Annotated in this window: 89 protein-coding genes (1 of these 89 running past the window's edge); 21 read left to right on the top strand and 68 right to left on the bottom strand. The window is 71.6% G+C overall.

Features of this window, described 5'->3' with window-relative positions:
- The 6 genes from ACZ7GJ_RS00445 to ACZ7GJ_RS00420 all read right to left on the bottom strand — a co-directional run.
- A protein-coding gene (locus ACZ7GJ_RS00445) for a PIG-L family deacetylase (RefSeq protein ID WP_470747927.1) crosses the window boundary here: on the bottom strand, window positions 1-509 show its 5' portion. The gene continues 1459 nt to the left of window position 1, outside the view; the window shows 509 of its 1968 coding nt (coding positions 1-509); it begins with the start codon at window positions 507-509; the stop codon falls past the left edge of the window.
- A complete protein-coding gene (locus ACZ7GJ_RS00440; protein ID WP_470747925.1) occupies window positions 506-2614 on the bottom strand; it encodes a glycosyltransferase family 4 protein in 2109 nt (702 codons plus the stop codon). Before ACZ7GJ_RS00440 ends, ACZ7GJ_RS00445 begins: the two co-directional genes overlap by 4 nt.
- Window positions 2611-4365 carry a stealth conserved region 3 domain-containing protein gene (locus ACZ7GJ_RS00435; protein ID WP_470748708.1) on the bottom strand — a complete coding sequence of 585 codons (1755 nt, stop codon included), beginning with the start codon at window positions 4363-4365 and terminating at the stop codon, window positions 2611-2613. Before ACZ7GJ_RS00435 ends, ACZ7GJ_RS00440 begins: the two co-directional genes overlap by 4 nt.
- Entirely contained in the window at window positions 4365-6056 is a 1692-nt protein-coding gene (locus tag ACZ7GJ_RS00430; protein WP_470747923.1) for a sugar phosphotransferase, read from the bottom strand. Before ACZ7GJ_RS00430 ends, ACZ7GJ_RS00435 begins: the two co-directional genes overlap by 1 nt.
- A gap of 12 nt (window positions 6057-6068) precedes the next feature.
- Entirely contained in the window at window positions 6069-7682 is a 1614-nt protein-coding gene (locus ACZ7GJ_RS00425) for a stealth family protein (protein WP_470748706.1), read from the bottom strand.
- Window positions 7683-7810: 128 nt separating this feature from the next.
- A complete protein-coding gene (locus ACZ7GJ_RS00420; protein WP_470747921.1) occupies window positions 7811-9538 on the bottom strand; it encodes a PLL family lectin in 1728 nt (575 codons plus the stop codon).
- A gap of 177 nt (window positions 9539-9715) precedes the next feature.
- Between ACZ7GJ_RS00420 and ACZ7GJ_RS00415 the strand changes: the two genes are divergently transcribed.
- Complete coding sequence (locus tag ACZ7GJ_RS00415; protein WP_470747919.1) at window positions 9716-10789, top strand: LCP family protein; 1074 nt, start codon at window positions 9716-9718, stop codon at window positions 10787-10789.
- Window positions 10790-10814: 25 nt separating this feature from the next.
- Here ACZ7GJ_RS00415 and ACZ7GJ_RS00410 read toward each other — a convergent pair whose 3' ends face one another.
- The 6 genes from ACZ7GJ_RS00410 to ACZ7GJ_RS00385 form a co-directional block, all read right to left on the bottom strand.
- Complete coding sequence (locus tag ACZ7GJ_RS00410; protein WP_470747917.1) at window positions 10815-12311, bottom strand: amino acid permease; 1497 nt, start codon at window positions 12309-12311, stop codon at window positions 10815-10817.
- Between the two features lie 135 nt (window positions 12312-12446).
- Window positions 12447-14363: a 1-deoxy-D-xylulose-5-phosphate synthase gene (gene dxs, locus ACZ7GJ_RS00405; protein ID WP_470747915.1), complete on the bottom strand. Its 1917-nt coding sequence runs from the start codon at window positions 14361-14363 to the stop codon at window positions 12447-12449.
- Between the two features lie 252 nt (window positions 14364-14615).
- On the bottom strand, window positions 14616-15872 hold the full coding sequence (locus ACZ7GJ_RS00400; protein ID WP_470748704.1) for a sugar ABC transporter permease: 1257 nt from the start codon (window positions 15870-15872) through the stop codon (window positions 14616-14618).
- Window positions 15873-15931: 59 nt separating this feature from the next.
- Window positions 15932-16720 (bottom strand): ATP-binding cassette domain-containing protein, encoded by a 789-nt coding sequence (locus tag ACZ7GJ_RS00395; RefSeq protein ID WP_365920600.1) that lies wholly within the window; start codon window positions 16718-16720, stop codon window positions 15932-15934.
- A gap of 179 nt (window positions 16721-16899) precedes the next feature.
- Window positions 16900-18006, bottom strand: a complete 1107-nt coding sequence (locus ACZ7GJ_RS00390; protein ID WP_470747913.1) for a sugar ABC transporter substrate-binding protein — start codon at window positions 18004-18006, stop codon at window positions 16900-16902.
- A 118-nt stretch (window positions 18007-18124) separates the two neighbouring features.
- Window positions 18125-19339 (bottom strand): ROK family transcriptional regulator, encoded by a 1215-nt coding sequence (locus ACZ7GJ_RS00385; RefSeq protein ID WP_470747911.1) that lies wholly within the window; start codon window positions 19337-19339, stop codon window positions 18125-18127.
- A gap of 590 nt (window positions 19340-19929) precedes the next feature.
- Between ACZ7GJ_RS00385 and mgtA the strand changes: the two genes are divergently transcribed.
- Window positions 19930-22650, top strand: a complete 2721-nt coding sequence (gene mgtA / locus ACZ7GJ_RS00380; RefSeq protein WP_470747909.1) for a magnesium-translocating P-type ATPase — start codon at window positions 19930-19932, stop codon at window positions 22648-22650.
- 24 nt (window positions 22651-22674) lie between these two features.
- Window positions 22675-23397, top strand: a complete 723-nt coding sequence (locus ACZ7GJ_RS00375) for an MgtC/SapB family protein (RefSeq protein WP_470747907.1) — start codon at window positions 22675-22677, stop codon at window positions 23395-23397.
- A 23-nt stretch (window positions 23398-23420) separates the two neighbouring features.
- On the opposite strand, the gene ACZ7GJ_RS00370 is transcribed toward ACZ7GJ_RS00375, so the two are convergent.
- The 4 genes from ACZ7GJ_RS00370 to acnA form a co-directional block, all read right to left on the bottom strand.
- Window positions 23421-24347: a carbohydrate ABC transporter permease gene (locus tag ACZ7GJ_RS00370; protein WP_470747905.1), complete on the bottom strand. Its 927-nt coding sequence runs from the start codon at window positions 24345-24347 to the stop codon at window positions 23421-23423.
- 13 nt (window positions 24348-24360) lie between these two features.
- Window positions 24361-25305, bottom strand: coding sequence for a carbohydrate ABC transporter permease (locus ACZ7GJ_RS00365; protein ID WP_470747903.1), 945 nt, complete (start codon window positions 25303-25305; stop codon window positions 24361-24363).
- 43 nt (window positions 25306-25348) lie between these two features.
- Complete coding sequence (ngcE, locus tag ACZ7GJ_RS00360) at window positions 25349-26776, bottom strand: N-acetylglucosamine/diacetylchitobiose ABC transporter substrate-binding protein (RefSeq protein ID WP_470748702.1); 1428 nt, start codon at window positions 26774-26776, stop codon at window positions 25349-25351.
- A 320-nt stretch (window positions 26777-27096) separates the two neighbouring features.
- On the bottom strand, window positions 27097-29811 hold the full coding sequence (acnA, locus tag ACZ7GJ_RS00355) for an aconitate hydratase AcnA (protein WP_470747902.1): 2715 nt from the start codon (window positions 29809-29811) through the stop codon (window positions 27097-27099).
- A gap of 377 nt (window positions 29812-30188) precedes the next feature.
- On the opposite strand from acnA, the gene ACZ7GJ_RS00350 reads away from it, so the two are divergent.
- Window positions 30189-32414 carry a DUF6585 family protein gene (locus ACZ7GJ_RS00350; RefSeq protein ID WP_470747900.1) on the top strand — a complete coding sequence of 742 codons (2226 nt, stop codon included), beginning with the start codon at window positions 30189-30191 and terminating at the stop codon, window positions 32412-32414.
- 31 nt (window positions 32415-32445) lie between these two features.
- On the opposite strand, the gene ACZ7GJ_RS00345 is transcribed toward ACZ7GJ_RS00350, so the two are convergent.
- On the bottom strand, window positions 32446-33330 hold the full coding sequence (locus ACZ7GJ_RS00345; RefSeq protein WP_470747898.1) for a haloalkane dehalogenase: 885 nt from the start codon (window positions 33328-33330) through the stop codon (window positions 32446-32448).
- Between the two features lie 99 nt (window positions 33331-33429).
- Between ACZ7GJ_RS00345 and ACZ7GJ_RS00340 the strand changes: the two genes are divergently transcribed.
- The 4 genes from ACZ7GJ_RS00340 (at window position 33430) to ACZ7GJ_RS00325 (ending at window position 37800) form a co-directional block, all read left to right on the top strand.
- Entirely contained in the window at window positions 33430-33912 is a 483-nt protein-coding gene (locus ACZ7GJ_RS00340; RefSeq protein ID WP_470747896.1) for a MarR family winged helix-turn-helix transcriptional regulator, read from the top strand.
- A gap of 57 nt (window positions 33913-33969) precedes the next feature.
- A complete protein-coding gene (locus tag ACZ7GJ_RS00335) occupies window positions 33970-35499 on the top strand; it encodes a helix-turn-helix domain-containing protein (RefSeq protein WP_470747894.1) in 1530 nt (509 codons plus the stop codon).
- Window positions 35500-35668: 169 nt separating this feature from the next.
- Complete coding sequence (locus ACZ7GJ_RS00330; protein WP_470747892.1) at window positions 35669-36292, top strand: excalibur calcium-binding domain-containing protein; 624 nt, start codon at window positions 35669-35671, stop codon at window positions 36290-36292.
- A gap of 101 nt (window positions 36293-36393) precedes the next feature.
- Window positions 36394-37800, top strand: a complete 1407-nt coding sequence (locus ACZ7GJ_RS00325; protein ID WP_470747890.1) for a cytochrome P450 — start codon at window positions 36394-36396, stop codon at window positions 37798-37800.
- 9 nt (window positions 37801-37809) lie between these two features.
- Here the strand turns inward: ACZ7GJ_RS00325 and ACZ7GJ_RS00320 are convergent, their stop codons facing one another.
- Window positions 37810-39423: an MFS transporter gene (locus ACZ7GJ_RS00320; RefSeq protein WP_470747888.1), complete on the bottom strand. Its 1614-nt coding sequence runs from the start codon at window positions 39421-39423 to the stop codon at window positions 37810-37812.
- 83 nt (window positions 39424-39506) lie between these two features.
- Here ACZ7GJ_RS00320 and ACZ7GJ_RS00315 point away from each other — a divergent pair, with 83 nt between their 5' ends.
- A complete protein-coding gene (locus ACZ7GJ_RS00315) occupies window positions 39507-41579 on the top strand; it encodes a S9 family peptidase (protein ID WP_470747886.1) in 2073 nt (690 codons plus the stop codon).
- 54 nt (window positions 41580-41633) lie between these two features.
- Here the strand turns inward: ACZ7GJ_RS00315 and ACZ7GJ_RS00310 are convergent, their stop codons facing one another.
- The 15 genes from ACZ7GJ_RS00310 to ACZ7GJ_RS00240 all read right to left on the bottom strand — a co-directional run bounded on the left by ACZ7GJ_RS00310 (window position 41634) and on the right by ACZ7GJ_RS00240 (window position 57947).
- Window positions 41634-41867 (bottom strand): hypothetical protein, encoded by a 234-nt coding sequence (locus ACZ7GJ_RS00310; RefSeq protein ID WP_470747885.1) that lies wholly within the window; start codon window positions 41865-41867, stop codon window positions 41634-41636.
- Window positions 41868-41876: 9 nt separating this feature from the next.
- Window positions 41877-42848, bottom strand: a complete 972-nt coding sequence (locus ACZ7GJ_RS00305) for an ABC transporter ATP-binding protein (RefSeq protein WP_470747883.1) — start codon at window positions 42846-42848, stop codon at window positions 41877-41879.
- Window positions 42845-43846: an ABC transporter ATP-binding protein gene (locus ACZ7GJ_RS00300; RefSeq protein WP_470747881.1), complete on the bottom strand. Its 1002-nt coding sequence runs from the start codon at window positions 43844-43846 to the stop codon at window positions 42845-42847. Before ACZ7GJ_RS00300 ends, ACZ7GJ_RS00305 begins: the two co-directional genes overlap by 4 nt.
- A complete protein-coding gene (locus tag ACZ7GJ_RS00295; protein ID WP_470747879.1) occupies window positions 43846-44832 on the bottom strand; it encodes an ABC transporter permease in 987 nt (328 codons plus the stop codon). The genes ACZ7GJ_RS00300 and ACZ7GJ_RS00295 overlap by 1 nt, the downstream gene beginning before the upstream one ends.
- Window positions 44829-45779, bottom strand: a complete 951-nt coding sequence (locus tag ACZ7GJ_RS00290) for an ABC transporter permease (RefSeq protein ID WP_470747877.1) — start codon at window positions 45777-45779, stop codon at window positions 44829-44831. Before ACZ7GJ_RS00290 ends, ACZ7GJ_RS00295 begins: the two co-directional genes overlap by 4 nt.
- Window positions 45780-45799: 20 nt before the next feature.
- The gene (locus ACZ7GJ_RS00285) at window positions 45800-47542 is read right to left on the bottom strand and encodes an ABC transporter substrate-binding protein (protein ID WP_470747875.1); all 1743 of its coding nucleotides are present in this window, start codon (window positions 47540-47542) and stop codon (window positions 45800-45802) included.
- A gap of 270 nt (window positions 47543-47812) precedes the next feature.
- Window positions 47813-48523 carry a GntR family transcriptional regulator gene (locus ACZ7GJ_RS00280; protein ID WP_470747873.1) on the bottom strand — a complete coding sequence of 237 codons (711 nt, stop codon included), beginning with the start codon at window positions 48521-48523 and terminating at the stop codon, window positions 47813-47815.
- Between the two features lie 56 nt (window positions 48524-48579).
- Window positions 48580-49497, bottom strand: coding sequence for an ornithine cyclodeaminase family protein (locus ACZ7GJ_RS00275; protein WP_470748700.1), 918 nt, complete (start codon window positions 49495-49497; stop codon window positions 48580-48582).
- A 77-nt stretch (window positions 49498-49574) separates the two neighbouring features.
- A complete protein-coding gene (locus tag ACZ7GJ_RS00270; RefSeq protein ID WP_470747871.1) occupies window positions 49575-50594 on the bottom strand; it encodes a proline racemase family protein in 1020 nt (339 codons plus the stop codon).
- Complete coding sequence (locus tag ACZ7GJ_RS00265) at window positions 50591-51595, bottom strand: proline racemase family protein (RefSeq protein WP_470747869.1); 1005 nt, start codon at window positions 51593-51595, stop codon at window positions 50591-50593. Before ACZ7GJ_RS00265 ends, ACZ7GJ_RS00270 begins: the two co-directional genes overlap by 4 nt.
- 20 nt (window positions 51596-51615) lie before the next feature.
- Window positions 51616-52545: a dihydrodipicolinate synthase family protein gene (locus ACZ7GJ_RS00260; RefSeq protein WP_470747867.1), complete on the bottom strand. Its 930-nt coding sequence runs from the start codon at window positions 52543-52545 to the stop codon at window positions 51616-51618.
- A 76-nt stretch (window positions 52546-52621) separates the two neighbouring features.
- Entirely contained in the window at window positions 52622-54052 is a 1431-nt protein-coding gene (locus tag ACZ7GJ_RS00255) for an FAD/NAD(P)-dependent oxidoreductase (RefSeq protein ID WP_470747865.1), read from the bottom strand.
- Window positions 54033-54347: a (2Fe-2S)-binding protein gene (locus ACZ7GJ_RS00250; protein ID WP_470747863.1), complete on the bottom strand. Its 315-nt coding sequence runs from the start codon at window positions 54345-54347 to the stop codon at window positions 54033-54035. The genes ACZ7GJ_RS00255 and ACZ7GJ_RS00250 overlap by 20 nt, the downstream gene beginning before the upstream one ends.
- Window positions 54344-55474, bottom strand: a complete 1131-nt coding sequence (locus ACZ7GJ_RS00245) for an NAD(P)/FAD-dependent oxidoreductase (protein WP_470747861.1) — start codon at window positions 55472-55474, stop codon at window positions 54344-54346. The genes ACZ7GJ_RS00250 and ACZ7GJ_RS00245 overlap by 4 nt, the downstream gene beginning before the upstream one ends.
- Before the next feature lie 91 nt (window positions 55475-55565).
- Window positions 55566-57947 (bottom strand): collagenase, encoded by a 2382-nt coding sequence (locus tag ACZ7GJ_RS00240; protein WP_470747859.1) that lies wholly within the window; start codon window positions 57945-57947, stop codon window positions 55566-55568.
- 173 nt (window positions 57948-58120) lie between these two features.
- On the opposite strand from ACZ7GJ_RS00240, the gene ACZ7GJ_RS00235 reads away from it, so the two are divergent.
- The gene (locus ACZ7GJ_RS00235) at window positions 58121-59506 is read left to right on the top strand and encodes an aminopeptidase P family protein (RefSeq protein ID WP_470747857.1); all 1386 of its coding nucleotides are present in this window, start codon (window positions 58121-58123) and stop codon (window positions 59504-59506) included.
- A 77-nt stretch (window positions 59507-59583) separates the two neighbouring features.
- Here ACZ7GJ_RS00235 and ACZ7GJ_RS00230 read toward each other — a convergent pair whose 3' ends face one another.
- From ACZ7GJ_RS00230 to ACZ7GJ_RS00220, 3 genes are all read right to left on the bottom strand, one after another.
- Window positions 59584-59904: a hypothetical protein gene (locus ACZ7GJ_RS00230; protein WP_470747855.1), complete on the bottom strand. Its 321-nt coding sequence runs from the start codon at window positions 59902-59904 to the stop codon at window positions 59584-59586.
- Window positions 59905-60040: 136 nt separating this feature from the next.
- Window positions 60041-60439, bottom strand: a complete 399-nt coding sequence (locus ACZ7GJ_RS00225; RefSeq protein WP_470747853.1) for a RidA family protein — start codon at window positions 60437-60439, stop codon at window positions 60041-60043.
- On the bottom strand, window positions 60436-61572 hold the full coding sequence (locus tag ACZ7GJ_RS00220) for an acyl-CoA dehydrogenase family protein (protein WP_470747851.1): 1137 nt from the start codon (window positions 61570-61572) through the stop codon (window positions 60436-60438). The genes ACZ7GJ_RS00225 and ACZ7GJ_RS00220 overlap by 4 nt, the downstream gene beginning before the upstream one ends.
- A gap of 138 nt (window positions 61573-61710) precedes the next feature.
- On the opposite strand from ACZ7GJ_RS00220, the gene ACZ7GJ_RS00215 reads away from it, so the two are divergent.
- Together ACZ7GJ_RS00215 and ACZ7GJ_RS00210 are read left to right on the top strand one after the other, a co-directional pair.
- Window positions 61711-63330, top strand: coding sequence for an AMP-binding protein (locus ACZ7GJ_RS00215; RefSeq protein ID WP_470747849.1), 1620 nt, complete (start codon window positions 61711-61713; stop codon window positions 63328-63330).
- Between the two features lie 4 nt (window positions 63331-63334).
- Window positions 63335-64135, top strand: a complete 801-nt coding sequence (locus ACZ7GJ_RS00210) for a PaaX family transcriptional regulator (RefSeq protein WP_470747847.1) — start codon at window positions 63335-63337, stop codon at window positions 64133-64135.
- A 12-nt stretch (window positions 64136-64147) separates the two neighbouring features.
- Here the strand turns inward: ACZ7GJ_RS00210 and ACZ7GJ_RS00205 are convergent, their stop codons facing one another.
- Both ACZ7GJ_RS00205 and ACZ7GJ_RS00200 read right to left on the bottom strand, forming a co-directional pair.
- The gene (locus tag ACZ7GJ_RS00205; RefSeq protein WP_470747845.1) at window positions 64148-66397 is read right to left on the bottom strand and encodes a bifunctional salicylyl-CoA 5-hydroxylase/oxidoreductase; all 2250 of its coding nucleotides are present in this window, start codon (window positions 66395-66397) and stop codon (window positions 64148-64150) included.
- A 4-nt stretch (window positions 66398-66401) separates the two neighbouring features.
- Entirely contained in the window at window positions 66402-67229 is an 828-nt protein-coding gene (locus ACZ7GJ_RS00200; RefSeq protein WP_470747843.1) for an enoyl-CoA hydratase family protein, read from the bottom strand.
- Between the two features lie 179 nt (window positions 67230-67408).
- Here ACZ7GJ_RS00200 and ACZ7GJ_RS00195 point away from each other — a divergent pair, with 179 nt between their 5' ends.
- Window positions 67409-67876 carry an ATP-binding protein gene (locus ACZ7GJ_RS00195; RefSeq protein WP_470748698.1) on the top strand — a complete coding sequence of 156 codons (468 nt, stop codon included), beginning with the start codon at window positions 67409-67411 and terminating at the stop codon, window positions 67874-67876.
- On the opposite strand, the gene argF is transcribed toward ACZ7GJ_RS00195, so the two are convergent.
- From argF to ACZ7GJ_RS00170, 5 genes are all read right to left on the bottom strand, one after another.
- A complete protein-coding gene (gene argF / locus ACZ7GJ_RS00190; RefSeq protein WP_470747841.1) occupies window positions 67877-68887 on the bottom strand; it encodes an ornithine carbamoyltransferase in 1011 nt (336 codons plus the stop codon). It abuts the gene before it with no gap.
- A gap of 77 nt (window positions 68888-68964) precedes the next feature.
- Entirely contained in the window at window positions 68965-70191 is a 1227-nt protein-coding gene (locus ACZ7GJ_RS00185; protein ID WP_470747839.1) for an arginine deiminase, read from the bottom strand.
- Between the two features lie 46 nt (window positions 70192-70237).
- Entirely contained in the window at window positions 70238-70750 is a 513-nt protein-coding gene (locus ACZ7GJ_RS00180) for a hypothetical protein (protein WP_470747837.1), read from the bottom strand.
- A gap of 176 nt (window positions 70751-70926) precedes the next feature.
- Complete coding sequence (locus ACZ7GJ_RS00175; protein ID WP_470747836.1) at window positions 70927-73518, bottom strand: polynucleotide kinase-phosphatase; 2592 nt, start codon at window positions 73516-73518, stop codon at window positions 70927-70929.
- On the bottom strand, window positions 73515-75020 hold the full coding sequence (locus tag ACZ7GJ_RS00170) for a 3' terminal RNA ribose 2'-O-methyltransferase Hen1 (RefSeq protein WP_470747835.1): 1506 nt from the start codon (window positions 75018-75020) through the stop codon (window positions 73515-73517). The genes ACZ7GJ_RS00175 and ACZ7GJ_RS00170 overlap by 4 nt, the downstream gene beginning before the upstream one ends.
- A 193-nt stretch (window positions 75021-75213) precedes the next feature.
- Here ACZ7GJ_RS00170 and ACZ7GJ_RS00165 point away from each other — a divergent pair, with 193 nt between their 5' ends.
- Entirely contained in the window at window positions 75214-75636 is a 423-nt protein-coding gene (locus ACZ7GJ_RS00165) for a hypothetical protein (protein ID WP_470747834.1), read from the top strand.
- A gap of 45 nt (window positions 75637-75681) precedes the next feature.
- Here ACZ7GJ_RS00165 and mmuM read toward each other — a convergent pair whose 3' ends face one another.
- Together mmuM and ACZ7GJ_RS00155 are read right to left on the bottom strand one after the other, a co-directional pair.
- Window positions 75682-76581 (bottom strand): homocysteine S-methyltransferase, encoded by a 900-nt coding sequence (gene mmuM / locus ACZ7GJ_RS00160; RefSeq protein ID WP_470747832.1) that lies wholly within the window; start codon window positions 76579-76581, stop codon window positions 75682-75684.
- Between the two features lie 16 nt (window positions 76582-76597).
- Complete coding sequence (locus tag ACZ7GJ_RS00155; protein WP_470747830.1) at window positions 76598-77521, bottom strand: LLM class F420-dependent oxidoreductase; 924 nt, start codon at window positions 77519-77521, stop codon at window positions 76598-76600.
- A gap of 201 nt (window positions 77522-77722) precedes the next feature.
- On the opposite strand from ACZ7GJ_RS00155, the gene ACZ7GJ_RS00150 reads away from it, so the two are divergent.
- A complete protein-coding gene (locus ACZ7GJ_RS00150; RefSeq protein WP_470748755.1) occupies window positions 77723-78025 on the top strand; it encodes a hypothetical protein in 303 nt (100 codons plus the stop codon).
- A 52-nt stretch (window positions 78026-78077) separates the two neighbouring features.
- On the opposite strand, the gene ACZ7GJ_RS00145 is transcribed toward ACZ7GJ_RS00150, so the two are convergent.
- From ACZ7GJ_RS00145 to ACZ7GJ_RS00130, 4 genes are all read right to left on the bottom strand, one after another.
- Window positions 78078-78563 carry a DUF6099 family protein gene (locus ACZ7GJ_RS00145; RefSeq protein ID WP_365920509.1) on the bottom strand — a complete coding sequence of 162 codons (486 nt, stop codon included), beginning with the start codon at window positions 78561-78563 and terminating at the stop codon, window positions 78078-78080.
- A 150-nt stretch (window positions 78564-78713) separates the two neighbouring features.
- Window positions 78714-79094: a nucleotide pyrophosphohydrolase gene (locus ACZ7GJ_RS00140; protein WP_470748697.1), complete on the bottom strand. Its 381-nt coding sequence runs from the start codon at window positions 79092-79094 to the stop codon at window positions 78714-78716.
- A gap of 5 nt (window positions 79095-79099) precedes the next feature.
- On the bottom strand, window positions 79100-80326 hold the full coding sequence (locus ACZ7GJ_RS00135) for an AAA family ATPase (RefSeq protein ID WP_470747828.1): 1227 nt from the start codon (window positions 80324-80326) through the stop codon (window positions 79100-79102).
- A gap of 67 nt (window positions 80327-80393) precedes the next feature.
- Window positions 80394-80789: a cell division protein SepF gene (locus ACZ7GJ_RS00130; protein WP_365920503.1), complete on the bottom strand. Its 396-nt coding sequence runs from the start codon at window positions 80787-80789 to the stop codon at window positions 80394-80396.
- A gap of 172 nt (window positions 80790-80961) precedes the next feature.
- Here ACZ7GJ_RS00130 and ACZ7GJ_RS00125 point away from each other — a divergent pair, with 172 nt between their 5' ends.
- On the top strand, window positions 80962-81690 hold the full coding sequence (locus ACZ7GJ_RS00125; protein WP_470747825.1) for a DUF2470 domain-containing protein: 729 nt from the start codon (window positions 80962-80964) through the stop codon (window positions 81688-81690).
- Between the two features lie 62 nt (window positions 81691-81752).
- On the top strand, window positions 81753-82673 hold the full coding sequence (locus tag ACZ7GJ_RS00120; RefSeq protein ID WP_470747823.1) for an NADP-dependent oxidoreductase: 921 nt from the start codon (window positions 81753-81755) through the stop codon (window positions 82671-82673).
- Window positions 82674-82727: 54 nt separating this feature from the next.
- Here the strand turns inward: ACZ7GJ_RS00120 and ACZ7GJ_RS00115 are convergent, their stop codons facing one another.
- The 6 genes from ACZ7GJ_RS00115 to ACZ7GJ_RS00090 form a co-directional block, all read right to left on the bottom strand.
- Complete coding sequence (locus ACZ7GJ_RS00115; protein WP_470747821.1) at window positions 82728-84077, bottom strand: LLM class flavin-dependent oxidoreductase; 1350 nt, start codon at window positions 84075-84077, stop codon at window positions 82728-82730.
- 70 nt (window positions 84078-84147) lie between these two features.
- Window positions 84148-85044 (bottom strand): ABC transporter permease, encoded by an 897-nt coding sequence (locus ACZ7GJ_RS00110; protein ID WP_470747819.1) that lies wholly within the window; start codon window positions 85042-85044, stop codon window positions 84148-84150.
- Window positions 85041-85871 carry an ABC transporter ATP-binding protein gene (locus ACZ7GJ_RS00105; protein ID WP_470747817.1) on the bottom strand — a complete coding sequence of 277 codons (831 nt, stop codon included), beginning with the start codon at window positions 85869-85871 and terminating at the stop codon, window positions 85041-85043. The genes ACZ7GJ_RS00110 and ACZ7GJ_RS00105 overlap by 4 nt, the downstream gene beginning before the upstream one ends.
- Window positions 85872-85876: 5 nt before the next feature.
- The gene (locus ACZ7GJ_RS00100) at window positions 85877-86905 is read right to left on the bottom strand and encodes an ABC transporter substrate-binding protein (RefSeq protein WP_470747815.1); all 1029 of its coding nucleotides are present in this window, start codon (window positions 86903-86905) and stop codon (window positions 85877-85879) included.
- Window positions 86906-86984: 79 nt separating this feature from the next.
- Window positions 86985-87542: an NADPH-dependent FMN reductase gene (ssuE, locus tag ACZ7GJ_RS00095; protein ID WP_470747813.1), complete on the bottom strand. Its 558-nt coding sequence runs from the start codon at window positions 87540-87542 to the stop codon at window positions 86985-86987.
- A 136-nt stretch (window positions 87543-87678) separates the two neighbouring features.
- Window positions 87679-88614: a TauD/TfdA dioxygenase family protein gene (locus tag ACZ7GJ_RS00090; protein WP_470747811.1), complete on the bottom strand. Its 936-nt coding sequence runs from the start codon at window positions 88612-88614 to the stop codon at window positions 87679-87681.
- A 1063-nt stretch (window positions 88615-89677) separates the two neighbouring features.
- On the opposite strand from ACZ7GJ_RS00090, the gene ACZ7GJ_RS00085 reads away from it, so the two are divergent.
- The 3 genes from ACZ7GJ_RS00085 to meaB are packed head-to-tail and all read left to right on the top strand — an operon-like array spanning window position 89678 to window position 94804.
- On the top strand, window positions 89678-91618 hold the full coding sequence (locus ACZ7GJ_RS00085) for a methylmalonyl-CoA mutase family protein (RefSeq protein ID WP_470747809.1): 1941 nt from the start codon (window positions 89678-89680) through the stop codon (window positions 91616-91618).
- On the top strand, window positions 91615-93810 hold the full coding sequence (gene scpA, locus ACZ7GJ_RS00080; protein WP_470747807.1) for a methylmalonyl-CoA mutase: 2196 nt from the start codon (window positions 91615-91617) through the stop codon (window positions 93808-93810). The genes ACZ7GJ_RS00085 and scpA overlap by 4 nt, the downstream gene beginning before the upstream one ends.
- 10 nt (window positions 93811-93820) lie before the next feature.
- Window positions 93821-94804, top strand: coding sequence for a methylmalonyl Co-A mutase-associated GTPase MeaB (gene meaB / locus ACZ7GJ_RS00075; RefSeq protein WP_470747805.1), 984 nt, complete (start codon window positions 93821-93823; stop codon window positions 94802-94804).
- Window positions 94805-94899: 95 nt separating this feature from the next.
- Here the strand turns inward: meaB and ACZ7GJ_RS00070 are convergent, their stop codons facing one another.
- Window positions 94900-95901: an asparaginase gene (locus tag ACZ7GJ_RS00070; protein WP_470747803.1), complete on the bottom strand. Its 1002-nt coding sequence runs from the start codon at window positions 95899-95901 to the stop codon at window positions 94900-94902.
- Window positions 95902-96031: 130 nt separating this feature from the next.
- On the opposite strand from ACZ7GJ_RS00070, the gene ACZ7GJ_RS00065 reads away from it, so the two are divergent.
- On the top strand, window positions 96032-96487 hold the full coding sequence (locus ACZ7GJ_RS00065; RefSeq protein WP_365920489.1) for an Lrp/AsnC family transcriptional regulator: 456 nt from the start codon (window positions 96032-96034) through the stop codon (window positions 96485-96487).
- Between the two features lie 41 nt (window positions 96488-96528).
- Here ACZ7GJ_RS00065 and ACZ7GJ_RS00060 read toward each other — a convergent pair whose 3' ends face one another.
- From ACZ7GJ_RS00060 to ACZ7GJ_RS00005, 12 genes are all read right to left on the bottom strand, one after another.
- Window positions 96529-97191, bottom strand: coding sequence for a deoxynucleoside kinase (locus tag ACZ7GJ_RS00060; RefSeq protein ID WP_470747800.1), 663 nt, complete (start codon window positions 97189-97191; stop codon window positions 96529-96531).
- Between the two features lie 364 nt (window positions 97192-97555).
- Entirely contained in the window at window positions 97556-98332 is a 777-nt protein-coding gene (locus tag ACZ7GJ_RS00055; protein ID WP_470747798.1) for a thioesterase II family protein, read from the bottom strand.
- 5 nt (window positions 98333-98337) lie between these two features.
- Window positions 98338-99588: an aminotransferase class I/II-fold pyridoxal phosphate-dependent enzyme gene (locus ACZ7GJ_RS00050; RefSeq protein ID WP_470747796.1), complete on the bottom strand. Its 1251-nt coding sequence runs from the start codon at window positions 99586-99588 to the stop codon at window positions 98338-98340.
- Window positions 99589-99653: 65 nt separating this feature from the next.
- The gene (locus tag ACZ7GJ_RS00045) at window positions 99654-99881 is read right to left on the bottom strand and encodes a phosphopantetheine-binding protein (RefSeq protein WP_470747794.1); all 228 of its coding nucleotides are present in this window, start codon (window positions 99879-99881) and stop codon (window positions 99654-99656) included.
- Complete coding sequence (locus tag ACZ7GJ_RS00040; RefSeq protein WP_470747792.1) at window positions 99878-101449, bottom strand: amino acid adenylation domain-containing protein; 1572 nt, start codon at window positions 101447-101449, stop codon at window positions 99878-99880. Before ACZ7GJ_RS00040 ends, ACZ7GJ_RS00045 begins: the two co-directional genes overlap by 4 nt.
- A gap of 80 nt (window positions 101450-101529) precedes the next feature.
- Window positions 101530-103320 (bottom strand): 2-isopropylmalate synthase, encoded by a 1791-nt coding sequence (locus tag ACZ7GJ_RS00035; RefSeq protein WP_470747790.1) that lies wholly within the window; start codon window positions 103318-103320, stop codon window positions 101530-101532.
- 87 nt (window positions 103321-103407) lie between these two features.
- Complete coding sequence (locus tag ACZ7GJ_RS00030; protein WP_470747788.1) at window positions 103408-104094, bottom strand: LmbU family transcriptional regulator; 687 nt, start codon at window positions 104092-104094, stop codon at window positions 103408-103410.
- Window positions 104095-104165: 71 nt separating this feature from the next.
- A complete protein-coding gene (locus ACZ7GJ_RS00025; protein WP_470747786.1) occupies window positions 104166-105179 on the bottom strand; it encodes a methyltransferase in 1014 nt (337 codons plus the stop codon).
- A 40-nt stretch (window positions 105180-105219) separates the two neighbouring features.
- Window positions 105220-106521, bottom strand: coding sequence for a tryptophan 2,3-dioxygenase (locus ACZ7GJ_RS00020; protein WP_470747784.1), 1302 nt, complete (start codon window positions 106519-106521; stop codon window positions 105220-105222).
- 60 nt (window positions 106522-106581) lie between these two features.
- Complete coding sequence (locus ACZ7GJ_RS00015; RefSeq protein ID WP_470747782.1) at window positions 106582-107682, bottom strand: methyltransferase family protein; 1101 nt, start codon at window positions 107680-107682, stop codon at window positions 106582-106584.
- Window positions 107679-107906: an MbtH family protein gene (locus ACZ7GJ_RS00010; protein WP_470747780.1), complete on the bottom strand. Its 228-nt coding sequence runs from the start codon at window positions 107904-107906 to the stop codon at window positions 107679-107681. The genes ACZ7GJ_RS00015 and ACZ7GJ_RS00010 overlap by 4 nt, the downstream gene beginning before the upstream one ends.
- 57 nt (window positions 107907-107963) lie before the next feature.
- The gene (locus tag ACZ7GJ_RS00005; protein WP_470747778.1) at window positions 107964-115118 is read right to left on the bottom strand and encodes an amino acid adenylation domain-containing protein; all 7155 of its coding nucleotides are present in this window, start codon (window positions 115116-115118) and stop codon (window positions 107964-107966) included.
- Window positions 115119-115343: the final 225 nt, after the last annotated feature.

Genomic DNA, 115343 nt, shown 5'->3' with positions numbered 1-115343 from the left:
GCGATGACCATCTCCCGGGAGACGTGCTGGACCTGCGTCAGCGCGGAGCCCCACACCGGCAGCGTCGCCTGGGTGCGGGTCTGGCCCGTCCACAGCTGGTGGATCCGGGTGCGCATGCCCGCCTCCGTGGGCGCGCCCATGTGCAGCTGGCAGAAGTACATGCGCACGGACGGCACCGCGATGAGCGTGAAGCACTCCACCGCGAAGCCCGGGACGAGTTCGGTGATCTCGCGCCGCCAGGGGCTGTTGCGGTCCCCGGTGGCCATCCGCGCGTAGGCGGAGCGCAGTCCGCAGCCGCGGGCCGTGCTGTACGCGGCGAAGTCCGGCGCGACCGAGCCGCGGCTCTGGTCGTTGACGTCGACGTTGATCCCGTCGCCCTCGCCCGCCGTCAGGACGACGGTGGCGATGCGGTCCCCGTCCTGGAGCGAACGGACCAGGTCCGGGTTCATGAAGTACAGGTCGTCGTCCTGGTGGGCGACGATGTGCAGGATCGAGCGATTGCTGTTCAACGTTCCACCACGTTCATTGCCATGGCTCCGGAGGCGGAGCAGTACGGTCGGACGTGCACCGGACGCACGGGGCTCGCGATCACGAACCGGGGGTCCTCGTCGGTGGCGACGGGCACGGCGGGATAGGCGCAGGAGTTCTTGACGTCGGGGAAGTCCTCGAAGAGGTGGCAGATCCGCACCCGCCTGCGCTCGAACGGGTCGGGCTGGATCCACCAGTCCCAGTCCTCCCAGCGCGCCAGCCGGTCCTCGACGGCCGCGCCCACCGGCAGGACGGCCTGGAAGAAGCGCCCGCCGAAGACCCGGGCGGTGACGGTGAGCTGGGCCTTGTAGTGGCCGCGCCGGGTGAGGACCACCTGCGCGCCGGGCATCAGGTCGAGTGCGCCCAGGAGCACGGCGGACAGCACGATCCCCTCGTCGTCGACCTGGACGGTGGAGACCTCGGCGTGCATGGCCCGGACCACGGTGCGCAGCGTCAGCTTCCCGTTGGGCTGCGCGTAGGGCAGGTTCCACCGCACCGGGCCGTTGCCCGGGTCGCCCAGCAGCCGGGAGCGGGCGCCGATCAGCGTACGGGTGTCGCGGATGCCCGCCTTGACGTGTACGTACTCGCCCCGGCCGGACTCCATCAGCACCTGCCAGCGGCCGTCGCCGAGTTGCACCAGGTCCTCGGGGGTGACGTCCGCCGTGTAGCGGGTGCCGCCGGTGTCCAGCGCGGACCGCCGGGTACCGAGCGGCATGTCGGGGAGCCGGTCCTGGCCCGTCGCGAGGTGGCGCAGCAGGAAGTTCCAGCGGGCGCGGCCCTCCGCGGGGCCGTCCAGGGACAGCAGCAGCCGGTCCGCGTCCTCGGCGGTGGCGTGGCAGACCGCGGTCCGCATGCCGGCGGGCGGGGCCTCGGAGCCGGACACCCGGCCGAGCGGCTTGGCCGCGGGCCGGCGGTAGCGGCCGTCGGCGTCGGACCGGCGCCGGGCCGCGTCCTCGAAGAGCTCGACGTACCGGGTGGCGATCACCGCGGGATCGTAACGGGCGGAGTTGCGCAGGGCCGCGGCGGCCATCCGGCGGCGCAGCGGCGCGTCGGCCATCACCGTGCGCAGCCCGGCCGCGACGGCGTCGGCGTCGCCGTTGGTGACGAGCAGGCCGTCCTCGCCGTGCGTGATGATCTCGCGCGGGCCGACGGGGCAGTCGGTGGAGACCACCGGCAGCCCGCACCGCATGGCTTCGACCAGCGTCATGCCGAAGGACTCGGCGCTGGAGGTGACCACCGCGATGGAGCCCTTGGCCCACTCGGACTCGATCGGGGAGAAGCCGCCCATCAGCAGTACCTGTCCGGCCAGGCCCAGCTGGTGCACCATCGTACGGAGCTTCGGGGCCTCGCCGCCGTCGCCGTAGATGCGCAGCTGCCAGTCGGGGAAGTCCCCGGCGAGCTGGGCGAAGGCCTGGAGCAGCAGGTCGTAGCGCTTGACGTGGTGCATGCGGCCGGCGGTGACGATCACGTTGCGGTGGCCGTCGGCGGGCTCGACCACCGGCCGCGGCACGCTGTTGGGGATCGCCACGACGGGCAGCGCGGACGGTAGCGGGGTGTGCTCCAGGAAGGAGCGGGCGTCCGCGTCGGTGACGGTGGTGACGGCGTCCAGCCTCGGGTACACGCGGGCCATCTCGGCGCGCACGGCCGCCGGGATGGCCAGGTGGGTCATGTGCTCCTGGGCCACCCGCAGCGCCTTGTCGTGCGTGTACTGCGCGACGAACAGGTTGAGGCTGGGCCGGGTGCCGATGACCACGTCCGCGTCGGTCCTGGACAGGTGCTCGATGATCCGCCGGTCGGAGAGCTTGCTGTACTGCTCGTGGAACTCCTCCTGGCGGGGTACGACCGAACCGGGTTCCGTGAGGTCCGGGTGGCCTCGGTCCGCGCCGGTCTTTCCCGGGCGCAGGTCGACCAGCGGGCGCACGGTGACCTGGGGCGAGATCTCGAACTTGGTGCCGCCGTTGGTGCGCCGGAAGACCGAGACGATCTCCACCTCGTGGTCGGCCGACAGGGCCTCGGCGAGGTTGATGACGGTGCGGTTCGTGCCGCCGATCCCGTAGATGTTGTTGATCAGGAAGGAGATTTTCATCGGGCGTGGTACTCCTTCCGCTCGAAGGGGCTGGGTATGGGGAAGTAGGCGTCGAGGAACCCGCGCACCATCCGGGACTGGCGGTCCGCGTCCCGGCCGTCGTCGACCGTGTCGTTGATGCAGAACGCCTGCCGGTCCCGGTGGGCGAGGAGGATGCCGAGGCGCCGCTCGATCTCCGGTTTGTCCAGGGCCAGGTACGCGAACTCGATGTCCGAGGGCACCGCCCGGCCCGTGAAGTACGCGTAGTAGTGGTAGAGCGAGGACGGGATCGAGATGTCGGTGACGCTGCGGAACCGGCTCGCGCTCGTGTCCCGGTGGTGGTCGGCGAACTCCTCCTCTATCTCGAAGAGGATGGAGCGCCGCAGCGGGTACGGGGCGTGGCGCATCTTCTGCACGATGCTGGGGCCGAACCGCTCGGCGATGATCCGCCGGTTGTTCTTCCCGGCCGCGTCCACCGGGCGGTCCTGGGAGCTGACCCGCTGCTGCGGCACCTGGGACGGGGAGAAGAACACCCGGGTCGTGCCGTTCGACAGGAAGAAGGCCTGCGGGGTGACGGGCCGGCCCAGGAACATGTCGTCGTTGAAGTACAGGAAGTGCTCCGAGAGCCCGTCGATGTGGTGCAGGCGGCTCTCGATGGCGTGCGAGTTGAAGGTCGGCAGCGCCTGCGGGTCGGCGAAGATCTCCGAGTGGTCCACCACAGTGATCCGCGGATGGTCCGGGTCGAGCCAGACCGGCCGCTGCCGGTCGGTGACCAGGAAGATGCGGCGCACCCAGGGCGCGTTCTGTTCCAGCGAGCGCAGCGAGTAGCGCAGTTCGTCGCGGCTGATGTAGCGGGCGGGGTTGGCGGACTCCTCGTGGTAGCCGCCGTGCCCGTACTCCCGGCGGCGGCGCTGCCAGGCCGGGTCGTTGCCGTCGACCCAGGTGTAGACGACGTCGATGGGGAAGCGCACGTCCTCGGGCAGGGCGGCGGCGTACGGCTCCAGCGTGCGCACCCTGCGGGTGCGGCGGGTGTGCCGGGAGGCGAATCCGGTGAGCCGGGAGACCGGGACCGTGACGCGCGGGGAGTCCGCGGCCACCTCGTCGGTGACCAGGTTGGGCCGGGGCGCGAGGAGCACGCCCTGGTCGTCGCGCCAGAACTCGATCTCGCTGCCGTACTCCAGGCCGAGCGGCAGCGAGCCGCCCGGGTCCCGCCACACCATGCCCACGCGCAGTACGTCGGCCTCGGCGCCGATCCGGCGGGCCCGGCGGGAGCCGGTCAGGGCGGCGCGCAGCGCCGATTTGGGGGCGTCGCCGCGGGAGAGGTAGACGGGGGCCTGCAGGCCGCTCTCGTCCAGCGCGGCCAGGACCCGTGCGCGGTCCTCGGCCCGGACACCGAAGCAGGCGCGGAAGTCGCTGGCCCCGCGGACGGCGAAGTAGTCGACGCCGGCCCCCTCCAGGGCGGTCACGACGAGTTCGAGGTTGGCCTCGCGCAGGCCGAGCGGCGAGGCGGTCGGCCGGACCAGGGCGATCTGCGCCCCCCGGTCCATCAGCGCGGCGAGCCGCTCGCCCTGGCGGAACAGGTGCGGCCAGCGCCGGCGGGCACGCAGGGCGCGCAGCGCCTGGCTGAGGCCCACGCCCATCTGGAGCCGGCGCAGGAGCCGCTTGACCAGCCCGCGCAGGCGGACCGGGACGCGTCGGGCGAGGCCGCGCCGCAGCGCGACGGGCAGCACGGTGCGGTAGACCGCGACCATCGACGACGCCTCGGGGTTCATCACCGCCACGGACCGCCGCCTGTGGCCTGCCCCGCTTCGGGTTCCGGCGCGGGCCCGGGTTCGGCCGCGGGAGCGGGCTCGGGATCGGGTGCCGCGGCGGGCACCGGCCTCTCGAACGGGCTGGGCACCGGGTAGTAGCGGCGCAGGAACCCCAGCACGGTCCTGGTGCCGCCGGCGGTGCCCGCTTCGGTGCTGCCCAGACCCATCAGGTGCAGCTGCTGCGTGTCCCGGCGCACCAGCAGCCGCTCCAGCAGCCGTGTGATGCGCGGCATCGCGGCGTGCACGGTGAGCGTGGCCTCGCCGGAGGGGTCGGCCAGGGCCGCGACGTGCGCGGCGTGGTGGACCAGGCCGTCGACGGGATGGGTGCCGGGCAGCTCGGAGACGTACTGGCCGTCCGGCGCCCCGTGCCCGCCGGCCCGCTCCGGGGAGATGCCGCCGAGGGCCTCGACGGTGTAGGGCTGGGGGCCGTGCGCGTAGCCGTGCACGACGGCCCGGCCGGTGTGCGCGTACGCCTGCGCGGCCCAGGGCGCCGCGGCCTCCTCGGCGGACCAGCCGCCGCGGCGGGGCCGGGTCCCGCCGAGCGGGGTGAAGTAGTCGAAGGCGCGGACCGGGCGGGCCAGCAGCGCACCGGGCCGGAACAGCAGGAACCGGCCCGCGGCGCCGGGGAGCTGCTGGAGGGCGGGGTCGGTGCCGGCCGCGGCGCCGGCCAGCCGCAGCCGCTCGCTGACCCGGACCCAGCCGGGAACGGGCCGGGAGGCGACGATGTGGACGACGTCGATCCAGGGGGCGTACTGGTGGATCGAGCGCAGCGTGGCACGCAGCAGTGCCTCGGCCCAGGGCTCGGAGTGCTCCCACAGGACGATCGCGTCGACCGGGTAGGTGATCTCCTCGATGCGCTGGACCTCGAAGCCCTCGCGGGTGAGGGTGCGTTCGGCGTCCGCGGCGATGTCGGCGTACCCGGAGAGCCGGTCGTGGGTGATGCTGACGAGGTCCTGCGCCTCGGCGGGTACGACCCGCTGGACGCGGTTGGGGCGCGGGCCGACCAGGCGCGGGGTGGCCAGCTTCGTGTTGTGGGTCCAGAACTCGATCTCCACGCCCTGCTGTTCGCCGATCCACAGCGACCGGGTCGGGTCGGTGCGCAGCCAGTTCAGCCTGATGACCCGGGCCTTCGCGAAGTGCTTCCAGGCCTTCACGTGGCTGCCGGGAACGGCGGCGGTGGACTCGTTGGAGGGGGACACGGAGACGACGTACCCCGTCTGCGCCTCCAGCAGGGCGCGCAGGACACGCCGTACGTCGCCCTTGCGGTCCTGCGGTACGGCGAGGGAGATCCGGCGGTCGTCGAGGGCGGGTACCGCGAACCAGGGGATGTCGGCCGAGTCGAAGGCGGTGGTGACGAGCGCCAGGTCGGTGTGGCGGGCGAAGTCGGTGGTCAGGCCGCGGTGGACGTGGCCGACGCGGCCGTCGACGGCCTTGGCCCGGCCGTCCGGGACGTTGCTGAAGCCGTTCTCGCGCACCCGCTTGACGGCGCGCCGGTGCAGGCGCGACTCCCGGGAGGCCAGGGTGCGGTCCAGCCGCCTCTTGACGTTGCGGCGCACCTGCGGCGGCATCTTGGCCGCCACCGCGCGCAGGGGCAGGGGGACCAGCTTCGCGTAGACCTGGGCGGCGGAGTTCAGGGCATCGGGTTCAGCCATGTCGTGCGCTCCTCAACTCAGTTCGCAGGGGCTGGGGGTCGGGAAGTAGGCGCCGAGGAAGCCGCTGAGGATTTCGGTCTGCGCCTGGAGGTCCTCCGGCGTGGAGTAGGCGTCGTTGAGGCAGAAGGAGTCCTGGCCGCGGCCGTCCAGGAGCCGCTGGAGGCGGTCCGCTAGGTCGTTCACGGACAGCTGGAGGTAGGTGTAGCGCATCGATCCGGGCTGGGCGCGGCCGGTCAGGGCCGCGTAGTACAGGGCGAAGGATGAGGTCGGGGAGAGGTCGGTCATGGCACGGAACCGGCTGGCGGCGGTGCGCTGCCAGGCCTGCGGGAAGTCCGCCTCGGCCTCCTCCATGGCGCTGCGGCGCAGCGCGTAGGGGATGTGCTCCATCGGCTGGGTGATGACGCGGCCGAACCGCTCCAGCAGCAGTGCCCGGTTGTTCTTGCAGGCCGCGTCGACCGGGGTGTCGGTCGGGGCCACGGGCCCCTGGGGGATGCGGTTGCGGGAGGGGAAGTACTTGGCCGTGCCGCCCGGGGTGAAGAAGGTGTGCGGGGTGACCGGGCGGCCGATGAACATGTCGTCGTTGAAGTAGAGGAAGTGCTCGGCCAGACCGGGGATGTGGTGCAGCTGGCTCTCGATGGAGTGCGAGTTGAAGGTGGGCAGGTCGGCCGGGTTGCGGAAGATCTCCCGGTGGCTGACGACCTGGAAGCCGGGCACGTCGGTGCGCATCCAGGCGGGGACCTGATCGTCGGTCACCACGTAGACGTTGCGGATCCACGGGGCGAAGAGGTGCAGGGAGCGGATCGAATAGCGCAGCTCGTCCCGGCTGAGGAAGCGGGCATCGCTGGCGGATTCCGCGTGGTACGCCTCGCCCTTCGCCGCCGCTTTGCGCGCCGCCCAGGCCGGGTCGTCCCCGTCCACCCAGGTGTAGACGGCGTCCACGGGGAATTCGATGTCCTCGACCGTGGGGACCAGGAATTCCGGCCGGGTGGCCAGCTGCGGGGCGGACTGCCGGGGTGTGGCCTCGGATATGAAACGGCTGAACAGGCGCCCGGGGCCCCAGACGTTGGGGCCGTCGGCCGCCACCGAGAAGGCGGTCCGGTTGGGCCGCGGGGCGACCAGCCGGTCCCCCTCGTGCCGCCAGAACTCGACGGCGCAGCCGTACTCGTGCCCGAGCAGCAGGTGGCCCTCGGGGTCGGTCTGGTACCAGCTGGCCTGTACGCCCATGGCCGAGCCCAGCTCGCGCCAGGCCTCGGGGTCGCCGCTGGGCAGCGGGCGCGGGGCGCGCAGCCGCGGTTCGCGCAGCGGGGTCAGGTGGCCGGGGTAGTGGCCCAGGTAGCGGGACAGGCCTTCGAGGAAGCGCGTCCGGTCGTCTTCGAGGACGGCCACCGCGGTGCCGTGGTCGGACTTGCCGCGCACGGCGAACGAGGGGATCCCGAGGTGCTGCAGTAGCTGGGCGACCGCGGCGCGGTTCCATTCCCGGGCGGCGAGCGGGGCGGCGTACGGGTGGACGTAGGCCTCGTCGCCCGATTCCGCGACGAGCAGTCGCGGACGGGGCACCGGCCGGGGGGCGGCCGCCTCCGGCGCCTGGCCCATGCCCGCCCCGGTCTGCATCACGTACTCAGGCATGATGGCCACGCTCAACCTCCCCGCAGTGCTTGGAACCGGACTCTCGCGCTGCAGAGCTCCGATTCAACCGCCGCAAGATATGGAAAGAGTAAACGATTTGTCGACATGGTTGGGAACTCCCCCTGCCCTCAGACGGTCACCCACTCGCCGAGCGTCAGCCCGGAGACCGACGCGTCCTGCCGGGCCACGGCCAGCCGGCCGTCCCCGTCCAGCGAGGCGATGACCAGCCGGCCCAGGGCGTCCGCGGCGGCCGCGGGCTCGCGGATGCCGGTCCCGCCCGTACGCTCCCACCACAGGCCCGCGTTCTCGTGTTCGGTCGGGTACGCGCCGACGGCGACGGCCCCTTCGGCCGAGCGCTGCAGGAGCACCGTGCAGTCGTAGCCGTCGATGGCCATCCGCAGCACGCTGACCCCTTCCCCGCCGGCCGTGCCGAGCGGTGTCGACGCCCGGTCGGTGCGGTACGCATGGAGCATCCGGTCGCGAACGTCACATCCGTAGACGGTGACCCGGCCCGGTCCGGTCGCCAGCGCGGAGATGGCCGTACCCGGCGCCGCGAAGAGCGGCAGCCGGTCGTCGATGACCTCGCGCAGCGCCCCCTCGGCGTTGCGCCGCCAGCGCAGCACCCCGTCGCCGGAGGGCGCGTAGAGCTCGGGGAGCCCCGCGTCGTCGAGCACGGGGGCCAGCCCGTCCTGCACCTCGGAGCCGTTGATGTCCTGCCAGGAGGTCCAGGAGCCGTCGGCCCGCTGGGTGCGGCTGCTGACACCGCGGCCGAAGTTGCGTGCATAGACGTGGAGGCAGCCCTCGGCGTCGACGATGGCCGCGGGCACGCCGACCTCGCGGCCCTTGTCGTGGTTGCCGCCGTTCGGGTTGCCGAGGGAGCGCCACGGCCCCAGCGGCCGGCCGCTCTGGTACTGCACGGCGTGCATGACCTCGACGCGGACCGTTCCGTCGGGCCGCGGGGTGCGCCGCAGGGAGACCAGGTGCACCCAGCCCTGCCCGGTCTGGGCCGCCGCCAGAACGGGCAGCAGCCCGGGCGCGTCCAGCAGTTCGCGCTCGCCCCACTCGGGTCCGCCCGGGGTCCGCTCCGTCCAGCGCGCCAGCCGGCCGCCGAGGACCGCGTACGCCGTGAGCTGCCCGCCGGTGCCCCGGGTCAGCGCGACGCGGCGCCCCGGGTAGCGCACGACGGCCGGAGCCGGACCCGACGGCGCCTCGCAGGGGGCCGGGCAGCGGAAGCACTCGACCGCCACCGGCCGCGCACCGGCTTCGGCCGCACGGTGCACCGCCACCAGCGCGGCCTCGGCGACGGCGGTGTGTTCGGGGTGGTCGGGGCGGGCGGCGCCGGTGTCGTCGCTCCAGCCGGTGTGGTCGGGGTCGGGGTCCAGGGTGCAGACGGTGCCGGGCGCGAACAGCTCCAGGAGCGCGGCCACCCGGTCCACCAGCCCGTCCGGGGCGCCGGGCGCGGGAGGCTCGGCGGGGTCCGCGAAGCAGACTTCGACGTGGGGGGCCTCGGAGAGGGCGAAGACGTCGAGCACCTCGCCGTCCGGCAGGGCCTCGGTCGTACGCCGCCACGTGCCGCCGCGGCCGATGACCCGCAGCAGCCGGTCCCGGTCGGTCCGCCCGCTGCGCGCGAGGCAGGCCACGGTCACGGGGCGGCCCGGTTCCCCGAGGGCGCGGAACAGCTCCGCGGAGGTCGCGCCGAGCGCGTCCGCGGGGTGGGCCAGCACGTGCAGGACGCGGCCGGCGGTGACGGATGCCCGGGCTGCGGTACGGCCGGCGGACGACGGCCGGTCGGCGGCCACCGCCCTGCGGCGGCCCCGCGCCGTGGCGCGTCCGCCCCTCCCCGAACCCCGCGCCACTGCGTTCTCCTGTTGTCGGTGCCGCCCGATGACCGCTGAACACCTTATGCCAGACGAACATTTGAGTGAACACGCGCCCTTTGGCGAGCCCTCCGCGGCGGCCCGCTCAGTAGGCGCCCCAAGCCGTCGCCCCTATAGTTCTCGCTCAAACACCTGTCCAGTTAAGGATTCGACGCGATGACGCAGACGCAGACCGCCACGGCCTCGGGCGAGGGGAAGACCCACCGGGCCGCCCCGCGCAAGCGGCGGCGCGTGCTCAGGATCACCCTGCTGACGCTGGCCGTTCTGATCCTGGGCGCCTCGGGCGCCGGCTGGTGGGCGTACAACCACCTCAACGGCAACATCGACAGCGTCGACCTGGACCAGGCGATCGGCGACGACCGGCCCGCGAAGGTCGTCGCGAACGCGCAGAACATCCTCGTCATCGGATCCGACTCGCGCGCCGGGGCCAACGGCGACCTCGACCACGGCGACGTCAGCGGCGCCCGCTCGGACACCGCGATGCTCGTGCACATACCCGAGGGCCGGGCCAAGGCCACCGCGGTGAGCATCCCGCGCGACACCCTGATAACCCGGCCCGAGTGCAAGGACCGTGACGGCAAGACCATGGGGTCCGCCAACCGGCAGATGTTCAACTCCGTCTACTCCCTCGCCGGCCCGGCCTGTGTCGTCAAGACCGTCGAGCAGATGTCCGGCATCCGCGTGGACCACTTCGTCGAGGTGGACTTCGCCGGCTTCAAGGGCCTGGTCGACGCCCTCGGCGGGGTCACCGTCACCCTGGACAAGCCGATGAGCGGCGCCAAGGGCGGCCTCAAGCTGGACGCGGGCCCGCACCGGCTCGACGGCACCGACTCGCTCAAGTTCGTCCGTACCCGCTACGGCTACGGGGACGGCAGCGACCTCGGACGCATAGGCCTCCAGCAGAAGTTCATGATGGCGATGCTGAGCGAGATCAAGAAGCAGGACGCCCTCGGCAACCCGGCCCGCCTCTACAAGCTCGCCGACGCGGGCACCAAGTCGCTGACCACCGACTCCGAGCTCGGCTCCCTCAAGGGCCTGTCCGACTTCGCGCAGAGCATGAAGGGCGTGGACCCGGAGACGATGGAGACCATCATGCTGCCGGTCGCCTACGACAAGGTCGACAAGAACCGCGTCATCGTCGCCGAGCCGCAGGCCGGCCAGCTGTGGGAGGCCCTGCGCAACGACAAGAAGGTCCCCGATTCCGCGAAGGACTCCCCCGCCAAGGGCTGACGGGGGAGTTCTCCGGCACTAGGCACTAGAACTCGGCGTCCCTGCCGAGGCGGCCGAGGCGGCTGTTGTGGCGGCCGTACAGGAAGTAGACGACGAAGCCGATCGCCATCCAGATCCCGAAGCGCACCCAGGTCTCGGCCGGCAGGTTGAGCATCAGCCAGACCGAGGCGGCGATCGACAGGATCGGGACCAGCGGCACCAGCGGGGTACGGAAGGACCGGTGCAGGTCGGGGCGGGTGCGGCGCAGGATGATCACGCCGAGCGCCACGACCACGAAGGCGAAGAGCGTACCGATGTTCACCAGCGTCGCGAGCTCGTTGATGCTGGTGAACCCGGCGACGATCGCGATGACCACGCCCAGCAGGATCGTCGGCCGGTACGGGGTGCGGAACTTCGGGTGCGTCCGCGAGAAGAAGCGCGGCAGCAGGCCGTCACGGCTCATCGCGAAGAACACGCGGGTCTGGCCCAGCAGCAGGATCATGCAGACCGTGGTCAGGCCCACGGCGGCGCCGAAGCTGATGATGCCGCCGTACACGGGATGCCCGGCGGACTTGAAGGCGTCGGCCAGCGGGGCGCTCACCGACAGCTCCGAGTAGTGCTGCATGCCGGTCACCACGAGCGAGACCGCCACGTACAGCACCGTGCAGATGAGCAGCGAGCCGAGGATGCCGCGCGGCATGTCCCGCTGCGGCAGCTTGGTCTCCTCGGCGGCCGTGGCCACGACGTCGAAGCCGATGAAGGCGAAGAAGACGACGGAGGCGGCCGTGAAGATGCCCATGACGCCGAAGTTGGTGGGCTCGTAGCCGAAGATCAGCTGGACGAGCGGTGCGTCGAGCCCCGAGCCGCCCTTCTGGGGCACGGCCTCGGGGATGAAGGGCTTGTAGTTGCTGCCCTTGATGAAGAAGAGTCCGGCGATGATCACGATGAGCACCACCGTGACCTTGATCGCGACGACCACGGCGGTGATCCGGGCCGAGAGCTTCACCCCGACCACCAGGATCGCGGTGAGCACCAGGACCAGGACGAAGGCCAGCAGGTCGAAGGTGCCGCCCGCCACGTCGGGCCCCTGTAGGGAGGCCGGCAGATGGATGCCGGCGTTGTCCATCAGCGAGCGGACGTAGCCCGACCAGCCGACCGCCACGACGGCGGTGCCCAGGGCGAACTCCAGCACCAGGTCCCAGCCGATGATCCAGGCCGGCAGCTCGCCGATCGAGGCGTACGAGAAGGTGTACGCCGATCCGGCGACCGGCACGGTCGAGGCGAACTCCGCGTAGCAGAGGGCGGCGAGCGCGCACACCACGCCCGCGGCCACGAAGGCCAGGGCGGTGGCGGGTCCGGCGGTCTCCTTGGCGACCTTGCCGGTGAGGACGAAGATGCCGGTGCCGATGATGACGCCGACGCCGAAAACGGTCAGGTCCCAGGCGGAGAGCGACTTCCGGAGCGCGTGTTCCGGCTCCTCCGTGTCGCGGATGGACTGCTCCACCGATTTCGTGCGGAAGGGACTGTTCAGATCCGTACTCACCGACGCACCTCCGAACAGGTGGCGTACGTACGCGAACGGGCCGGGAGGCCCACCCCTCAAGGGTGATCTCCCGGCCCGTGACGTGCAACCGCGCGGTGTTCCATTGGCCGATTGCGGCCGATCGCGGCCGATCGGCTAGTCGACGGCGGCGGCCGGCTCGCTTTCGTAGCGCCCGTCCAGCTTGGCGACGAGACCGGTGACCTGTCGGGCGATGTCCGGCGCGGTCAGCCCGATCTCGGCCATGACCTCCTTGCGGGAGGCGTGGTCGAGGAAGCGCTGCGGAATGCCGAAGTCACGCAGCGGTACGTCGACACCGGCGTCCCGCAGGGCCTGCGAGACGGCGGAGCCGACACCGCCGGCGCGGCTGTTGTCCTCGACAGTGACGACCACGCGGTGGCGGTCGGCGAGCGGGGCCAGGGCCTCGTCCACCGGCTTGACCCAGCGGGGGTCGACCACGGTGGTGGTGATGCCCTGCTTGTCGAGCAGGTCGGCGATCTCCAGGCACATCGGGGCGAGCGCGCCGACCGAGACGAGCAGTACGTCCGGCCGGGTGACCTCGTCGGCCGGGGTGCGCAGCACGTCCATGCCGCCGATCCGGCCGACGGCCGGGACGGCCGGGCCGACGACGCCCTTGGAGAAGCGCACGACCGTCGGCGCGTCCTTCACCTGGACGGCCTCGTTCAGCTGGGCGCGCAGCTGCTCGGCGTCGCGCGGGGCGGCGAGGCGCAGGCCCGGGACGACCTGGAGGATGGACATGTCCCACATGCCGTTGTGGGAGGCGCCGTCGGTACCGGTGACACCGGCCCGGTCCAGGACGAAGGTGACGCCGCACTTGTGCAGGGCCACGTCCATCAGGACCTGGTCGAAGGCGCGGTTGAGGAAGGTCGCGTACACCGCGAAGACCGGGTGGGCGCCGCCGGTGGCCAGGCCCGCCGCCGAGGTGGCGCCGTGCTGCTCGGCGATGCCGACGTCGAAGATCCGGTCCGGGTAGGCGTCCGCGAACTTCTTCAGGCCGACCGGCTGGAGCATGGCCGCGGTGATCGCGACGATGTCCTCGCGCTCCTTGCCGAGCCTGACCATTTCGTCGGCGAAGACGGAGGTCCAGCTGGCGGCGTCGGTGGAGACCGGCAGGCCGGTGTCCGGGTGGATCACGCCGACCGCGTGGAAGCGGTCCGCCTCGTCCTGGACGGCGGGCTCGTAGCCGCGGCCCTTCTGGGTGAGGCAGTGCACGATGACCGGGCCGCTGAAGCGCTTGGCGCGCGTGAGGGCGGACTCCAGGGCCTCGATGTCGTGGCCGTCGATGGGGCCGATGTACTTCAGACCCAGGTCCTCGAACATGCCCTGCGGGGCGATGAAGTCCTTGAGGCCCTTCTTGGCGCCGTGCAGGGTCTCGTAGAGGGGCTTCCCGACGACCGGGGTGCGCTCCAGGAGGTCCTTGCCGCGGGCCAGGAAGCGCTCGTAGCCGTCCGTGGTGCGCAGGGTCGCCAGGTGGTTCGCGAGGCCGCCGATGGTGGGGCCGTACGAGCGCTCGTTGTCGTTGACGACGATCACCAGCGGGCGGTCCTTGGCGGCGGCGATGTTGTTCAGCGCCTCCCAGGCCATTCCGCCGGTGAGCGCGCCGTCGCCGATGACGGCGGCGACGTGGTGGTCCTCGCGGCCGAGCACCTCGTTGGCCTTGGCGATGCCGTCGGCCCAGCCCAGGACGGTGGAGGCGTGCGAGTTCTCGATCACGTCGTGGTCGGACTCGGCGCGCGAGGGGTAGCCGGACAGGCCGCCCTTCGAGCGCAGGTTGCCGAAGTCCTGGCGGCCGGTGAGCAGCTTGTGGACGTAGGCCTGGTGGCCGGTGTCGAAGAGGACCTTGTCCTTGGGCGAGTCGAAGACCCGGTGCAGGGCGATCGTCAGTTCGACCACACCGAGGTTGGGGCCGAGGTGCCCGCCGGTCTTGGAGACGGCGTCGACGAGGAAGGACCTGATCTCGGCGGCGAGCTGGTTGAGCTCCTCCTGGCTGAGCCGGTCCAGATCGCGCGGTCCCTTGATGCGGGTCAGCAGCACCCGTGCCTCCTTGCAGTTGCTTGCTGGTCTGTCGAGTCTAATGTTCCGCTCGCGGCGGGCATCATCGGGCGGTCCCGGTCGGGTCACACCTTTGTCATACCTGTACACGCCGGCGTGAGGTCACACACCCCAAACGGGCGTATACCCGCACACCTGCACGCACGTATGTACGCACAGGTGCCCGGCGCCACACGGAGTGGCACCGGGCACTGTGACGGGTCTTACCGCCGGGTCACGCCTCCGGGCGCGCGGTCAGGCGCGTCCGGCCGACTTCTGGGTCTTGCGAGTGATCGAGTCGATGACCACGGTGGCCAGCAGTACCGCACCGGTGATCATGTACTGGATCGGCGTCGCGATTCCCTCCAGGGCCAGACCGTACTGGATGGAGGTGATGACCATAACGCCGAGGAGGGCGTTCCAGGTCCGGCCGCGGCCGCCGAAGAGGCTGGTGCCGCCGATCACGGCCGCCGCGATCACGTTCATCAGCAGGTCGCCGGCGCCGGCGCTCTGGTTGGCCGCCGCGATCTTGGAGGCCCAGAAGAGCCCGCCGATGGCGGCGAAGGTGCCGGCGATGGCGAAGACCGCGATGCGGACGCCGTTGACGCTGATGCCCGCACGGCGCGAGGCCTCGACGCTGCCGCCGAGTGCGAAAACGTTTCGGCCGAACGAGGTGCGGCGCAGCACGAAGTCAGTGCCGACCAGGGCCAGCACGAACAGCACCACCGCGAGCGGCAGGCCCTTGTACTGGTTGAACACCACGGCGGGACCGAAGGTGAACACCGCGAGCAGGCCGGTGCGCAGCAGGATCTCGACGAGCGGCCGGGAGGGGACCCCCGCCGCCTCGCGGCGCCGCGCGTCGCTGAACGATGCGAGGAAGTAGCCGGCCACCGCGACCGCGGCCAGCCCGTAGCCCACGGCCACGTCCGAGAAGTAGTACGTGGTGAGCTGGCCCACCACGCCCTCGGAGTCGAGGTTGATCGTGCCGTTGCTGCCGAGGATCTGCAGCATGGCGCCGGACCAGAAGAGCAGGCCCGAAAGAGTGACGGCGAAGGCCGGCGCGCCGATCCTCGCGAAGAAGAAGCCGTGGATGGAGCCGATCAGGGCACCGCCCGCGATGGCCGCGAGGATCGCCAGCCACTCGTTCACGCCGTGGGTGACGGCGAGGACGGCCACGATGGCACCCGAGACGCCGCTGACCGAGCCGACCGAGAGGTCGATCTCGCCGAGCAGCAGCACGAAGATGATGCCGACGGCCATCATGCCGGTGGCGACCATCGTGATCGCGATGTTGGTGAGGTTCTCCGGGGAGAGGAAGTTCGAGTTCAGCGTCTGGAAGATGGTCCAGATGATGATCAGGCCGAGGACGACCGGTACGGAGCCCAGGTCACCGGCCTTGAGCTTGCGGCCGAACTCGTTCACGTAGCCGGCCAGGCCCTGCTCGCGGACGAGCAGTCGGGGGTCGACGGCCGGGATGGCGTCCGGCGCGGCGGCCGGGTTGACCGGGTCGATGTGCTCCGTCTGGCCGGCCGGGTCCTTGCCCAGCGGGCCGGCGGGAGGGTTCTGGGTGCTCACTTGCGGGCCTCCCCGGTGCGGGCCGCCCGGCGGGTCACGGCGTTGTCCGTGGCACCGGTGATGGCGGAGATGATCTCTTCCTGCGAGGTGTCGGCGACGCTGAAGACACCGTTGTTGCGGCCCAGCCGCAGCACCGCCACCTTGTCGGCGACGGCCTTCACATCGGCCATGTTGTGGCTGATGAGGATGACCGCGTGGCCGCGCTCGCGCAGCCGCTCCACCAGGTCGAGGACCTGTGCGGTCTGCTCGACGCCGAGGGCGGCGGTGGGCTCGTCGAGGATCACGAGCTGGGGCTCTCCCAGCATCGAGCGGGCGATCGCCACGGTCTGGCGCTGGCCGCCGGAGAGCGAGGCGATGGGGATGCGGACACTGGGGATCCGGATGGACAGGGTGGTCAGGAGCTCGCGGGCGCGGCGCTCCATCTCCACCTCGTCCAGGACACCGCGGCGCTTGAGCTCGCGGCCCAGGAAGAGGTTGCCGACGACATCGATGTTGTCGCACAGCGCGAGGTCCTGGTAGACCGTCGCGATGCCCAGGTTCTGGGCGTCGTGGGGCTTGGTGATCGTGACCGGGCGGCCCTCCCACTCGATGACGCCGTCATCGATGGGGTGCACGCCGGCAATCGTCTTGACCAGCGTGGACTTACCGGCGCCGTTGTCGCCGACGAGGGCGACCACCTCGCCGGAGTGGATCTCGAGTTCTACGTCGGTGAGGGCCTGAACGGCGCCGAACCGCTTCGAGACCCCTCGCAACGCCAGCACGGGCGCAGCGGACACATGAACCATCTCCTTCGCCGCCTGACCGGCGGGGATGTCGTGCAAAAGAGCAGGAGCGGGGTGAACGGGGGAATCAGACAAGGGGGGAAGAGAAGCGTTTCTGTGCCGGCGCCCCGCCGGTGGCGGGAAGTTGGGGGCGGGGCGCCGGACAGGCACGGGGGTCGCTCTGCGGGAGGGCGACGGGGGCCTTACTTCAGGCCGAGGGTGGCGCAGGCGGCCGCGTACTTGTCGGTGCAGATCTCGTCGGCCGTGTAGACGCCGTCCTTGATGACGGTGTCCTTGATGTTGTTCTTGGTGAGCGAGACGACCGGGATCAGCACGGCCGGGACGCCCTTGGCGCTGCCGCTGTCGACGGTGGAGGTGCCGACAGGCTTCTCACCCTTGGCGAGGGCGACGGCCATCTTCGCGGCGGCCTCGGCCTCGGGGGCGTACGGCTTGTAGACGCTCATGAACTGCTCGCCCGCCACGATCCGCTGCACACCGGCGAGTTCGGCGTCCTGGCCGGTGACCGGGGGCAGGGGGTTCAGACCGCCGGCCTTGAGGGCGGTGATGATGCCGCCGGCCATGCCGTCGTTGGCCGAGTAGACGCCGATGATCTTGTCCTTGCCGAGCGCCGCGATCGCGCCGGCCATGTTCGTGTTGGCGTTCTCGGGCTTCCACTCGACGGTGTCGTACTCCTTGCCGATGTTCACCTTGCCGTCGAGGACGGAGTGCGCTCCGGCCTTGAAGAGCTTGGCGTTCGGGTCGGTGACCGAACCGTTCATCATGACGATCTGGCCGTCCTTGGCCTTGTCGCCGAGCGCCTCCAGGAGCGCCTTGCCCTGGACCTTGCCGACCTCTTCGTTGTCGAAGGAGGTGTAGGCGTCGATCGGGCCCTCGGCCAGGCGGTCGTAGGCGACGACCGGGATGCCGGCCTCCTTCGCCTTCTTGACCGAGCCGGCGATGGCCTTGGCGTCCACGGCGTCGACGATCAGGACGTTCACCTTGTTGGTGATCATCGTGTCGACCTGGGAGTTCTGCGTGGTCGCGTCCTGCTTGGCGTTGGCGTAGACCACCTCGGCCTTGCCGCCGGTGAGTTCGGCGATCTTCTTCTCGATGAGCGGCTTGTCGAACTTCTCGTAGCGCGCGGTCTGGTTCTCCGGCAGGAGCAGACCGATCTTGATCGCGTCACCCTTGGCGGCGCCGGAGTCCTTCGTCTTGTCTCCGGCCTCCTTCGCGCTGCCACAGGCAGCGAGCGAAACGGCCATGGTGCCGGCGGCAACGGCTACGGCGGCTCTACGCATACGCGTGTTCATTACTTGAACCTCCCTGACGAGGCCGCAACACTGCGGCCGAGGTGGATGTGAGTCAACCCCGGCCGCAATCTTGGCGTCAAGGAGTGAATCCTTAACGAGATGACAACGGTGCCATCCGTTATCTAACTGAAGACAAGACGGCTGGAGCTCGCACCCCACTACTATTTTCCGCCAAAAGGGTCGAATCGCCCATCTCGCTGAGTACGAGGGCCAGCGCGCCCAGCACCTCGGCGCGGCCGCCCAACGACCCCGTCAGCACCGACAACTGCCGGGCCGCGCTGGGAATCGCGTACCTCCCCACGGATTCACGGATCGGAGCCAGTACGAGTTCACCGGCGTCGGCGAGCGAGCCCCCGAGCACCACCCTGCTCGGGTTCAGGAGATTGCACAGGCTGGCCACTCCGCTGCCGATGTGGCGGCCCACGTCCGTGATGACGCGGCGGCAGCCCGGGTCCCCCTCACGGGCCAGCTCGACCACCCGCTCCATCGTCAACTCCGGTCCGTGGCTGCCCTGGAGGAGCGGCAGTACGTAGCGGGCGGCGGCGAACGTCTCCAGGCAGCCGCGGTTGCCGCAGCGGCAGACCGGGCCGGACTCGTCCAGCGTGATGTGCCCGATCTCGCCCGCGGTTCCGCCGGGTCCGCGGTAGATCTGGCCATTGATCACCAGCCCGGCGCCGACGCCGCTGGCGACCTTGATGTAGGCGAGGTCTTTCACTCCCCGCCCGCTCCCCCATACGAGTTCACCGAGCGCCCCGAGGTTCGCGTCGTTGTCCACGTACACGGGCACGCCCAGGCGCTGCGAGAGCTCCTGGCGGGGGTTGATCCCGGCCCAGCCAGGCAGGATCGCGGTGGATCCGAGGGTTCCGGACTCCACGTCGATCGGTCCCGGCACGCCGAGCCCGACGCCGATGACCTTCTCCAGGCCCACTCCGATGGACGCGATCAGCCGGCCGACCAGGGCCTCGGCCCGGTCGAAGCCGTCCGTCCAGGAGGCGTCCACGTCCAGCGGCTCGGACTCCTCGGCGAGGACCTGGTGGGCCAGGTTCCCGACGGCCACCCGCAGGTGGGTGTGGCCGAAGTCGACGCCGATGACGATGCCGGCGTCACCGCTGAGCGAGACGCTGCGCGCCCGCCGGCCGCCGGCCGAGGTGTCCGTGACCTCGACGGTCCCGGCCTCCTTGAGCTCCCGGACGATGTTCGAGACCGTGGCCGCCGACAGTCCGGTGGTACGGGCGATCTCCGCCTGGGTCAGCGAACCCGCGAGCCGCACCGCACGTACGACCCGTTCGAGGTTCGCGCGGTGCAGCGAGGACTGCGATCCGGGAGTCTGCACGACTCATCCACTCCTGCCCATAAGCGACGGCCAGCCGTCGCCCCCCGGCCGGGCCGTCGCGGCTGTGTGCTCCGAGACCCCGGCGTCTCTCCAACTTGTGAACCTTAAGTCGAGCCTTTGCTCATCGCGACGTCAAGGGGCTGACGCCGAGCGAATCGGACGTACCGGCCAAAAGGAGGAGAGAAAGGCCCCAGAGATCGTGCTACGGTCGCTGAGGCGCCGATCCTCTGCGGCCTCTTCCGGCCGGACCGGGCGCCTTTCAATGACCGCGCTACGCAAGGAGGTGTTCGGGATGAGTCCCGATCGAAGTCCTTGCAGCGCTCTCGTCGGCTGACCAGCTCAGACCCGTTCTGACCGGCTGACCCTTTCTTCGAGTGTGCGCCCGGCCGCGGCCCTCCGCCGCCGCGACGCTTCCTGCATTCATCTTCGCAACCCCTTCCGCGGGCCTCCCGGCCCTTTCGCCGGGCCCGCGTCATCCATGCCCATCGGCGTCCCGCGGCCCCTTCGTGCCGCCGCGCGCCGACCCATGATCACTCCACGTGACCGTGCGGCTCCGTGCTGCCCGGACGCCGTGGAGGGAGGTATTCGTCATGACCATGCTCACCCCTCGTACCCCCACCAAGCTCGCACCGCCGGGCCGGAGCCGCCGCGAGCGCAAGGCCGCCGAGCTGGAGTCCCGTACCCGGCTCGTCGGCGAGCGCCTCACCGCGATCAGCGCCCGCCCGGGCGTCCAGGTCCTTCAGGACGTGGACACCTCGCGCACCGGCCTCACCCACACCGAGGCCGCCCTGCGCCTGGAGCGGCACGGCGCCAACGTCGTCGCCCAGGAGCGCGCGCCGCTCTGGTTCGTCCAGCTGGCGAAGGCCTTCTGGAACCCCTTCATCGCCGTCCTGGTCTTCCTGGCCGCGATCATGTACTGGCAGGACCCCGAGGACCCGGGCGTCGTCATCCTCTCCGTGATGGTGGGGGTCAGCGGACTGCTGCGCTTCTGGCAGGAGTTCCGCTCGGGTCGCGCCGCCGACGCGCTGAAGCAGCTCGTCACCACCACCTGCGCGGTGCAGCGCCGGGCCGGCAGCGGCTCGGGCCCGACCACCTTCGAGGTGCCCATGGACCAGGTGGTCCCGGGCGACCTGGTCAAGCTGGCGGCCGGCGACCTGATCCCGGCCGACCTGCGGCTGATCACCTCCAAGGACCTGATGGTCAGCCAGGCCGCGCTGTCCGGCGAGTCCCTTCCGGTCGCCAAGGCCGACACCCGGTCCGAGGACCTGGGCCAGCAGGAGACCACCGACCCGGTCGAGGCCGACAACCTCTGCCTGATGGGGACTTCGGTCACCTCCGGCACCGCCACCGGAGTCGTCGTCGCCACCGGCGCCGGCACCTACTTCGGCTCGATGGCCGGCTCGCTGGTCGGCGAGCGCCCGCAGACCAACTTCGACACCGGCGTGCGCAAGGTCAGCTTCCTGCTGATCCGCTTCATGCTGGTCATGGTCCCGATCGTCTTCATGATCAACGGCCTGACCAAGGGCGACTGGGACGAGGCCTTCCTCTTCGGTATCGCCGTGGCGGTCGGCCTGACCCCCGAGATGCTGCCGATGGTCGTCTCCGCCAACCTGGCGCGCGGCGCGGTGGCCATGTCCAAGCGCAAGGTCGTCGTCAAGCGGCTCAACGCGATCCAGAACCTGGGCGCGATGGACGTGCTCTGCACCGACAAGACCGGCACCCTCACCGAGGACCGCATCGTCCTGGACCGCTACCTGGACGTGCACGGCAACGAGGACAACGAGGTCCTGGAGTACGGCTACCTCAACTCGCACTTCCAGACCGGCCTGAAGAACCTGATGGACCAGGCGGTCATCGACCGCGTGGGCGAGGCCGAGGAGGTTGTCGTCGACGCACGGTTCTCGATGGTCGACGAGATCCCCTTCGACTTCGCCCGGCGCCGGATGTCCGTGGTCCTCAACCGCAACAGCGTCGTGGGCGGACTCGGCCGCGCCGAGCACGTCATGATCACCAAGGGCGCCGTCGAAGAGGTCCTGGACCTCTGCACGCACATGACGGACCGCGGCAGGAAGGTCGAGCTGACCGAACAGCTGCGCTGGCACGTCACCCGCATCGCCGAGGACAACAACCGGCAGGGCCTGCGCGTCCTGGCCGTCGCCACCCGCACCATCCCCAGCCCGCGCGAGACCTACACCGTCGCCGACGAGGACCAGCTGACCCTGGTCGGCTTCCTCGCCTTCCTCGACCCGCCGAAGGCCGACGCGGCCGCGGCCCTCCAGGGCCTCGCCGACAAGGGCATCGCGGTGAAGGTGGTCACCGGCGACAACGAGCTCGTCGCCGCCCGGGTCTGCGCCGACGTCGGCATCGAGGTGGGCCACGTGGTCCCCGGCTCCGAGATCGACGACCTCGACGACCCGGCGCTGCGCGCGCTGGCCGCCCGTACGACGGTCTTCGCCAAGGTCAACCCCGTCCAGAAGGCCCGGATCGTACGGGCCCTGCAGGCGGACGGGCACACCGTCGGCTTCCTCGGGGACGGCATCAACGACGCGGCGGCGCTGCGCGACGCCGACGTCGGCATCTCGGTCGACACCGCCGTCGACATCGCCAAGGAGTCCGCCGACATCATCCTGCTGGAGAAGGACCTGACCGTCCTGGAGCAGGGCGTCGTCCAGGGCCGGACCACCTTCGGCAACACGATCAAGTACATCAAGATGACGGCGTCGTCGAACTTCGGCAATGTCTTCTCGGTGCTGGTGGCGAGCGCGTTCATCCCCTTCCAGCCGATGCTCGCGATCATGCTGCTCGTACAGAACCTGGTCTACGACATCTCCCAGCTGGCCACGCCGTGGGACCGGATGGACGAGGAGTACCTGCGCAAGCCGCGCAACTGGGACGCCAAGGGCATCTTCCGCTTCATGGTGACCATCGGCCCCGTCAGCTCCATCTTCGACATCTCGATGTTCCTGATCATGTGGAACGTCTTCGGCGCCAACACCGAGGCCGGCGCCTCGCTCTTCCAGTCCGGCTGGTTCATCGAGGGCCTGCTCTCGCAGACCCTGATCGTCCACATGATCCGTACCCGCAAGATCCCCTTCATCCAGTCGCGGGCCTCCTGGCCGGTGATGGTGATGACCGTCCTCGCGGTGCTGACCGGGCTCTACCTGCCCTTCTCGCCGCTCGCGTCCTCGCTGGGCTTCGTGGCCCTGCCGGCGAGCTACTTCCCGTGGCTGATCGGCGTACTGCTCGCTTACTGCACGCTCACGCAGTTCGTGAAGACCTGGTACATCCGCAAGTTCAACACCTGGCTCTGAAAGACGAGGAAAGGAGAGAGGCCGATGCTGCTCAGCGAATGGGAGATGGCCGGACACCTGGCCGCCGCGCTCGGATTCGGAGCGGCGATCGGCCTGGAACGGCAGTGGCGCGCCCGGATGGCGGGACTGCGTACGAACGCACTGGTGGCGGGCGGCGCGGCGCTGTTCGTGCTGCTCTCGCAGTACGGGTTCCTGAGCGCGGCCTCGGAGGTGAGCTACGACGGCTCGCGGGTCGCGGCGCAGATCGTCTCCGGGATCGGTTTCCTCGGCGCCGGGGTGATCATGCGGGACGGGCTGAGCGTGCGGGGCCTGAACACGGCTGCCACCCTGTGGTGTTCGGCGGCCGTGGGCTGCCTGGCCGGCGTGGGCCTGTTCGTACTGGCCGCCTTCGGCACGGCGGGCGTGGTGGGGGCCAACCTCCTGCTGCGCCCGCTGGGCCGGCGCCTGGACCGCGAGCCGCGCGGCGGGGCCGAGGTGGCCACCGACTTCCACTTCGAGGCGGTGTGCCTGGAGGCGGAGGAGGCCCACATCCGCCACCGGCTGGTCGACGCGCTGGGCCGGCCCGGCTACCAGCTGCGCTCGATCCGCAGCCAGGACGGCCCCAAGGACGGCCTGGTGACGGTGTCGGCCCTGCTGACCGCCGAGGGGCAGGGGGGCCGGGCGCTGGAGGAAGCGGTCAGCAACCTCTCGCTCGACCCCTCGGTCTCGGCGGTCAGCTGGTCGGTCGTCCCCGACTCCACGGGGTGACCTCGGGCCGGCGGGGCCTCGGGCTACTTGAGGGTGGCCGAGGTCAGTCCGGCCTGGATCTGGCGCTGGAAGGACAGGTAGACCACCAGCATCGGGATCATCGCGATGGTGACGCCGGCGAACAGCACCGGCAGGTCCGTCTCGTAGCCCATCTGGTACTGGAGTTGGATGAGGCCCTGGGTGAGCATGTACCGCTCGGGGTCGGATCCCGTCTGCGGCTGCATCAGTACGGACGGCAGGATGTACTGGTTCCACTGGCCCAGCATGTTGAATATCCCGACGCTGATCAGGCCGGGCTTGGCCATCGGCAGCATCACCTGGAAGAAGATCCGGGTGTGCGAGGCCCCGTCGATCACCGCCGCCTCGTGCACGGCCGTCGGCAGAGTGCGGAAGAAGGAGTGCATGAAGAAGACGGTGAAGGGCATCGAGTAGGCCACGTACACGAGGATCAGGCCCTGGTACGAGTTGAGCATGTCCAGCCGCTTCACCATGAAGAACAGCGGGACGAGCGCCAGGAAGACGGGGAACATCGCCCCGCTGACGAAGAAGTAGTAGATCAGCCGGTTGCCCCTGAAGGGGTAGCGGGCCAGTACGTAGGCGGCCATCGAGCCGAGCAGCATGGTCAGGGGTACCGAGAACGCCATCACGATCACCGTGTTGGCGAAGTAGTCTCCGATGCCCTTGCTCCAGGCCCGGCCGAAGGCGTCGAACTCCCAGTGGGACGGCCAGCTCAGGGCCGAGCCGCCGATCTGCGCGTCGGTCTTGAAGGAGCCGAGCACCAGCCAGATCAGGGGCAGGACGATCAGTATCCCCCACACGGCGAGGAAGCCGTGGGAGAAGACGTTGAGGGCCATGCCGTCGGAGCCGCCCTTGCTCCGGCCGCCGGCCCGACCGGTGCCGGCGGTGCGCTCTGCGGCCGCCTCGCCCGGTGCTTTGATCACTGTGGTCATCGTGGTCTCCCGCTCAGAACTCGACGCGCTCGCGGCGGGTGGCACGCAGCGTGATGACGGAGAGGATCAGGGTGAGGAGGAGCATGACGACCCCCATGGCGCAGGCGTAGCCCGCCTTGCCGAAGTGGAGGAAGTTGCGCATCAGCACCGTCGCCATGACCTCGCTGTGGTGGTCGGGTCCGCCGCCGAACTGGCCCGAGGTCATGGTCGACACGAGGACGAACATGTCCATCGCGGCGATGCCCAGGTAGACCGCGGAGGTCTGCACAGAATCCCACAGCAGGGGCAGCGTGACCTTGAAGAAGGTCTGGGCGCGCCCCGCGCCGTCGAGCAGCGCGGCTTCGTAGATGTCCTTGGGGACCGACTGCATGGCCGCCGAGAAGAGGACGAGGTAGAAGCCGACCCCGTGCCAGACGACGACCAGGAGCAGGCACCACAGGACGAACTTGGGCTCGTTGAGCCATTCGACGGGGTGCTGTGGGTCGACCAGGCCCAGCTTCATGAGGAAGCCGTTGAGCAGGCCTCCCTGGTCACTGCGGTACACGGCGCCGAAGAGCACCGCGAGGATCGCGAGGGAGAGCACCTGCGGGAAGAAGTAAACGATTTTGTAGAACGCCGATCCCCGGACCCCCTGGACGCCGCCGGCCCCGCTGCGCCCGCCGGCGTTCAGCATGAAGGCGAAGAACAGGGAGATCAGGATGGTGACCGCGGGGACGAACACCAGGAGCAGCAGGTTGTGCAGCAGTGCGCCTCGGAAGACCTCGTCCTTCATCAGGGCCGAGTAGTTGTCCAGGCCGACGAAGTCGAATGTCGGTGACTGGCCGGTCCAGTTGGTGAAGGAATAGCCGAACGTCTGAATGTACGGCCAGATGACAAAGGTCAGGTACAGCGCGAGGGGCAGGAAGAGGAAGCCGGCGATGAAGCCGCCCCGTCCCTTGCTGTTGGCTACTTGGCTCATGGTGTCCGTCCCTGGTGTTGCCCGGTGACCGGTGGACGCTGCGTCAGCTGCGCTTGTTGTTCTTGGCGTTCGGGTCCTGGGTCGCCTTGTTTACCGCAGCCTGGGCCCGCTTGATCCATTCCTTGGGCTGGATGCGCTTGGCCATCAGCTCATTGGACGCGTTCTGGATCTCCGTGTCCATCTCGCTGTACCAGTCCGGGTAACGGTAGTTGAAGGTGTTGTCCCCCGCCGCCTTGAGGGCCGCGACCGCGGACTTGGTGCCGGGCCGCAGCTGCACGGCCGGGTCCACGCCGTCCTTGACGACGGTCAGCGAGTTGGCTTCCTTGGCGAAGATCGTCGACCATTCGCGCGACAGCATCGAACGGATGAACTCCAGGCCGCCGGCCTTGTTCGCGGCCTTCTCCGGGACGATGAAGGGCTCGCCTGCGCCGGCCCGGATGGCGTCGAAGGGCAGCTTGCTGCCGGCCAGGACGGGCATCGGCAGGAACTGCATGTCGAAGTCGTCCGGGGTCTGCTTGAGCTGCTCGTTCTCCAGCCAGGAGCCGGAGGTGATGAAGGCGGCCTTGTACTGGTTCCACTGGGTCTGGGACTCGGTGTGGGTCAGGCCGTTGGTGCCCGGCATCAGGAGGTTCTTCTCGACGATCTCGTAGACCGCCTCGACCGCCTCCAGGGCGACCGGGTTGTTCTCGAAGGCGTTCGGTTCGAGGTTGTCGATCGCCTTCACGGAATCCAGGCCGCCCTTCTTGGCGATCAGGTCCATGATGGCGACGTTGATGTAGTACGGGTACTTGCCCTGGTGGGCGAGACCGCCGATGCCGGCGTCCTTGGCCTTCGTGCAGACGGCGAGGAACTCGTCCCAGGTCTTCGGCGGGGTCCAGCCCTTCTCCTTGAAGAGCTTGCCGGAGTACCACAGGCCCCAGACGGTGTAGACGTAGTTCAGCGAGACGAACTTGCCGCCCTGCGTGCCGCCCTCGATGGTGCCGGCGATCAGCATGTCCCGCACCTTCTTGGTGGGGTCGTCGAGCGAGGGCGCGTCGAGCACCGCGGTGAGGTCGGCGAGCTGGTTGCCCTTCACGAGGACGTCCAGCTTGATCTGCTGGGCGCCGGAGTCGTCGACGACGTCCGGCGGGTTGCCGCCGTTGAAGCGCGGCTGGAGCTTGGAGGTGATCTCCTGGGTGGCGAGGTGGGAGGAGGTGGTGCCCCACTTCTTGTCGAAGGCGGCCTCCCACGCCTTGGCGTACTCGTCGCCGTAGCCGCCCTTGAAGACGACCACGTCGAGCTTGCTGCCCTTCGCCACGCCGAAGGGGTTCTCCTTGCTGATCGCCGCGCCGGAGGGGGCGTCCTTGGGCTTCTCCTCACCGCCGGAGGCGCAGGCGGACAGGAAGCTCATCGTCGGCACGGTGATAAGTCCGAGTGCTGCGGAACGCTTGATCAGATCGCGGCGGCCGAGGCCCTCACCAGTGGATCCCATGCTCATGTCCTCGCCTTCGTCAGGAGTGTGAAGGAGGCTGGAAACCACGGCAGTTGCCGTTCATACGGGCATCGCCGCAGGTCCCTGCCGTCCCCCGGTCCGTGGCCGCTCGTAGCGCGGCGGTCCGGACGGGCACAGGTATAGTCCACTTCCGGTCGGCTGAGCAAGATCGTGCACAAGGATCACGCCAGCTTTTCCGAGTTGAGACCTGTCCGTCATCTGAAACCGCGACCACGAAAAGCGGAAGGGCCGTACCCCCTTAACGGGGATACGGCCCTTTGGTGCCGATTCGCCTAAGCGTTTGAGTGCTTGGCCAGTGCTCAGCCGCGGATGAGGTTGCGGAGCACGTACTGCATGATGCCGCCGTTGCGGTAGTAGTCCGCCTCACCCGGCGTGTCGATGCGGACGACCGCGTCGAACTCCACGCCGGTGTCGGTGGTCACCTTCACCGTGCGCGGGGTGGTGCCGTTGTTCAGCTCCTCCACACCGGTGAAGGCGAAGGTCTCCTCGCCGGTGAGGCCCAGGGTGGCCGCCGTGGCGCCCTCGGGGAACTGCAGGGGCAGGACGCCCATGCCGATCAGGTTGGAGCGGTGGATGCGCTCGTAGGACTCGGCGATGACGGCCTTGACGCCGAGCAGCGCGGTGCCCTTGGCGGCCCAGTCGCGGGACGAGCCAGAGCCGTACTCCTTGCCCGCCAGGATGACCAGCGGGATGCCGGCGGCCTGGTAGTTCTGCGAGGCGTCGTAGATGAAGGCGACCGGCGCACCGTCGACGGTGAAGTCGCGGGTGAAGCCACCCTCGGTGCCCGGCGCGATCTGGTTGCGCAGGCGGATGTTGGCGAACGTACCGCGGATCATGACCTCGTGGTTGCCGCGGCGGGAACCGTACGAGTTGAAGTCGCGGCGCTCGACGCCGTGCTCGGTGAGGTACTTGCCGGCCGGGGTGTCGGCCTTGATCGCACCGGCCGGGGAGATGTGGTCGGTGGTGACCGAGTCGCCCAGCTTCGCCAGCACGCGCGCGCCGGCGATGTCGGAGACCGGGGAGGTCTCCATCGTCATGCCCTCGAAGTAAGGGGGCTTGCGCACGTAGGTGGACTGCGGGTCCCACTCGAAGGTGTTGCCGGTCGGGATCGACAGCGCCTGCCACTGGGCGTCGCCCGCGAAGACGTCCTGGTAGGACTTGCTGAACATGTCCTCGCCGATGGCGTTCGCCACGACGTCGTTGACCTCGGCCTCGGAGGGCCAGATGTCCTTGAGGAAGACCGGGTTGCCCTCGGTGTCGATGCCGATGGCGTCCGTTGTGATGTCGACCTTCATGGAGCCCGCGATGGCGTACGCGACGACCAGCGGCGGGGAGGCCAGGTAGTTCATCTTGACGTCGGGGTTGATGCGGCCCTCGAAGTTGCGGTTGCCCGAGAGGACCGAGGTGACCGCGAGGTCGTGCTCGTTGATCGCCTTCGAGATCTCCTCGTCCAGCGGACCGGAGTTGCCGATGCAGGTGGTGCAGCCGTACCCGACGAGGTTGAAGCCCATCTTGTCGAGGTACGGGGTCAGGCCGGCCTTGTCGAAGTAGTCGGTGACGACCTTCGAGCCCGGGGCCAGGGTGGTCTTGACCCACGGCTTGCGGGACAGGCCCTTCTCGACCGCCTTCTTGGCCACGAGCGCCGCGGCGACCATGACGTAGGGGTTCGAGGTGTTGGTGCAGGAGGTGATCGCGGCGACGGTGACGGCGCCGTGGTCGATCTCGAAGGAGGTGCCGTCGGCCAGGGTGACCTGGGTCGGGCGGCTCGGCACGCCGTTGGTGGCGGCCGGGGAGTCGGAGGCCGGGAAGGACTCCTTGCCCGCCTCGTCGTCGTCCTCGACGTAGTTGCGCACGTCCAGCGCGAACTGCTGCGAGGCGTTGGCGAGGATGATGCGGTCCTGCGGGCGCTTCGGGCCGGCGATGGAGGGGACGACCGTGGAGAGGTCGAGCTCCAGCTTCTCGGAGAAGTCCGGCTCGGCGGCCGGGTCCAGCCACAGGCCCTGCTCCTTGGCGTACGCCTCGACGAGCGCGACCTGCTGCGCGTCGCGGCCGGTCAGGCGCAGGTACTTCAGGGTCTCGTCGTCGATCGGGAAGATCGCGGCGGTGGAGCCGAACTCCGGCGACATGTTGCCGATGGTGGCGCGGTTCGCCAGCGAGGTGGCGGCGACGCCCTCACCGTAGAACTCGACGAACTTGCCGACGACGCCGTGCTTGCGGAGCATCTCGGTGATGGTCAGCACGAGGTCGGTGGCGGTGGTGCCGGTCGGCAGCTCGCCGGTCAGCTTGAAGCCGACGACGCGCGGGATCAGCATGGAGACCGGCTGGCCGAGCATCGCGGCCTCGGCCTCGATGCCGCCGACGCCCCAGCCCAGCACGCCCAGGCCGTTGACCATGGTGGTGTGCGAGTCGGTGCCGACGAGGGTGTCGGGGTACGCCTGGCCGTTACGGACCATGACCGTGCGGGCCAGGTGCTCGATGTTGACCTGGTGGACGATGCCGGTGCCCGGGGGGACGACCTTGAAGTCGTCGAAGGCGGTCTGGCCCCAGCGCAGGAACTGGTAGCGCTCCTTGTTGCGGCCGTACTCCAGCTCGACGTTCTGCGCGAAGGCGTCCTTCGTGCCGAACTTGTCGGCGATGACCGAGTGGTCGATGACCATCTCGGCGGGCGAGAGCGGGTTGATCTTCGCCGGGTCGCCGCCGAGGGCCTTCACGGCCTCACGCATGGTGGCGAGGTCCACGACGCAGGGCACACCGGTGAAGTCCTGCATGATCACGCGAGCCGGCGTGAACTGGATCTCCTCGCTGGGCTGGGCCTGCGAGTCCCAGTTGCCGAGCGACCGGATGTGGTCGGCGGTGATGTTCGCGCCGTCCTCGGTGCGGAGCAGGTTCTCCAGCAGGACCTTCAGGCTGTAGGGAAGGCGGGCGGAGCCCTCGACCTTGTCCAGCTTGAAGATCTCGTACGACTCGTCGCCCACCTGCAGCGTGCTGCGGGCGTCGAAGCTGTTCGCCGACACGACAGTCTCCTTCATGCATGAATTCGCGCTTTTACCGCAATCCTGCCGCGAGGCACTCTGGCCAATCCGCTAAGGTGAGGCTAAGTTAGGTAACCCTTACCAGCGGGACGGCTGCGGTACGTCTTGGGCAGATATCTCGATGTCGAGATAACTCTAGTACATCTCCGCGGCCCGGACGAGGTGCGGACCCGTCGGCCCGCCGTCACGGCCTGCCGCCGGGGCCCTCGCGCCCGCCCGCATCCGGCGCGCCGACCGGCGCAAACGGCGCGAACACCGCCCCTCGCCGAGCCCCCGTACGCCCTATGTGCACGCACCCGCGCTCCCTATCCTGCTTCGAAGAGGCCGGGGGGCCGGGATTCCGCATCAGAGGGGCGGCTGTGGCACGTGCGGTGGGGATCGACCTGGGGACGGACCGCTGCGCCGTGTCCGTACTCACCGGGGGCACGGACGGGTACGGCGGCGCTCCGGCGGCCGTCCCCGGCGCCGGGGGTTCCCGCACCACCCCCGCCGTGGTCGCCTTCGCCGCGGACGGCGAGGTCCTGGTCGGCGAGGCCGCCCGGCGCCAGGCCGCCACCAATGCCGCCCGGACCGTCGACGGGGTCCGGCGGCGCCTGGGCACCGACTGGACCCTTCGGATCGACGGGGAGACGTACACCGCGCAGCGGATCGCCGCGCTCCTGCTGGGCCGGCTCAAGGCGGACGCCGAGGCCCACCTCGGCGAGCCGGTGACCGACGCCGTGATCACGGTTCCGGCGGACTTCGGCGAGGCCCAGCGGCAGGCCACCCGGGAGGCCGGGGCGCTCGCGGGCCTCAATGTGCTGCGCGTCCTCAGCGAGCCGGCCGCGGTGGCGCTGGCGAACGGGGTGGCCAGGGCCGGCGCGGACGACACCGTGCTCGTGTTCCGCCTGGGCGGCGGCAGCTTCGACGCGTGCCTGCTGGAGACCGGCCGGGCCGGCGGCGAGCTCGTCGCCGAGATCAAGGCCGGCGCCGGCGACTGCGGCCTGGGCGGCGCCGAGTGGGACCGGGCCCTGGCCGACGGCCTCGCCGCGCGGTTCCGCGAGGCGCACGGGGTCGACCTGTACGGGGACGAGGCGGCGGCGCGGCGGTTGCGCGAGGCGGCCGAGCAGGCGAAGACCGACCTCTCCTCGGTCGCCGAGACCACCGTCAGCCTGCCCTTCATCGCCGGCTCGCCCGACGGGCCGCTGCACCTGGAGGAGCGGCTGACCCGCGCCGAGTTCGAGCAGCTGACCCGCGGCCTGCTGGGGCGCTGCGCCGCCGTGTTCCACGGGGTCGTCAGGGACGCCGGCATCCCGCTGCGTGAGATCGACCACGTCGTGCTGGCCGGCGGCGCGACCCGGATGCCCGCGTTCGTCGAGCTCGTACGCGAGCTGACCGGCGGACTGGAGCCGGGCAGGGCGGCGTACGGGGACGAAGGAGCCGCGGGCGGGGCCGCGATCCAGGCCGCGGTCCTGACGGGGCGGTGCCGGGACGCCCTGCTGCTCGACGCCACCTGCAAGTCGGTGGGCGTGGAGACCGAGGGCGGTGTCATGACGTGCGTCGTCGAGCGCAACAACACCATTCCGGCCAGGCGCACCATGCTCTTCGACCGCACCGGGAGCGGACCCCTGTTCATCAGGGTCCACCAGGGCGAGCACGCCGTGGCCGCGGAGAACGAGCTGCTGGGCACCGTCGAGCTGGCCGGACCGCCGCCCCGCAGCCGCCGGGGCGCCCCGCGGATCGAGGTCACCGTCGACATCGACGGCAATGGACTGATCAACGTCTGGGCCCAGTACTCGGGCAAGGGGCCCAGAGCGCGGATGGCCGCGACCGGCCCGGCGCCGTCGGGGGGCGGCGGCGAGCTGGTCGCGGTGGATCCGCCGACCGGAGCGGACGGCAGCGGGCGGACCGCACCGGGCGCCGGGAGCGCGCGGGTCGGGACGGCGGCCGGGAAAGCGGCCGGGGAGGCGGGGCTCGGCGGGCACACCGCGAGCTACGACACGTCCGTCGCCGTGGCCCCGATGGCCGCGGGCGCCTTCGCCGCGGCCCTCGGGATGCGCTCCCTGGCCGCCCGGGCCGCCGGCCGGGGGCGTACGCAACTGCACTTCTTCGAGCACGGACTGGTCGTCGCGGAGGCCGACGGCGCCACCGCCGCATGCCGCTGGGACGCGCTCTCGGTGTGCCAGAACGTCGTACGGCACTTCTACAACGGGGCGCACACCCACACCACCCACGCGTACCGGCTCACCCGTCCCGACGGCTCGGTCCTGCTGCCCGGCCGGGTGGCGCCGGGCGCGGACCAGTGGGGTCCCGTGCTCCAGGAGGCGGTGACGGCGGCCCAACTGCCCAGGGCGCTGGCCGAGGTCCGGGAGGGCCGGGCGGTGGCCTTCGGCGCGTTCTCCCTGAGCCGGGAGGCGGTGACGGCGCGGGAGCGGACGGCGTCCTGGGACCGGGTCGAGGAGGTCTCCGTCGCGAGCGGCCGGGTCAGGGTCCAGCTCAAGGGGCAGCGGCGGGCGATGGCCCGGGCGCGGGTGAGCGAGATCCCGAACTTCTTCGTCTTCCAGACGCTCGCCGAACACCTGCGCACGTCGGCGGGCGAGCCGTAGCGGGCGCAGAGCAGAGGGGGATGCGCGGGCGTCAGCCGCAGAGGCCGTGGCGGGCCGCCCATGCGCTGACGGCGGCGGCGATCTCTTCTGGCCGGTCCTCCGGGCACAGGTGGCCGGCGGCGCCGCAGTACTCGGTCTCCAGCGCCGAGATGTTCTCCCGGCACCAGGCGGTCAGCTCGGGCCCGACCATCAGCGTGGGCGAGCCGTCGAAGGTGAGCAGCAGCTTGGGCACGTCGGGACTGGCCGCCAGCCATGCGTCGTAGCCCTCGACCCGCGCGACCACGTCGGCGGGTTCGCCGCCGAGCGGCATCGAGCGGGCCCACTGGAGCATCGGCAGCCGGCTCTCGCGGGTGGGGTAGGGGGCGGCGTAGACGGCCCGGTCGGATGCCGCCATGGGGGTCAGGACCGTCCGGTGGATACCGTCCTCGATGAAGGCGTTGCGGTCCAGGACCATCTCCTCCCCCGTGCCCGGGGTGCGCATCGCCTCGAACCGGGCGCGGGCGGCAGCCGGGTACTCCTCCCAGGTCATCGGCCGCAGGATCGTTTCCATGAAGGCGATGCCGCGGACCCGTCCCGGGTGCCGGGCAGCCCGGTCAAGGGCGAGCGCCCCGCCCCAGTCCTGGCCGACGAGGACGGCCTGCTCCAGGCCGAGGGCGTCGAACCAGGCGTCCAGGTAGCGGGCGTGGTCCTCGAAGCGGTACGCGCCGCCGGGCTTGCCGGAGCGGCCCATGCCGATGAGGTCCGGAGCGAGTACGCGGACCCGGCCCTGTGCGGCGCCCTCGATCCGGGGTAGTACGCCGCGCCAGAGGTGGGAGGAGGTGGGATTGCCGTGCAGGAAGACGTACGGGGTGCCGGTGGCGCCCGCGCCGAGCTCCTCGTAGTGCACCGTCGAGTCGAGTACGCCGATCGTGGGCATGGAAGGCCCCTTCCCGAATAATCGTTTGCGACACTAACGTTAGTGCCACGAACGAAATTATATCGTTAGTGCCACCAACGCAAGGGGTAGACTCCGCGCATGATCACGGAAGAGGGCCAAGTCGTTCCGGCGCGGCTGCGGGAGCTGCCGAGCCGACTGCTGAGCCAGGCCTCGACGCACGCCCAACGGCTGGTGGCCGAGGGACTGAACGGGGCAGATGCCCGCAAATGGCATTACGCGGCCCTGGTCGCCCTGGAGGAGTTCGGACCCGCGAGCCAGGCCGAACTGAGCGGCCGCACCGACATCCACCGCAGCGACCTGGTCGCGGTCATCAACGAACTCGCCGAGCGCGAGCTGGTCGAGCGGACCCCCGACCCCGGCGACCGGCGGCGCAACGTCATCACCCTCACACCGCTCGGCCGGCGCAGACTGCGCAGGCTGGAACAACTCCTCGCCTCGGCCCAGGAGGAGCTCCTGTCCCCTTTGTCCCCACCCGAGCGCGAGCAGCTCGTCCGACTCCTGGGCCGCCTCGTCGAGCACCATGCGCACGCGGACCCCACCATGGGAACTGACGGCAGGTAACACCCGTACGCCACACCCCGCGCGAGCAGAATCTCATATCTGAGATACGGTGCAGCCATGGCAGACGACTACCTCGTACGCATCGGCAAGCTCATCCGTGACGCCCGGCAACACCGGGGCTGGACACAGAGCCAGCTCGCCGATGCGCTCGGCACCAGCCAGAGCGCCGTGAACCGGATCGAACGCGGCAACCAGAACATCAGCCTTGAGATGATCGCCCGGATCGGCGAAGCCCTCGACAGCGAGATCGTCTCCCTCGGCTACGCCGGTCCGATGCACCTGCGCGTCGTCGGCGGGCGCCGGCTGTCCGGTGCGATCGACGTCAAGACGAGCAAGAACGCGTGTGTCGCGCTGCTGTGCGCCACCCTCCTCAACAAGGGCCGTACCGTGCTCCGGCGCGTGGCCCGCATCGAGGAGGTCTACCGCCTCCTGGAGGTCCTGAACTCCATCGGCGTCCGCACCCGCTGGATCAACGAGGGCGTGGACCTGGAGATCGTCCCGCCGGCCCGTCTCGACATGGACGCCATCGACGCGGACGCCGCGCGCCGCACCCGCAGCATCATCATGTTCCTGGGCCCCCTGCTGCACCGGATGGACCGCTTCCGGCTGCCGTACGCGGGCGGCTGCGACCTCGGCACCCGCACCATCGAGCCGCACATGATCGCCCTGCGCCGCTTCGGCCTGGACATCACCGCGACCGAGGGCATCTACCACGCGCAGGTCGAGGCGGGGGTCTCCCCCGACCGTCCGATCGTGCTGACCGAGCGCGGGGACACGGTCACCGAGAACGCGCTGCTGGCCGCCGCGCGGCACGACGGCGTCACCGTCATCCGCAACGCCTCCTCCAACTACATGGTCCAGGACCTGTGCTTCTTCCTGGAGGCGCTGGGCGTCGAGGTCGAGGGCGTCGGCACCACCACGCTGACCGTGCACGGCGTCCCGAACATCGACGTGGACGTGGACTACTCCCCCTCCGAGGACCCGGTCGAGGCGATGAGCCTGCTCGCCGCCGCGGTGGTCACGGAGTCCGAGCTGACGATCCGCCGGGTGCCGATCGAGTTCATGGAGATCGAGCTCGCGGTCCTGGAGGAGATGGGCCTCGACCACGACCGCTCGGCGGAGTACACCGCCGACAACGGCCGCACCCGCCTGGTGGACCTCACGGTCCGCCCGTCGAAGCTCGAAGCGCCGATCGACAAGATCCACCCGATGCCCTTCCCCGGGCTGAACATCGACAACGTCCCGTTCTTCGCGGCCATCGCCGCCGTCGCCCAGGGCCAGACCCTGATCCACGACTGGGTGTACGACAACCGGGCCATCTACCTGACCGACCTCAACCGCCTCGGCGGCCGCCTCCAGCTCCTGGACCCCCACCGCGTCCTGGTCGAAGGCCCCACCCGCTGGCGCGCGGCGGAAATGATGTGCCCCCCGGCCCTGCGCCCGGCGGTGGTCGTCCTCCTCGCGATGATGGCGGCCGAGGGCACCTCGGTCCTGCGCAACGTCTACGTCATCAACCGCGGCTACGAGGAACTGGCAGAACGCCTCAACTCGGTGGGCGCCCAGATCGAGATCTTCCGCGACATCTAGCCCGCCGGGCAGACCGGAGATACGACGAAGCCCCCGCCAGGAGAGCCTGGCGGGGGCTTTCGTGGTAGTGGCGTGGATCACGGGCCGGGTTTTGGGTTCGGGGGTTGCCGGGGGGCGGGGGCGCGTAGGCTGCGGCGGTTGTGCGTCGGGGTTGAATTCGGGGGTATCGATGTTCCACCGCAGGGGTTTTGCCGTCGCCGCCGTTACGGGCGTTGTCGTGCTGCTCGGAGCCGGGTGCGAGGGCGGCACGGCGAAGGCGGGTTCGGGCAAGGCAGTTCCCAACCCCGCCCCGAGCGCGGCCGGCCCGTCCCCGCAGGCGGCCATGCCCTCGCTGATCGGGCAGCGGTCCGGCGCCGCCGAGGCCGCCCTGAAGCCGCTGGTCACCACGCCCGTCGAGGTGCGCGCCGCGTACAGCGACGTCACGCTGGTCGCCAACCACTCCCTGTGGGAGGTCTGCTTCCAGACCCCCGCGGCCGGTAGCCCGCTCACCCCGACCACCGCCGTCGAGCTGTCCGTGACCGCGCCCGGCACCCCCTGCCCGGCGCAGGCCGGCGCCGCTCTGCACCCCTCCAAGGCCCCCAGCCGTACACCGGCGCCGAAGTCGACGCCCACCCCCGCGCCCGGCGGCAAGGGCGGCACCACCATGGGCGGCACCACGGGCGGCGGAGGGTCGGTCACGTACAAGAGCTGCGCCGAGGCGAAGGCCGCGGGCGCCGCCCCCATCCGCCGCGGCCAGCCCGGCTACAGCAAGAACCTCGACCGCGACAATGACGGCATCGCCTGCGACAAGTGACCCGGAACCGGGCTGTTTTGGCCTGATCCAGTGGTCGTTCCCGACCGCGCAGCCGGCGGCCCGGCAGAATCGCAGCGTTCGTACAGCGTCGAGGGGGCGGCATGGCAGTGCAGACAGACACAGGCATCGGTACGGAGATTCCCGAGCTCGCGGGGGTACCGCTGCTCGGTTCCCTGTTCGACTTGAGAACGAACTCGCTCGGCACCTATCTGCGTGCCATGCACGAGCACGGTGACATCGTCCGGATCAGCGCGGGCCCGCCCGGCCTGCGCGCCGAGCTCCACTGCGTCTTCTCGGCGGAGGGCGCCCAGCAGGTCCTGGCATCGGAATCGGCCAACTTCCGCAAGGACAACCCCTTCTACCAGGAGATCCGGGACTCCTTCGGCAACGGCCTGCTGACCAGCCAGGACGAGGACTACCTGCGTCAACGGCGGCTGGTCCAGCCGCTGTTCACCAAGCGCCGGGTGGACGGGTACGCGGACGCCGTCGCCGCCGAGACCGAGACCACGGTCAACGCCTGGGGCGACGCGCTGGACGGGGTCGTCGACGTCTCCGCCGAGATGATGCACCTCGCCCTGCGCGCGGTCACGCGCATCCTCTTCGGCACCGACGTGGAGGCCGCCGTCGACGTCGTCGACCGGTGCTTTCCGGTCATCACGGAGTACGCGCTGCGCCGCGGCTACTCGCCCGCCAACATCCCGCGCACCTGGCCCACCCCGGGCAACCGGCGGGCGGCCGCCGCGATGGACGAGCTGTACGCGGTCTGCGACAAGATCATCGCCGAGCGCCGCAGCGGCGCCGACGGGGCGGGAGGGGCAGGCGGCGCCACCGGTTCCGGCGAGGACCTGCTGAGCCTGCTCGCCGCCGCGACGGGCACGGAGGACGGGGAGTTCGACGCCACCGAGCTGCGCGAGCAGGTGCTGATCTTCCTGCTCGCCGGGCACGAGACGACCGCCACCTCCCTCGCGTTCTCCCTGCACCTGCTGGCCCGCCACCCCGAGCTGCAGACCCGGGCCCGCGAGGAGGTCTCCCGCGTCCTGGGCGACCGTGCCCCGCAGGCCTCCGACCTGGACCGGCTCCCGTACCTCACGCAGGTGCTCAAGGAGGCCATGCGGCTCTACCCGGCGGCCCCGGTCATAGGGCGACAGGCCGTCGCCGCCTGCGAGATCGGCGGCCACACCGTGCCCGCCGGAGCGACCGTGATACTCGCCCCGTGGGTGACGCACCGCCACCCCCGCTACTGGCCGGACCCGGAGCGCTTCGACCCCGAGCGCTTCACCCCGGAGGCGGAGGCGGCGCGGCCGCGCTACGCCTGGTTCCCCTTCGGCGGGGGGCCGCGCGCCTGCATCGGGCAGCACTTCTCGATGCTGGAGTCGGTGATCGCACTGGCGATGATCCTGCGCGCCTACGAGTTCGAGGCCGTGGACACCGAGGTACCCGTGAGCGCCGGCATCACCCTGCAGACCGACGGCCCCGCGCGCTGCCGGATCCGCCGCGTGGAGCCGTAGCAACGGACGCTACGGCCCGGCGCCCTGGCCCTTGCCCGGGCCCTCGCCCGGGACCGCCGGTCCGGCCGGCGCCGGTCCGGCCGGCGCCGGGGTGTGGTTGCCCTGGAGGCGTTCGATGTCCGAGGGGCGGACCTGGATCGCGAACACCGCGATCACCGCCCCGGCCAGGGTGAACAGCGCCGCCGCCACGAAGGACGCGGCCACGCCCGAGGTGAGCACCTGGTCGGCCCAGGGCTTCGGGAGCTGCCCGGTCCGTTCGAAGAAGGCCCTCTGCTCAAGGTTGGCCGTACCGAGGAAGGACGGCACCTGGTCCTTGGCCTCGTTGCGGCTGGCCGTGCCGAAGACCGTCACGAGGATCGACAGGCCGAGCGATCCGCCCACCTGCTGCATCGAGTTGAGCAGTCCGGATGCCGCGCCGGACTCCCGGTCGGAGACGTCGGACAGGGCCATCAGCGTCAGCGATACGAACTGCAGGCCCATGCCGGTGCTGAACACCAGCATGGGGCCGAGGATGCTGCCCAGGTACGTGGAGTGGATGTCGGTCTGCGTCAGCCAGGCCAGGCCGGCCGCGCAGAACAGCGCGCCGCTGACCATGAAGGGCTTGGGCCCGAACTTGGGCAGCAGTTGCGAGGTGACCCCGGCCGCCACCGCGATCATGGCGCTGACCGGCAGGAAGGCGAGGCCCGCCCGCAGCGGGCTGAAGCCGAGCACGTTCTGCACGAAGAGCGTCAGGAAGAAGAACATGCCGAAGATCGCGCAGGCGAGCATCAGCATGATCCCGTACGTCCCGGCCCGGTTGCGGTCCGCGAACATGTGGAGCGGCGTGATCGGCTGGGGCGAGCGACGCTCGTTGATGACGAACAGCGTCAGCAGGATGGCGGCGGCCGCGAACGACCCGAGCGTGAATCCGTCGCGCCAGCCCTCCTGGGACGCGCGGATGAAGCCGTAGACCAGCGCGACCATGCCCGTCGTGGACAGCAGCGCGCCCGCGAGGTCGAAGTGTCCGGGGTGGCGTTCGGATTCCTTGAGGACCCGCGCGGCCAGCAGGGCGATCACCAGGGCGATGGGGACGTTGACGAAGAGCACCCAGCGCCAGTCGAGCCACTCGACGAGGAGGCCGCCGGCGAGGAGCCCGATCGCACCGCCGCCGGCCGAGACTCCGGCGAACACGCCGAACGCGCGGTTGCGGGCCGGGCCTTCGCGGAAGGTGGTGGTGATCAGCGCGAGCGAGGTCGGTGAGGCGATGGCGCCGCCGACGCCCTGGAGGGCCCGGGCGGCCATCAACTGGCCCGCGTTCTGGGCGAGTCCGCCGAGCAGGGAGGCCAGCCCGAAGAGCAGGACGCCGAAGATGAACACCTTCCGCCGGCCGAGGATGTCGCCTGCGCGGCCACCGAGGAGCAGCAGTCCGCCGAAGGTGAGGGTGTAGGCGTTGACGACCCAGGAGAGGCTCTCGGTGGAGAAGCCGAGTGCGGTCTGGATGTGCGGGAGCGCGATGTTCACGATGGTGATGTCGAGAACGACCATGAGTTGGCAGGAGGCGATGACGAACAGGGCAAGCCCGTTTCCGCCCCCTCGGACCTTGCCGTCGGTCCCGTTGCTGCTCGGCAGTGCGTTCGGGTCCACCTAGTCGACGCTATGCCCGCCCCTCTGGGGTCACCACTCGAACGGCCTAGGCCATGTGATATTTCACATGACACACTGACGCCATGGACGACTACCTCAGGCTCTCCGCCGACACGGCCCGGTTCACCTACGGCGCACCGCGCGCCTTCGCCTTCGGCGACGACGGCCGACTCCTCTGGTTCCTCCGTTCCACGGGTCCCACCGACGCCTTCGAAAGCCTCTGGGTCCTGAATACCGCCACCGGCGCCGAGTCCCGGCTTGCCGACCCCCGCGAGCTGTGCCCCGAGCCCGGCGAGCTGCCCGTCGCCGAGCGCCGGCTGCGCGAGCGGATCCGCCTCGTCGCCGCCGGGATCGGCTCGTACGCGCTCTCCGGCGACGGCCGCCGCGCCGTCTTCGCGCTGTACGGGCGCCTGTACGGGGTCTCCTGCGACGGGGCCGGGCAGCCCGGCGCGGCGCCCGAGGAGATCCCGGCCGCCGGGCCCGCCTTCGACCCGCGACCGAGCGCCGACGGCTCCCGCACCGCGTACGTCACGGCCGACGCCCTGCACACCGCCCCCGGCGGCCGGATCAGCCCCGACGACGGGGCCCGCTGGGGCGTGGCCGAGTTCGCCGCCGCCGAGGAGCTGAACCGGGCGCGCGGCTACTGGTGGTCCCCCGACGGGCAGAGCCTGCTGGCCGCCCGGGTCGACGAGAGCGCGCTCCAGCGGCGCTGGTTCGCCGACCCGGCGCGACCCGAACTCCCGGCCGAGGACTTCGCGTACCCCGAGGCGGGCGGGCCCAACGCCGACGTACAGCTGTGGGTGCTCGGCCCGGACGGGTCCCGCGTACGGGTCGACTGGGACGCCGTCGCCTACCCGTACGTCTCCGACGCGGGCTGGGAATCGGCCGAAGAGATCCTGGTGACCGTGCAGGACCGGCTCCAGCAGACCGTCCTGCTGCTCAGCGGCGACCCCGCCACCGGGCGGACCCGGGAACTGTCCCGCACCACGCACGCCCAGTGGGTCGACCCCCTCGTCCCGGGCACCCCGGCGCGGCTGCCCGACGGGCGGATGCTCACCTCCGCCGACACCCCCGGCCAGGGCGCCCGCGCCCTCGCCGTGGACGGCCGGCTGCTCACCCGGGAGGGGATCCAGGTCCGCCGCGTGGCCGGGGTCCACGAGGGCCGGCTGCTGATCGAGGCCGGGCTGCGCGACCCCGCCGAGCAGCAAGTGCTGCTGCTCGACCCCAAGTCCGGGGAGCTCCACCCGCTCGCCGACGGGCCCGGGGTGCACACCGTTGCCGCCTCGGCCGGGACCCTGCTGCTGACCGCCGCCGACGCCGACGGGATCCGGCGCACCGTACGGCGCGCCGACGGGCAGGAGTTCACCCCCGCCGACCTGTCACAGCCGTTCCCCTACCGGGTGGTTCCGGTGCTGGAGCGGGTCACCGAGCACGGCCTGCCCACCGCGCTCGTGCTGCCCCGCGGCCACGTCCCCGGCCGGCGGCTCCCGGTCCTGGTCGACTGCTACGGCGGACCCGGCTACCAGGACGTCAGCCTCGAACCCCGCCGCTGGCAGGCCAAGCAGTGGTGGGCCGACCAGGGCTTCGCGGTGGTGACCGTCGACAACCGCGGCACCCCGTACGTCTCCCCCGCCTTCACGCACGCCATGTACCGCGGCTTCTCCGAGGTCACCCTGAACGACCAGGTCGCCGCCCTGCAGGCGCTCGGCGCCCGCCACCCGGACCTCGACCTCGGCCGTGTCGGGGTGCGCGGCTGGTCGTACGGCGGCTACCTCTCCGCGCTGGCGGTGCTGCGCCGCCCGGACGTCTACCACGCGGCGGCCGCGGGGGCCGCGCCGACCGACTTCCGGCGGTACGACACGGCGTACACCGAGCGGTACCTGGGCCTGCCGCAGGACAACCCGGAGGTCTACGAGCGGGACTCGCTGATCCCGGACGCCCCGAAGCTGACCCGGCCGCTGCTGCTCGTCACCGGGCTGGCCGACGACAACGTCCACCCCTCCCACACCCTGCGCCTCTCCCAGGCGCTCACCGACGCGGGCCGCCCGCACCAGCTGCTGGCCCTGCCCGGGGTCACCCACATGACCCCGGGCGGCACCCGGGAAAAGGTGATGGCCCAGGAACTGGAGTTCTTCCGCCGCGAACTGCGCCCCTGACCGGACGCGAACACGAACGAGGGCCCCGGAGGCGCTGCGGCAGCGGCCGCTCGGTCAGGCAGACCTCCTGCGGACGGCAAGGGGGGTGCGGCGGCCGGCCGGGAGCACTTCGGCGAACCGGACCTGCACACCGGCGTCCGGCCGAAGCTCGTCGGTCTCCGCGACCGACGAGCCGTCCGGTCCGTGCCGCATCGGCTTCTGCGGCGTCGCGGTCGCGGTGTCGCAGACGACGCGAGGACGGCGAAGGGCCCCGGAGGCGTCATCGGCTCCGAGGCCCTCCCTTCCCATGGATCCCCGTCAGTCACCCGGGAAGTGACACGCCACCTCCGAGGAGGCGACAAGCTGCAGCAGCGGCCGCTCGGTGCGGCAGACCTCCTGCGCCTTGGGGCAGCGCGGGTGGAAGGTGCAGCCCGGGGGCGGGGCGGCCGGGCTCGGCGGGTCGCCGAGCAGCACGATCCGCTCGCGCCGCCGCTCGGCCGCCGGGTCGGGCAGCGGAACGGCGGACAACAGCGCCCTGGTGTAAGGGTGCTGGGGGTTCTCGTACAGGGACGTCTTGTCCCCGATCTCGACGATCCGGCCGAGGTACATGACGGCGACCCGGTCGCTGACCCGCTTGACGACGGAGAGGTCGTGCGCGATGAACACGTAGGCCAGGCCCAGTTCCGCGCGCAGCTTCTCCATCAGGTTGACGATCTGCGCCTGGACGGAGACGTCGAGGGCCGAGACCGGCTCGTCGGCGATGACGAGCCGCGGGTTGGTGGCGAGCGAGCGGGCGATGCCGATGCGCTGCGCCTGGCCGCCGGAGAACTCGTGCGGGTAGCGGTCGATGTGCTCGGGGATCAGGCCGACGAGTTCCATCAGCTCGGCGGCCCGGCGCCGGGCATCGGCCGCGCTCGACCCCTGGACCAGCAGCGGGTCCGAGATGATCCGGGACACCGTCTGGCGGGGGTTGAGGGAGGAGTGCGGGTCCTGGAAGACCATCTGGATGTTCTTGCGCAACGGCCGCAGCGCGCCCTGGGAGAGCCGGCTGATGTCCTTGCCCTCGAACTCGACGCTGCCGGAGGTGGGTTCCAGCAGCCGCACCAGCATCCGGCCGGTGGTGGACTTCCCGCAGCCCGACTCCCCGACCAGGCCGAGGGTCCCGCCGGCCGCCAGGTCGAAGGAGACCCCGTCCACGGCTCGCACGGGCGCCCCCCGGCGCCCGGTGACCGACCGCTTCCCGGGAAAGGTCATCGTCAGGTCGCGTACGGACAGCAGCGGTTCGCTCATCGGGTCACCTCGGCAGGGGTTCCGGCGCCGGCCCCGGCGTAGTGGCAGGCGACCGTACGCGGCGGCCCGTCCCCGTAGGCCTCCAGGTCCGGCCGTACGTCGCCGCAGCGCGCGGCCGCCCTCGGACAGCGAGGGGCGAACGCGCAGCCGGACGCCGGCGCGAGCAGGGAGGGCGGGGAGCCGGGGATGAAGGGCAGCGGTGCGTCGTCGGGGGTGTCCAGCCGGGGCAGCGAGTCCAGCAGGCCCCGGGTGTAGGGGTGGGCGGGGTCGGCGAACAGGTCGTCGACCGGGGCCTGTTCGGCGGCCCGGCCGCCGTACATGACCAGGACCTCGTGGGCCACCCGGGCCACGACGCCCAGGTCATGGGTGATCATCACGACGCCGAGGCCGCGCTCCTGCTGGAGCCGGGCGATCAGTTCGAGGATCTGCGCCTGCACGGTGACGTCGAGGGCGGTGGTCGGCTCGTCCGCGATCAGCAGTTCGGGCTCGCAGGCCAGGGCCATGGCGATCATCGCGCGCTGGCGCATGCCGCCGGAGAACTGGTGCGGGTACTCCCCCGCCCGGCGGGCCGGTTCGGGGATGCCGACCTCGCCGAGCATGTCGACCGCGCGCTTGCGCGCGGCGGCCCGGCCGGCCTTGAAGTGGATCCGGAAGTGCTCGGCGATCTGCTCGCCGATCGTGTAGTAGGGGTGCAGGCTGGACAGCGGATCCTGGAAGATCATCGCCATCTTGCGGCCGCGCACGGCGGAGAGCTCCTTCTCCGAAAGGCCGGTGAGCTCCCTTCCGGCGAGCTTGACGGATCCGCCGACCTCGGCGCCGCGGTGCAGCCCCATGACGGCGAGGGAGGTGACGGACTTGCCCGAGCCGGACTCGCCGACGATGCCGAGGGTGCGTCCGGCCTCGACGGTGAAGCCCAGCGAGTCGACGGCGCGTACCGAGCCGCGCGGGGTGGTGAACGTGACGTGCAGGTCGCGTACTTCGAGAAGGGGAGCGGCCATCAGTACCTCACCCTCGGGTCGATGACGGCGTACAGGAGGTCGACGGCGAGGTTGGCGACGACGATGAAGAAGGCGGCGAGCAGGGTGACGCCGAGGACCACGGGCTGGTCGGAGGTGACCAGGGCGCCGTAGAACAGCCTGCCGATGCCCGGGAGTCCGAAGATGGACTCGGTGATGACGGCGCCGGCGAGGAGCCCTCCGAGGTCCATGCCGAAGATGGTCAGGATCGGGGTCATCCCGGAGCGCAGCCCGTGTTTGACGACGACCGTGCGCTCGGGCATGCCCTTGGCGCGGGCGGTACGGATGTACGGCTCGGCCATCGCCTCGATCATCGAGCCGCGGCTCTGCCGGGCGTACATGGCGGCGTACAGCAGGGCCAGCGCGGTCCAGGGCAGCAGCAGGTTCGAGGCCCAGGAGACCGGGTTGTCGGTGAAGGCCTGGTAGGTGGGGTACGGGAGCAGCCCGGCGATGCGGATGACCCCGTAGATCAGCATGACGGAGGTGAAGTAGACGGGCAGCGAGGCGGCGGCGACCGCGCCGACCATCAGGGCCTTGTCGGTGGCGGTGTCCTTGCGCAGGGCGGCGGTGACGCCCGCGCCGAGGCCGAGGACGAGCCACAGCACGGCGGCGCCGACGGCCAGGGAGGCGGAGACCGGGAGGCGGTCCATGAGCAGGTCCCACACCGGCAGGGAGTTCTCGTACGAGTAGCCCAGGCAGGGGAAGTCGCACTGGACTGCGTACTGGCCGGTGCCGAGGGTGCGGCCGGTGAAGATGCCGGTGAGGAAGTCGAGGAACTGGCGCCACACGGGCTGGTCGAGGCCCAGGTAGACCCGTACGTCGGCCAGTCGCTCGGCGCTGCACGTCTTGCCGCAGGCGGCCGCGGCCGGGTCGGAGGGCAGGACGTAGAAGATGAGGAAGGTGACGGCTGCGATGGCCAGGAGGACTCCGGCCAGGGCGAGCAGCCTGCGCGCGAGGTAGAGGATCACGTGCGGCTGCCCCTCGGGTCGAGGATGTCGCGCAGGGCGTCGCCGAGCAGGGTGAAGGCGAGCACGGCGAGGAAGAGGAAGACGCTCGGGATCACGAAGTACATGGGGTCGGTCTCGTAGTAGGCCACGGACTCGGCGATCATCTGGCCCCAGGACGGGGTGGGCGGGCGGACGCCGACACCGAGGTAGCTGAGCGCGGCCTCGGTGCTGATCATTCCGGGGATGAGCAGGGTGGTGTAGGCGATGACCGGGCCCGCGACGCCCGGGAGGATGTCGCGGGTCAGGATCCGCCAGGAGCCGGCGCCGCCGACGCGGGCGGCGTCGACGTACTCGCGGTGTTTGAGGGAGAGGGTCTGGCCGCGGACGACGCGGGCGACGCCGGGCCAGCCGAACACCCCGATGACGGTGGTCATCAGGACGATCCGGTTGACGTCCTTCGCCACTGACAGCATCGCGATCATGAAGATCAGCGACGGGAAGGACATGGTGAGGTCCATCAGGCGGGACAGGACCGCGTCGGTGCGGCCGCCGAAGTAGCCGGCGGCGATCCCGGCCGCGGTGCCGGCGACCACGACGATGGCGGTGGCGGCGAAGGCGATGAGGAGGGAGACCTGGGCTCCGTGGACGACACGGGCGAACAGGTCGCGGCCGGTGACGGGTTCGACGCCGAGCCAGTGCTCGGGGCTGATCCCGCCGAAGGAGCCGAGGGGCTGGCCCCCGAGGTAGGGGTCGATGGCGGTCTTGTCGAACTCGTCGGGCGACCAGCCGCCGAGGCTCCCCAGCCAGGGGGCGGTGGCGGCCATCAGGACGAAGAGCAGGACGACGCAGAGGCTGACGCGGACGGCGGGGCGGCGGCGGAGTTCCCGCCGGGCGAGCTGCCAGGGGCTGCTGCCCGGAGGGACCTCCGCTGCCGCCGGAGGGCCGGCGGCGGGTGCGGTGGCGGTCATGGCTGTGTCTTCGCCGGCCCTCAGCCCTGGCTCTTCGACGGGTCCTTGAGGCCGACCGTCGCGTAGTCGATCTCGCCGGTCCACACGGGATGGCCGAAGGCGCCGGCGATGTTGGGGCCGACGAGGAGCGGCTTGCGCTCCAGCATGACGGGGATGGACGGGGACTTCTTCATGAGCTCGGCGTCCAGGTCGATCCAGGCCTGGTTGGCCTGCTTCGCGTCGGACATGTTGTTGATCTCGTCGATGCGCTTGATGGTCGCCTCGTCGCGGAACTGGCTGTAGTTGCCCTGGTTGCCCTTGTCCTTGATGGTGCGTCCGTCGAAGACGAAGGGGATCCAGGTGGAACCGGAGGGGTAGTCGGGGCACCAGCCGGTGTAGGTCATGTCGGGCGTGGTGGAGAGGTCTCCGATGACGTCGTAGTACGCGCCCGGGTCGACGGTGTCGATGACCACCTCGACGCCCACCCGGGCGAGGCCCTGCTGGATGGCCTCGGCCTGGCTCTTGTCGCCGTTGGAGACGGACAGGGAGACCTTGAGCTTCTCCTTGCCGGCGGCCTTCAGCAGTTCCTTGGCCTTGGCCGGGTCGCCCGCCGGGGCGATCTTCAGCGTGTCGGCCTGCTTGCCGCCGGACAGGGCCGGGGGCAGGTAGGCGGTGGCCACCTCGTTGAGGGCGGGACCGCCGCCCGCGGTGACCACGGCCTCCTTGTCAACGGCGTACTGCATGGCCTCGCGGACCTTGGGGTCGTCGAAGGGGGCGCGCGAGTTGTTCAGGAAGAGCATCTCGGTACAGCCCTTGGTCTCGGCGATCAGGCGGGCCTTGATCTCCGGCTTGGGCAGCACCTTGGGGGCGCTCTCGGGCCGCATGTCGACGTACTGGACGGACGATGCGTCGGCGCCCTCACCGGCGATGATGCGGTCGTCGATCTGGCCGGCCTTGAGGCCCATGACCACGACGAACTTGTCGGGGTAGGCCTTGCGCACGGTGTCGGTCTTCACGTCCCAGTGCTCGTTGCGGACGAGCACGAGCTTCTTGTCCCGGTCGTACGACTCGATCTTGTACGGGCCGGAGGAGAACGGGCGGGAGTCGTACTGGGTGCCCTTCTCCTGGGACTGCGGGACCGGGGCGAAGGTCGGCAGGGTGGCGGTGGCGGAGAACTCGGCGACGGGGCGCTTGAGTTCGAAGACGATGGTGCGGTCGTCGGGGGTCTTGACCGAGTCCAGGTGCTTGCCCTGGAGGGGGCCCTTGTAGCCCTCGGTGCCGGCCAGGTACTGGGCCGCGTAGTCGGGGCCGCCGGTGAGGTCGGGGGCGAAGGAGCGCTCGACGTTGTACTTGATGTCCTGGGCCTTGATCGGCGAGCCGTCCTCGTACTTCACGCCCTCCTTGAGGGTGAAGGTCCAGGTGCGGCCGCCGTTGGAGGGGGTGCCGAGGTCGGTGGCGAGGTCGGGGACCAGCTCGCTGCCGCCCTTGCCGGGCTCGGCCTTGAAGGTGACGAGCGTGCGGTAGAGGAGGCGGGTGCCGAAGTCCATCGTCGGCATCACCCAGTTGCGGGCCGGGTCGAGGTGGGCGAAGTCCTGGTTGGACAGGATCGTGAGGGTGCCGCCCTTGACCGGGGTGCCGCCGAGGATCTTGCCGTCGTTGGCGGCGGCGGGGTTGGAGGCCCCCGCGCCCGCCGAGCCCTTCTTCGGGTCGGAGCAGCCCGAGGCACCGAGTGCGAGAGCGGCCACCAGGGCGGTGGCGAGGGCGAGTTGGGTGCGCTTGGTCATGGGTCACTCCAGTGAAGGGCTGCGCTCTATGATGTGACCGGTAACATAGTAATGTGAAATTGTACTGACAAGAGGTTGGTGCAGCCGTTACCCAGCCGTGTCCAAATCGGGCCCCTGGCACGGGTGTTGGCCTGGCGCCCGGGTACGCGAAAGCGCGGCCCGGCTGGCAAGCCGGACCGCGCTGCGGCCTGCGGGCTCCTAGGTCGTGTCGTCAAAGTCCCCTCTGGCCGGCCCCGCCCTTCGGGCGGCCGACGACTTTGACGACACTCCCTAGAGCCCCGAGCCCAGGCGGGTGGCCGGGCGGCCGACCGGCTCGTCGCGGCCCTGGGCCCACAGGGAGCGGACGTGGCCGAGGTGGCGCAGCATGCACTGCTCGGCCGCCTCGGCGTCCCCGGCGATCATCAGGTCGAGCAGCTCGATGTGCTCCTCGGCGGAGGACACCAGCTTGCCGGCCTCGTCCAGGCCCGTCAGGCCGTACAGGCGCGAGCGCTTGCGCAGATCGCCGACCGTCTCGACGAGCCGGTCGTTGCCGGCGAGCGCCAGCAGGGTGAGGTGGAAGCGGCGGTCCGCCTCCAGGTACCCGATGAGGTTGTGCTCGCGCGCGCTGGTGACGATCTCCTCGGCGATGGGCCGCAGCGCCTCCAACTGCTCGGGCGTGGCCATTCTCGTGACCCGGCCGATGGTGGGGACCTCGATCATCGTGCGCAGTTCGGTGTACTGGTCCAGGTCGCGCTCACTGACCTCGGTGATCCGGAAGCCCTTGTTGCGGACCGGCTCGACGAGGCCCTCGCGGGCCAGGTCGAGCATGGCTTCGCGCACGGGCGTGGCCGAGACGCCGAGTTCGGCCGCGAGGCCGGGTGCGGAGTAGACGCTGCCGGGGCGCAGTTCACCCGCTATCAGGGCTGCTCGGAGGGCGTGGCCGACCTGGTCGCGGAGCCGTTCCTGGGCCTTGATGAGACTGTGCTGCTTCAGGTCACCCATTGCTTTTCCTCCGACACCCCTCGCACCACCGACGCGCAGGGGAACAGCGTACAATGTCACGTTTCGCTGTTCGTCCCGGTGGCCAGGTACATCGCCACGGCCACAGCGAGATCCTCCCAGGCCATGCCCACGCTCTTGAAGAGCTGTGGACAACCCGCCGCCCCGCCGGTCGGCATCCGGCCCGCCACCAGGTCAGCCAGGGTGCCGCTGATATGACCGGGCCCGATCGCCCCTTCCGCCTCGGGGACCAGCAGGTCCCCCGCCTCCCGCAGGGCCGCCGCACGCGACTCCACGTACACGGCGGCCCGCCGCACCAGCGCGGTGTCGGTCTCACGGGCCTGCGGCTCGTGCGAGCCGACGGCGACGACCGTCGCGCCCGGCGCCACCAGGCGCCCGTCGAAGAGGGGTTCGCGGGCCGTGGTGCAGCAGACCACCAGATCGGCGCCGGCCACATCCCCGGCCGTCCCGGTCCTGGCCTCCACCCCCAGGGTACGGGCGTACTCGGCCAGCTTGCGCGCACCCTCGACCCGGCGGGCGACCACCACCACCTCGGCCAACGCCCGCTCGGCCAGCACCGCTTCGAGGTGCCCGTACGCCTGCGGCCCCGAGCCGAAGAGCACCAGCCGGGACGGCCGCCCGGCCGGGGCCAGGTACCGCAGGGCCAGGGCCGACACCGCCGGGGTGCGCAGGGCGGTCAGCGCCGCCCCGTCGAGCAGGGCCAGCGGGGTGAGCGTCGGCCCGTCCAGCAGCAGGTAGGACCCGGTGATCCGGGGCAGCCCGCGGCCGGGGTTGTCCGGCGCGACCCCGGCGATCTTCACCCCGGCGTACGCCCCGGACGCGGCCGGCATCAGCAGCAGCTCCCCGCCGGGCACCGCCAGCGCGGTCCGCGGCGGGCACGCCTCCGGGTCCAGCCCGGCCCGCAGGGCGTCGGCCAGCGCGTCGGCCGCCGCGGCCGGGGTGAGCAGCCCGGCCATGGCCCCGGCGCCGAGCTGCACGATCCCCTCGGTCACGCCGGAGCCCGGCACCCCGGAGCCCGTCGCGCCGAAGCCCGTCACAGCGAGAACCCCGCGCCGAGCGCGTCGTACGGGTCGACCGTGAAGGCGTGCTCGCCGGTGCGGTACGCCGTGCCGGTGACCTCGGTGACGCCGCCCTCCAGCATCCGGCCGGTGAACACGGTGCCCACCACCGACTCGTGCAGGAGGTCCTCCCCCGCCCCGAGCCGCCCGTCCTCGGCCAGCAGCGCGAGCCGCGCCGAGGTACCGGAGCCGCAGGGCGAGCGGTCGATCTGCCCGTCGGCGAAGACGGTGACGTTGCGCTGGTGCGGCCCGAACGGGGTGTCCGACAGCTCTTCGTAGAGGATCACCCCGTAGACCCCCGAGAGCAGCGGCCCACCGGGGTGCCAGGCGGCGGGGTGGGTGGCGAGCGCGGCCCTGACCTCCTGCCCGGCCCGCACCAGCGAGGGCAGTTCCGCCGGGGAGACCCCGAGGCCCAGCTCCCGCGCCGGGAGGGAGGCGTAGCAGGCCCCGGCGTGCGCGATGTCCACCTCGGCCATGCCCAGCGACGTGGCGACCGGCACCTTGCGGGCGCCCACCCGGGCCGGGACGTTGCGGAAGGTGATCCCTGTGGTGCGGCCCCCGTCCCGGTGCACGGTGGCGGTGACCCGCCCGGACGGCACGTCGATGCGCACCTGCGCGTCCCCGTCGTCGGGGGCGGCGACCAGGCCGCTGTCCACGGCCCAGGCGCCGAGCGCCATGGTGCCGTGCCCGCAGGCGGTGGAGTAGCCGTCCTTGTGCCAGAACAGCACCCCGAAGTGCGCCCCGTCGTCGTCGGGCGGCACGACGAACCCGCCGTACATCCCGGCGTGCCCGCGCGGCTCCTGCACCAGCATCCGCCGTACGTCGTCCAGCGCGCCCCGGCGCGGTGCCGTACCGGATCCTCCGGGTCCGATGGCGGTGGCGCAGCGCTCGGCGACGGTGTCCCCGGGCACGGGGGCGAGGGCGCCGGAGGTGAGGTCGACGATCCGGAAGGGCTCGCCGGCGGTGTGGTAGTCCACCGTTCGAACGGTCGTCACAGGAGGAACCCTCCGGGGAAGGGGTCGGTCGGGTCGAGGAAGTACTGGGCGGTGCCGGTGATCCAGGCCCGCCCGGTGACGGTGGGCACGACGGCCTCGCGGTCGCCGACGGTGGTGCGGCCGACGAGCCGGCCGGTGAACTCGGTGCCGATGAAGGACTCGTTGACGAAGTCGGCGCCGAGTTCCAGGAGCCCCCGGGCGTGGAGCTGGGCCATGCGCGCGCTGGTTCCCGTACCGCAGGGCGAGCGGTCGAACCAGCCGGGGTGGATGGCCATGGCGTGCCGGGAGCGGTGGCCGTCGGAGCCGGGGGCGGCGAGGTAGACGTGCTTGACCCCGGCGATGGAGGGGTTCTCGGGGTGCACGGGGCGGTCGTCGCTCGCGTTGACGGCTTCCATGATGGCGAGCCCGGCGGCGATCAGGTCTTCCTTGCGGGCCCGGTCGAAGGGCAGGCCGAGGGCGTCGAGTTCGACGAAGGCGTAGAAGTTGCCGCCGTAGGCCAGGTCGTAGGTGACCGTGCCGAAGCCGGGCACCTCGGTCTTCAGGTCGAGGCCGACGCTGAAGGCGGGCACGTTGGTGAAGGTGACGGCGGTCGCCGCCCCGTCCTCGACGTGGACGTCGACGCTCACCAGGCCGGCCGGGGTGTCGAGCCGGACCGTGGTGACCGGCTCGACGACCGGGACCATGCCGGTCTCGACGAGGACGGTGGCGACCCCGATGGTGCCGTGCCCGCACATGGGGAGCAGGCCCGACACCTCGATGTAGAGGACGCCGTAGTCCGCGTCGGGGCGGGTGGGGGGTTGCAGGATCGCGCCGCTCATCGCGGAGTGTCCGCGCGGTTCGTACATGAGCAGGGTCCGGACGTGCTCCATGTGCTCGATGAAGTGAAGGCGCTTGTCGGCCATGGTGGCACCGGGGATCACCCCGACTCCCCCGGTGATCACCCTGGTCGGCATGCCCTCGGTGTGCGAGTCGACCGCGTGGTAGATGTGGCGCGTACGCATCGGGCGTCCCCTCCGGCTGGTTAGTTGAGGCCCTCGGCGAGGGCCTTCTCGGTGGCGGCGCGCACGGCGGCCTCGATTTCCCCGGTGAGCGGGAAGCGCGGCGGGCGGGTGGCGCCGCCGGGGCGGCCGGCCAGGTCCATGGACAGCTTGATGGCCTGGACGAACTCGGTCTTGGAGTCCCAGCGCAGCAGGGAGTGCAGGGACTTGTAGAGCGGCAGGGCGGTGGTGAGGTCGCCCGCGACGGCGGCCCGGTAGAGGGTGGCGCAGGACTGCGGCAGGGCGTTGGGGTAGCCGGCGATCCAGCCGACCGCGCCGGCGAGGGCGAGTTCGAGGAGCACGTCGTCGGCGCCGATGAGCAGGTCGAGGCCCGGGGCCAGTTCGGCGATCTCGTACGCGCGGCGCACGTCGCCGCTGAACTCCTTCACGGCGACGATGCTGCCGTCGGTGTGCAGCCGGGCGAGCAGGGCGGGAGTGAGGTCCACCTTGGTGTCTATGGGGTTGTTGTACGCGACGACGGGCAGTCCGGCGCCCGCGACCTCGGCGTAGTGTGCGCGCACGGTCTGCTCGTCGGCGCGGAAGGCGTTGGGGGGCAGGAGCAGGACGGAGCCGGCGCCCGCCTCGGCGGCCTGATCGGCCCAGCGGCGGGCCTCGGCGCTGCCGTAGGCGGCGACGCCGGGCATGACGCGGGCGCCGTCGCCCGCGGCCTCGACCGCGGTACGGACGACGCGCGCCCGCTCCTCGTCGGTCAGGGTCTGGTACTCGCCGAGGGAGCCGTTGGGGACCACGCCGTCGCAGCCGTTCGCGATCAGCCAGGCCACGTGTTCGGCGTACGCGTCGTAGTCGACGGTGAGGTCCTCGCGCAGGGGCAGCGCGGTGGCCACCATGATTCCGTGCCAGGGGCGGGTGCGGGTGGGGGCGGACGCAGGCGCGGGGGTGTGCGCGTTGGTCATGAGAGAACTCCCTAGAGTGGTGTGTGACATTTTACTAGTGGGTATACGGCGGCCACAAGGGTCGTGGCCGGTCTGATCAGCGGTCGCCCGCCGGAAGTTGTGCGAGGTGCGCCAGCGGAACCGGGCAGGACAGCGGCCTGCGGTCGGGCGCGGGCTCCTCCCCGGCGAGGGCCGCGACGGCCGGCCCGCACATGCGGCCCTGGCACCAGCCCATGCCCGCCCGGGTGAGCAGTTTGACGGTACGGGCGTCGCGCGCGCCCAGGTCGCGGACGGCCTCGCGGATCCGGCCGGCCGGGACCTCCTCGCAGCGGCAGGCGTCGGTGTCGTCGCGCAGCCAGTCGGTCCACCCCTCGCCGGGCCGGTGCGCGGCGGCCATGGCGTCGGCGAAGGCGCGCAGTCGCGCGCGGCGGCGTACGAGCGGGCCGGGGGCGGGCCGCTCGGCGATCGCCAGGGCCGCCAGCTCGCCCTCGACCAGGGCCAGTTGGGCCCCGCCGATGCCGCCGGTCTCGCCCGCCGACCAGATGCCGGGGACGGAGGTCCGCTGCGCGGCGTCCAGGTCCAGTGCGACCGTGCCGTCGGCGCTGCGGATGGTGGCGCAGCCCAGGGCGGTGGCCAGCTCCAGCTGGGGCACCAGGCCGTGGCCGACGGCGACGGCGTCGCAGGGGATGCGGCGGGCGGTGCCGGGGACCGGGCGCCAGTCGCGGTCGAGGCGGGCCACGGTGACGGCCTCGACGCGGTCGGTGCCGTGGGCCTCGGTGACGGCGTGCCGGGTGAGGAGTCGGACGTGGTGGCGGAGCAGGGCGCTGCCGTACGTGGCGCCTTCGGCGAGCTTGCCGGGGTTGCGCAGCAGGGCGGCGGCCCGGCCGGCGTAGCCGGTGTACGAGGCACCCTCCACCACGGCGGGCACGGTGGCCCCGGCAGCGGCCAGCGAGCCGGCCACGGCGAGCAGCAGCGGCCCGCTCCCGGCGACGACCACCCGCTTGCCGGGGAGCACGAGCCCGCCCTTGAGCATGGCCTGGGCTCCGCCTGCTCCGATCACCCCGGGCAGGGTCCAGCCGGGGAAGGGCAGTTGCCGCTCGTAGGCCCCGGTGGCGAGCAGTACGTCCCGGGCCGGGACGGCTGCGGCGCGCTCCTCGGGGCCGTGGCCGGCCACCGCGTGCAGGAGCCAGCCCGGACCGTCCGGGACGACCGCCCAGACGTGGTGCCCCGGAAGGTAGGTGATCCGGCCGGCCGATTCGTGGGCGCGCAGGGCGGCTTCGCGGGAGGCGAAGTCGGCCCAGCCGTGGTGCAGGGCCTGCGGCCGGGCGGCGCCGAGGCCGGGCGCGGGCGTGCGGTAGTACTGCCCGCCCGGGCGGTCGCCGGCGTCGAGGACGGTGACGCGCAGGCCGAGCCCGGCGGCGGTGACGGCGGCGGCGAGCCCGGCCGGGCCCGCGCCGACGACGGCGAGGTCCGCGGGGGCGGCGGTGGGGTCCGCGGAGGCGGCCGGGTCAGACGGCGAGGTCGGCATGGCCGGTTCCCTCCTGGGTGGTGACGGTGTCCCCGGGGTGCGCCGGGACCAGGCAGGCGCGCTGGTTCGGGCGGCCGTTGACGGTGACGAGGCAGTCGTAGCAGCTGCCGATGCCGCAGAACGCGCCGCGCGGGGCGCCGCCCTCACGGGTGGTCCGCCAGGCGAGGATCCCGGCGTCCCACAGCACGGCGGCGATGCTCTGCCCCTCCTGCGCGGGCAGCGTCCGGCCGTCGAAGCCGATGGTGTAGGTCGCCGCCGGGGCGCCGCCGACCAGCGAGCGGGGGGTGCGGTTCATCTGTCGGCCTCCGCGAAGCGGTCGGGGCGGAACGGGTCCGGGGGGAGCGGGGGTTCGGCTCCCGTGAGGGCGGCTGCGATCAGCACGCCGGTGCCGGGGGCGAGCCCGATGCCCGCGCCCTCGTGGCCGCAGGCGTGCAGCAGGCCGGGCACCCGGGGGTCCGGGCCGATCGCCGGGAGGTGGTCCGGCAGGTACGGGCGGAAGCCGTGGTAGGTGCGCAGCACCCGGACCCCGGCCAGGACGGGGAAGAGGGCCGCGGCCTGGGAGGCCAGCCGGCGCAGGGCCTCCATCGAGAGGGACCGGTCGAAGCCGACCCGCTCGCGGGTGGCGCCGATCAGCACCGGGCCCGACGGGGTGCCCTCGACGACCCCCGAGGACTGCAGGGCCGCGGAGTCGCTGGCGACGTCCGCGACGTAGTCGGCCGCGTAGACCTTGTGCCGGACCACCCTCGGGAGCGGTTCGGTCACCAGGACGAAGCCGCGGCGCGGGAGGACGGGCAGGTCGCTCCCGGCGAGGGAGGCGACGGCGCCGCCCCAGGTGCCGGCCGCGTTGACGACCGCCGGGGCGAGCAGTTCCCGGCGCGCGGTGCGGACCCCCCGTACGCCGCCGGGCCCCGTCAGGACCTCGGTGACCTCCTCGCCGAGGTACAGCTCGGCGCCCGACGCGGCCAGCAGGCGGGCCGCGGCCTGGGCCGGCTGGACCTGGGAGTCCTGGGGGTAGTGGAAGCCGCCCGCGAGGCCCGGGGCCAGGTGCGGTTCCAGGTCGTAGAGGGCGTCGGGGCCCACGTCGGCGGAGGCGACCCCGGCGGCGCGCTGGCCGTCCGCGAAGTCCCGTAGGGCTTTGAGGGTGGTCTCGTCCTGGGCGACGACGAGCCCGCCCTTGGGCTCGTACTCGATCTGCCCGGGGAGCGCGGCCGCCAACTCTTCCCAGAGCCGGGTCGATAGCAGCGCGAGGTCCAGCTCGGGGCCGGGCTTCTTGTCGGAGACGAGCAGGTTGCCCTCCCCCGCGCCGGTCGTACCGCCCGCGACGGGACCGCTGTCCACGACGGCCACGGAGAGTCCGGAGCGGGCCGCGTAGTAGGCGCAGGCCGCTCCGACGACGCCGGCGCCGATGATCACGACGTCCATGCCAGTAATATGTCACATTCTTTAGAGGGTGCCTAGGGTTGCCCGGGCCGGTCCCGACCCCCGTTCAGGTACGGGACCGGCCCGGAAGCGATCAGCTGCGGAGCGGACCCTCACAGCTGTAGCTCGACGTGCCGGCGGTGCGGTTGGACCAGATCTCCAGCGGGCCGAAGGAGCAGTTCATGTCGGCCAGGTTGTTCGAGGCCGCCCCCGCCCGGTCGAGGATGAAGTAGTCGACCGTCTCGGACACGTCCTTGAAGTTCTGGTCGTCGCTGCGCCAGTTCTTCAGGTTCGACGTGATCCGGCCGGTACAGGTGAACCGGCGCTTTCCGGGGTCGCCGTTCTCCACGCAGTCCGGCGTGTTGTAGGTGGCGGTCGCGAAGGCCGACTTCACCGAGGCGAGCGCCGAATCGCGCAGCCGCTCGTTGGGCGTGAAGGAGGTGTTCGGGACGAAGAGCTGGTCCACCTTGGCGATCTGGGCGTCCAGGAAGCGGTCGTAGTCGCGCTGGAGGTAGCTGTCCGCGCCCATCCGGTAGCGCCAGGCGTCGTAGCCCGCCACGTCGTTGGCGCGCAGGTAGCCGTACATCTCGCGCAGCAGGGAGGGCTTCTCGGTCCACAGGAACTCGAAGAAGGTGCCCGCGTAGCTGTAGAAGCGGAAGCCGTCGCCGTCGTAGGTGGCGTGCAGCAGCTGCTCGACGGTCATGCGGGGGTCGCCGCCCGCTGTGTCGTTGATGATGCTCTTGACCAGGGACTTGCGGACGGCGATGCCGTTGTCGCGGGTGGCGCCGTCGAAGAACTCGGCGGTGCCCTCGTCCATCGCGGTCGTACGGTCGCCCTCGTACCAGGGGCCCTGGCCGAAGAAGCCGGGGACGGCGAAGCGGCCGTTGAGGTAGTGCGTGTACTCGTGGCGGAAGAGCTCCTCAAGGGTGAGGGAGGAGTCCTCCGGGACGCGGCGCTGGTAGGTGTAGAAGGTGGCGCCGTTCTCGATGTAGATGCCGCCGTTGTTGGTGCCGTAGCCGGTGAGGATCGGGTGGTAGTTCTCGTAGTCGGCGCGGGAGGCGTAGAGCACGATGTTCAGCGTGGTGTTCGGGTCGCCGGCGAGCGGCTGGTCGGTGCCGATGACGCGGTGGAACTGCGTCTTCACCTGCTTGCTCGCGTAGTAGAGCTGGTCGACGGTGGCCCGGTCGAGGGCGGTGCGGACCTTGATGGCGCCGTTGTCGTAGGTGAAGGTGTTCGGGAAGAGCGTCTTCTCGATGTCCTCCTTGCAGACGCCGTACGGCTTGCACGCCTGGTAGAAGTTGAGCCAGGAGACGATCTTGGCCCACGGGTCGGTGCCGAGGTCGGCCTTGACCTGCCCCAGCATCGCGCCGAGGTCGGCGACGACCTGGTCCTTCAGGCCCTCGACCTGGCCGAAGCGGCCGTACTCGCTCATGGCGTCGCGCGCCACCCAGGCGTTGCGGGTGCCCTTGAGGTGGGTGTAGGTGGAGAAGGCCTTGATGGCGGCGCGGTAGGCGGGGTCGGCCGCCACCGCCGCGTGGAAGGCGGCGTCCTGGTTGCCCGGGTAGACGCCGAGGTAGTTGACGGACAGTCCGGCCAGCGCCGCGCCCGCCCAGCCGGCGTCGAGGTTGGTGGCCGGGTGGGCCGGGTCCATGGTGGCCAGGACGTTCTTGATCAGGCCGAGCTGGTGCTGGCGCAGGCCGGGCGCGCTGGCGGCGTAGAGCGCCTCGCGCAGGGTGCGGGCGTTGGAGGCGGTGACGTCGAAGGTACGCGCGGCGGCCCCGAAGTCGGCGACGGCACGTCGCATGGCGTCGACGGTGGGGGCGTCGGTGACGTCGATCTCGAAGCGCGAGTAGTCGTGGTAGGCGACGGCGTGCAGGTAGGTGAACATCTCCTCCAGGTGGGAGGAGTTACGGCCGTCGTGGGCGGCGGCCAGGCTGGATATCCGGCGGGAGACGGCCTGGACGTGGGCGTCGGACATGACGGGGGCCAGGCGGGCGTCCCATGTCCAGATCAGCCCGCGCAGGCAGCCGTCGGCGAGGACGGCCTGGTCGCCGAGGAAGTCGGCGAACTGCTCCGGGGAGAGGTTCGTGATCCCGTCGAGGGTGCAGGGGACGCCCGCGGCGACGCTCCGCGCGGTGGGGGCCGCCTGGGCCGCCTTGCGGCTCTTCTCGGTGTTCGCGGAGGGCGCGGCGGCGGCCGTGGCGGCGCCGGGGACCTGGCCCGCGATGGCGAGTCCGCCGGGGGCGGGGGCGGGGGCCGCGACGGCCTCGGACGCGTCGGCGAGGTGCTCGACCTCGTCGAAGGGGTTCCCCGCGGGACCGGGCGCCTGCGATCCGGCGAACGCGGCCGGGGCCGAGGCCGGGGCCGGTGCCGGGTTCTCCGCGGCCTGCGTGACGGCTTGGCCGGCGGAGGCGAGGAGCGTGACGGCGACGGCGGAGGCAAGGAGGGACGAACGCACAGCTCTGTGCTTGGGCACCGAGAACTCCTGATGTGGAGGGGTGAGGTGGGGGGTGGTGCGTGAACTGCCCTGCTTCACGCGGCGTTTGACGGGGATTAACGTGCCGCGGTGTGAGCTGTAACATAGTAATGTGAAATTGCACTGACAACCCCTGTGCGCCCACCAGTTCGCAACTTCTTGAGGGAGCCCCTGTGACCGAGACCCCCTCCCGCCCCACCGCCGGGCTCAACATCGGCAGCCACGACCTGCCGGTCTCCCCCGAGCTGTCCCGGTTCATGGCGTCCGACTGGGCGCCCTCGCCGCTGCCCGACTCCACCAGGATTCCGGCGTACGCCGTCACCCCGGCCCGCCGCGCCCGGCTCTCGGCGCGCTTCCCCGGGGAGCGGCTGATCGTCCCGGCCGGGGAGCTGAAGGTCCGCTCCAACGACTGCGACCACCGCTTCCGCCCGCACAGCGCCTACGCCTGGCTGACGGGGCTGACGGGCGAGGACCAGGTGGGCCACGTCCTCGTACTGGAGCCGGCCGGCCCGCACGCGCACGAGGCGGTCCTCTACCTGCGCCCCCGCTCCTCGCGCGCCGACGGCAGCGAGGAGTTCTACCGGGACCGCCGCTACGGGGAGTTCTGGGTCGGCCGCCGCCCCGACCTCGCCGAGGCCGAGCGGCTGACGGGCCTGCGCTGCGCGCACCTGGACACGCTGGGCTCACCCGCGGGGCGCAACGCCGCGACCGACGCCGAACTGGCCGCCGCACTGTCCGAACTGCGCCTGGTCAAGGACGCCTGGGAGGTGGAGCAGCTCCAACTGGCCGTCGACCACACGACGTCCGGCTTCGAGGACGTCGTACGGGCCCTGCCGCGCGCGCTCGCCCACCCGCGCGGGGAGCGCTGGATCGAGGGGGTCTTCGGCCTGCGCGCCCGGGCGGAGGGCAACGGCACCGGCTACGACACGATCGCGGCCTCGGGGGCGCACGCATGCGTGCTGCACTGGATCCGCAACGACGGCCGCCTGAACGGGGACGAACTGCTCCTGCTGGACGCGGGCGTGGAGACCGACAGCCTGTACACGGCGGACATCACCCGCACCCTGCCGCTCTCCGGGAACTTCTCCCCCGTCCAGCGGCAGGTCTACGAACTGGTCCTGGCCGCCCAGGACGCGGGAATCGCCGCACTGCGGCCGGGCGCGAGCTTCCGCGACTTCCACCGGGCCGGGATGCGGGTGATCGCGGAGGGCCTGGCGGAGTGGGGGATCCTCAAGCACCCGGAAGGGGACCTGCACCGGCGCTACACGCTGTGCAGCAGCGGGCACATGCTGGGACTGGACGTGCACGACTGCGCGAAGGCGCGGGCCGAGACGTATCTGGACGGCGCCTTGGAGGAGGGCCAGGTCCTCACGGTCGAGCCCGGCCTCTACCTCCAGCCGGACGACGAGACCCTGCCGCCCGAACTGCGCGGGATCGGCGTCCGCATCGAGGACGACCTGGTGATCACGGCCACCGGGGCCCGCCTGATGTCGGGGGCGCTGCCGCGCACGGTGTCGGGCATCGAGGACTGGATGGGCGCCCTCATCGAGGGCTCCTGACCACCGGCAGGGCGGTGATGGGGTCACCCGGCGGCGACCCCGCCACCGCCCGCGGCCGGTGATCGGCGGGAAGCTGCCTAGTCGTTCCAGTTGTTCCAGTTGTTCCAGTCACCGTCGTGGTGCCAGTTGCCGTTCCAGTCGCCGTTCCAGTTGCCGTTCCAGTCGTGCCAGTCGTTGTTGTGCCAGTTGTTGTTCCAGTCGTGCCAGTCGTCGTTCCAACTGTCGTTGTTCCAGTTGGAGTTGTGCCAGTTGTTGTTCCAGTTGTCGTTGTCCCAGCACCAGCTGGGGCGGTTGTTCCAGTTGCGATCGCAGCAGTCGCGCCATCGATCGCCGTTCCAGTTGTCGTAGCACTGGTTGGTCTGCGGAAGAGACGCAGCGAGGGCGCCGCCGACAGGCATCAGGCCGAGTGTGATCCCGGCGGCCCCTGCCACGGCTGCCGCAACGAACCCACGGCGCATATCCATGCACCTCCGAGTATTGGTGACGCAGGCTACAAAAGGGGCATATCAACCCTCCCCCTTCCCCGTCGCCCTGTCAAAGCAGGACCGCGACGCCGTCCAGTTCGACCAGTGCCTGCTCGTCCCACAGCCGGACCACTCCGATGACCGCCATCGCGGGGTAGTCGCGCCCCGCCAACCGCCGCCAGATCCGCCCGAGTTCGGGCGCGCATTCGCGGTAGGCCGCCACGTCCACGGCGTACACCGTGACCCGCGCCAGAGCGGCCGGTGTGCCGCCCGCCGCCGCCAGGGCCGCCAGCAGGTTCCCCAGCGCCCGCTCGAACTGCTGCGGCAGGGTCTCGCCCACCACCTTGCCGGCGGCGTCCAGCGCGGTCTGCCCGGCCAGGAACACCAGCCGGGCGCCCTCGACGACCACCGCGTGCGAAAAGCCCGCCGCCGGGGACAGCCCGGGCGGATTGACGCGTTCCACGCTCATCGCGCGGCCACCTCCCCCACGGCCCGGTACAGCTCCTTCGCGATGATCGTGCGCTGCACCTCGCTCGCCCCCTCGTAGATCCGCGGCGCCCGTACCTCCCGGTACAGGTGCTCCAGCAGGTGCCCGCGCAGCAGGGCGCACGCCCCGTGCAGCTGCACGGCGTGGTCCACCACGTACTGGGCCGTCTCGGTGGCCAGCAGCTTCGCCATCGCCACCCGCCGCGGCACGTCCGGCGAGCCGGCGTCGTAGGCCTCCGCGGCCGCGTACACCAGCAGCCGGGCCGCTTCCGTACGGGTCGCCATCTCCGCGACCCGGTGGGCCACCGCCTGGAGGTCGCCCAGTACGCCGCCGAAGGCGCTGCGGCCCGCCGTGTGCGCCAGCGTCGCGTCCAGAGCCGCCCTGGCCATACCGACGGCGAAGGCGCCGACGCTGGGGCGGAAGAGGTTCAGGGTGTCCATGGCCACCCGAAAGCCCCGGCCGGGCTCCCCCAGCAGGTCCTCGGGGCCGACCCGGACCCCGTCGAAGAGCAGCGAGCCGATCGGGTGCGGGGAGAGCATGTCGAGGGGCTCGCCCGACAGCCCGGGCCGGTCCGCGGGGACCAGGAAGGCCGTGACCCCCTTCGCCCCGGGTCCCTCCCCCGTGCGGGCGAAGACGGTGTAGAAGTCGGCCTCCGGGGCGTTGGAGATCCAGCGCTTCTCACCGCTGAGCCGCCAGCCGCCGTCCGCCGTGCGCCCGGCCTCCAGTGCCAGCGCCGCCGCGTCCGATCCCGCCCCGGGCTCGCTCAGCGCGAACGCCGCCACCGCCCGTCCGGCACGCACCCGCGGCAGCCACTGCTCGCGCTGCTCCTCGCTGCCCGCCCGGAGCACGGGGTGGGCCCCCAGGCCCTGGAGGGCCAGTGCCGTCTCGGCCTCCGTGCATCCGTACGCGAGGGACTCGCGCAGCAGGCACAGCTCCAGCGCCCCGGAGGTGAACAGCCTGTCCAGCAGCCCCTCCTCCCCCAGGGCCGCCAGCAGCGGCCGGTTGACCCGCCCCGGCTCGCCCTTCTCCGCCAGCGGCCGCAGCCGCCGCTCCGCCAGTGCGCGCAGCTGCCCGCACCACGCCTCCTGGTCCGCCCCGAGCGCGAATCCGGTCATCCGAATGCCCCAGCCTCTATCGCGGTCTGTTGACTGCCGTCACCATCACGATACGCTCGTACGGCAACCGCACGGCCGGCTCCACTCATTCCGGTCCAATACAAAGGGGCCGGACCGTTGCAAGGGGGCGAACCCGCCTTGGAGCTCAAGCCCTCCGCCCACTCCGACACCTTCGCGCGCGACCATCTGCCGCCCCCGCACGCCTGGCCGCGGCTGCTCTTCGAGCTCCCCGAACTGGCCTATCCCGACCGGTTGAACTGCGGCGCCGAGCTGCTCGACGCCACCGTCGCCCGGTTCGGCCCCGACCGCCCGGCCTTCCGGGGCGGCGACGGCTCGGTGTGGACGTACGGCGAGCTGCTGGACCGGGTGGACCGCCTGGCCCATGTCCTCACCCGCGACCTCGGTGTCGTCCCCGGCAACCGGGTGCTGCTGCGCGGCCCGACCAGCCCGTGGCTCGCCGCCTGCTGGCTGGCGGTGATGAAGGCGGGCGCGGTGGCCGTGACCGTGCTGGCCCAGCAGCGCGCGCAGGAGCTGGCCACGGTGTGCGCGATGGCCGAGGTGCGGCACGCGCTGTGCCATGCGGATGCGCTGGAGGACCTGGTCAGGGCCGAGGTGCCGGGTCTGCGGATCACCCCGTACGGCGGCGGGGGCGCGGGCGATCTGCTGAACCTCGCGAAGGCCCGTCCGCAGCCCTTCCCGGCCGTGGCGACCTCGGCGGACGACGTGGCCCTGATCGCCTTCACCTCGGGCACCACGGGCCGGCCCAAGGGCTGCATGCACTTCCACCGCGACCTGCTGTCCGTCGCCGACACCTTCTCCCGCAACGTCCTGCGCCCCCGCCCGGACGACGTGTTCGCGGGCAGTCCGCCGCTCGGCTTCACCTTCGGGCTCGGCGGGCTGGTCGTTTTCCCGCTGCGCGCGGGGGCCTCGGCGCTGCTGCTGGAGGAGGCGGGGCCGCGCCGGCTGCTGCCGGCGCTCGCCGAGCACCGGGTCACGGTGCTGTTCACCGCGCCCACCGCCTACCGGGCGATGCTGGACACCCTGGGCCCGTACGACGCGGGCGCCTACGACCTGTCGGCCCTGCGGCGCTGCGTCTCGGCGGGCGAGAACCTGCCCGCCGCCACCTGGCAGGCCTGGTACGAGCGCACCGGCCTGCGGATCATCAACGGCATCGGGGCCACCGAGCTGCTGCACATCTTCATCTCGGCCGCCGACGAGGACATCCGCCCGGGTACGACGGGCCGGGTGGTCCCGGGCTGGCAGGCCCGGGTGGTGGACGCCGCCGGGCGGCCCGTCGCGGACAACGAGCCGGGGCTGCTGGCCGTGCGGGGACCGGTGGGGTGCCGCTACCTGGCCGATCCGCGGCAGGGCGAGTACGTACGGGACGGCTGGAACCTGACCGGTGACACCTACGTCCGGGACCCGGAGGGCTACTTCCGCTACGTCGCCCGCGCGGACGACATGATCGTCTCGGCGGGTTACAACATCGCCGGCCCGGAGGTCGAGGAGGCGCTGCTGCGCCACCCGGACGTGCTGGAGGCGGCGGTGGTCGGCCGTCCCGACGAGCGCCGCGGGCAGATCGTGGTGGCGTACACCGTCTCGCGCGAGGGCGCGGTCCTCACGGAGGACGCCCTGCGCACCTTCATGCGGGCGGAGCTGGCCCCGCACAAGTGCCCGCGCAGCTTCGTCTTCCTGCCGTCGCTGCCGCGCACGGCCACCGGGAAACTCCAGCGTTTCCGGCTGCGCGATCTAGAGTGAACTCGTGGTCGAGCAGCACACTCCGCGATCTTTGATCGTCACGTTCTACGGAGCCTACGGGCGGGCCTTCGGGGGTCCGGTCCCGGTGGCCGCGCTGGTCCGCCTGCTGGGCGCGGCCGGCGTGGACGCCCCGTCGGTGCGCTCCTCGGTGTCCCGGCTGAAGCGCCGCGGCTTCCTGCTGCCCGCCCGCGCGGCGGACGGCTCGGCGGCGTACGCGCTCTCCGAGGAGGCGCGGCAGCTGCTGGAGGACGGCGACCGGCGGATCTACGGCGGCGCGGAGCCGTCGCCGGAGTGGCTGGTGGCCGTCTTCTCCGTCCCGGAGCAGGAGCGCAGCAAGCGGCACCTGCTGCGCTCCCGGCTGGTCCGGCTCGGCTTCGGCGCGGTGGCGCCGGGCGTGTGGATCGCCCCGGCGCACCTGTACGGGGAGACCCGGCACACCCTGGACCGGCTGCACCTGACGGCGTACGTGGAGCTCTTCCGCGGCGCGCACCTCGGCTTCGCCCCGACCGCGGAGGCGGTGGCCCGCTGGTGGGACCTGGCGGCCCTGGCCAAGCAGCACGAGGAGTTCCTCGACGTGCACGAGCCCGCCCTGCGCGCCCTCCAGTCGGGCCCGGAGCCGTCCCCGCAGGAGGCCTACCGCGGCTACCTGCTCGCCCTGGACTCCTGGCGGCGCCTGCCGTACGCCGACCCGGGCCTGCCGCGCGAGCTGCTCCCGGCGAACTGGCCGGGCGACCGCGCGGCGGCGGTCTTCGCCGAGCTCCACGCGCGGCTGCGGGACCGGGGTGCGGGCTTCGCCGCACCGTGACGGGCCGGTGCTTCAGCCGCGTCCCGTGGGCGGTCTGCGGCTGCCGGCCCGGTAGGGGGCGGGCCAGGGGGCGGCCGGGCCCTCGTAGGCCTGGTCGGCCGCCGCGTGCAGGGTCCAGTGCGGGTCGTACAGGTGCGGGCGGCCGACCGCGCACAGGTCCGCGCGCCCGGCCAGGAGCAGGGAGTTGACGTCGTCCCAGGAGGAGATCGCGCCGACGGCGATCACGGGCACGCCCAGCGCGTTGCGGATCCGGTCGGCGTAGGGGGTCTGGTAGGAGCGCCCGTACTCGGGGGCCTCGTCCGCGACCACCTGGCCCGTGGAGACGTCGATGGCGTCCGCGCCGTGGGCGGCGAAGGCGGCCGCGATGTCGACGGCCTCCTGCGGCGAGGTGCCGCCGGGGGCCCAGTCGGTGGCCGAGAGGCGGACCGTCATCGGCCGGTCCTCGGGCCAGACCGCGCGGACCGCGTCGAAGACCTCCAGTGGGAAGCGCAGCCGGTTCTCCAGCGGGCCGCCGTACTCGTCGTCGCGGTGGTTGGTCAGCGGGGACAGGAACCCGGACAGCAGGTAGCCGTGCGCGCAGTGCAGTTCGAGCAGGTCGAAGCCGCTGTCGGCGGCGCGCACGGCGGCCGCGGCGAAGTCGGAGCGGACCGCGGCGAGGTCGGCGGCCGTCAGGGCGCGCGGGACGGCCGAGACGCCCGGCCGGTAGGGCAGTGCGGAGGCCGCGGCCAGGGGCCAGTTGCCCTGGGGCAGGGGTTCGTCCATCCCCTCCCACATCACCCGGGTCGAGCCCTTGCGGCCGGAGTGCCCGAGCTGCACCCCGAGGGCCGTGCCGGGCGCCGAGGTGTGCACGAAGTCGGCGATCCGGGCCCAGGCGGCTCCCTGCTCGGCGGTGTACAGGCCGGTGCAGCCGGGCGTGATGCGGCCCTTGGGGCTGACGCAGACCATCTCGGTCATGACCAGCGCGGCCCCGCCCAGCGCCCGTGAGCCGAGGTGGACGAGGTGGAAGTCGCCCGGCAGCCCGTCCTTCGCCGAGTACATGTCCATCGGGGAGACGACGATCCGGTTGCGCAGGGTCAGCCCGCGCAGCGTGAACGGGGTGAACATGGGCGGGGTGTGCCCGTCGGGGCAGCCGAAGTCCCGTTCCACGGCGCGCGCGAAGCGCTCGTCGCGCAGTCGCAGGTTGTCGTGGGTGACCCGGCGGCTGCGGGTGAGGAGGTTGAAGGCGAACTGCCGGGCGGGCTGGCCGACGTACCCGGCGATCTCCTCGAACCACCGCATGCTGGCGGCCGCGGCCCGCTGGGTGCTGGCCACCGCCGGGCGCCGGGCGGCCTCGTACGCGGCGAGGGCCGCGGGCACGTCCGCCTCGGAGGCGACCGCCTCGGCGAGCGCGAGGGCGTCCTCCACCGCGAGCTTGGTGCCGGAGCCGATGGAGAAGTGCGCGGTGTGCGCCGCGTCGCCGAGCAGTGCCACGTTGCCGTGGGACCAGCGTTCGTTGACGACGGTACGGAACCGGGTCCACGCGGAGCGGTTGCCGTGCAGGGGCCGCCCGCGCAGGGCCTCGGCGAAGATCTTGGCGCAGCGGGCGGCCGATTCCGCCTCGTCGCACAGGTCGAAGCCGGCCGCCCGCCAGACGTCCTCGTGCATCTCGACGATCACGGTCGACTCGTCGGCGGAGAACGGGTATGCGTGCAGTTGCATCACCCCGTGCTCGGTCTCCGCGATCTCGAAGCGGAAGGCTTCGAAGGCGAAGTCGGCGGCCAGCCAGATGTAGCGGCACCGCCCGCTGGTCAGGGTGGGCCGGAAGTGCTCGGCGCCCTGCTGCCGGGTGGTGCTGTGCACCCCGTCCGCGGCGACCACCAGGTCGTAGGAGCCCGCGAGCGCGGCCGCGTCCGGCGCCCCGGTGCGCACGTGCAGGCGTACGCCCAGTGCGGCGCAGCGCTCGTGCAGGATCTCCAGCAGCCGGCGCCGGCCGAGCGCGGCGAAGCCGTGTCCGCCGGAGGTCAGCAGTCGGCCCCGGTGGACGATCTCGACGTCGTCCCAGCGTACGAACTCCGCGCTGAGGGCGGCGTGGACGACGGTGTCGGCGCGCTCGATTCCGCCGAGCGTCTCGTCGGAGAGCACGACGCCGAAGCCGAAGGTCTCGTCGGGGGCGCCGCGCTCCCAGACCTCCACCGTGTGGCCCTGCCGGGCGAGCAGGGCGGCGGCGTACAGTCCGCCCGGTCCCCCGCCGACGACGGCGACCCGCATGGCGTCCGCGGCCATCGGGCTACCTGCCCTTCCAGGCCGGGGGCCGTTTTCCGGTGAAGGCGGCGTGGAACTCCGCGTAGTCCTCGCCGTTCATCAGCAGGGCCTGCGTATTGGCGTCCAGCTCCACCGACGCTGCCAGCGGCATGTCGAGTTCGGCGGTGAGCAGGGCCTTGGTCTGCGCATACGCGAGGGCGGGGCCCGCGGCGAGGTGCGCGGCCAGCTCGGCGGCCCGCGCGTGGGCCTTGCCCTCCTCGGTGACCTCGCTGAGCAGGCCGATCCGCTCGGCCTGCGACGCGGGTACGGGTTCGCCCAGCATCAGCAGTCTGGTGGCGTGCCCGAGGCCGACGACCCGCGGCAGCAGGTAGGCGGCGCCCATGTCCCCGCCGGAGAGGCCGACCCGGGTGAAGAGGAAGGCGAAGCGGGCGGTGGGGTCCGCGATCCGGAAGTCGGCGGCGAGGGCGATGACGGCCCCGGCCCCGGCGGCGACCCCGTGCACGGCGGCGATGACCGGGAAGGGGCACTCGCGCAGCGCGCGCACCACCTGGCCGGTCATCCGGTTGAAGTCGAGGAGTTGGGCGGTGTCCATCGCGAGGGTGGCGCCGATGATCTCGTCGACGTCGCCGCCGGAGCAGAAGCCTCGGCCCTCTCCGCCGAGCACGAGGGCGCGTACGGAACGCTCCCGGGACAGTTCGGCGAGCAGATCGCGCAGGTCGGCGTAGGCGCCGAAGGTGAGCGCGTTCAGCTTCTCGGGGCGGTCGAGGGTGACGGTGGCGACGCCGTCCTGCCGGTCCACCCGCAGGTGGCGCCACCGTTCGGTCGCTGATGTGGAACCAAGGAAGGGGCTCACCCTCCCGAAGGTATCACCGGATCGTGACTGCCGTCACAGAAACACGACACGAAGGCGCCGGGCGGCTTCCACACGGGGCGGACGTCCCGACCCTGTGGTGGCACTGGTCCCTGGCACTTCCGTCGGGGTGCCCTACGTCACGCGATTTCGACTTCGTATGGTTGAAACCAGGATTTCCTCTGCCCCAGCCGCCACCGCCGCCGGCCACGACCCCACGGAACGGATGGTCCCCCTTGCCAGACCCCTCCGCCTGGCGGATCGCCCTGCCCCACACGGCAGCCGCCGTACCCATCGCCCGCGCCCTCGTCCGTACCGCGCTCGCCGAGATCGAGGCCCCCGCCGACAGTGACACCGCGGAACTGCTGACCGCCGAACTGGTCGCCAACGCCGTCGAGCACACCCCCGGCAGCGCCCCGATCGAGCTGGTCGTGGAGCTGCTGGCCAACGGCTGCCAGGTCGAGGTCCACGACGGCGACCCGCAGCCGCCCGCCAGCCTGGCGCCCCGCGCCGGCGACGCGCACCCCGACCCCTGGCAGGAGCACGGCCGCGGCCTGCTGCTGATCCGGACCCTGAGCTCCGCCTGCGGCCACCGCCGTACCGAGCACGGCAAGGCCGTGTGGTTCACCCTGCCCGCCCGCCCCGCATGACTATGCGGCGGGCCCGGCCAGCAGGGCGACGAGCACGGCCTTGATGGTGTGCAGCCGGTTCTCGGCCTCGTCGAAGACGACCGAGTGCGCGGACTCGAACACCTCGTCCGTCACCTCCAGCGAATCCAGCCCGTGCCGCTCGTGGATCTCCTGGGCCACCTTGGTGCCGAGGTCGTGGAAGGCCGGCAGGCAGTGCAGGAACTTCACGTCCGGGTTCCCGGTGGCGCGCAGCACGTCCATGGTGACGGCGTACGGAGCCAGGGCCGCGATCCGCTCGTCCCAGACCTCCTTGGGCTCGCCCATGGACACCCAGATGTCGGTCACGACGAAGTCGGCCTGGGCGACCCCCTCGGCGATCTCCTCGGTCAGCGTGATCCGGGCACCGCTGCCCGCCGCGAGCTCGCGGGCCGCGGCCACCACCGATTCGGCCGGCCAGTAGGCCTTCGGCGCGACGATCCGTACGTCCATGCCCAGCAGCGCGCCGGTCACCAGGTAGGAGTTGCCCATGTTGAACCGGGCGTCGCCGAGGTAGGCGAAGACGATCCGCTCCAGCGGCTTGTCGCAGTGCTCGGTCATGGTGAGCACGTCGGCCAGCATCTGGGTGGGGTGCCAGTCGTCGGTGAGCCCGTTGAAGACCGGCACGCCGGCGTGCTCGGCGAGCTCCTCGACGGTGTCCTGGCTGTCGCCCCGGTACTCGATCGCGTCGAACATCCGGCCCAGCACCCGCGCCGTGTCCTTGACCGACTCCTTGTGGCCCATCTGGGAGCCGGAGGGGTCGAGGTAGGTGGTGTGGGCGCCCTGGTCGGCGGCGGCGACCTCGAACGCGCAGCGGGTGCGCGTCGAGGTCTTCGCGAAGATCAGGGCGATGTTCTTGCCCTGGAGCCGGCGCTGCTCGGTCCCGGCCTTCTTCGCCGCCTTGAGTTCGGCGGCGAGCTCGACCAGGCCGCGGAACTCGGCGGCGGTGAAGTCGAGCTCCTTGAGGAAACTGCGGCCGACGAGGTCGGTGGCCATGGGGACGCTCCAGAGTCACGGTGACAGGGGATGTTGGAAGTCTATACGATCCTCTGCATTGATATACAGCCCCTCCGTCAGACGGCGTCCCGCTCCACCGGGCAGCTCATGCAGCGCGGACCGCCCCGCCCCCGCCCGAGCTCACTGCCGGGGATCTCGATCACCTCGATGCCCTCCTTGCGCAGGTGGGTGTTGGTCGTGACGTTGCGTTCGTACGCGACCACCACGCCCGGCTCGACGGCCAGCACGTTGCAGCCGTCGTCCCACTGCTCGCGCTCCGCCGAGTGCACGTCCTGCGTCGCCGTCAGCACCCGGATCGCATCGAGGCCGAGCGCCGACGCGATCGCCCGGTGCATCTGCTCCGGCGGGTGGTCGGTCACCTTGAGCTCGCTCGCCCCGCCACCGGGCTGGATCGTGTAGGAGCGCAGCATGCCCAGGCCCGCGTACTGAGTGAACGTATCTCCATCGACCATCGTCATCACCGTGTCCAGGTGCATGAACGCCCGCCGCTTGGGCATGTCGAGCGCCACGATCGAGGTGGCCGACCCGGCCGCGAACAGGCCGCGCGCCAGCATCTCCACCGCCTGCGGGGTGGTGCGCTCGCTCATCCCGATCAGCACGGCGCCGTTGCCGATGACCAGGACGTCGCCGCCCTCGATGGTCGAGGGATAGTCGGCCTGCCCCTGCGACCAGTAGTGGAAGGCCCCGGAGGAGGTGAAGAGCGGGTGGTGCTTGTAGATCGCCTCGAAGTGGACGGTCTCGCGCTGCCGGGCCGGCCAGCGCATGGCGTTGATCGAGACCCCGTCGTAGATCCAGGCCGAGGTGTCCCGGGTGAACAGGTGGTTGGGCAGCGGCCCCAGCAGGAAGTCGTCCAGCTCCATGGCGTGGAAGCGGACCGACACCGGCTCGGCGTGCCGCTCCAGGAACTCCCGCTTGGTCATCCCGCCGACCAGCGCCTCGACCAGTTCGGCCGAGGGCAGCCCGTCGAAGACCGACCGCAGGTGGTCGGTGGCGAGGGGGCCGTACTCCTTCTCGTCGAAGACCCGGTCCAGTACGAGGTGTCTCGCCTCCGGGATCTCCAGGGCCTCGCACAGCAGGTCCCCGAAGAGGTGGACCTCGACGCCCCGGTCGCGCAGTACGTCGGCGAAGCCGTCGTGCTCCTGGCGCGCCCGGCGCACCCACAGCACGTCATCGAAGAGCAACGCGTCCTTGTTGCTCGGTGTGAGCCTCTTCAGCTCCAGGTCGGGCCGGTGGAGGATGACGCGGCGAAGCCGCCCGGTCTCGGAATCGACATGGAATCCCATGCCGTACACGTTCGCAGACCGGGCGGCCTTTTGACGTGGCGTCGGCTCAGCGGGGGGTGGTGAGGCCGAGGAGCGCCGTCGGAGCGCCGATGATCTCCGGTGCCAGGAGGCCCAGCTTCGGCGCCACGACGTTCGGCAGACCGAAGTTGCTCCCGTCCGGCATCGTCAGCGGGGAACCGAGCACCGCGCCCGGGGTCCGGGTGCGCAGGGTGGTCGCCGGCGCGTCCAGCGAGCCCTCGCCGTCCTTCTCGGGCCGGTCCAGCAGGTTCGGCACCGGCGTGGTGACGAGGGTGTTGCCGAGCTCGGTGGCGATCGGGACCGCCGGGAGCAGTGGGGTGGGGAGCATGTCCCCCGTGTGGTGGCGCGGTGCCTCGGGCGCGCCGACGACCGGCACCGGGACCCCGGTGGCCACGCGCGGGGTGTCCACGCCCAGCGTGGTCTTCACGGCGTCGAGCGGGACCCCGACCGGCACCGAGTCGGCCACGGCCGGGGTGGCCGCGCCGGCCGCGGCCATACAGGTCATGAGCGCCGCAATGCTTCCGCGCGCGGTCATCTTCATAAGTCGTGTTCCGTCCTTCCAGGGTCGCGGACAGTCCGCTGCCCTGGATGAACGATCCCGCCGGTGGTTTCCCCGGCGTTCTGCGGGAAAGTTCCCCCATACGACCTAATTAGCGGCCGTACGGGGGTCTCCGCTTTACGCGTGTGCCCCGCGAGCGGGACGGCGGCGGGGCCCGGTCAGAGCCTGGGGTCGACCGGTTCCGACTCCAGGGCGAGCACCGCGAAGACGGCCTCGTGGACCCGCCACAGCGGCTCCTGCCCCGCCAGCCGGTCCAGCGCCTCCAGTCCGAGCGCGTACTCGCGCAGGGCGAGCGAGCGCTTGTGCCCGAGGAACCGCCCGCGCAGCCGCTCCAGGTTGTCCGGGCGCGTGTACTCCGGGCCGTAGATGATCCGCAGGTACTCGCGTCCGCGCACCTTGACGCCCGGCTGGACGAGGCGGCCCCTGCCGTCCTTGGCGTACGCCTGGAGCGGCTTGACGACCATGCCCTCGCCGCCCGCGGCCGTCAGCTCCAGCCACCAGTCCGTGCCCGCCCGTACGGAGTCCTCGTCGGCGGTGTCCACCAGGATCCGGCCGGTGCGGCGCAGCAGGCCCGTACCGGCGGCCTCGTCGGCGGCGACCATCCGGTCCAGCCAGAACAGCTGCTCGTCGTGCGGTACGGCCGCGAGCGACCGCCCGGCCGCCGCCAGCAGCTGGAAGGGCGCGAACCGTACGCCGTCCAGCCCGTCGGTGGTCCAGCAGTAGCGCCGGTAGGCGTCGGTGAACCTCGCCGCGTCGGCGGCCCGGTCGCGCTGGCGCTCCAGCAGCTCACCGGTGTCGACGCCCCGGTCGGCGGCCGCCCGCAGGGCGGCGAGCGCGTCCGGGAAGACGGCTGCGGCGGCCGCGCCCACGGCGGCGTACTGGTTCTGCAGCAGGCCGGTGGACTTCAGCGACCAGGGCAGCAGTTCCCCGTCGACGAGCAGCCAGTCGGTGCCGAGCTCCGCCCACAGGCCCGCGTCGGTGATCGCCGAGCGGAGCCGGGCGAGCACCTCCTCGGTGACCTCGGGATCCTTGAAGAAGGGCCGCCCGGTGCGGGTGTAGACGGAGCCGGTGGGCCCGTCGACACCGAAGCGCTCGCGGGCCGCGGCGGCGTCCTTGCAGACCAGGACGGTGGCCCGGGAGCCCATGTGCTTCTCCTCGCACACGACCTGGGCGATGCCGTCCGCGCGGTACTGCGCGAAGGCCTCGGCGGGGTGCTCCAGGAAGCCCTCCTCGCGGGAGGTGGCCGTCGGCGCCATGGTCGGCGGCAGGTACGGCACCAGGCGCGGGTCCACCGCGAAGCGGCTCATGACCTCCAGGGCCGCCGCCGCGTTCTCCTCGCGCACGTTGACGTTGCCCAGGTGCCGGGTCTCGACGATCCGGCGGCCGTGCACGTCGGCCAGGTCGAGCGGGCGCCCTCCCCCGGACTCCGTCCGGGGGGACCCCCCGTGGCCGCCCGGCACCTCGGTGGCCAGCGGCTTGACCGGCTCGTACCAGACCTTCTCGGCCGGTACGTCGACCAGTTCGCGCTCGGGCCAGCGCAGGGCGGTCATCCGGCCGCCGAAGACGGCGCCGGTGTCGAGGCAGATGGTGTTGTTGATCCAGGCGGTGTTCGGCACCGGGGTGTGGCCGTAGACCACGACGGCCTTGCCGCGGTACTCCTCGGCCCACGGGTAGCGCACGGGCAGGCCGAACTCGTCGGTCTCGCCGGTGGTCTCCCCGTAGAGGGCGTGCGAGCGCACCCGGCCGGAGGTGCGGCCGTGGTACTTCTCGGGCAGCCCGGCGTGGCAGACCACGAGCTTTCCGCCGTCGAGCACGTAGTGGCTGACGAGGCCGCGGATGAACTCCCGCACCTCCTGGACGAACTCCTCCGGCTCCCCCTCCAGCTGCTCGATCGTCTCGGCCAGGCCGTGGGTCCGCTGGACCTTGGAGCCCTTCAGGTATCGGCCGAGCTTGTTCTCGTGGTTCCCGGGCACGCACAGGGCGTTGCCCGACTTCACCATGCCCATCACCCGGCGCAGGACGCCCGGACTGTCCGGGCCGCGGTCCACGAGGTCGCCGACGAAGACCGCGGTGCGGCCCCCGGGATGGGCGCCGTCCTCGTACCCGAGCTTGCCGAGCAGCGTCTCCAGCTCGGACGCACAGCCGTGGATGTCGCCGATGATGTCGAAGGGGCCGGTGAGGTGGGTGAGGTCGTTGAAGCGCTTCTCCAGCACCACCTCGGCCGCCTCCACCTCCTCCACTGAGCGCAGCACGTGCACCTTGCGGAAGCCCTCGCGCCCCAGGCCGCGCAGCGAGCGGCGCAGATCGCGGCGGTGGCGCTGGATGACCGCGCGCGGCAGGCCGGCCCGGTCGGGGCGGCCCGCGTTGCGCTCGGCGCACACCTCCTCGGGCAGGTCGAGGACGATGGCGATGGGCAGTACGTCGTGCTCGCGGGCGAGGTTCACGAGCTGGCGGCGCGCCTCCGCCTGCACGCTGGTGGCGTCGACGACGGTGAGGCGGCCCGCGGCCAGCCGCTTCCCGGCGATGTAGTGCAGGACGTCGAAGGCTTCCTTGCTGGCGCTCTGGTCGTTCTCGTCGTCCGCGACGAGGCCCCGGCAGTAGTCGGAGGACAGGACCTCGGTGGGCTTGAAGTGCCGGCGGGCGAAGGTGGACTTGCCCGATCCGGTGGCCCCGATGAGGACGACGAGGGACAGGTCGGTGACGGGAAGTGCGCGCGTGCGGGCGTCGGTGTCGGTGTCGGTGTCGGTCATGCTGCCTCGCCCTCCTTCGGGGTGTCGTTGACAGTGGTGAAGACGGCCATCTGGGTGGGTGGTCCGACCTCGGGGTCGTCGTCGCCCACGGGTGTGAACTCGACGCCGTAGCCGTACCGTTCGGCGACCCGGGCCGCCCAGGCGCGGAACTCCTCGCGGGTCCACTCGAAGCGGTGGTCGCCGTGCCGGACGTGCCCGGCGGGCAGGGACTCCCAGCGGACGTTGTACTCGACGTTCGGGGTGGTCACGAGGACCGTGCGGGGGCGGGCCGAACCGAACACCGCGTACTCCAGGGCGGGCAGCCGCTCCGGGTCCAGGTGCTCGATGACCTCGCTGAGCACCGCGGCGTCGTAGCCCGCGAGGCGCTTGTCGGTGTACGCGAGCGAGCCCTGCAGGAGCTGGACGCGGGAACTCTGCCGCTCCCCCATCCGCTCCAGCCGCAGCCGTCGGGCCGCGGTGGTCAGGGCCCGCACGGAGACGTCCATGCCGACGATCTCGGTGAAGGACACGTCCTTCAGCAGCGCCTGCACCAGCTGGCCCTGGCCGCACCCGAGGTCGAGGACGCGGGCGGCGCCGGCGGCGCGCAGGGCGGCGAGGACGGCCTCGCGCCGGTGCACCGCGAGCGGTACGCGCCGCTCCGCGGGCCCGGTGGCCTCCCCGGCTTCCCCGGCTTCGGTGGCCGTCTCGTCGTCGTCCACGGCGTTGTCGAGCTCCTCGACCTCGCTGCCGTCCGCCTCGGCGAGGCGCACCAGTTCCAGCCTCTCCAGGGCGTCCTGGGTCAGCCGCCTGCTCCGGGCGAGGTAGCGGGACGTGATCGTCGCGTTCTCCGGGTGGGCGGCGAGCCAGCCTTCCCCGGCGCGCAGCAGCTTGTCCACCTCGTCGGGGGCGACCCAGTAGTGCTTGGCGTCGTCCAGCACGGGCAGCAGGACGTACAGCTGGCGCAGCGCGTCCGCGAGGCGCAGCTCGCCCTCCAGTACGAGCCGGACGTACCGGGAGTCACCCCACTCGGGGAACTCCTCGTCGAGCGCCACCGGGGTCGCCGTCACGCAGTCCCAGCCGAGCGGGCCGAACAGCCGCTCGACCAGCCGCACCCCGCCGCGCGCCGGCAGCGCCGGGATCTCGATCCGCAGCGGGCGCACCTGCTCCGGCAGCTCCGGACGGGCGGTGCACTGGCCCTTCAGTGCGCTGCGCAGCACCCCGCCGAGCGCGACGGCGAAGAGCGAGGAGGCCGCGTACGGACGGTCGTTGACGTACTGCGCGAGCGCGGCGTCGGGCGCTCCGCCCCGGCCCTTGCCCTGACCGCGCCGCACGAGCGCGACGGGATCCACCTCCAGCAGGAGGGCCGCCGTGCACCGCTGCTCCGTGGCCACGGGGTAGAAAACGTGGGCCGTGCCGTGGGAGGTGGAGAACGCCTGCGCCTTCCCGGGATGCTTGTGCAGGAGAAAGCCCAGGTCAGTGGCGGGGTGCTCGGCTGTGCCGGTAGTGGAGATCGTCAGGAACATGCGCCTGAGTATGTGCTGACGGCACCGGCCGGGCCAACGTGTTTTGTGCGCTCCGGGGCCAACGGGCCGCGCGGGGGCGGGCGCAGGGGTGATGACGTATCAATCATGACAGGTCAGAGCGTGTTTTCGTAGGACCAAGGGCACAGTCGAATGCCCTTGTTTGGACCCGTGTGCGGCTTTCAGAATCTCCCTCATGAATCCCACGGAGAACATCAATCACGACGCCGTACTGCGAGCCCGGGTGGCGCTGCTCGGATCGGGGACGCTGCCGGTCCGGCAGCAGGTCGCCGCTTATCGCGTTCTCGTCCAGGTGAGTCCGTTGGCCTTCCTGCCCCTGCTGGCGGTCGCCCTGTTCGCGTACAGCCGCCAGGAGTTCACCGATCGACCCGGCATAGCCCTCGCCCTGCGGGCCGAGTCCGTCGCCGCCGCGCGCCGGATGTGCGCGCTGGAGCCCGAGCGCACGCAGCTGCTCCTCAGCTCGCTGGTCCACTACCGCGAGCAGCTGGTCCTCATGGACCGGCCCGCGGAACTCGCCGCCGTGGAGGCGGAGATGACCGCACTCGTCGAGTCGGGCGGCGGGCTGACGAGCGTGCGCTGGGACACCAGCGGCGTGTAGGGGGGTGTCTGGCGGCCCGCTCGCGGCCCCGCGGGCCGGGAGGGGTTACCGGCCCGCGGCCAGGTCCGCGATGCGCGGCGGGCCGATGCGGCAGCAGCCGCCGATGAGGCGGGCTCCGGCGCGGCGCCACTCGGCCGTCGGCCAGGGGACCTCGGCCCCGGGGGCGTGCCAGGTCCCTGTGGCGGCGTCCCAGACGGAGCCGTCGTTCGGGTAGGCGAGGAGCGGCTTCCGGGTGACGGAGGCCGCCGCCTCAAGGGCGGGGAGCACGTCCTCGGGGTCGCAGCAGTTGACCCCGAGCGCGATGACGCCCGGGGCCCCCGCCGCGAGGGCGAAGGCCTCGGTCAGCGGCTGGCCCGCCCGGGTACGGCCGCCCGCGACGGTGTAGGAGAGCCAGGCGCGGGCGCCCGTCTCGGCGAGGACGGTGAGCAGGGCCTCGGCCTCGACCGTGTCCGGGACGGTCTCCAGGGCCAGTACGTCCGGCCCCGCGGCCAGCAGCGCCGTGACACGGGGCCGGTGGAAGGCGGCCAGCTCCCGCACGCTCAGCCCGTACCGGCCGCGGTACTCGGAACCGTCCGCGAGCACGGCCCCGTACGGGCCCACGGAGGCGGCCACCCACACCTCGTGGTCCGCCGCCCGCGCCGCCCGGTCGGCGAGGCGCACACTGCGCCGCAGCAGGGCGGTGGTCCGCGGCCGGCTGTAGCCGTGCCGGGCGAAGGCCGCGTACCCCACCTGGTAGCTCGCGGTGATCAGCACCTCGGCGCCGGCCCGCGCGTACGCCGTGTGCGCGGCCGTCACCTGGTCCGGCCGCTCGGCGAGCACCCGGCCCGACCAGAGGTCGCCGGACAGGTCGCAGCCCTGGTCGGCGAGCTGGTTGCTGAGCCCGCCGTCGAGGGTCACGGTCCTGCGGGCCAGGGCCTCGGCGAGCGGGCCGGACGCGCGGGGCATCTTCCGGGCCCTCCCGTCAGCCGAGCCGGGACAGGACCTGGGCCGAGATCAGCTCCAGGTGGTCGAGGTCGTCGAGGTCGAGCAGTTGGAGGTAGATGCGGGAGGAGCCGATGGCGCCGTAGGTGCCGATCTTCTCCACGACCTCGGCCGGGGAGCCCGCCAGGCCGTTGGCCTTGAGCTCGTCCACGTCGCGGCCGATGGCGGCGGCCCGCCTGGCCACCTCGGCGTCGTTCTTGCCGACGCACACCACCAGGGCGTTGGAGTAGACGAGTTCGTCCGCCTTGCGTCCGGCCTCGGCGGCGGCCTCACGGACCCGGGCGAACTGCCTGCGGCTGTCCTCGATCGAGGCGAAGGGCATGTTGAACTCGTCCGCGTACCGGGCGGCGAGGCGCGGCGTGCGCCGCGCGCCGTGGCCGCCGATCAGGACGGGCACCTTGGCCTGGGCCGGCTTGGGCAGCGCCGGCGAGTTCTCCACCTGGTAGTGCCTGCCGGCGTAGTCGAAGGAGGCGCCGGGCTCGGTGGCCCACAGTCCGGTGACGATGGCCAGCTGCTCCTCCAGCCGGGCCATCCGCTCCGCCGGGAAGGGGATGCCGTAGGCCTTGTGCTCGTCCTCGAACCAGCCCGCGCCCAGGCCCAGTTCGACCCGGCCGCCGGACATCTGGTCGACCTGCGCCACCTGGATGGCCAGTACGCCGGGCAGCCGGAAGGTGCCGGCCGTCATCAGCGTGCCGAGGCGGATCCGCTTGGTCTCGCGGGCGAGCCCCGCGAGGGTGATCCAGGCGTCGGTGGGACCGGGCAGGCCGTCCGCCGAGCCCATCCGCAGGTAGTGGTCGGAGCGGAAGAACGCGTCGAAGCCCAGATCCTCGGTGGCCTTGGCGACGGTCAGGAGGGTGTCGTAGCTCGCGCCCTGCTGGGGCTCGGTGAATACGCGGAGATCCATGTCTCCCATCCTGCCCGTTCCACCCCGGCCGGGTGAATCTGTGTCAACCGGGCGGTCCACCCCCGGCCCCGCCAGTGACCAGCCCGGATGGGGATCGTTGGCTCGGACGGAGCCGGACCGCCCGGCCCGCGCGCCGGCGGCCCTTCGCCGGTGTGTCCACCGCCCCCTTCCGCCTCGGAAGGGCCCGCCGAGGAGGCCGCCATGTCCCAGGAGTCCGTGCCGGAAGCCCCCCGACATCTCCAACCGCTCCGACAGGACGGACAGACCGGACAGGCAGCGCACGACCATGCACGCCAGGAGTCCGCGGTACCCGCTCAGGGTGGCGCGCCCAAGGGCCTGCTGCAGCAGATGGAAGAGCTGATGGCGGCGCTGAACGCCGACCTCTCGCAGCTCGACGCCGACCTCCAGTCCTCGACGGACCGCACCGCGGGCAGCCCTGACGTGCTGCCGGCCCCGGGGATCCGTACGTCCGAGGGCGAGCGCCCCTCCTACCGGTCGTACTGACCGCACGGGTCCCGCCGCGCGCGGCGGGACCCCGCCACGACGCGCGGTCGCCTCAGGCCACGCCGGTTGCCGACCCCCGTTCGCGGACGGTCAGCCGGCGCAGGATCGCCCGGACCCGATCGCTCGACTCGTCGGCCGCGTCTATCGACTCGATGCACTGCCAGTACAGGCCTTCGTCGTCCGTCCCGCAGGCCACCCCGACCAGGGCTATGCCCACTTCGCCGAGGAGCGCCTGGAGTCCGAGCAGCGCCTGCCGGACGTCCGCCACCCCGGTCAGCTGCGCCGCCCGCGGTGGATGTTCGGGCGCTATCCCCTCGCCGAGCAGGGCCGCTCTGTCGAGCACCCCGCAGCCTCTGCCCCCTGCTTCACCCAGCCCCCGTGCCTCCGCTCTCAGCTCCGGCGGCCCGGTGACCGCCAGCCAGCTCCCTATTCCCTGCGCGAGGGCCTGTGCCTGCCAGGCCTCGCCCACGATGTCCCACGCAGCCCCGCTCTGTGCCAGCGCGTGCCGGCCGGCCGCGATGAGCCGTACCGCATCCATATGCCGTCCCCCGTCCGCACGACATCCGCCGTTCTCACCACTACCCAGAGTGAGGGCAACGAACCAGTAAAGCCAGGGGTATTCGGAAATCTGTGGACACAAACATGGTTGTGGACGACGCCATCACTCCGAAGAGTGACGATTCCGTGTCTAAGCACCCGGCGCCGGAAAGCGGAGCTCGTTCCTCTCGATCTTCGCGGCGAGCGCATCCAGCACATCCACCCCTAGAACCTCACAGAATTGCAGCAGATACGCGAGCACGTCTGCCACCTCATCGGCAACTCTGTGTGCGGTTTCCGGCTGTTCCATGACCCTGACCGACTGTTCCGGCGTCAGCCACTGGAAGATCTCGACCAGTTCGGCCGCCTCCACGCTCAACGCCACGGCCAGGTTCTTGGGCGTGTGGTACGGCTCCCAGCCGCGCGCCGCCGCGAACTGCGCGAGCCGCCGCTGGAGCCGGTCCAGGCGCTCGTCGGGCCGGGGCTCGTCGGGTCCGCGCTCGTCGTGCCGGGATTCAGGGGTGTCCCGCATGTCGTTCATGCCGACAGGTCTACCACCGACACCCCCGGGAGCTCCCGGGCGGCCGCCGCGCACGCCTCCCCCACCGATGCCACCAGCCGGACCTGCCCGCGCCCGCACGCCAGCCGGGCCAGCCGCAGCAGCTCGGCGCTCTGCCGCCGGTCCAGGTCCCGGTCCAGGCCGTCGGCCAGTACGGTCAGCGCCTGCCGCGCGGACAGCAGTTCGGCGGCCGGGTCCATGGCCAGCACCCCCGGCCCGGTCAGCAGGACCAGAGCCAGCGCCAGGAAGCGGAGCTCGCCCGCGCCGAGCCGGCCCAGTTCCGTGCCGGCCCGGCCGGGACCCCGGTCCAGCAGCGCCGTGACGGGGCCTTCCGCGGGAGCGCGTACGTCCAGCCCCGCCACCGGTCCCGCGCAGCCGGTACGGGCCGCCTCGGCCAGCAGCGTGTGGCGGGTGCCGCACTCGCCGCGGGTCCGGCGCAGTACGTCGGCCAGGTTCGCGCAGTCGCCCAGCAGCCGCCCCCACCCCGGCGGCACGGGCGCCCGCATCCGCTCCGGGCGGGGGTCGCAGGGGAACACCGAGCGCAGCGCCACCACCACTTGCTCGGCGGCGGCCAGCACCTGCCGCTGCCCGGCCGTGGCGCCGGCCACGCGCAGCGGGAGCATCGCCGTACCGAGCCGGTCGTCGGGCAGCGGGGCCTTGGTGACCCCGGTGGCGCCGCCGGTCAGCCAGGCGGCCTGGACGGACCGCCGCCCGGGGTCGCGCAGCGCGGTGCTGAGCAGGATCTGCCCGTCCACGGAGAGCCGTTCGCCGACGATCCGCAGCGTCGGCTCGGCCTGCACGGCGAGGTCGAGCCGGACCGGCCCGGCGGGCCCGTCGACGGTGCAGCCGATGCGGAAGCCGCGGCGCCGCTCGGCGTCGGGCACGGCGCGGTCCGGGATCAGGGCGCGCGCGTCCGGGAAGACCTGCTCCAGGGTCGCGCCCGAGCCCAGGGTCGCGAGGGCCCCGTAGGCCTCCAGGGCCCGGGACTTGCCGCTGCCGCTCGGCCCGGCGAACAGGGTGACGGGCCCGAGCGGGAAGGCGGCCCCGCGGTGCGAGGCGTAGGCGGAGAGCCGTAACTGCGTCACCGCGGGCCGGTGGTGGACCGGGGCGTCCGCCGGCGCGGCCGGATCCGGGAGCGGGGCCGGGGCGTCCGAGGCCGTGAAGTCCGAGGTGGAGGCGGTGGCGTCCAAGGTGGTGGCGTCCATGCGCCGGACGGTACGGCCCGCCGGACCCCCCGGGGGCCCGCCGAACCGTTCCCTCGCCGCGACCTTCCTACGATCGGGGGACGGCCGCGGCCGCGATCCCCTCGACCTCGGTGCCGACGGGCGCCAGCAGGAAGACGTTCCGGTCGACCCGGTGCATCCCGCTGCCCAGCCCGAAGACCACGCCGCTGCTGAAGTCCAGGATCCGCTTCGCCACTTCACTGTCCGCGCCGGTGAGGTCGAGCAGCACCGGGATCTGCGCGATCAGGTACTCGGCCACCTCCCGGGCGTCCGCGAAGATCTGGACCCTGATCACCACGAAGCGCCGCTGCTCCGCCGCCACCGCTCCGGGAGCCGTGGAGATCGTGCGGTGGTCCACCCGGGAGGGCCATTCGTTGCGGCTGCGCAGGGGGACCACCTGGGCGAGCCCCTCCCACTGCTCGTCGGTGACGTCGTACCTGCTCACCGGGCCGCCTCGGCCGTGCGCTTCATGTGCATCCCCCCATCCTCTCGTGTTTCACCCGTTCAGCCCAACAGCGACACGAGGCACCTGTCGCGTCGCCCACTACCCCGAGGCCTGACGGATGGGTTAGGTTAGGCATACCTAAGTAGCCACTCGGGACGATGGAGAGATCCTCATGCGCAAGTCCGGCCCCCCTGCCACCCCGGCCGACCACCCCGCGCCCGCCGCCGCCCGGCCCACCGACGCCGAGCGGGTCCGGTCGATCCTGGCCGCCGCGCACTCGATGACCGTGGTCACCGACGGACTGCGCACCGAGGTCCGCCACCTCGACGGCTCCGACCCCCTCGGCCGGCTGCACCTGCACCCCGCCGAGCCGGGCGGCCACGCCGAGCACCGGCCCGCCATCCGGCTGGAGTTCACGGACATCGCCCCCACCCCCGTTCGCGACCGGGTGCGCGCCCGGGTCACCCTGCTGGGCCGGCTGCTGACCCCGTACACCGAGGACGGCGCCGACTCCACCTGCGTGGAGTTCGGCCGGGCCGTGCTGGAGACGGCGGACGGCCGCTCGTACGTCGGCCTCGACGAGCTGGACACCGCCTGCCCCGACCCGCTGGCCCCGTACGAGGCGGGCATGCTCACCCACCTCCTCGACGACCACGCCGAACTGGTCACCCTGCTGCTGCGCCTGGTCCGGCCGGTGCCCGTCACCGCGGTCGTCCGCGCGCTGCCCGTCGCCATGGACCGGTACGGGATCACCCTGCGGCTGGAGCGGCACCGCGGGCACCACGACGTACGGCTGCCCTTCCCCTCACCGCTGGACGACGTGGAGCAGTCCGGGGCGCAGATCCAGGCCCTGCTCAGCGCGGCCCGCCGGCGCTCGCACCGCAACACCCTGCCTGCGTGAGGCGGAACGCCGAATGAGCGGAATGGCGGAATAGCCGGGGGCCGCGGCCCGTTGGGGCGATCATGAAGGCAATCACATACAGCGCATACGGAACTGCCGACGCCCTCAAGCTCGTTGACGTACCGGAGCCCAAGGTCGGCCCCGGCGAGGTGCTCGTCCGCGTGAAGGCCGCGGGCGTCAACCCGGTGGACTGGAAGCTCGCCGCCGGGTATCTCGACCCGATCCTGGAAGTCCGCTACCCCGTCATACCCGGCTGGGACGTGGCCGGAGTCGTCGAGGCCGTCGGCGAGGACACCTTCGACTACGCCGTCGGGGACGAGGTGTACGGGTACGTCCGCAAGGAGTGGGTCGAGCTCGGCACCTACGCCGAGCTGGTCTCCGCCCCCGTGCGCACCCTCGCGCGCAAGCCGCGCGGGCTGACCTTCGAGCAGGCCGCGGGGATCCCGCTGGCCGGCCTGACCGCCTACCAGTCGCTCACCCGGGTGGGCCTGAAGGCCGGCGAGACCGTGCTGATCCACTCCGCCGCCGGCGGCACCGGCTCCTTCGGCGTGCAGATCGCCGTCGCGCTCGGCCTGCGGGTCATCGGTACCGCGGGCGCCCACAACCACGACTACCTGCGCTCCCTCGGCGCCGAGCCGGTCCTCTACGGCGAGGGCCTGGCGGACCGGGTCCGCGAACTGGCCCCCGAAGGCGTCGACGCCGGCCTGGACTTCTACGGGGACGGGGTCGTCGAGACCCTCCAGTCCCTCGTCAAGGAGCGCGCCCGGGTGGTCTCCATCGCCGACTACGAAGCCGCCGCCAAGGGCGCGCACCAGCTGTGGGTGCGCCCGGACACCGCCGACCTGACCTTCCTGGCGAAGCTGGCCGAGGAGGGCGCGCTCACGGTCAACGTGGAGCACGCGCTGCCGCTCGCCGAGGCGGCCAAGGCCTGGGAGCTGAGCGCCTCGGGCCGCACCCGCGGCAAGATCGTCCTGACCGTCTGAGCACGCGGCCGCGCCACCGGAAGCCCGTAGCTCCGGTGGCGCGGCAGCTCGTACTCACTGCGTGACCGGCCGCGCCTCCCCGGCAGCGGCGTAGCGGTTGGCGGGGCGGGCCAGGCCGTAGTTCTCGCGGAGGGTGCGGCCCGTGTACTCGGTGCGGAAGAGGCCGCGGCGCTGGAGGATCGGCACGACGTGGTCGACGAAGTCCGTCAGGCCCGTCGGCAGGACCGGCGCCATGATGTTGAAGCCGTCGGCCGCGCCCTGGGTGAACCACGTCTCCAACTGGTCGGCGATCTGCTCGGGCGTCCCGGCGAAGACCCGGTGGCCGCGGCCCGCGCCGAGGCGGGCGATCAGCTCGCGCAGGGTGAGGCCGTCACGGCGGGCGAGTTCGGCGACGAGCGTGAAGCGGCTCTTGTTGCCGTTGATGTCCCGCTCCTCGGGCAGGTCGGGCAGCGGGCCGTCGAGGGGCAGGCCGGTGAGGTCGGTGCCGAGCATCCCGGAGAGCTGGGCGAGCCCGTACTCCGGCACCTGGAGCTCGGTGAGCTGCTGCTCCAGGGCCTTGGCCTCGGCCTCGGTGGAACCGATGACGGGGGCGATGCCGGGCAGAACGAGCAGGTCGCCCTCGGCGCGGCCGTACCTCGCGAGGCGGGACTTGAGGTCCTTGTAGAAGGTCTGGCCGTCGGCGAGGGTCTGCTGGGCGGTGAAGACGGCCTCGGCGTACCGGGCGGCGAACTCCTTGCCGTCCTCGGAGGATCCGGCCTGGACCAGGAGCGGGTGGCCCTGGGGCGAGCGGGGCACGTTGAGCGGGCCGGCGACGCCGAAGTACTCGCCGCGGTGGTCGGCCGGGTGGAGCTTGTCGGTGTCGGCGTAGATACCCCGCTCCTTGTCGAGGACGATCGCGTCGTCCTCCCAGCTGTCCCAGAGCTTGGTCGCGACGTCGAGGAACTCGCGGGCCCGCTCGTAGCGGAGCCGGTGTTCGAGGTGCTCGTCCCGGTTGAAGTTGCGGGCCTCGTCGACGGTGCCGGAGGTGACGATGTTCCAGCCGGCCCGGCCGCCGCTGATGTGGTCGAGGGAGGCGAACTTCCGGGCGAGGTGGTAGGGCTCGTTGAAGGTCGTGGAGACGGTGGCGATGAGTCCGATGTGCTCGGTGACGGCAGCGATGGCGGAGAGCAGGGTGAGCGGCTCGAAGCCGCCGAGGGCGTTGTAGCGGGCCTTGCCCCAGAGGGCGAGCCCGTCGGCGAAGAAGATCGAGTCGAGCCGTCCGCGCTCGGCGGTGCGGGCCAGCTCCTGGAAGTACCGCAGATCGGTGATGCGCTCGGGGGCGCTGTCCGGGTGGCGCCAGGCGGCGTCGTGGTGCCCGGCGTTCATGAGGAACGCGTTGAGGTGCAGGGTCCGGTGTTCGGGCATGGCGGTTCCTTGTGTCGGCGTTGTACGTACGCGGGCGTCCCCGCCGGGCGGGTGGGCGCCGCCGGAGGTGTCAGGCTGGGATGCGCCAGAGGCTGAGGCGGCGTTCGACCGCGACCAGGAGCTGGTTGAAGGCCACGCCGATCGCCGAGATGGTCACGATGCCCGCGTACATCTGCGGGATCGCGAAGTTGAACTGCGAGGCGTTGATCAGGTACCCGAGCCCGGCCTTGGCGCCGATCATCTCCGCGGCCACGAGGACCAGGATCGAGACCGCGCCGGCGAGGCGGATGCCCGTGAAGACGGCCGGTACCGAGGACGGCAGGATCACCTTCTGGAACAGGCGCGGCGTGGACAGGTCCATCGAGCGCGCCAGTCTGACGAGCGTCGGGTCGGCGTTGCCGACCGCGCTGATGGTGTTCAGCAGGATCGGCCAGACGCACGCGTAGACGACGATCGAGACCTTCGAGGTCTCGCCGATCCCGAGCAGCAGCACGAACACCGGCAGCAGCGCGAGGGCCGCGGTGTTGCGGAACAGCTCCAGCAGCGGGCCGAGCAGCGCCGCGACCGGGCGGTACCAGCCGATCAGCAGCCCGAGCGGCACCGCGACGACCACGGCGATACCGAAGCCGCCGAAGGAGCGGACCAGGCTGGCCCGGGTGTGCTCGGCGAGCTGCCCGTCGCCCAGGAGTTCCCACCAGGCCCTGGCGACCTCGCTCACCGGGGGGAGGAAGGTCGCGTCCACCAGGCCGAGCCGGGGCGCCGTCTCCCACACCGCGAGCAGTGCGAGGATCGCCGCCGAGCGCAGTGCGGCGGCGCGCAGCCACCGCCCGATCGCTCCCTTCCGCGGCGGCGCCGCCTCCACCGCCACCGCGCGGGCGGGGACCCGTACCTCCGCGGCCTCGGTCGGCGCAGGCGCCGGTGCAGGGGCCAGGGCCGGGGCGGGGGTGATGTCGGTTCCGGTGCTCATACGGCGGCCTCCTCCTTCTCCAGTTGCTGGGCGCGGGCCACCTCGTCGTGGAGCAGGGTCCAGATCTCGTGGCGGTAGCGGGCGAACTCCGGGCTGGAGCGCAGGTCCTCACCGGTCGCGCCGGCGGCCCGGTCCCCGAACGACACCGGGACCACCGCCTTGACCCGGCCGGGGCGGGAGGTGATGACGGCCACCCGCTGCCCGAGGTACACGGCTTCCTCGATGCCGTGCGTGATGAACACGATCGTCTTGCCGGTGCGCTGCCAGATGCGGCGCAGTTCGTCCTGCAAGGACTCGCGGGTCTGCGCGTCGAGTGCGGCGAACGGCTCGTCCATCAGCAGCACGTCCGGGTCGTACGCCAGGGAGCGGGCGATCGCCACCCGCTGGCGCATGCCGCCGGACAGCTCGTGCGGGTGCCGGTCCTCGAAGCCGGTGAGGCCGACCAGGTCCAGGAACTCCCGGGCCCTCGCCGTTCGTTGGCGGCGCGGGACTCCGGTCGCCTCCAGGCCGAATTCGATGTTGCCCAGCGCGGTGCGCCACGGCAGCAGCGCGTACTGCTGGAAGACGATGCCGCGGTCCAGGCCCGGTCCGGTGACCGGCTCGCCGTCGAGCAGGATCCGGCCCGCCGTCGGGCGGGTCAGGCCGCCGAGCAGGTCGAGGAGGGTGGACTTGCCGCAGCCGCTGGGGCCCACGACCACCGTGAACTCGCCCGCCTCGATCTCCAGGTCGACCCCGTCGAGGGCGGTGAACCGCCCGCCGTCGGGGCGGCCCTTGGCGTTCCTCGTCGGGAAGGTCTTGCTCACTCCCTCGAACACGATCTTCGCCATGCCGATCAGCCCTTCCGGTGGCCGTTGAACTCGTTGGTGTAGAGGTCGGCGGCCTTGAGCCGGCCCTGCTTGATCTCGCCGCGCTCACCGAGCCAGTCGAGCCAGAGCTGGAACTCCTTGTCCTCGATCCGGCCGCCCGTCTCGGCGACCCCGTAGGAGCGCCAGTACTGCAGGGTGGAGGTGTCCTCGTTGCGGCCGCGCTTCTTGACGATCTCCGTCATCCGCGCGACGACCTGCTCGCGCGGGGTGGTGCGGGACCACTCGATGGCCTTGGCGACGCCGGTGACGAAGGTCCGTACGGTGTCCGGGTTCTGCTCGATGAAGCGCTCGGTCATGATGTACGTCCCGGCGCTGAACGGGCCGAGCAGTTCGACGTCGGTGAACAGCGGCCGGATGCCGCCCACCGCGAGGGCCTTGTCGCGCAGGACCCCGGTGAGCACCCCGACCTCGATCTGCTTCTGCCGCAGCGACTGCTCGGTGTTGACGGGCGGTACGACGAGCGGCTCTACCTTGGCCGCGTCCGCCTTGGAGAGGCCGCCCCGGCTCAGATAGATGTCGAGGAGGGCCTGGTAGTGGGCGCCCAGGGTGTTCATGCCGACCTTCTTGCCGATCAGGTCGCGGGCCGAGCGGATCGGGCTGTCCTCCAGGACGTAGTAGCCGCCGTAGGAGTACTGGTCAGAGCCGTAGGAGGAGATGACGGCCTTGATCGGCGCGTTGGTGGAGGCGAGTTTGATGACGGCCCCGTTGAAGGCGCTGCCGAAGTGGGTCTGGCCGGTGGCTGCGGACTGGATGTCCTGGGGGCCGCTGGTGGTGTTGCCCACCCAGTCGAGGGTGACGTCGCCGAGGTAGCCGAGGTCGGCGGCGAGTTCGGGGAGGGTGACCGTACCGACCGCACCCTGGTACTTGAGCGACGTGACCCGGCCGGAGCCGCCGGTGGCGGTGGCCGTGCCGCAGCTCACCGCGGCCGCCGAGATGCCGAGCAGGGTGAGGAACTGGCGCCGGGAGGTGGAGGTCGTGGTGAAGGCTGCGGGCATGACGGGTCCTTGTCGGGTGCGCGGGATTGCGTCAGGGGGTGGGTGCGGGGGCTGTGGGCCTGGGGCTACGGGCCGTGGGCTACCCGGCGGTGGTGAGCGCGGCGGTGTCGGCGGCGCGCAGGGCGTCGGCGAACTCGTCGACGGCCTGGAAGAGGTCCAGCTCCGCCTCGGGCCGCAGCCGGTCGGGGCCGGAGCCGCGCTCGACGGAGGAGTCCAGGACGAACCGGCCGGCGGTGACGTGCCGGGCGCCCAGTGCGGCGAGGACGGGGCGCAGGGCGTAGTCGATGGTCAGGACGTGGGCGAGGCTGCCGCCGGTGGCGATGGGCAGAACCGTTTTGCCGGCGAGCCCGTCCTGCGGGAGCAGGTCGAGGAAGGCCTTGAGCAGGCCGGTGTACGAGGCCTTGTAGACCGGGGTGGCGATGACGATCCCGTCGGCTGCGGCGACGGCTTCGAGCGCCCGGCGGATCTCCGGCTCGCCGCGACGGGCGGAGAGCAGGTCCGCGGCGGGCAGTTCGCGTACCGCGAGGTGGCCGGTGTCGAACCCTGCGTGGATGAGGCGGCGCAGCACGTGGTCGGCGACGACGGCGGTACGGGAGTGGAGGGAGGGGCTGCCGGTGATGGCGAGCAGCTTGGGCACGGGGGCTCCTTGGGTGGTCGTTCGGTCCGTGGGCGGGGCGGGGGCGGCGGGGCCTAGGGGGTGTCGTCAAGGTGGCGTCGGCCGCCCGAAGGGCGCACCAGGCCCCGCCGGCCAGACGGGACTTTGACGACACGACCTAGGGGGTGTGGGACGCCCCGGAGGCGATGCCGAAGGCCGGGTCCGGCACGGTCTCGGGGCTGATCAGGCGGGACGGGACCCCGTCGGGGCCGACCGGGACGTCGCCGTCGACGGTGACGCGGCGCAGGGTGCGCTCGTGGTCGTCGGAGTCGTCGACGCCGTAGTGCTGGGTGGCGCGGTTGTCCCAGATCGCGACGTCCCCGGCCTGCCACTGCCGGCGGACGGTGTTCTCCGGGCTCTCGATGTGGGCCTGGAAGAGGTCCAGCAGGATGCGGGAGTCGCGGCCGCTCAGACCGCTGATGCGCTGGACGAAGTTGCCGAGGAGCAGGGTGCGTTCGCCGGTCTCGGGGTGGACTCGGACCACGGGGTGCTCGGTGAGGAACTTGGTGGAGGTGAACACCTCCCGGTACTGGGCGAGCGCCTCGGGAAGGGCGTCGGGCTTGAGGGCCGCGTAGTCGTACTCGTTGGAGTGGACGGCGCGCAGGCTGTCGGCGAGGACGCGCAGCGGTTCGGGGAGGGTGCTGTACGCGGTGGCGGTGTTGGCCCAGAGGGTGTCGCCGCCGTACGGGGGGATGGTGACGGCGCGCAGGATGGAGAAGGCCGGGTAGGCGGGGACGAAGGTGACGTCGGTGTGCCACTGGTTGGCGCGGGCGCCGTGGTGGGAGTCGATGCCGAGGGCGTAGCGGCCGTCCGCGGAGGGCACGGTGGGGTGCGCGACGGGGGCCCCGAGCAGCTGGGCGAAGGCCTCGTGCGAGGCCTCGTCGAGGTGGTCCTGGCCGCGGAAGAAGACGACCTTGTGGGCGAGCAGCGCGGCGCGGATCGCGGCCACGGCGTCGGCGTCGAGTCCGCCGCCGAGCGTCACTCCGGCGATCTCGGCGCCGATGCGGCCGCCGATCTTGGTGACGGTGATGTCGGTACGGGTGGCGGTGGCCATGAGGACTCCTTGGTTGTTTCCGCAACCCCGCGGGGCGGGGGCTACGGCAGAACGTGCGCGCTCCCGTGCCTCGGCGCGACGAGCAGCGCGAGCCGGAAGCGGAGGCGGGGTACGGCGTCGCCGGCCGGAGGTAGCGGCGTGGGGCGGCCGGCGAGCCGGGGAAGCAGGACAGAGGCGCGGGTACGGGCAACACAGCCGGATTCAGCGGCGCTGGACGGGCGGCGAGCCCGGAGGGACGGAGGCGCGGGTACGGCGTCGCCGGCCGGAGGTAGCGGCGTGGGGCGGGCGGCGTGGGACGGCCGGCGAGCCGGGGAAGCAGGACGGAGGCGGGGGGACGGCGGGCGCCGGCCTGAGGTAGTGGCGCGGGACGGGCGGCGAGGCCCGGGGGTGAGCCGGACCGGCGACCGGCGCGGGGCCGACGTGGTCGGACCGGGCGGGGCCGGGGGCTCAGGCGCTGCGCGCCCCGGAGTGGCGGTGCGCGCTCAGGCGCGGCGCGGGGCCGGACAGCGGCCCGGACACTCGCCCGGCGCGGTACAGGAGCCGGGGGTGTGGAGCCGCGGAGCGAGGAGTTCGGTCGCGGACATGCCTCGGAGACTGTCAGCGCCCCCGGCACCGGTCAACCCCCGCCGGCGACCCCCGAGCAGGCCCGAAAGGACCCTCCCGCGCAAGCCGGCACACCCCACCTGACCTGGTGTTTCCACCGATCCCGCGCAGCCCGCCACCCCACCCCCGGCGGCCGAAAACCGTGGCCTGATTTCATACCGACGCAACGCACCCGCCACGCTCCCGCCGAACGGCGATCGGGACGGCGATCGGGACGGCGATCGGGACGGCCCCGCCGGGGCACCGGCACCCGACCGGACCACCGCCCGCCCCCGCCCCGGCGGACCGGCACGACCGGGTACGCCCCCGGGCCGCCCGCAGGGAGCCGCGCCCCCCACCCCCGGCCAACGGCCGCCACGGCCGTACCGCTCTTTCGTGACCCCTCCCGTCTCACATGAGAGGGGGAGATCACATCCGATGGTTATAGGCGCGCTTCGGGGACCCCCCTAACATTCGAGCCATGACGGTCCTGCCTGATGACGGGCTCTCCTTGGCCGCCGAATTCCCTGACGCGACGCATGAGCAGTGGCAGCGCCTGGTAGAGGGCGTGCTGCGCAAGTCGGGCAAGGAAGTTTCCGGCGAGGCAGCGGAAGACGCGTTGTCCACGAAGCTTGAGGACGGGCTCACCACCCGCCCGCTGTACACCGCACCCGCGACGGCCGAGCACACCGGCCCCGACGGGGACGAAGGCGTTCCCGGATCTCCCGGGAACGCTGCGTCCGCCGCGGCCACCGCGTCCGCTGCGTTCGCCGCGTTCCCAGGGTTTGCCCCCTTCGTACGGGGCGGCAGGCCCGAAGGCAACGCCGCCGCCGGCTGGGACGTACGCCAGCGGCTCCTCGGCACCGATCCCGTACGGGTGAACGAGGCGGTCCTCGCCGACCTGGAGAACGGCGTCACCTCGCTGTGGCTCACCGTCGGCGCCGGCGGCCTCCCGGTCGACGCGCTCCCCCGCGCCCTGGCCGGGGTCTACCTCGACCTCGCGCCCGTCTCCCTCGACGCCGGGGCCGAATACGCCGACGCCGCCCGCGCGTTGCTGCGCCTGTACGCCGAGCGCGAGGTCGCCCCCGCGGCCGCCCGGGCCTCCCTGGGCGCCGACCCGCTGGGCCACGAGGCCCGTACGGGAGAGCGGCTCGACCCCGCCGAAGCCGTCGAGCTGGCCCGCACGGCCGCCGCCGACTGGCCCGGCATCCGCGCCCTGACCGTCGACGCGCTCCCGTACCACGAGGCCGGCGGCTCCGCGGGCCAGGAGCTCGGCCTGTCCCTGGCCACCGGCGTGGCCTACCTGCACACCCTCACCGAGGGCGGGCTGGGCATCGAAGCGGCCCTCGGCCAGCTGGAGTTCCGCTACGCCGCCACCGCGGACCAGTTCCTCACCATCGCCAAGTTCCGCGCCGCCCGCCGCCTGTGGGCCCGCGTAGCCGAGGCCTGCGGGGCCCCCGAGGCCGGTGCGCAGCACCAGCACGCGGTGACCTCGCCGGTGATGATGACCCGTCGCGACCCCTGGGTGAACATGCTGCGCACCACCGTCGCCTGCATGGCGGCGGGCGTGGGCGGCGCGGACTCGGTCACCGTGCTCCCCTTCGACCACGAACTGGGCCTGCCGGACGCCTTCGCCCGCCGCATCGCGCGCAACACCTCCACCATCCTGCTGGAGGAGTCGCACCTGGCCCGCGTCATCGACCCGGCCGGCGGCTCCTACTACGTGGAGCGGCTCACCGACGAACTCGCGCACGCGGCCTGGGAGTCCTTCCAGACGATCGAGAAGTCCGGCGGCCTGGCCGCCGCCCTGCGCTCCGGGCTGGTCGCCGACCGGCTCGCCGCCACCTGGGCCGAGCGCTCCGCCAAGCTGGCCAAGCGCCGCGAGCCGATCACCGGCGTCAGCGAGTTCCCGCTGCTGTCGGAGAAGCCGGTCGTACGCGAGCCCGCGCCGCAGCTGCCCACCGGCGGGCTGCCCCGCGTACGGCGCGACGAGGCGTACGAGGCGCTGCGCGCCCGCAGCGACGCGCACCTGGCCGCGACCGGCGCCCGCCCGAGGATCTTCCTCGCGGCGCTGGGCCCGGCGGCCGCCCACACGGCCCGGGCCACCTTCGCCTCGAACCTGTTCCAGTCGGGCGGCATCGAGCCGGTGCACGACCCGGTCTCGGTGGACCCGCAGAGCGCCGCCGCGGCCTACGCGGCGAGCGGCGCGGACGGCATGGCCGTGCTGTGCTCCAGCGACGCGCTGTACGAGGAGCAGGCCGAGGCGGTGTCCGCCGCCCTGCGCGCGGCGGGTGCCACGACCGTGTTCCTCGCCGGCCGGCCCGGCACCGCCGGGCAGGCCGCGGACGAGTACGTCTTCGCGGGCTGCGACGCCGTCGCCGTGCTGTCCTCCGTTCTCGACCGGATGGGAGTCGCGTCTTGAGCGGCACCGGTATCCCCGATTTCTCCGGGCTCGCGCTGAACGGCGCCGCCCCCGCGGCCGGTTCCCAGGAGCAGTGGCGCGCGGCGGTGAAGGAGTCCACGGGCACCGCCCCGGGCGATCTGCTGTGGGAGACCCCCGAGGGCATCGGCGTACAGCCGCTGTACACGGGCGCGGACCTGGAGGGCCTGGACTTCCTCAACACGTACCCGGGCGTGGCCCCGTACCTGCGCGGCCCGTACCCGACGATGTACGTCAACCAGCCCTGGACGATCCGGCAGTACGCGGGCTTCTCCACGGCCGAGGAGTCCAACGCCTTCTACCGCCGCAACCTCGCGGCCGGCCAGAAGGGCCTGTCGATCGCCTTCGACCTGCCGACGCACCGCGGCTACGACAGCGATCACCCGCGCGTGACCGGCGACGTCGGCATGGCGGGCGTGGCGATCGACTCGATCTACGACATGCGCCAGCTCTTCGACGGCATTCCGCTGGACAAGATGACGGTGTCGATGACGATGAACGGCGCGGTGCTGCCGGTCCTCGCGCTGTACATCGTGGCGGCGGAGGAGCAGGGCGTCTCCCCCGACAAGCTCGCCGGGACCATCCAGAACGACATCCTCAAAGAGTTCATGGTCCGCAACACCTACATCTACCCGCCCAAGCCCTCGATGCGGATCATCTCCGACATCTTCGCCTTCACCTCGCAGAAGATGCCGCGGTACAACTCGATCTCCATCTCCGGCTACCACATCCAGGAAGCCGGGGCGACGGCCGACCTGGAGCTGGCGTACACCCTCGCCGACGGCGTGGAGTACCTGCGGGCCGGGCAGGCCGTCGGGCTGGACGTGGACGCGTTCGCGCCGCGCCTGTCGTTCTTCTGGGCGATCGGCATGAACTTCTTCATGGAGGTCGCGAAGCTGCGCGCCGCCCGCCTGCTGTGGGCGCGGCTGGTCAAGCAGTTCGACCCGAAGAACGCCAAGTCACTTTCGCTGCGCACCCATTCGCAGACCTCGGGCTGGTCGCTGACGGCGCAGGACGTCTTCAACAACGTCACGCGCACGTGCATCGAGGCGATGGCCGCGACGCAGGGCCACACCCAGTCGCTGCACACCAACGCCCTCGACGAGGCCCTGGCGCTGCCGACGGACTTCTCGGCGCGCATCGCCCGCAACACCCAGCTGCTGCTCCAGCAGGAGTCGGGGACCTGCCGCTCGATCGACCCGTGGGGCGGCAGCGCGTACGTCGAGAAGCTGACGTACGACCTGGCACGCCGGGCCTGGCAGCACATCGAGGAGGTCGAGGCGGCCGGCGGCATGGCGCAGGCCATCGACGCGGGCATCCCGAAGCTGCGCGTGGAGGAGGCCGCGGCCCGTACCCAGGCGCGGATCGACTCCGGCCGGCAGCCGGTGATCGGCGTCAACAAGTACCGGGTGGAGAACGACGAGGCGATCGACGTCCTCAAGGTCGACAACTCCTCGGTGCGCTCGCAGCAGATCGCCAAGCTGCGGCGGCTGCGCGAGGAGCGCGACGAGGCGCTCACCCAGGACACCCTGCGGGCGCTGACGAACGCGGCCGGGCGCGGGGAGGGCAACCTGCTGGCCCTGGCGGTGGACGCGGCGCGCGCCAAGGCCACCGTCGGTGAGATCTCCGACGCACTGGAGAAGGTGTACGGGCGGCACGCGAGCCAGATCCGTACGATCTCGGGTGTGTACCGAACCGAGGCAGGCGAGTCCCCGTCCCTGGAGCGCACCCGTGCGCTCATCAACCGGTTCGAGGAGGCGGAGGGCCGCCGTCCGCGCATCCTGGTCTGCAAGATGGGCCAGGACGGCCACGACCGCGGCCAGAAGGTGATCGCGACGGCCTTCGCCGACCTGGGCTTCGACGTGGACGTCGGCCCGCTGTTCCAGACCCCGGCGGAGGTGGCCCGCCAGGCCGTCGAGGCGGACGTCCACGTGGTGGGCGTCTCGTCGCTGGCGGCCGGCCACCTGACCCTCGTACCGGCGCTGCGCGAGCAGTTGGCGGAGGAGGGCCGCGAGGACATCATGATCGTCGTGGGTGGGGTCATCCCGCCCGCGGACGTGCCCACGCTCCTGGAGATGGGGGCGACGGCGGTGTTCCCGCCCGGCACGGTCATCCCGGACGCGGCGCACGACCTGGTGGCGCGGCTCGCCGCGGACCTGGGCCACGAGCTGTAGGCGGCGGCCGGTGCCGAAGATCGACATCGAGGCCTACGCGAAAGGGGTGCTCGACGGGAAGCGCGCGTTCATCGCACGCGCCATCACCCTCGTCGAGTCCACCCTGCCCGCGCACCGGCCGCTGGCCCAGCAGCTCCTGACCGAGCTGCTCCCCCACTCGGGGCGGGCCCGGCGCATCGGGATCAGCGGTGTGCCCGGGGTGGGCAAGTCCACGTTCATCGACGCGTTCGGCACGATGCTGACGGCCCTGGGTCACCGGGTCGCGGTGCTGGCCGTCGACCCGTCGTCGACGCGTACGGGCGGCTCCATCCTGGGCGACAAGACCCGGATGGAGCGCCTCTCCGTCGACCCGGCGGCCTTCGTACGCCCCTCGCCCTCCGCCGGAACACTGGGCGGGGTCGCGAAGGCCACGCGCGAGTCGATGATCGTGATGGAGGCGGCGGGCTACGACGTGGTCCTGGTCGAGACGGTCGGCGTCGGCCAGTCGGAGACGACGGTGGCGGGGATGGTCGACTCCTTCCTCCTCCTGTCCCTGGCCCGCACCGGCGACCAGCTCCAGGGCATCAAGAAGGGCGTGCTGGAGCTGGCCGACGTGCTGGCGGTGAACAAGGCGGACGGCCCGCACGAGCGGGACGCGAAGGCCGCCGCCCGCGAACTGTCGGGCGCGCTGCGCCTGATGCACCCGGCCGACGCGGCCTGGACCCCGCCCGTCCTGACGTGCAGCGCACGGGAGTCGGCGGGTCTGGACGAGGTCTGGAACCGGCTGGAGCAGCACCGCCGGCTGCTGGACGCGGGCGGCCGGCTGGCGGCCAAGCGGGCGTCCCAGCAGGTGGAGTGGACCTGGTCGATGGTCCGCGACGAACTCCTGGAGCGGCTGCGCGCCAGCGCCGCGGTACGGGACCTCGCGCCGGCCCTGGAAGCCTCGGTCCGGGCGGGCGAGGTGACGGCCACTTCGGCGGCGGACCAGATCCTGACGGCTTTCGGGCGGAGCTGAGCTGATCCCGGTCGGGCGGAGCTGCCGAAAGGCCGCCCGACGGGGATCGGCTCGCCCGACCCGCACGGCAACCCCGCACGGCAACCCCGCAGGGGTCAGGCGTCGACCAGGACCGAGCCGGCCGCGCCGAGCACCTCGCGCAGGACCCGGCCCTGCTCCACCACGTCGTCGGAGGCGAGCAGCGCGGCCAGTACCGCGATCCGCGCCTGTCCTGCCCGCAGGGTCCCCGTCGGGGCGGCCCCGGCCGCGACCAGGTCCACGGCGCCACCGTGCGTGTAGATCTCGGTGACGGGCCCGGCCGCGACCCGGGTGGTCAGCGCGACCAGCACCCCGCGGGCGACGGCCGCCTCGACGGCCTCCACGATCTCCGGGGTCGCATTGCCCGCACCCGTCCCGACGAGCACGATCCCCCGCGCCCCGGCCGCGACGGCGGCGTTCAGCAGGACGGCGTCCCCGTCGGCGTGGTGCACGACCACGTCGACCCGCGGCGGCAGCTCCGGCATCGCGGGCAGCGCGAGCGCCGCCGGCCGCTGGGGCGTCCGCAGCACGGTGACCTTGCCGAAGCCGACCTTGCCCAGCAGTTCCTTCGAGGGGTCGGCGAACGCGTCGAGCGCCACGGCCTGCGTCTTCACGGTCCCGCGGGCCGCGTGCACCCGGCCGGCGAACGCGACCAGCACACCCAGGCCCCGTACCGTCGCGGCGGTCAGCAGCGCGTCGTACAGATTGCCGGGGCCGTCCCCGTCCGCCGTGCCCATGGGCCGCTGGGAGCCGGTGAACACCACCGAGCGGGCGTCGTGGTGGTGCAGGTCGACCAGGAACGCCGACTCCTCCAGGGTGTCGGTGCCGTGCGTGACGACGATGCCGTCCACGCCCGGGTCGGCGAGCACCTCGTGCACGGTGCGCAGGAGGGTGAGCTGGTGGGCGGTCGTCAGGCGGGGGCTGTTCACGCTGAACAGGTCCACGACCTCGACGGTGATGCCCTCGGGGAGCGGTGCGGTCGCCATGACCTCGCTCCCGGCGGCGTCGGCGGCGAAGCCGGATCCCTGCCATCGGCTGGCTATCGTGCCGCCGGTGCTGATGACGACGATGCGTCCCATGGCCGCCCTTCCCTCACATCACATAGAGGTCGTACAGATTTTCTACAGAGAGCAATGGTAGGCGGTTCAACACGCAATGTGGTTGCGACTATCGCCCGGTACGCCCTACAGCGTGATGAATAATTGCGCCATGGACGCCATCGACAGAGATATCTTGCGCGAGCTCCAGGCCGATGGCCGGCTCAGCAACCAGGAGCTGGCCGCACGCGTGGGCCTGACCCCTTCGCCCTGCATGCGCCGCGTCCGCCAGCTCGAACAGGACGGGGTCATCCAGGGCTACCGTGCGGTGATCTCCCCCGAGGCGGTCGGCCGCGGCTTCGAGGTGCTGGTCTCCGTCGAGGTCCGCCGCGACCGCGAGGCGGTCGAGGCGTTCGAGTCCGCGCTCCAGGACATCCCCGACGTCATCGAGGCCTACCGCCTCTTCGGCAGCCCGGGCTGCCTGCTGCGCATCGCGGTCGCGGACCTGCGCGCGTACGAACGCCTCTGGATCGAGAAGCTGACGGCCCTCTCGGGCGTCACCGAGGTCAACTCCCAGATCATCATGAAGCGCATCAAACCCCACACCGGCCTGCCGGTGGACGGCTGAACACAGCCGGCCGACCGGCCACCGCACCCCCGCGGCGCGGCTCAGCCCCGGCGCCTCGCCGCCGCCAGGGCGTCCTTGACCTCCTGCGCCACGCGGGCCGCGTCCTCGGGGTTGTTCACGACGTCCGTGCAGTTCATGTCGACGACGAGGACGTCGCTGGCCGAGTAGTGCTTGTGCACCCAGTCGTCGTAGCCGGACCACAGGGTCCGGTAGTAGGCGACGAGGCTCTCGTCCTGCTCGAAATCGCGGCCCCGCAGGCCTATGCGGTGCAGCACCGTCTCGAAGTCCGCCTTGAGGTAGACCATGAGATCGGGCGCCTTGCGGTAGGGCAGGCCGTCGATCTCGCGCATCATCTCCTCGAGCAGTCCCTCGTAGACCTGCATCTCCAGGGAGCTGATCCGGCCCAGCTCGTGATTGACCTTGGCGAAGTACCAGTCCTCGTAGATGGACCGGTCGAGGACGTTGTCGCCCTGCTTGTACGCCTCCTTGATCGCGGCGAACCGCGTCTGGAGGAAGTAGAGCTGGAGCAGGAAGGGGTAGCGCTTGGCCTGGATCTCCTCGGGGCTCGCCGTGTAGAAGAGCGGCAGGATCGGGTTGTCGTCCACGCTCTCGTAGAAGACCTCGCTGCCGAGCTCCTTGGCGAGGAGCTCGGCCACGCTCGTCTTGCCGATCCCGATCATGCCTCCGACGCAGATCACTGCCATACCTCACTTCTCCCTGGGGGTCTTCTGTTCACGGGCGGGTGCGCTGGGCAGGCCGCTGCCCAGGACCGGCCGCCCGCACCGTTCCGATGTCGCCGCGTACGGCAGACCCGTGGGTCAGGTGCTCTGGGAACATGACGAGCGCCGGCCTGCATCACGGGCCATCGTGCCGTTCCAGCGAGTCACCCTCCGGAAGTAGCTCAGCAAGGCTAGCGGACACGAGCACGGGGAGAAGAACGCGGCGTGCGAGGTGGCCTGGGACCACCTGCGGGCTCGCCAGGCGCCCCCGGTCACGGGGAGCTGCTCGGTGAGAACGACGCCTCGGACTCGACACCCGGCCGGGGCCCGTGCGCGCAGTAGGCCGTGATCAGCTCGTCGGGCGGTTCCGAGACGCGGACCGTGCCCTTGTGGAGGGCGACGCTATTTCCGCGCATACGGCCCTGAGTACCTCGTCCTCGCATTCCCGCAGGTAGTGGTGGCCTCCTGGGAACGTCCGAACCCGGGCACCGGCCGTCGTGGCCTCCGCCCAGGACGCCAGCTCCGCAACCGGACACGTGTCGTCGTCCTGGCCGCCGAACACCGTCATGGGCGCCTGCAGCGGGGTCAGCCGCTTCGGCCGGTAGCGGTCCAGCAGGGCCAGGTCGGCCCGCAGCGGCGGAAGGATCAGGGGCAGCAACTCCGGGTGGTCGTAGACCGCGGCGTCCGGGCCGCCCAGCCGCCGCATCGCCGCGACCAGCTCCTCGTCGCCCAGCAGGTGCCGGTGTTCCCCGTCGATCCGGTGCGGGGCAGGCCTCGCGGAGACGAAGACGTGGTCCATCACGTACCCGTCCGCGCGCTCCAGCAGGCCGGCCACCTCGTAGGACAGACCGGTTCCCATGCTGTGCCCGAAGAGCGCCATGGGGAGGTCCAGCAGTGGGCGCAGTTCCTGCGCCAGTTGGCCGGCCATCTCGGCCATGGTGCCCATGGGTTCCTCGGCCAGCCGGTCCTGTCGGCCCGGGTATTGCACGGCGACGAGCTCCACCCCGGCCGGCAGCCGGCCGGCCCAGCCGGCGTAGGACCCGGCGGTCCCTCCGGCGTGCGGCAGGCAGACCAGGCGGCTGACGACGGTCCCGTCCACCGGATGAGGTCGCAACCATGTGCCCATGGGCCTCACTCCCCGGAGCGCGCGTTCACGCGCAGCTCTTCGAGTGCCTCGCCGAGCCGGTCGATACCTGCGGCTACGGTCTGTTCGTCGGCACTCAGGCTCAGCCGGATGCAGCGCTTGCCGTGCGTGCGCAGAAACGGCGTGGTCAGCGGCTCGACGAAGAAGTGGCGGCCGGGGACGATGAACACCCGCTTGCGCTTGAGGAGCTCGTACAGCTCCAGGTCGTCGAACCAGTCGTGGTCGATGGACAGCCAGCAGAACATGCCGCCGTCGCTGGAGTGCAGCCGCCAGTCCACCGAGTCCGGCAGTACCTTGAGGAGCAGTTCCTCGGCCATCGCCCGCTTGGCCCGGTAGTAGGGCTTGATGTATTGGGTGGTGAGCGCGTCGATCTCCCGGGTCCTCAGAGAGCGCTCGACTGCGGCCTGCAGTAGCTGCGGGGCGTGGAGGACCGAGTTGGAGATGAAGGACACCATCGGCTCGATCAGTTCCGCCGGACCCAGTGCGAAGGCGATCCGCTCACCCGGCAAGCCCGCCTTCGACAGGGTGAAGAGATTGATCACGTGCGAGTGCATGACCGGCGCGACCCGGGTCCGGACGACTCCGGGGAAAGGCTCCCCGTACGCGTGGTCGACGACCAGCGGTACGTCGCGCTGCTCTGCCGTTTCGATCAGGACCCTGAGCTCGCCGGCCTCGACGCTGCTGCCCGTCGGGTTCGCGGGATTGGAGAGCAGCATCATGCCCATGCGGCTCTGCCGTGCCAGGGCCTCGGTGTCCACGGCGTAGTGGAAGGAGTGCTGTCCCTCCGGGACGATGAGGGGCTCCAGACCGACGATGCCCTTCGGGTCCAGCCCCAATCCCTGGTAGCCGGTGTAGTCGGGCAGGCGCGGCAGCACCAGCGGCCGCGCCGACCCGTGCGCGTCAGGTCCGGTGAACAGGGTGGTCGCGATGAACGACAGCATCTGGCTGCCGGGGCCTACGACCACGTTCTCGGGGCCGATCGACCACCCGTAGGTCAGGTTGAAGTAGTCGGCGACGGCTGTGACGAGGCCGCTGGTCCCCCGTGCTGGGCCGTAGCGGGTGCTGGACTCGATGAATCGGTTGTCCAGGGCTTCCCGGGTGAGCCGGTGCCAGGCTGCTTCGACCTCGGGGATGTGCGAGGGATTGCCCGGGCTCAGGTTGAGCCACTCGCCGGCGTCGTCGTCGCCGGCTGCGGCGATGTCCTCCATGATGCTGCGGATGCCCGACGGACGGGACATCTGCCGGCCCCGACTCGATAGCTGCACTGAGGGCTCTTCCTGTAGGAGATGCAGTGGGGGAGGGGTCACGCGGCCGAGAGCACCGACTCGATGTGCTCGGAAATCTCCGCGACCGTGGACTTGCGGAAGAGCTGGTCCATCGGAACCTCGATGCCGAGCTCGGAGAGGATCTCGCGCTGGATCCGGGTCATGATCAGCGAGTGTCCGCCGAGGCTGAAGAAGTCGTCCGTGTCGGCGAACTCCGACAGGTCGAGCTGACGGCTCCAGATGGCGTGGACCTTCGATGCGATCACGTTCTGTGTTCCTTTCCGGCCAGGGCGGCCAGGGTCCGGCGATCGGTCTTCCCGTTCGGATTGACGGGGAAGGCGTTGAGGACCTTGAACTCCTGCGGGATCATGTTCCGGGGCAGGGTGTCCAGCAGGTCGCGGTACAGCGCACGTGTGTCGACCGCGTCGTGGGCGGGCAGGACGAAGCCCACCAGGCGGAGCTCGCCCGAGGCGTCCGGGACCGCCACGACCACGGCGTCCTCGACGAGCGCGTGGGAGCGGACGCCATGCTCCACATCCCCGAGGTCCATCCGCATGCCGCGGATCTTTACCTGGTGGTCGACGCGGCCGACCACCACCAGCTCTCCGTCCGGGGTGACGTAGCCGCGGTCGCCGGTCCGGTAGATGCGTACGGGACCCTCTTCGCCGGCCAGTTCCGTGAACCGCCGGCCGTCGGCGGGCGAGGCATTGAGGTAGCCCGCGCTCACGCTGAGGCCCGAGATGCAGATCTCGCCGGTCTCGCCGTCCGCCACCTCGTTCAGCTCGTCGTCGAGCAGGCGGATCTCCGTGTTGTACACGGGCTCGCCCACCGGCGGCGTCGCACCGTGGTAGCGACCGAAGTCCGCCAGCACGTGCGAGGTCGCCACGTCCGTGCACTCGGCCACCCCGTACTGGTGGAGCAGCACGCAGTGGTTGCCCTCCTGAGAGGCCCATTCCTCGACGCGGGCGACCGTGAGCGCCTCTCCGCCGATGAAGACGTGCCCTACCCGTGTCAGCACGTCGGTACCGAGCGCATGCTCGTGGTCGATCAACACGTACAGAGTGCTCGGCGCGCAGTGCAGCTGCCGGACGCCGTGGGTTTCGATCAGCCGGTACGCCATGCCCGGATCGAATACCCGGCTCGGCAGCAGGTGGAGGGCTGCACCGCAGAAGAGCGGCGCCATCAGACCGCGCTGGCTGATGTCGAAGCCGAAGGAGCTGACGGTGAGCCCGCTGGCCGAGCTGTCCAGCCCGTACTCGACGCGCAGCCACTCCAGAAGGTTGTACCAGCCCTCGTGGCGCACGGCGGTGGCCTTGGGCGTACCGGTCGACCCGGACGTGAACACGACGTAGCACAGGTCGTCGTTGGACAGGTCGACCACCGGATCGGTGGCGGGCTGAGCCTCCAGCGGCCCGGCGAGCTCGTCCAGCAGGAGCAACTCGCCCGGTGCGTCGGCGATCAGGACGCGGGTCTCGCACGAAGCCACGTTGAACTTGATCTCGTCGAGCTGGGAGACCATGAGCTGGAGCCGCTCGGCAGGGTAGGTCGGGTCCAGCGGGACGTAGGCGGCACCGGCCTTGAGCGTGCCGAGGATCGCGACCAGCAGATCGGGAGTCCGGTCCAGGCACACGCCGACCACGGAACCGCGGCCCGCTCCGCAGGCGATGAGGTGGTGGGCGAACCGGTTGGCCCGTGCGTTCAGCTCCGCATAGGTCAGTTGTTCGTCCGCGCAGGTCAGGGCCGTACGGTCGGGGTGCTGCCGGGTGTGGGCCTCGAAGACCCGGTGGACAGCCAGGTCTTCCGGCAGCGCGAGGCGCCTGCCTATGAGGGACATGCGGTCCCTTCCTCTCCAGAACTCGGGGATGCGGCGGTGCGGATGGGTGGTCGGGGCCGGGGCGGCCACCGGTGGGGGTGTCAGAGGGACGCGCGGTTCACGGCCGAGGTGACGGCGCCGAGTTCGGCGCCGACCCGGTCGCCGGCGATCGCGGCGCCGCAGCGGGTCGTGCCGTCCAGGGCGACCTGGGCGTAGGCGGCGTACCGGGTGCCGAACCCGTCCCGCAGGACGTGCCCGGACACCTCGGTGACCTCGACCCGGAGGCCGGTGCCGGCGAGGGCGTCGGCGTACGCGGCCGCCGCGTCGGGACCCGAGCCGGTCAGCCTCTCCTCCCGGCCGTCGCCGAGGACGACCAGGGCGTCGACGGCGGTGATCCCCTCCACGCCGTTCAGCTGGAACTCCTTCAGCAGCAGCGCCGGCCGCTCGAAGTCGAGGTACATCTGCGCGAAGACGGCCCGCAGCTCCCGGGACGTGAGCTCTCCCCCGCCGTCGTCGGCCACCTGCTGCACCTGCCGGGCCAGCTCCAGCCGCACCCCGCGGGGCAGGTCCAGCCCGTACGCGCTCTTGAGCACGTGGGCGACACCGCCCTTGCCGGACTGGCTGTTGACGCGGACCACCGACTCGTAGGTGCGGCCCACGTCCTTGGGGTCGATGGGCAGGTAGGGGACGTCCCACGCCATCTCGGCCACAGGCGTGTCCTGCTCGGCGGCCCGCCGCTCGACCGCGGCCAGCCCTTTGGCGATGGCGTCCTGGTGGGTGCCCGAGAAGGCGGTGTACACCAGGTCACCGCCGTACGGATGGCGGGGAGGGACCGGCAGCTGGTTCGCGAACTCCACGGTCCTGCGGATCTCGTCGACGTCGGACAGGTCGAGCTGCGGGTCGACGCCCTGGCTGAACAGGTTGAGCGCCAGAGTGACCAGACAGACGTTGCCCGTGCGCTCGCCGTTGCCGAAGAGCGTGCCCTCGACCCGGTCGGCGCCGGCCATGACCGCCAGCTCCGCGGAGGCCACCGCCGTTCCGCGGTCGTTGTGCGGGTGCACGGAGAGGATCAGCGCGTCACGGCGTTCCAGGTTGCGGTGCATCCACTCGACCTGGTCGGCGAAGACGTTCGGCGAGTCGGTCTCCACGGTCGTGGGCAGGTTCAGCGTCACCGGACGGTCCGGGCTCGCGTCCCACAGCCGGGTGACGGCGTTCGACACCCGCAGCGCGAACTCGGGCTCCGTCACGTTGAACGTCTCCGGTGAGTACTCGAAGCGCAGCTCCCCGACCCTGGCGTCCTGCGCCCGGCGGGCGATGTGCTCCGCCGAGTGGAGCGCCATCCGCTGCACGTCGTCCGCGCTCATGCCGAACACGACCTCGCGCCACAGACAGGCGGTCGCGTTGCACAGGTGGACCATGGCCCGGTCCGCGCCCTCGATGGCCTCGAAGGTGCGGTCGATCAGCTCCGGCTTGGCCGGTGTGAACACCGAGATCGTCACGTCGTCGGGGATGCGGTCCTGCTCGATCAGTGTCCGCAGGAACGAGAAGTCCGCCTCACTGGCCGAGGGGTATCCGACCTCGACGTCCTTGAACCCCATGCGCACCAGAAGGTCGAACATCCGGCTCTTGCGCTCGATGTCCATGGGACTGCTGAGTGCCTGGTTCCCGTCGCGCAGGTCGACCGAGGCCCAAAGCGGTGCCCTCACCAACGACTTCGTCGGCCATGTACGGTCGGCCGGCTCGTGCGGAAGCCGGCGTCCCGACCGCTCGTACCGCTGGAAGGGCATGGCCGAGCCGCGCTGCGCGTTCCACCAGGGTTGGTCTGCCCGACGCGGGCCGGCAGGGAGCGTGAGCCGCGACATGGCGGGATGAGGCGGTGGCGCCTCGGTCATTTCATGCCTCCATTCGAATCACTTCGGTGTGGTGCGGTCGGCTGTGGGTCCGCGACGTCCCGGCTGCCGGATCCCCGGCGCCGGACGTCATGCGGGAGGTGGTTGCCGGTCGGGCGCCTTCAGTACCCGATCCGCGGCGGCGTCGAGCGTGGCCGTCACCCACTCCTCCAACTCGGTGCCGGTTTGGGCCGCTGCCCGGTGCCACCACTCGAGCCGGGTCCCGGGCAGGTCGAGCCGGCGCGTCGCCGCCGCTGCGGCGTCCGTCCCGCGCAGCGTGTCCTCGCGCTGCACCCGCATGGCGCCGCGCAGCTGCTTCGTGCTCCACTTCATCTCTTCGGCACGGTCCAGCCAGGCCTCCTGCTCCTCGGGGGTGAGCGAGGCCAGTTCGGCATGGTGCTGGAAGCTGAGTCCGGCGCGCCGCCGGTGCAGTTCGAACCGGCGGGCGACCCAGGCGTAGTTGCGCAGCGTCTTGTACTGGAGGCCGGCCGCGCGGATGCCGCGCTCGTAGCGGTCGGCGTAATGGTCCTTGCCGTACACGAGCCAGTCCCCGAGCCACCAGGACGACGAGTTCAGCAGCCCGGAGAGCTGCCGTCCGGCGTGTTCCCACTCCTCGAAGGCGAAGCCCCTCGGGATGTGCAGGCCCACCCTGGTGGTCAGCACCTGGTCGCGCCGCCCCACCGCCGCGCCGGCTCCCGCGGGTCTCGACGCGACCTTCGCGGACGTGCCGAACGCGACCGACTTGGATCCCCCGTAGCCCTTGACCTGATGTGTCATCACGCCTCCATGTCCATCTCGGGTACTCAGCGGAGTTGGGTGGGCCGGTGCCGCGGCAGCGGCACCGGACGTCACACCGGGCGGGCCTCTATGAGCGAGGACCTCGGAGACATCTCGATCTTCTCGATCTCGAATCCGCACCGGCTGAGCAGATCGCGCCAGTCCGATCCGGTCCGCTCCCGGCCGCCCAGCAGGACGAGCATGTGGAGGTCGAGCAGCTTCGCCGGATGGGGCTGCGAGTCCTCCGGGATCACCTGTTCGAGGATCAGGAGGCGTCCGTCGGCAGGGATCGCCGCACGGCAGTTGCGGAGGATCGACGCGGCTTCCTCCGTTCCCCAGTCGTGCAGGATCTGAGCCAGTACGTAGACGTCCCGTCCGTCCGGCAGGGTGGAGAAGAAGTCGCCGCCCACGCGTTCGCACCGAGCCAGAACGCCGGCTTCCCCGAGGACCGGGCCCGCCTCGCCCACCACGTGCGGCAGGTCGAACAGCACTCCGCTCAGATGCCCGTGGCGGGAGAGGAGGGCGGCGAGCAGCGCGCCGTTGCCGCCGCCGACGTCCACCACGGTTTCGACACCGCTCCAGTCGTACTCCAGGAGCGGCGCCATCCTCAGCGAGACCAGGCCCGCCTGAGCTCGGTTGAATTCCGCGGCGGCCGCAGGATTCTCGGCCAGCCAGTCGAAATGCGGCATGCCGAAAACGCGGTCGAACGCGGGTTTTCCGGTCCTCACCGAATAGATCGCTTCGGACCACGCCTGATAGGACCGGCCACCCATCAGGTCGGCGAAATTGCCGAGAGAGCCGGGGGTACCGGTGCAGAGCAACTCCCCCATCGGCTCCAGTCGGAAGACGCCGGCCGGGCCCTCGGCGAAGATGCCTTCAGCCGCCAGGACCCGCATCACGCGCGTCAGTGCATCGGCGTCCGCGCCGCTGTCGCGGGCAAGACGCTCCACCGGTGCGGGACCTCCGGCCAGAAGGTCCGGAATTCCGAGCTCGTTCACGGAGAAGATCGACTGCGAAATGATGAATCCCATGATCTTTCGGCGCAGCTCATGGTTGGCATCATTGACATCGGTGCCGTTCGGCAAGGTTTCACCCTCTCAGAGTTCTTGCTGTCAGCTCGACCGTCTACGCGCTGGGCGGGCTCGCGGCGAGTCCGGGGAATAGCGGGACCTCGGCGGTCTGCTTCAGGTAATCGGCTCCGGACGTCCCGCCGGTTCCGGGTACGGTGCCGATGACCTTCAGCGTTATTCCCCAGTGGGTGCGCTTCGACTTGTGCCAGCCGGCATCGAGCCTTCGCATCGCGTCCTGGAGCCGGACGACGTCCCGCCCGGGCAGCAGGGGGGCCTGCCGCTCGAACACCTCTTGCAGCGTCTCTCCCTCGATCTCGATCTCGGGAAGGGGCGTCTGGAGGGGAACGGTCCCGGGAGCACGGGGCGCGCACAGCGTCTCCACCCGCCGGTAGGAAGTGGACTGGACGGCGCTCCGGCCGTGGGTGTTGTCGCGGATGACGGCGAACACCTCGCGCGGCATCGTCGTCAGGACGCGGAAGAGCGCGGGTACGGCTTCGAGCCTCTCCGCCGCGTCGGTCAGCTCCGCACAGCAGCCTTCGGTGTCGCCGCTGCCCAGCGCGGAGACGGCGCGTACGAGGCAACGGCCCACGTGGGCGTACAGGCCCTCGAACATCTGGATGCTCCTGATGAACATCTGCTCGTCGTGCAGGCGCGTCACCGGGAGCATCGTGGTCTCCACGAGGCGCCGGACGGGCTGCGGGATCCGGTCGGCCGCCGTCGACACGGCCCGGGAGGCCGCGGTCACCAGCGATTCGTCCCCGGCTGACTCGCTCTGCGCGAGGAGCGGGCCGCTCCCGCCCATGAACTCCGCTCCCCACGCGGGGGCGAGCGCGTCCATGCCGGCCAGGAGCTGGAATGCGGTGCGCACCCTGGTCCGCTGCCCCCGGCCGGGCTCGGCGGCGAGGGCGGCCGCCTCGATGGAGAGCAGATCCACGGCGAGGGCGGCGACGATGGTGTCCGAGAGGACATCGCCCTTGTCCTCGTGGGCCTGCTCCCGCATCGCGTCGTAGAGGTGGGTGCCCACGTACGTGTGGTAGTCGCCGCCCTCCTGGTCGAAGGTGAGCGGGAGCCAGCCGGCCAGCGGCGGCGCGCCCGGGGCCGCCACCTCGGCCGGCGCGGCGTCGCACACCGCCCCGTGGAGTTCACGCAGCTTCGCGACCAGGGCGGGGTTCGCGCTGCTTCGCCCCGCGCTCCGGTAGTGCGCGATGACGGCTTCGAAGGGGAATCCGTCCGGATCCGACGGACGGACCCGGCCGGCACCATCCGGACCCCGCCATTCCCCGACCGCGCGCAGCGCACGGGTTCCCAGGAGATCCGCTGGTTCCGCCCGCGCCGCGTGCAGACTCAGTGCCGCCACACCGATACCTTCGAGCGGCTGACCGACAGGACCTGATTCCTTCGCCTTCGCGCCCATCAGTCACGCGTGTCCGGCGAACAGAATCCGGTGCATGGGCGTTTCCAGCACCTTCACCCGCTTCAGACCCGAGCGGGCGAACCACTCGTCGTAGTCCTCCAGCGTGTAGGCGTCACCGCCCCCCGTGGCGGTCATCGAGGCCGCGAACAGGATGGCGAACCGGTCCTGCGGCGTCGACACCCTGCGCTCCGCGTCGACGATGTGGTCGACGATGACAATCAGGCCGTCCTCCGCCAGCGCCTTGGCCGCCAGCCCGGTCAGCTCCTCGGCATGCTCGTAGGTCTGCAGGTGGAATATGTTGGCGAAGAAGACCACGTCGAAGTTGTCACCCCAGGCGGACTCCCAGAAGTCGCACGCCTCGACGGCGAACCGGGCGTCGACACCGAGCTCTCGGCTCTGCTCCATGGCCACCGGAGCGATCGACTCGGCATCGAGTCCCGTCGCCTTCAGGGACGGGAAGTGGCGCAGCAGCAGCTGGCTGTAGAGGCCCGTGCCGCAGCCGACGTCGAGCATCGTCCGGTCCCGGCCGTCCGACCAGCCGAGGCCGGCCAGGCCCTTGGCGAGGATGTCGACGATCGGCGGGGCCCAGAAGTTGATCCCGCCGGCCAGCGACTGGTAGTCCGTCTGCGAAATCTGGTTCTCCCGCAGCTGCCCGGCGGCGTCGCGTCCGCCGGTGCGGACCGCCTGGGCGAGGTCGCGCCAGGCCCCCCAGGCCACGTTCCGGTCATAGGTGATCTTCCCGACCAGGCTGAACAGGCCGCCGGGGAGCAGGCATGCGCGCATCTCCTCGGTCAGGACGTAGCGTGCGGCTTCGTCGGCTCCGCGCTCGCGCTCGAGGACCTCGTAGGCGTAGAGGGCGTCCAGAAGGATGCGCGTGGTCCTGAAGTCGGTGTCCAGCCGGCGGGCGAGTTCCTCGCTGGAGAGCGGGCCGTTCGCCAGCTCGGCGAACACGCCGAGGTCGTGCGCGGCTTCGATCACTCCGGGGGCCCAGAGGGCGATGAGGTGCTCGTAGAGCCGGTGCGCGGCGCTGACCACCCGCTCGTCCCCGTCGGTACGGGGCAGCAGGCTCACGTCGACCAGGGGGGCGATGTTGGGCCCGTTCACTTCTGGCCGGCCTCACTGCGGCTCATCGCCGCGACGAGGCTCTTGGGCCGCATGTCCGTCCAGTTGGTGTTCACGTAGTCCAGGCAGGCCTGCCTCGTGTCCTTCGGGTGTACGACGGTCCAGCCGGCCGGCACCTCCGCGAAGGCGGGCCACAGCGAGTGCTGCCCCTCGTCGTTGGACAGCACGAGGAAGGTGCCGTTCTCGTCCTCGAACGGGTTGGTCATGGTTGTTTCCTTTCAGGGGTGATCAGACGGCGAAGCGCGGAATTGCTTCCCGGGCGGCTATTCCATCTTTTCTGCCATCAGCCGGCTGATCTCGTCCATGGGACCCGGCAGCATCATCGACCGGTGGGGGGCATCGATTTCATGGTTCTCGATGGCTCCGTCCACATACGGCTGCCAGGTGTCGAAGTGGGGTGTTTCCTCGGAGCGACCCTGCGAAGCCGTGAAGAAGGTGACGTCCCCCTTGAACACGGCAGGTTCGTACTCCCGGGCCAGTTTCACCGAATTGAGAGCGGTGTCCTTGATCGCCTCAAGGTGTCGGTCGTCGAGTTCGCCGAGCACGCTGCCCTCACGGCGAATCGTCTCCAGAAGGAGGTTCCCCTGCAAGGGCTGGCCGCCCTCACGCTCCAGTTCGTCATTCACCAGATCGAAGAGGGCCGACCACAGTTCCTCGTCGCCCATTTCCCGGTCTCCGCCTTCGAGCGGAACAGGATAGACATCGAGGAGGGCGAGGAGTCCGACCTTATCATTCAGCTGCTGCAGTTGAATAGCCACAGCGTGCGCCAGAATTCCGCCGAACGACCATCCCATGAGGTGGTACGGCCCGTTCGGCTGCACCTTCCGAATTTCGGCGACGTACAGGGCGGCCAATTCCTCCAAGGTGTCGGGGAGCCGCTGCCCCGGTGTGAGGAGGGGTGATTGGAGCCCGTATATGGGCTGCTCCCTGCCCAGTTGGGAGGCGAGGCCCGAGTAGCACCAACTCAGTCCTCCTCCCGGCGGGAGGCAGAACAGGGGTGCGCGAGAACCGCGTTCCCGCAGCGGCAGCAGGACGTCGAACGCGTTGCGGTTGGCACCCTTGTCGAGCTCCTCGGCGAGCAGGGCTGCCGTGGGCGCTTCGAAGAGGTTGCGGATGGCGAGTTCGACGCCCAGGACCACGCCGATCCTGCTGATCAGTCGCGCTGCCAGCAGGGAGTGGCCGCCCAGGTCGAAGAAGTCGTCGTCCACGCCGACGCGCGCGTGCCCGAGGACCTCCGCGAAGAGCGCGCACAGGATCTCTTCCCGCACGTTGCGCGGGTCGCGGTCGGATCCGGCGGCGAAGCTCCCACCCGGCGCGGGAAGTGCCTTGCGGTCGAGCTTGCCGTTGGGGGTGACGGGCAGGTGTTCCAGGACCACGAAGGCCGACGGAACCATGTGCTCCGGCAGTGCGGCCCTGGCCGTCGTCCGCAGTCCCGCCGCCAGCCTGCCGGCCCGGGAGGAGTGGGACGGCCGGTTCGTGTACGACGTCAGCGGGAGGGTGGGTGCCGCCGCCGGCCGGTAGAGCCGGGACGGGGGCGTCCCGTCCTGGCCCGCCCCGCGCACGAACACCGCGTCGAAGCCGTCGTGGGACCCGGTTCCCGACCACGTGACGCCGGTCGCGTAGCCCAGCCGCTCGCCGGTTTCGTGGACGGCTTCGGGGTCCACCCTGCCGCCCGCCTCGTCCAGCAGGCGCTGCACCCCTGCCACACTGCTGCCGGCGCTCAGAGCTCGCCACGCCCCGACTTCCCCGGCGACGCGCGCGTTGGGGAGGTCGGTGACGCGGAGCCGCGCGGGCCCCTGTGTGGCCAAGTGCGTGGCGATGGCCTCCAGATCCTCGACGTCATGCCCCCATCGCAGGCAGGCCGTGTCCGGCTCGTCCTCCGGGAGGGCTGCGCCGGCCGCCCGCTTCCTCAGCACGACGTCGTACCGGTGACGGCTCAGCTCGTTGTGGTGCCGTCCCCGCTTGAGCCGGATGTCGATGTCCACGGCCTCATCCAGTTCGCGGGCGAGGACCACGAAGAAGTCGGGATCGACGAGGAGTTCCTTCTCGAGGACGACGCTCTGCTCGACGGCCTGCCGGAGCACGGCGGCGTCGTCGCCCTTGCCCAGCTGGCGGGTGTGGACCGCGGTGGCGAACGCGCGCAGCAGCTGCAGGTTGCGGACATCGCCCAGGAACAGCGAGCCGCCCGGCGCGAGGTGCGCGAGAGCGCCGCGGATGACGTCCACCAGGTACTCGGCGCTCGGGAAGTACTGCACGACCGAGTTGACGACGATCGTGTCGAAGACGCCCGCCGGCAGCCCGTCCAGACAGTCCGCGGCCTGGTGCCGCAGCTCCACCCGGCCCGCGAGCTCGGGGCGGCCGCTGATCTGCCGCCGCAGCGTCTCCACCGCCGCGGCGGAGAAGTCGGTACCCCAGTACTGCTCGCACCGCGGGGCGATCTGCGAGAGCAGCAGACCACTGCCGACGCCCAGTTCCAGGACCCGTTCGGGCCGCAGGGCGAGGATCCGCTCGACCGTCCGGTCGCGCCACTCCCGCATGACGTCCTGGTGGATCGGGCGCCCGTCGTAACTGCTGTTCCATCCGTCGAAGTTCTGCCCGAACTCGGCCGGCGCACCCGGCTCCCCGTACAGCGCCTCGTAGACCGACTGCCAGTCGTCGAGCTGCTGCTGGGTGGTGTCGTCGTCGGCCGTGTCGCCGGCCGGCACCACGTAGGCCACCAGGCGCTTGTCGCCGGGCGAATCCTCCCGAACGGTCACGGCCGCCTGCGCCACGCCCGGCAGTGCGGAGACGGCGGCCTCCACCTCGGCGGGCTCGATCCGGTATCCGCGGATCTTCACCTGGTCGTCGGCCCGGCCGACGAACTCCAGGTTCCCGTCACCACGCCACCGGACCAGATCGCCGGTGCGGTACATCCGGTCCCCCGGTTCACCGAAGGGGTCGGCGACGAAGCGCTCGGCGGTGAGCGCGGGCCGGCGCGCGTACCCGCGGGCGAGACCGGCCCCGGTGACGTACAGCTCACCGACGACACCCACCGGGACCGGCGTCAGGCCGCCGTCCAGAACGTACGCACGCGTGTGGGGGATCGGGCGGCCGATCGGCGGGACCGCCGCGCCCGAGAGCGCATCGCTCATCGTGACGCAGACCGTGGACTCGGCCGGGCCGTAGGAGTTGAACATGAGGCGCCCGCTCGACCACTGGTCGACCACGTCGGGCGGGCAGGCCTCCGCGCCCACGACGAGGGTCGCTCCGGCGGGCAGGCCGCCTTCGGACGGCATGACGGCCAGGGCGCTCGGCGTCAGCGAGATGTGCGTGATGCCGTGTTCGAACGTCAACTCGCTGAGCCCGGCGCCGGGCAGGAGCTGCTCGGGGCGGGCCAGCACCCACGTCGCCCCCGCCAGCAACGACATGGCGAGTTCCCAGAAGAAGGCATCGAAGCTCGCCGAGACCACCTGCATGACGCGGCTGCCGCTGCCGACAGCGAGCGTCTCCCGCTGCATCGAGGCCAGGTTGCCGAGGCCCGCGTGTGTGATCAGCACCGCCTTCGGCTCGCCGGTGGAGCCCGACGTGTAGATGACGTAGGCGAGGTTGCCGCTGTGCAACGGGGCGAGCCGGTCGCCGTCCGTCAGGTCCGTGTCCGGGCCGTGGGCGGCCAGGCTGTCGGTGGAGTCTTCCATGACGACGGTCGGCACGTCGTCCGGGACGACCGCGGACGTGTCCGGCGAGGCCAGTACGAGAGTGGGCCGGGCATCGGCCACCATGTAGGCGATCCGCTCCCGCGGATAGTCCGGGTCCACGCACAGGTAGGCGGCGCCGGCCTTCGCGACGGCCATGACGGAGACGACCAGGTCCGGCGAGCGCGGCAGGACGAGCGCCACGATGTGGTCCGGTCCCACACCCTTCGCCACCAGCCACCGGGCCATGCGGTTGGCGCGGGAGTTCAGCTCCTGGTAGGTCAGTTCGGTCTCGCCGAACACCAGCGCCGGCTGCCCCGGCGTCGCCCGCACGTGCCGCTCGAAGAGTTCGGGCAGCGTGGCGCCGGGCCGGGCGACGGCTCCGGAGTTGCCGTGGGTCAGGACGAGCCTGCGCTCGTTCGGGCCCAGGATGTCGATCTGCCCGATCGCGCGGTCGGGATCGGCCACGGCGCAGGAGAGCAGCCGCGTGAGCCTCGCGATCAGCGCTTCGACGGTGCCGGCGTCGAAGAGGTCCGTGGCGTACTCGACCAGGCCCACGACCCCCTCCGGCACGCCGTCGGGAGACCGCAGTTCCCGGAGGCCGATCCCGAGGTCGAACTTGGCGGTTCCGTTCGTCGTCGGTTCGAAGGAGACACGGAGGTCTCCCAGGTGGAAGTCGGGGGCGGTGATGTTCTGGAAGGCGAGGATGACCTGGACCAGAGGCTGGTGCGCCATCGTCCGCGTCGGGTTGATCTCCTCCACCAGCCGCTCGAACGGGATGTCCTGGTGCTCGTAGGCCGCCAGGTCCGTCGCCCGCACGCGTTGGAGCAGCTCACGGAAGCTCGGGTTGCCCGAGGTGTCCGTGCGCAGCACCAGCGTGTTCACGAAGAACCCGACGAGATCGTGGAGCGCTTCGTCGACACGGCCCGCGATCGGGCTGCCGATGGGGATGTCGGTGCCGGCGCCGAGTCGGCTCAGGAGTGCCGCCAGGGCCGCCTGGAAGACCATGAACATGGTCGTTCCGGTGTCGCTCGCCAGCTCGGCCAGCCTGCCGTGCAGTTCTCGGTCGATCTTCAGGTCGACCGCGCCGCCCTGGAAGCTGGCGACGGGCGGCCGCGGTCGGTCGGTCGGCAGGGCCAGCGGTTCGGGCAGCCCCTGCAGGGCGGACCGCCAGTAGGCGAACTGTACGGCGGCTCGGCTGCCGGGGTCGGTTTCGTTGCCGAGGAGCGCGTCCTGCCACAGGGTGTAGTCCGCGTACTGCACGAGCAGCGGCGCCCAGGCCGGTTCTTCGCCCTCGGCACGGGCGGCGTAGGCGACGGCCAGGTCGCGCGCCAGGGGCGCGAGTGACGAGCCGTCTCCTGCGATGTGGTGGACCAGGAGCATCAGCGTGTGCTCGGCCGGTCCGCTCTCGATCAGCCAGACGCGCAGGGGGATGTCGACGGCGAGCTGGAACTGGTGCCTTCCCAGTTCGGCGACGAGTGCCGTCAGATCCGCGGGGGTCGTGCTGAGCACGTGCACCTCGGGACGGGCCTCTTCCACGTCGACCACGCGCTGGTACGGAACTCCCCCCGACTCGGGGAACACCGTACGGAGGCTCTCGTGGCGGCCGACGAGGTCACGGACCGCCGCGCTCAGGGCGGACCGGTCCAGGGCGCCCGTCAACCGGAGGACCCACGGCATGTTGTAGGTGGGGTTGGGGCCCTCCATGCGGTCCAGGAACCACAGGCGGCGCTGGGCGAAGGACAGCGGGAGCTTCTCGGGCCGGACCGCGGCGGGAGCGAGCCTCGGCCGGGAACGGCCGGCCCGGTCCAGGCGGCCGGCGAGGTCGGCCACTCTGGGCGCCTCGAAGAGGGTCCTCACGGTCACGTCCACCTCGAGCGTGGACCTGATGCGCGTCACCAGCTTGGTGGCGAGCAGGGAGTGCCCGCCGAGATCGAAGAAGCTGTCGTCGATCCCCACCTTGGGCACGCCCAGCACCTCGGCGAACAGCCCGCACAGGATCTCTTCCTCCGGGGTACGCGCGCGACGGCCGGGGGCGAGTGTGCCGAACTCGTTCGATGGGAGAGCCTGGCGGTTGAGCTTGCCGTTCGGCGTGAGGGGCAGCTCTTCGAGCACGATGACGGCCGCGGGCACCATGTGCTCGAGCAGCGTCGAAGCCGCGTACTGCAGCAACTCGGCCCCGTTCAGCGTACGTAAGGCCGAGCAGACCGCGTAGGCGGTGATCTTCTTGTCGCCGGGGGTGTCTTCTCGGACGATGACGGCGGCCTGGGTGACGTCGGGGTGGGCCAGGAGGGCGTTCTCGATCTCGCCGAGCTCGATCCGGTACCCGCGGATCTTGACCTGGTCGTCGGCCCGGCCGATGAACTCGATCTGCGCGTCGCAGGTCCAGCGCACCAGGTCACCGGTCCGGTACATCCGGCTGCCGGGAGCACCGAACGGGTCGGCGACGAAGCGGCCGGCGGTCAGCGCGTACTGATCCAGGTAGCCGCGGGCGACCCCCGATCCCGCGATGTACAGCTCCCCGACCACTCCGGGGCCGACGGGCTGGAGCGCGTGGTCCAGGACGTAGGCACGGGTGTTGTCCATCGGCCGACCGACCGGAACGTTGTCCTCACGAACCTGATACGGCGCGCCCATGGCGTGGCAGAGGGCGAACGTGGTCGTCTCAGTCGGCCCGTACACGTGCACGACCGACGTCTGCGGTGCGGCTGCAAGCGCCGCGGCGACGGCCGCCGGGGACACGAACTCGCCACCGGTCCACACCTCACGGACCGCGGCCAGGCTCTCCGGGTGCTCCTCGACCAGCAGGTTGAACAACGCCGTCGTCAAGAACACCGCCGTGATCCCGCCGGCGGTCAGAAGGGCCGCGAGAGCATCGGTGTCCACCTCCCCGGCCGGGGCCACCACGACAGTGCCACCACCCAGCAGCGGCACCCACACCTCATACGTCGAGGCGTCGAACGCGTGCGGGGAACGGAACAGGACCCGCTCGTGCGCCCCGCCCTGCCAACGGCTGTCCAGGGCCAGAGCCACCACATCGCGGTGCGTGACACCGATCGCCTTCGGAGTCCCCGTCGACCCCGACGTGTGCATCACATACGCCAGCGAATCCCCAGCACAGACCACACCCGGATTCACCCCAGGGCCGGCGTCGGGAAGCGTACGGTCGCCTTCGCCGACCACGATCGACGGGGCAGGCAGTTCTCCGGCTTGTGCGGCGTGCCCGTGGTCGGCCAGCACCAGCACGACACCGGCTTGCTCCACGATCTGCCGCAGGTGGGACACCGGCTGGTCGGTATGGAGCGGCAAGTATGCGCCGCCGGCCTTCAACACGGCCAGCATCGAGACCACCACACCGACAGAACGATCCTGCAAGATCGCGACCCGACTCTCAGCCCCCACACCCTGACCGATCAGGGTGTGGGCAAGCCGGTTGGCGCGGGCATTGAGCTGCGCGTACGTCAGCTCCTGCCCGTCCTCGCCGACCACGGCCACCGCATCCGGCGACCCCTCGACCCGCGCCTCGAACAGTTCCACCACCGACGCGTCCGGCAGCACCCGAGCCGTGTCGTTGACCTCGACGAGCAACCGCTCCCGCTCGACCCCGCCCAGGACATCGAGCCGAGACACCAGCACACCCGGATCAGCGACAGCCGCCTCCAGCACCGCCACCAGCCGGGCCACGATCGCATCGAGGCCCTGCCTGCCGCCGATGCGATCGGGCAGGAAGTCGCACCGGAACTGCATGCGTCGACCGGGAATCACCGCGAGTGACAGGGGGTAGTGGGTGGCGTCGTGGCTGTCGGCTCCGGCAATGCGCAGGCCGCCGGCGCGCGGAAGGGCTTCCTTTTGCAGGGGGTAGTTCTCGAACGCGACGAGGGTGTCGAAGAGTTCACGTACCTGGGAGAGTCGCTGGATCTGGGCGAGTCCCATGTGCTGGTAGTCCATCAGCTCGGCCTGCTGGTCCTGGAC

Source organism: Streptomyces sp. NPDC037242 (assembly GCF_055604165.1).
The sequence above is the reverse complement of the archived record's forward strand: the minus strand, read 5'-3'. Positions and strand labels throughout refer to the sequence as shown.

Bases quoted from the DNA above. Each gene is read 5' to 3' on its own strand.
- ACZ7GJ_RS00125 (WP_470747825.1), top strand. From the start codon at position 80,962: ATGCGCAAGTCCGGCCCCCCTGCCACCCCGGCCGACCACCCCGCGCCC.
- ACZ7GJ_RS00220 (WP_470747851.1), bottom strand. From the start codon at position 61,572: ATGACCGGATTCGCGCTCGGGGCGGACCAGGAGGCGTGGTGCGGGCAG.
- ACZ7GJ_RS00440 (WP_470747925.1), bottom strand. From the start codon at position 2,614: ATGAAAATCTCCTTCCTGATCAACAACATCTACGGGATCGGCGGCACG.
- ACZ7GJ_RS00315 (WP_470747886.1), top strand. From the start codon at position 39,507: ATGGACGACTACCTCAGGCTCTCCGCCGACACGGCCCGGTTCACCTAC.
- ACZ7GJ_RS00430 (WP_470747923.1), bottom strand. From the start codon at position 6,056: ATGGCTGAACCCGATGCCCTGAACTCCGCCGCCCAGGTCTACGCGAAG.
- ACZ7GJ_RS00310 (WP_470747885.1), bottom strand. From the start codon at position 41,867: ATGGGAAGGGAGGGCCTCGGAGCCGATGACGCCTCCGGGGCCCTTCGC.
- ACZ7GJ_RS00345 (WP_470747898.1), bottom strand. From the start codon at position 33,330: ATGCCCACGATCGGCGTACTCGACTCGACGGTGCACTACGAGGAGCTC.
- ACZ7GJ_RS00115 (WP_470747821.1), bottom strand. From the start codon at position 84,077: ATGCCCGAACACCGGACCCTGCACCTCAACGCGTTCCTCATGAACGCC.
- ACZ7GJ_RS00330 (WP_470747892.1), top strand. From the start codon at position 35,669: ATGTTCCACCGCAGGGGTTTTGCCGTCGCCGCCGTTACGGGCGTTGTC.
- ACZ7GJ_RS00290 (WP_470747877.1), bottom strand. From the start codon at position 45,779: ATGACCGCCACCGCACCCGCCGCCGGCCCTCCGGCGGCAGCGGAGGTC.
- ACZ7GJ_RS00245 (WP_470747861.1), bottom strand. From the start codon at position 55,474: ATGGACGTCGTGATCATCGGCGCCGGCGTCGTCGGAGCGGCCTGCGCC.
- ACZ7GJ_RS00175 (WP_470747836.1), bottom strand. From the start codon at position 73,518: ATGACCGACACCGACACCGACACCGACGCCCGCACGCGCGCACTTCCC.
- ACZ7GJ_RS00230 (WP_470747855.1), bottom strand. From the start codon at position 59,904: ATGCCTGTCGGCGGCGCCCTCGCTGCGTCTCTTCCGCAGACCAACCAG.
- ACZ7GJ_RS00055 (WP_470747798.1), bottom strand. From the start codon at position 98,332: ATGGGCACATGGTTGCGACCTCATCCGGTGGACGGGACCGTCGTCAGC.
- ACZ7GJ_RS00425 (WP_470748706.1), bottom strand. From the start codon at position 7,682: ATGCCTGAGTACGTGATGCAGACCGGGGCGGGCATGGGCCAGGCGCCG.
- ACZ7GJ_RS00005 (WP_470747778.1), bottom strand. From the start codon at position 115,118: ATGCAGTTCCGGTGCGACTTCCTGCCCGATCGCATCGGCGGCAGGCAG.
- ACZ7GJ_RS00040 (WP_470747792.1), bottom strand. From the start codon at position 101,449: ATGTCCCTCATAGGCAGGCGCCTCGCGCTGCCGGAAGACCTGGCTGTC.
- mgtA (WP_470747909.1), top strand. From the start codon at position 19,930: ATGACCATGCTCACCCCTCGTACCCCCACCAAGCTCGCACCGCCGGGC.
- ACZ7GJ_RS00265 (WP_470747869.1), bottom strand. From the start codon at position 51,595: ATGCGTACGCGCCACATCTACCACGCGGTCGACTCGCACACCGAGGGC.
- ACZ7GJ_RS00395 (WP_365920600.1), bottom strand. From the start codon at position 16,720: ATGGTTCATGTGTCCGCTGCGCCCGTGCTGGCGTTGCGAGGGGTCTCG.
- ACZ7GJ_RS00280 (WP_470747873.1), bottom strand. From the start codon at position 48,523: ATGGGTGACCTGAAGCAGCACAGTCTCATCAAGGCCCAGGAACGGCTC.
- ACZ7GJ_RS00255 (WP_470747865.1), bottom strand. From the start codon at position 54,052: ATGCCGACCTCGCCGTCTGACCCGGCCGCCTCCGCGGACCCCACCGCC.
- ACZ7GJ_RS00150 (WP_470748755.1), top strand. From the start codon at position 77,723: ATGTCCCAGGAGTCCGTGCCGGAAGCCCCCCGACATCTCCAACCGCTC.
- ACZ7GJ_RS00035 (WP_470747790.1), bottom strand. From the start codon at position 103,320: ATGACCGAGGCGCCACCGCCTCATCCCGCCATGTCGCGGCTCACGCTC.
- ACZ7GJ_RS00120 (WP_470747823.1), top strand. From the start codon at position 81,753: ATGAAGGCAATCACATACAGCGCATACGGAACTGCCGACGCCCTCAAG.
- mmuM (WP_470747832.1), bottom strand. From the start codon at position 76,581: ATGCCCCGCGCGTCCGGCCCGCTCGCCGAGGCCCTGGCCCGCAGGACC.
- ACZ7GJ_RS00155 (WP_470747830.1), bottom strand. From the start codon at position 77,521: ATGGATCTCCGCGTATTCACCGAGCCCCAGCAGGGCGCGAGCTACGAC.
- ACZ7GJ_RS00165 (WP_470747834.1), top strand. From the start codon at position 75,214: ATGAATCCCACGGAGAACATCAATCACGACGCCGTACTGCGAGCCCGG.
- ACZ7GJ_RS00340 (WP_470747896.1), top strand. From the start codon at position 33,430: ATGATCACGGAAGAGGGCCAAGTCGTTCCGGCGCGGCTGCGGGAGCTG.
- ACZ7GJ_RS00325 (WP_470747890.1), top strand. From the start codon at position 36,394: ATGGCAGTGCAGACAGACACAGGCATCGGTACGGAGATTCCCGAGCTC.
- ACZ7GJ_RS00090 (WP_470747811.1), bottom strand. From the start codon at position 88,614: ATGGCCACCGCCACCCGTACCGACATCACCGTCACCAAGATCGGCGGC.
- ACZ7GJ_RS00180 (WP_470747837.1), bottom strand. From the start codon at position 70,750: ATGAAGATGACCGCGCGCGGAAGCATTGCGGCGCTCATGACCTGTATG.
- ACZ7GJ_RS00435 (WP_470748708.1), bottom strand. From the start codon at position 4,365: ATGAACCCCGAGGCGTCGTCGATGGTCGCGGTCTACCGCACCGTGCTG.
- ACZ7GJ_RS00050 (WP_470747796.1), bottom strand. From the start codon at position 99,588: ATGTCCCGTCCGTCGGGCATCCGCAGCATCATGGAGGACATCGCCGCA.
- argF (WP_470747841.1), bottom strand. From the start codon at position 68,887: ATGGCCACCGACCTCGTCGGCCGCAGTTTCCTCAAGGAGCTCGACTTC.
- ACZ7GJ_RS00100 (WP_470747815.1), bottom strand. From the start codon at position 86,905: ATGCCCGCAGCCTTCACCACGACCTCCACCTCCCGGCGCCAGTTCCTC.
- ACZ7GJ_RS00185 (WP_470747839.1), bottom strand. From the start codon at position 70,191: ATGGGATTCCATGTCGATTCCGAGACCGGGCGGCTTCGCCGCGTCATC.
- ACZ7GJ_RS00260 (WP_470747867.1), bottom strand. From the start codon at position 52,545: ATGACCAACGCGCACACCCCCGCGCCTGCGTCCGCCCCCACCCGCACC.
- ACZ7GJ_RS00285 (WP_470747875.1), bottom strand. From the start codon at position 47,542: ATGACCAAGCGCACCCAACTCGCCCTCGCCACCGCCCTGGTGGCCGCT.
- ACZ7GJ_RS00375 (WP_470747907.1), top strand. From the start codon at position 22,675: ATGCTGCTCAGCGAATGGGAGATGGCCGGACACCTGGCCGCCGCGCTC.
- ACZ7GJ_RS00415 (WP_470747919.1), top strand. From the start codon at position 9,716: ATGACGCAGACGCAGACCGCCACGGCCTCGGGCGAGGGGAAGACCCAC.
- ACZ7GJ_RS00110 (WP_470747819.1), bottom strand. From the start codon at position 85,044: ATGAGCACCGGAACCGACATCACCCCCGCCCCGGCCCTGGCCCCTGCA.
- ACZ7GJ_RS00105 (WP_470747817.1), bottom strand. From the start codon at position 85,871: ATGGCGAAGATCGTGTTCGAGGGAGTGAGCAAGACCTTCCCGACGAGG.
- ACZ7GJ_RS00205 (WP_470747845.1), bottom strand. From the start codon at position 66,397: ATGGCCGCGGACGCCATGCGGGTCGCCGTCGTCGGCGGGGGACCGGGC.
- ACZ7GJ_RS00030 (WP_470747788.1), bottom strand. From the start codon at position 104,094: ATGACACATCAGGTCAAGGGCTACGGGGGATCCAAGTCGGTCGCGTTC.
- ACZ7GJ_RS00065 (WP_365920489.1), top strand. From the start codon at position 96,032: ATGGACGCCATCGACAGAGATATCTTGCGCGAGCTCCAGGCCGATGGC.
- ACZ7GJ_RS00170 (WP_470747835.1), bottom strand. From the start codon at position 75,020: ATGTTCCTGACGATCTCCACTACCGGCACAGCCGAGCACCCCGCCACT.
- ACZ7GJ_RS00390 (WP_470747913.1), bottom strand. From the start codon at position 18,006: ATGAACACGCGTATGCGTAGAGCCGCCGTAGCCGTTGCCGCCGGCACC.
- ACZ7GJ_RS00225 (WP_470747853.1), bottom strand. From the start codon at position 60,439: ATGAGCGTGGAACGCGTCAATCCGCCCGGGCTGTCCCCGGCGGCGGGC.
- ACZ7GJ_RS00060 (WP_470747800.1), bottom strand. From the start codon at position 97,191: ATGGCAGTGATCTGCGTCGGAGGCATGATCGGGATCGGCAAGACGAGC.
- ACZ7GJ_RS00140 (WP_470748697.1), bottom strand. From the start codon at position 79,094: ATGCGGGACACCCCTGAATCCCGGCACGACGAGCGCGGACCCGACGAG.
- ACZ7GJ_RS00250 (WP_470747863.1), bottom strand. From the start codon at position 54,347: ATGAACCGCACCCCCCGCTCGCTGGTCGGCGGCGCCCCGGCGGCGACC.
- ACZ7GJ_RS00275 (WP_470748700.1), bottom strand. From the start codon at position 49,497: ATGGCCGGGCTGCTCACCCCGGCCGCGGCGGCCGACGCGCTGGCCGAC.
- ACZ7GJ_RS00305 (WP_470747883.1), bottom strand. From the start codon at position 42,848: ATGAGCGAACCGCTGCTGTCCGTACGCGACCTGACGATGACCTTTCCC.
- ngcE (WP_470748702.1), bottom strand. From the start codon at position 26,776: ATGGGATCCACTGGTGAGGGCCTCGGCCGCCGCGATCTGATCAAGCGT.
- ACZ7GJ_RS00085 (WP_470747809.1), top strand. From the start codon at position 89,678: ATGACGGTCCTGCCTGATGACGGGCTCTCCTTGGCCGCCGAATTCCCT.
- ACZ7GJ_RS00145 (WP_365920509.1), bottom strand. From the start codon at position 78,563: ATGGATGCGGTACGGCTCATCGCGGCCGGCCGGCACGCGCTGGCACAG.
- ACZ7GJ_RS00370 (WP_470747905.1), bottom strand. From the start codon at position 24,347: ATGACCACAGTGATCAAAGCACCGGGCGAGGCGGCCGCAGAGCGCACC.
- ACZ7GJ_RS00335 (WP_470747894.1), top strand. From the start codon at position 33,970: ATGGCAGACGACTACCTCGTACGCATCGGCAAGCTCATCCGTGACGCC.
- ACZ7GJ_RS00365 (WP_470747903.1), bottom strand. From the start codon at position 25,305: ATGAGCCAAGTAGCCAACAGCAAGGGACGGGGCGGCTTCATCGCCGGC.
- ACZ7GJ_RS00135 (WP_470747828.1), bottom strand. From the start codon at position 80,326: ATGGACGCCACCACCTTGGACGCCACCGCCTCCACCTCGGACTTCACG.
- ACZ7GJ_RS00010 (WP_470747780.1), bottom strand. From the start codon at position 107,906: ATGACCAACCCGTTCGAGGACGAGAACGGCACCTTCCTCGTGCTGTCC.
- ACZ7GJ_RS00300 (WP_470747881.1), bottom strand. From the start codon at position 43,846: ATGGCCGCTCCCCTTCTCGAAGTACGCGACCTGCACGTCACGTTCACC.
- ACZ7GJ_RS00070 (WP_470747803.1), bottom strand. From the start codon at position 95,901: ATGGGACGCATCGTCGTCATCAGCACCGGCGGCACGATAGCCAGCCGA.